Here is a 115,343-nt window from a genome sequence, read left to right as displayed (position 1 = left end):
ATCTTGACCGTGCCTATATGGGAGGAAATAATTTTGGTATTGCAGCAGCAGCAAAATTTTATTTTGGAAAAAATATACGTCATATTTCTTTAAATGAATCGGCAATGTTAGCAGGGCTCTTTAAAGCCCCAACCAAATACGCTCCTCATAGTCATCTCTTTGCAGCTCAAACACGTGCCAATGTCGTCCTTTCTAATCTTGTTAACAGTGGCTTCATGACGGAGAGCCAAATTATCAACGCACATCGCCATCCTGCTAGGGCCCTTCCCCAAATAGACAATAATCAGCCTGACTATTTTCTTGATTGGGCATTCGAGGAAGTCAAAAAAATGCGTGATCAACTTCCAAGTCATCGTTTAATTATTCAAACAACCCTTGATCCAGAACTTCAAAAAGTAGCAGAAGAATCAATTGCCTATCATTTACATCAATATGGTCAACAATATCGCGTCACACAAGCCGCCACTGTTATACTTGACAATAACGGTGGTGTATGTGCAATTGTTGGAGGAGTGGATTATAAGAAGAGTCAATTTAACAGAGCAACACAAGGCGGCCGACAAACTGGATCTTCATTTAAACCTTATGTTTACGCAACCGCACTGGAACACGGTCTTTCACCTTCAACAATTGTTTCAGATGCGCCTATCAATTGGGGAGGATGGACACCTAAAAATAATTCTGGTCGTTATCTGGGAAAAATTGATTTGGCAACGGCTTTAGCCTTTTCCATTAACACAGTTCCTGTTTACCTCACCTATCAATATCTTCACCGCGATACAAAACCCATTATAGATCTTATCAAGAGTATGGGGATCAACGCGCATATTTTATCACACAAAACGATGGTTCTTGGTACTTCCAACATGACCCCCATGGATCAAGCAACGGGCTTTAATGTCTTTGCGAATGGTGGAATAGCTGGTAATCGTCATGGATTCACACAAATCAGAACACTCGATGGTCATTTAGTGTGGGATTTCGAGCATAACGGAAAAAAACTACACCGAGTTCTTAGCAGTCAATCAGCGGCTTATATAAACCAAATGATGGTGGGCGTCACAACACGAGGATCCGGTAAGCGTGCTGCTCTACCCATGACACTTGTTGCTGGAAAAACTGGAACATCACAATCCTATCGCGATGCTTGGTTTGTGGGCTTTACGGGTAATTATACTGGCGCAGTATGGATGGGAAATGATAACTTTTCACCCATGAATCGTGCTTTTGGGGGAGGCGTTCCTGCCATGATATGGCATCGCATCATGCTCGCTGCACACCAAAATATCATGCTCAAACAGCTCTACGGTGTTAAAGATTCTCTGCTTCCTTATCAGCCTCAAACACCCTCCTCCCATACAGATTCTGAATTTTTTTCCCCAATACCCTCTACGCTTTCTCCTGAAACATTGAACATCGTGCGCTTGATTAATAAAGATCTGAAAAAATCCTCTGCACTCTCTTTAAAAATAAAAACAACTGGAGATTCAACATTTTGAATTCAAAATATTCACTGATGCTTTTTAATATGACCATTTTCTTTTTTATCTTCGCTTTTTCCATTTTATGTGGAACACTGAGTGTCGACTATGTGCTCAATTCCTTTCCTCATTTTGGACGCTTTACAATTGGAAAATGGAGTGCGTACCCACAAGTAGGTACCACCAATATGGATCCTTACACCCGCGCCCGCACTGCCAAACAAGGCATTGTTTCACTCGGACGCACTGAAGGTATTCAATTCCAGATTTGGCAAGATAATCAAGGGCGTCCACTCCACCCTCACTGTCATTATTTGCTCAAAGGCACCATCCCTGAAACCCGTCTTTTTACCCTTTATACAGCTGATAAATCCCTTAAACCCTATATTTCATCAAAAGAAATACCTTTTGAACTCCACACGAACGCTATTACTTATGAGCATGATGGCGAATTGCGTATCCATATTTCACCTACACCGCAAGCTGGCAATTGGCTTGCAACCGTTAGTCAAAAAGAATTCGGGCTTATTCTTACCTTATACGATACCTCAATCATCTCAGCAACGGCATTAAAAAAGCTCACCATGCCCTCAATAGAACAAATCCCATCAGGACAAATAAATTGTGACTAGATTTATTCATACCGCACTGCTCGCCATCATTGGCGCTATTATCGTTCATATTTGCTTTCTCTTTCTGATCCCCACTTGGGCACAAAATAATATATGGACAAGCCTTAAAAAATCTGGAGCCCCTTATCAATTTGTTGATTTTACTCCCGATAATCCTATTCAACAATCTGCTGATCCACTCTTTCTTCTTAAAGTCTGCAGATTTAATCTTGAAAACGGACCTGTTCATTTAAAGGCTTTGAAAACACAACAATTTTGGTCACTGGCAGCCTACACACACAACGGAATTATTTTTTACAGCCTTAATGACCGAACAGCCCCTGATGCGACACTCGACCTTATCATTGGAAAACCCATACAAATAATAGAACTCAAAAAGTCAAAACCTAAAATAAATGCTAATTCAGTTTTAGTTGCTAAAAATTTAAATGAAGGTTTTGTCATTTTACGTATTTTTGCCCCCTCTTCCATTGCAAAAAAAGAAAGTGAAGCTTTTCTTTCATCAGCGACCTGCCACATATTTTATGAATAAAAATATCTTCACTTTTACAGCAACTTACTTTTTAGTAAAAACGAAACAAAACCTATCAAAGCAGTCATCTTTTTCCTCTATGAATTGAATATTCAAATTTAGATTTGTCTGATTTTGATCCCTCATTTTTTATTGAGTGCGATAAAGTATTTTCAATCCTCTCACAATAGCCCTTTATTGAAATACAACTCCGCCACACATGTATACCTACAGATGTATACAGAAAAAATCAGCCCATTGATTATCAAATATGAGATAGAATGAAATCTCTGTTAAACAATGTTATATTTGATAGGCATCATCCGATAAAAAACTGCACACAACTAGAGAAAAAAAGAAGGGTAAAGTTCTCAACAAATATACTGATACCAATAATAAAACTTGTTATTTGAGTTTATTGCTATTTATTGACAAACATTCTCCTAAAATTCAATCAATGACAGAACAAAGTGCTGTAAAAAACACTTATTCCCTTCAATGAAAGCCCTAAAACAATCGCTAAAAATTGATGAAATATCACGCATCCTTGATCTCAAAAATAAGTGCTTTACTTTTGTCTTATGAGCAAAAACTTTTGTAGGATATGTCATCTGAAAAAACTTTGCTTATAGTTTACAGTCGAGGGAAAAAACTTCATGAAGAAGAAATATGTTCGGTTAATTTCAAGAGCAGCGGTATGGTCCCCTCGATTTGGAGGATTAGCGTTTTTTATTTTATTATTTTCGGTCATCTTACAACGTTTTTCCGTCATTCATGTAACCGACTTTATAATTTTGACCTGTATCTCTACTGGCTGTGTGATTATTTCTGTTTTTCTCGCTATTAAAGCACTTCATAGTTTGTGGGTCTATGGAGCTCTGGGGGGAATGAAAGCTTTAAAAGGAATACTTTATTCACTCATAACTGCAACACCATTGGTATTATTTTTTGGACTTTGGTTTACCTTACCTGCTCTTTACGATGTTTCTACCGATACACAAAGACCACCGGCTTTTTTTCGCACAATGCGCCCCAGTGATGCTTTACCACTCAAAAGTGTTTTGCTTGAACAAGAAACATTACAAAGGTCACAATGGCCAGAAATGTCGGGGCGCCGTTATGATGGCGCACCTGAACGCATTCGCGAATCCGTTCTGAATGTTTTGGCTGCGTATGATTGGCCTATTGTAGCGCAACGAGAATTTAAAGGCGAAGAAAATGAGATTTATATTGAAACGAGAGCTAAAACTTTTTACCTCGGTTTTATTTCAGACATCGTGATCCGCTTAACTGATGAAGGTGATACCACCTTTGTTGATATGCGCTCTGCTTCTCGTTATTTACCAAAAGATTTAGGAACCAATGCTGCCTTTATTATCGATTTTATGGATGCCCTTGATACAGAAATCGCTTCACTTCCTCTCTCACAAGATGATGGATAAAAATCAAGAGAGATAAGGCACTTCATTTCATAAAAATTGCTTACTTTTCAATGAATATGATACATAAGAAAATAATCTTTTTTTTAATCTATAAACTAACAATCCTTATACAAAAGACAATAATCTCAAAACGACCCATTCTTGAAATAATTAAAAAGATTTAAAAACGGCAAATAAAAAACAGAAATATTGATGATAATATTAAACTCTCTTTCCAACTTTAATCAGTAAATATTTTTTAAAGATTAATAGTATATAAAATAATAAATAAATTATTATAAAATATTTATATCAAAATATTATTATATAAATAATTATTGTCCATATAAATAACGTAAACAAATAAAAACTGTTATAGACAATAATATAATAAATATAATGAACAAAAATGTGCTTAACAACATTTTTTCAAAATTTCTTTATTACTATAACCTTTAAATTTATAATGTAAAAACGCTGCATAGAAAAATATAAATAAAGAACATGTATAAGATAATAACTCTGCAATAATATGAATAATATCACTCATAAAAAAATCTTTAAAAATATATAAAATAATTATTGGAAATAAAGCTTATTTAAGGTGATAAAATATTTTATTTTAATATATAAATATATATATTAATAATTTTATATATAAAAAATTAATTTACTATAATAAATAACACTCATTCAGTACGAGTAATATTTTTAAATTCTATTATAATTATAATACATAAATTTAAATTATAATATATTATTTATTATAAAAAATTTACGAATAATACATTATAATTATATTCTTAAAATAATGTAATAACGTAATTCTATATTATTTTAAAATTCCTATATATTTAACTAATAAAATTCCAGAATAATATAATATAAAAAACCTAATTGTTATTAATATTGTCCTTTTTATACTCCAGTTCTCACCTTTAAATCTATTGTAAAAAAACATGGAAAATCCAAATACAATTGCTGTCACTAAGGAACTAATAAAAGTATACATAATAAAAAATCCAAAATAAAATATCTGTTATCATACACAAAAATATCCCTGAAATCAGTTTAGCCGTAGCTTTAAAGATGTTTATAATATCACTGATCTCAGAAATATCTTTATCGTTATTTTCTAAATAAATTAGAAACAGTGTTCCTCCATTTTACGGAGGGCATTGATTGTATTTATCTATAAAACCGCTAACAGCTCCTTCTAATCCGCCGCCTACTGCTCCACCGAGCGCACCAACAAGACCTCCAGAAGCTCCTGCTATTCCACCTCCTATTGCTCCTATCCCTCCCTTTATAGCAGCTGATTCAACGTAATCGCCTACTTGACAGCTCGGATTTGGATGACATTGATTATACTTATCTACAAAACCGTTAGCTGCTCCTGTTAATCCCCCGCCTACTGCTCCAGTGAAAGCACCAACAGGACCTGCCACTGAACCACCTAATGCTCCTCCTACTGCTCCTATCCCTCCCTTTATGGCAGCTGCTTCAACATAATCGCTTACTTCACAGCTCGGATTCGGATGAAATTGATTGTACTTATCTACCAAGGCATCACCAGCTCCTCCTATTCCGCCGCTTACTGCTCCACCGAGAAAGCCAGCACCTGCACCTCCTGGTCTAGCAATAGAACCTCCCGCTGCACCAGCACCACCTCCTAATACTAATCCTACAATGCCACCGTTACCTGCTTCTTGAGCATAAGCGTCTGTATTATGATCATCTTCTGGAAAAAGCCAACTGTGTGGTTGTGAGTTACTAATTGAATCATGTGATGAGCTTGAACTCCCCTATTTAAATCCTCCCAATATCTATTTAAAAAACTGCATCACAATGATACCGCGGGAACTATCATTATTATGCTGTCTAAAGAATGTCAAATATAAATTTAAAAAATATAAATATAAATAATAAATACATTATATTTATATTATATTCTCACAAACTGTATATTTCAATTAAGCAATAATAATATTTACAATACTGTTAAAATATACTACATCCATCGCTCTTTCTCTTAAACAAACATAAATTCAAATGAAGCATTCACAAGAAAAACCTGTAGCCTTCTCTTGGTTTACAAGAATAACAAAGAAATATATTTATTATGTCATCGAACTTAGTTGCGTTGCTGTTGTTTTGCGTTTGCTGGGTTTGGTAAATCCTTTTATTTTTCAAGCAATTATTGACCGCATTCTCCCTTTTCAGCGCCTTGAAAGTCTCTATGCTATCGTTGTCTTGATGGTTGCTATCATGCTTTTTAGTACCGCTCTTAGCACTCTATCAGGTTACCTAGGCACTTATTTAGCCAATCGGCTTACGCTAGAATTTGGACGGCGTATTTACACCCATCTTTTAAGCCTCTCCTTGTCTGTGTTACGTCATTGGAAAGTGGGGGAACTGTTTTCGCGTATTGGAGAGGTTGATACAATTCGCGGGTTTCTAACAGGAACCATCGCCACAACTGTCCTGAATGTTCTGTTTGCAATTATTTATCTTGCTGCACTCTTTTCCATTAGTCCGAAACTTACCTTTATTGTTCTTATCATTTTGCCCTTACAAATGGGCTCTTTAGCATCGGTTGGTCCCTTTTTACGCCGCCAATTACGTCGTACATTCCACTCTGCAAGCCGCCCATAAATCACGCCTTATTGAAAGCTTTACCAATCTTGAAGCCATCAAAGCACACGTAAAAGAATCTGCTCATACGATACGCATGCAAGAAACTTTAGCCCGCAGTCTCGATCAAAGTCTTACGACCAGTAAATTTCATCTTTTAAATGGAGCTTTAAGCCATATTTTTGGTGACATTTTTACCATTTTTATTATCTTTTTTGGTGCTCAGGCAGTGTTGCAAAATCAAATCACACTAGGACAACTTGTTGCTTTTCATCTTCTCGCTGGCAATGTTTCTGGTCCTATCTTAAGCCTTGCCTCCCTGTGGGAAGAATGGCAGCATTTGAAAATCTCTCGTCTTCGTTTGGGTGATATTCTTAACGCACCTTCAGAATGGGAAGAAGAAAAGCCCCCCTTCAACTCACCACAAGCCCTCAACTTGAAGCCCAAAATATCTGCTTTTCTTATGGAAAAACACCTATTGTTAACCATCTTGATATTTGTTTAAAGCCTGGGCAACCCATTATGTTGCTTGGTCCTTCAGGCTGCGGAAAATCAACCTTTGCGAAACTCCTTTGTAGTCTTTACCCTCCAACAAATGGACAGATATTGATTAACAACCAATCTATACAAAACTTTGATATCCGTAGTGTGCGCCAAACAATTGGGTATTTTCCTCAAAGTCCTTGCCTTTTTTCCGGAACCATTCTTGAAAATATGCTTCTTGCAAAACCAAATGCCTCTGAGAATGAAATCGTTGCTGCCCTTCATGCAAGTGCTTGTCATGATTTGATTTCTCAATTGCCGCAAGGGCTTCATACCCAAGTAGGCGAGCAAGGTGGCTTTTTATCAGGTGGACAACGCCAACGCCTAGCATTGGCTTGTTTTTTTCTCATCGAACCGCAGATTCTTATCTTGGATGAACCTACTTCCGCTCTGGATGACAGGGTCAGTGCACAAATCGTTGAACATTTATATAAACTTTCACAAGAGCGTATTGTTCTCGTCATTACCCACAAAAGTGATCTTTTTCCCAAGCATGCAACCGTATTAAATTTCTCTGATCTGGAGGCAAAAAATGGCAGATAAGGCTCCCCATTTGCGCCCTTTATCGCCAACACTTCATATGGTGGTTACTGTTTTGGTCGCCTTATTCCTTTTTATTGTCATTGGTAGTTTTATCACCAAAATAGAGATTGTTGCACGGGGACAAGGATCAGTTATTCCCACTTCCTATGTTCAACTTGTCCAAGCGCAAAATACAGGACGCATTGAAAAAATCCTCGTAAAAGAAGGGCAATTCGTTCATCAAGGGGACCTCCTTATTCAATTGGATCCGCGTGAAGCTTTAAATGAGCGCGCACGTGTCCAAGCCGATATCGCTCAACAGACCCTTCAAGGGCAAATTGCCGCTGCGATTTTAGCTGCCTTAAGTGAAAGAGATCCTTTGGATAAAGATTTTGTGACCAAAGGGCTCGCTTATTTGAAAATCTCTTCCTCTAGCAACAAAACAGCAAAAATGGAGGGAGAAAAACTCATCCATGCGACCCTTCAATCACTACAAGATAAAGTAAAAGCACTGAAAGCCCAAGCTGATCGTGTTACACGAAGCGGTGCTGTCCAATACGCACAATTGGATAGATTACGAGATGATCAACAATTAAGCCAAGAAAAGCTCAAAGCAGCCAAAAGCTTGATGGAAACAAAAGTCATCAGCCATTCTCTTTATTTAGAACGTTTACATGACTTTAAAAATGTGGAACATGAAATTTTAGCCAATCAAAGACGCTTGGAAGAAAATGCTGCTGAAATAGAAGCACTCCGTCAACAAAGACAAAGCCTTATTTCTGATGAAATCGCCCGCTATCGACAGCTTTCTCGTGAGACAGAACTCTCTCTTCAAAGCTTAAAAGCCAAACTTGACAGCAGCCAATATCGTCTTGACCACTTATCACTTTACGCCCCTGTTGATGGACGCATTGATGATTTAAGTATCCACACTTTGGGTGGCTTTGTAGAAGCGGGTAGAACTCTGATGCGTATTGTCCCTGGTTCAGGGGGGCTCATTGTTGAAGCGTTTTTTGATAATCGAGATATTGTTTTTTTAGAAAAAGGCCAACGTGCTTACGTAAAATTTTCTGCCTTTCCACCTGAACGCTACGGCGTTATCTACGGTACCGTTATGAATGTAGGTGCAACAGCGCGCCATCAACAAGAAATTAATGGTGTTTATGCTGTTTTAATCAAAATCGACCAAGATCACATCACTTTTAATCACCAAGAGCTTAAATTTATCCCTGGCATGACCGTAACAGCTGATGTAATTACTTCAAAACGGCGTCTCATTTCTTATTTCTTTGAACCTATTACCAAAGTTTTAGAACAATCCCTAAAAGAAAGATAATCTGTATGAATGAAACTCCATCACCCTCACTCATAAACCCAATAATGGCTTTAGGAGCTATGGTCGTTTTAATGCTTCAATCCCCCCTACACCGCCGTTGGCTAATCTGGGATATCGAACGAAACTTGAGAAGCAGCCTTACGGGTTGGGCAATACAAACTCTATCAAAATGAGCATGGGGAATTTTGCGCCTTTATCACTTGGGCTTTTTTAGATGAAAAAAATCATCAATCCATGCTTGAAAAAGGAGAGCTTTTGCCCAATGCTGACTGGCAGACTGGAAAATACGTATGGTTTATTGATTATGTAGCACCTTATGGCCATACTGCACATATTGTCCGCGACATGCAGCGGCATGTATTTCCTGATCAGCGTTATTTTTATGCTGTACGACGTAATGAAGATGGCGGAATACGAAAAATTGCTCGCTGGCGTTCCTATAACCCATCCAACTAGCTTTTATCTACTTAAGTGCGCCTCAATCATTTACACTCACTCTCTTAATAGAAAAGAATCTTTTAAAAGACTGTGTTGGCAATAATTATCAAAAAGAACCTTAGCATATTAGAGAATTAACGCGCTAAAATGAGTACTTATCAGTTTACCAGACTGATATCAATAGCAATAAATTGTTAAGAGATTCAATTCACTCTCAAAGCTTCCTAAAAATTCGACTTAACTGATTTTATTAAAGGATGGCTGGGGTATTGTTATCCCCATTTCTTCTAAAAAAGCTACTTTTAGAACTTCACTAGAATGGGCGGGATTATGCGTCATTTGTTTTCATTCCTTTCATCAATGGTAATCTTGATAATCAACAAGCTCCACATCTGTTCCGATAAAGCGAAAAATAACACGCCAATTTCCATTCATCTTAAAAAGTATATTACTCTTCATGCGCATTGGGAACGGCTTTTCTAGATCCTAGTAAGCTGAATATATAGCCTTGTCCGATTAGAACTCCAAAAATCGTAACAAAAACGCCTATGATTTGCATGATTTGAGGGATGAAGCCGAACAGGATTTGCACCAATAAGGCTGAAATAGGTACAAAATTGAAAAATATCGCCGTCTTACCCGGACCTCGGATCGCTATTCCAATATTCCAAAATAGGTAGGCTAAAACTGATCCTGCAACCCCTATCCAAAGAAGTGCGAATAAACTAGCGCCGGACATAGACATCGTTTCTTGAAGAGGGGATTCGAATAAAAAGGTTAGGATGCCAAGGGCGACGGTGCCAGAGAGCATCGTCCAGCTTGTTGTTTCAAGCGGGGTTGCGTTCTTGACAAATGACCGCGTGCCCACGGTATAGAACGCCCAACCAATGGAACCTAAAAGAATCATAATATCTCCTTTGGCAAAGGAAACATGGTTAGACAAAAATCTCCCATTTGTTATGACTAAATAGACCCCGAACATGCTAATGAGCATCCCTATAACCCTCTCACAGGTTGGGAAAGATTTATTCATGATAGCTTCAATAATATTAGCACTAATAGGGGTTGTCGCCATGATGAGGGAGGCTGTTATGGGATTTGACGTTTGCAAGCCAACGAATAAAGCGCCATTAAACCCTGCCACACCGATAATCCCTAGGAAAATATAAGAAATAAAATTTTGCGATAAAACATGCCACCGCAAGCCTTCTTTGAAAATCATAATTAAAAATATGGCGATTACGGCAATGAGAAACCGCTCAAAAGAAGCTGTCCATGGAGAAACAGTCGTTAAAGCTATCTTAGTGGCTTGGAAATTGGAACCCCAAAAAAAGGTTCCTACGAGGGTTAAGACAAGAGCTATTCTGGGCGTGATTTTCATTGGATAGATCCTTATACTTGATACCAAAGTGGAACATCGAGACGTATAGAAGAAATTTGTGCGGTATTAGATGAGGAAAGAATAAAGTTGACCGCGGAAGCAATGTTATCTGGGTGAAGCATTTTGGCAAGATTCTCTGGAGGTATCTCTGGGAATCCTTTAAAATTGCGACGAAAATCCGTATTAACTTTATCAACTTGGATTGAACAAACACGAATATTTTGTGGCATTCCCCATAAGCGCAACCCACCAGTATAGCCCTCTACAGCAAATTTAGAAGAAGAATATGAAATTAAAGAAGGATTGTATTCTACACCCCATATGGATGAAATATTTATAATATCGGCGCGAATTTCCTTTTTTAGATAGGGTAAAGTAGCAGCTGTTATATAGAACATTCCTTTAATATTCACATCAAATGTTTCAGCACATTCTTGAGCATCAATTGTTTCTGGATCGCCACTATAACAAATGCCTGCTACATTAACTAAGACATCAAGACCACCAAATCTGAGATAACCTTATGGACAGAAGATTCAATGGCTTCTTTATCGCGGATATCAACAATCAATTTACATAAGCTTGCCGTATCGATGGAGGTTGGTAGTCCTATGTCAATGATGTCTGCACTTGCTACCTTATGACCATTTTTCTTATAATTTACAAATGTTTGTTCTTGCACGTAATGGCCCCCTCCCCACGGAGCCTTAGTTGGATAAGGCTTTTACTTTCCTTAAAAACTAAACCTTCAATTAAAATGCAATACCTTATCTCCTCTTGCGAACTTGCATTGCATGAATCGTTATCGTGCTTTAATATCCTAGTCAATCATTTTTGTAAATTTATTTTATATTATTTTTCATTTTTTACATTATAGGTAATCCTTATGAAGCTATAGCAGATAGTAAGGGATTTTTCTATGGCATTAATATTACGTTGATGCAGCAGGCACGTGTAGCCTTTCCAGACGTTGTACTTAAGACTGAGCTAAAATTAGCAAATTAAACCCTTCTTATTCGTATTTGCGCAAGAGAACTGAGGTGTAACTTGTTGAGCGTAGAAACACCATGCGTGATTATGTGCGCATTGAGCTATAGGACTTAGTTGTATTTAGTATTTTGCGGCTTGAATTTACCGAGGAAAGTGCGAAGCGTTAAATTTATAACAGATGCTACTGACTTACCTCTAATCTAGTAAAGTTCTATCATGACAAAGCCATTTGTTGGGGTGTACGGAAGAGCTTTGTTTTTAACTCAAGTTAGAGGTATGTAATAGCAGATGAGTGCAGTACTCCTTTGCTGTAAAGTCCTCCAATCGGTTTAACTAAAAATATTATGCCGCAATTAGGTGCCCAATATAGCTTGATCATATCTATAAATTTTGGTTTAATACCTTTAGCACTGGAGAACTTTAGTAAAATTAATGCTGTGTGCCTCTATCAAGTTGTAAAATATATTATGCTTTAAGATCTCGGTAAAAATTTTCATGAGAGCCAAGTGCTAACAAGGTCAAAGTAATCGTGTGATCTTCATAGCTGTAAGCGAGCAGCGTCAATTGCTTGGCCATTTTAAACTCATAGACAAAAACAGCAGAAAGATCACCTGTTTTGGCTTGACCAATAGTGGGCGTTTTCATAATGACGCGAACAGCTTGGTCTAGATCTTGTTTTTGGTTGGCATGCAGTTTTTTGACAGTTTTTTTAAATGAATGGGTTTGTAAAACTTGCATAGATTCAGCCAAATTCGAATGCTGTTACATCGCCATCTGCATTTTCTTGTTGTCCAAGTAAGATTGCTTGAATAAATTGAAAGGAGAGATCTGGATTTTCTTCGGCTATTTTGCCCATACGCGACCAATATTCAATTTGCTTAGGAACCGAGCGGCTATAAACAGACGCGTAACGCTTAGCCTCATTAATGAGATCATCAGACAGTTTAACAGTTGTAGCCATGACTATACTCCTACCTTACAATAAGGTGGTAATATAGTTCAAAAGGTGTTAAAAAGCAACCTTTAAAACACAATAACCTTAGCAGATCTCTAACACAATTCCTTCTCTCACAGCCATCTTTCTTAATATCTGAAAGAAGAGAAAATAAAAGATAAATTTAGAACTAAATGATCGAGAATAAGCTCTAAAAAGGTTCGGGATAGGCAGAAAATAAGTTAAAAGAATCAACGGAATCAAAATTCCCGAACTTCTATATAATCTATTGATTTTATATAAATATAGCATTCCTACCCCCTCCGCCACAGCACTTTTGTCGTGCTATAAATTATTGATTCTATATGTCTTGTATGTAGCTTGTCAGCAGGTTTTGCAGCAATTCATTTTTAAAATCCACGTCTTTTTTAAAAAATTAAAGAGGTTTTCAAAGGGTTTTCAAAGACCTTTCAAAGATCATTTAAAGACCCTTTAAGGCAGCTTTTTCTACTTTGCTAAAAGTCGCAATTTGAGATGATGAGCTCTTGAGCTGGAATTGGATTATTTGAACTGCATGTATAAGATATGGTGACCTCTTTTATCTTAAATGGGCTAAAGCTTTTGCGAATCCCCGGCACATCATTGAGTGACAGAAGAAACTTTCCCTTTAATTGTGCAAGCAGTGTGGACATCCTCTGATAATCCTCTCGCTTAAACAAATCCTTGCCATAGTAATCCTCAACACCCCAATAAGGCGGATCAAGGTAAAACAAGATGTTGGGACGATCATAGCGCCTAAAATAAACTCAAACCAATCTAAATGTTCAATGGTCACACCTGCTAAACGACGGTAAATAAGCTTTAAGGAGGCTTCAAGTTTGAGACTATTAAACCGTGCACCACGGTGTGGATCAACTCCAAACGTCTGTTTTGCCACTTTGCCACCAAAACTCAACCGCTGCAGATATAAAAACCGCAATGCCCGCTCTAAATCTGTCAGGGTCTTGGGATCTTGGGTGCGTAACCGTTCAAACGCCTCACGGCTACTCACCTGGAACTCCAACAGATCCATGAAAGGGTAATAATGGCGTTGCAACACCCGAAAAAAATTCACCACATCACCTGAACGATCATTGATCACTTCATATAAAGGAACTAATTTTCTCCTTAAAGATATCCTTTCTGATAAAACCAGTAAAGCCTATTATGCTTTTGAGAGCTTTCATAAGGAGTTAAAGAGTAATTTAAACGACAGTATTACCCAAGAGGAAGCGCTTGAGATGTTAGGACAACATCTTGTAACACGCCCCGTGTTTGAAGCCTTGTTTGATGGTAATGAATTTGTGCAAAACAATGCCATTTCGCAAGCGATGGAAAAGATTTTAGCTGAGTTGGATAAAACCAATATCAAGCAAATATCGAAAGAGTTACAAGAGTTTTATGACAGCGTAAAATTCCGTGCCTCTGGGATTACCTCCCCGCAAGCAAGACAGAACCTTATCATCAAGCTTTATGAAGACTTTTTTACCAAGGCTTTCCCGCGTACGGTAGAAAAATTAGGGATTGTTTATACCCCCGTTGAGGTTGTTGATTTTATCATTCACTCTGTTGATGATGTGTTACGCAATGAAAAGCTTAAGATCACGTGGTGTTTCTATTCTTGACTCCTTTACAGGTACAGGTACCTTTATCACACGGCTTTTACAATCTAAACTGATCAAACCAGAGGATATGGAATATAAATTCCGTCATGATATTCACGCCAATGAGATTGTTCTCTTAGCCTATTACATAGCAGCCATTAACATTGAATCGACTTATCATAGTCTCATGAAAGGTGAGTATATTCCCGATAGGACAATCAGTTGAAAATAGGATAATACAACTTACAGGCATAGGAGTAAAAAATAGCTTTTCTATTTTGATGAGTGAAATTCTTCCAGATAGTAATATGATAAGTGCTAGTCAATGCTTTCCACGCTATATTTACGAAGATACTACGGTTTCAAAAAATAAAAGTGAAAAACAATCTCATTTGTTTGCAAATTCTACAGAAGAAAACAACACAACTGATTTACAATGTCGTGATGCTATTACTGATGAAGGGCTATCCCATTTTCAAACAGCTTATCCGAATGAAATTATCACGAAAGATGATTTATTCTATTACGTTTACGGAATTTTGCATTCGGAAGATTATCGTGCTCGGTATGCTGATAACCTCTCTAAAGAACTCCCTCGTATCCCTCGTGTAAAAACTGCTGATGACTTTTGGAAATTTGTTACAGCAGGGCGTGAATTGGGTCATTTACACGTGAATTATGAAGATGTGGAACCTTATCCAGTCTCATTTAAAAAAGGCAATCCAAAACAGATTGATATTCCTAATCCAGAAAAGTTTTATTACGTGACAGAAATGAAATTCGCAAAAGTTAAGAATAGTAAGGAAAAGGATAAATCTACAGTTATTTATAACAGCAATATCACGATGACAGATATTCCTCTTGAAGCTTATGAGTATATTGTCAATGGCAAGCCTGCTCTTGAATGGATTATGGCGCGTCAATGTGTTAAGACTGATAAAAAGAGTGGTATTGTGAATAATGCCAATCGCTATGCTGTTGAGACCGTTGGAAACCCTGCTTATCCATTGGAGTTATTCCAAAGGGTTATTACAGTAAGTTTAGAGACAATGAAAATCGTGAAAAAACTACCAAAATTAGAAATTAGAGAAACTGAATAAGCTTATAAGACATAATAATCTCATAAGGGGTATAGAGCCTTTAATCATAATCTATACCTCTTAATTAGATATAATCTTAAAAGGAATAATTTATCATGCGTTATTCTAAAAAAAGAACATTTGCACTTTTAAACACTGTCATTTGGATTGCCTTTAAGAGATTATACCGTAATCTAAAATGATAGCTTTATCCTTTTCAAAAGCCTTGTTTAAAGAGAGTTATGTATATCCATTTTGCTTATATTACTTATAGGTTTTGAAGGTTTCTCAAACCCTCAAAATACCTTCAAAAATATACCATGGGTTGAATTTAAGGTTGTGTTGTCGATATAGGTTGTATTATTAAAATAATAACATATTGAAATATAATAACTTTTATTTTTTTGATTGAAAAAAATATATAAGGGGGCGTAAAAGGAACCTTCAAAACCTTCAAAACTCATAACCATAATGATCTTGATAGCATTTCTTATGATTATACCCCCTTTCTTTTGAAAGGCTTTAAAAGATTACATGCTTTCATAAGACGTGTTTTAATCATTCTCTAAAATTATAAGTTTATTCATTTAAGTGGATTGATAAAATTCATTAAAGGGATTTTGATAACGTAATCCGTTTTCATTTTCATATGCTTTTCATAAAGCACGTTTTAATCACTCACTAAAATGATCACTTTTGTCGGTTCAATTTACTGACACATAACTGACATATATATATTTACAGTTGTATTTATGGATTGCATCTTAATAAGGGTTGTATCATTAAAATACTAACATATTGAAATAGAATGTTTTTAATTTTTATCTCATTAAAAAAAACACTATAGGGTCTAAAAACAACTGACAAAAATGACAAAAGTCTATTAAAAGCGATTTTGCTAATCTCTATAGTTATCAATCTCTTTTTAGATGTTTTCATAAAAAGCTATAAATCACAATTATTCTTTCTCTTGTGAAAATGAAAAATGATGCGGTGGCTATAAAGAATATAACAGCTATAGAGAATGCGTGAAAAAGCAGGCTTTCATAATTACAATGCAAATGAATGCATTGGTTATAAAGACAGTTCCTATAAAAGGCTGTTAAATTGCAAATGCACTATAAAAGAAATTAACAGAAATCTTAAAAACCATTTCGCAAAAAACATGATAGGTTATAAAGATAAAAATATGCATGATGAGAGCGTTTATAAATATTATAAATGTATAGATTCAAAAAAGAACGCAATCATTTAAGAAAGCTCATAATATAGCTTTAAAAGAATATAATACAAAAGAAGAAATTAATAAGCATATGATAAATATTTACACACAATGCATTTAAAAAAAATCATAAAAAATATCAAAAAAGTGCATAAATTAATTGACAATAAATACGTATTTTGCTATATAAATACTCAAGTGCTGAAAACACTTAAACTACAAGCGAATAGGTTACGATAAACCTAATCCTATTATAAAAACTGACTATCTTTTATGCTATGATTAGCATATATGATGACTTTGTCGGGTGTGGTCATGCTATACAAAACCTTATAGGGAAAGCATGCCGACGGACTTGTAGCCGTGTTTTCAACGCCCGACGCCCTTATGGGTGTCAACTGAAAACTCATATTTCTACAAGGATTTAGTTATGAAAACTACTTCAAAAAACACCCCCGTTATCTCTAACATTTCAAATGAAACCGCCTCTGTTAACAAACAAGAGCCTGCAAAAAAATACGAATTTATTAATGATGGCGAATATATAGATGGTCATTTCTTAACACGAATTAGAGCTTTAAGAGATTTTGATGATGTCAAAAAAGGTGATCTCGGGGGGTATATTGAAAGTGAAGATAACCTCTCTCATGATGGCGATTGTTGGGTATATTCTGACGCTTGTGTCTATGGTCATGCCAAAGTCTATGACAATGCTAAAGTTTACGGTTATGCCAAAGTTTATGGCTATTCTTTCGTTTATAAAAACGCTGAAGTTTTTGGCAATGCAGTCTATGACGGTACTGTAATTTTAGGTAAGTTACATTGTGATATCCGAAAACATAATAATTAAATTATAAATCATCTAGAAAACATGAGGTAGTGAATAAATGATAAGCTTTTTCACATTCTAATAAAAACTCGTAATTATATACTTTAACGCTGTTTTAAAATTTTATTGTTATCTTAAAAATTATCCTCTTTAAGGATAATTTAATATTGCTATAACATTTTTAGATTTTGCGCTCGCCAATTTTGGCGAACATTAATTTGTTCCTTTTTGCGATTAACACTCCAATCTTTAAAACAAGCTGTGCTCTTTAAACGTATGTTATCGATAATTTCAAACGACTAAATTTTAAATAATGCGATTTTGAGTGATAAAAACGTATCATAAAATTTATAAACCGTTATGAATGATAACTGCTTTTCATTTCATTTAAATACACACATGCATTATAATATTTACATCATGATTTGCTTTTTATGGTCTATTCATACATGGTAATCTTTTATAAAAAATGGTCAATTTAAACATGTATAAAAGTGTGGATTCTTAAGTGGATTCATATAAAATAATTGAACTCAACATATTGACTTTATTGTATTTTTTATGATAATATCTTTCCTGATAAGAGATCAGCCCTTCCTTGCCATATTTATTACCTGCCAATTCAGCTGCTTTAATCACTGCCTCTTTAAGAAGATGTGTATTCTTATTCGGTACCCCTTTGACACGCCCTTGCCCTGCTTTCGGTGGTATTCTTTTTGGCTGCGAAGTCACCTCTGTATTTTCTGCTGTCATCAAATACTTTCTCCAGATAACAAAAAACCCCGCAAACGCAGGGCTCTAAACAATCATATCATTATAAAAGGGGTTTAACGAGAAACGATCTACTGTAATTTTGGACGCAAGTCGACCAGTACAGCAGCGCTGTAAAACACCATTATTTACACCATGTCAACAAAAAAATCACGATATTGTATGTTTTTTTATTTTTTATCTAAATCTAGTATCTTTTATAGCCAAATATAGCCAAAATCCGCAATTGCCTCATCTAAACGAATCAATTACACAACTGACAATTAATAAAAAGGGGGAGGAACAGTGCGCGATATTGTCATAGTAATAGTGGGTATACTCACACTATGGGCTATAATCTCCGATATGTGGGAAGAAGCAGAGAATGGTCGGAATACAGAACTCCAAGGTACTCTTTTATTGGTCATAGTACTCGGTGTGCTTTGGTATCTTGAATTTTCAAGAAACTTTTTATTAATAGTGGCAATTTTGCTGTTTGCTTGGAGAATTTACCTAGGAATAAAAGCAAATTGTGAACATGATCGCTTAATTGAAAATTACAGACAGCGTCTGATTGGAAGGATCAAAGAATTAATGAACTTCAAGCGGTTGAAGAGGAAATAATTAATGAGGAATTGTCCAAGATAATAATAAAAGCTTTGGCAACAACAGAAAAAAATAATGATGATGAAGAAACAGAATAAATCTGGTTGAGAAAAAATAAATTAAAGTTTCAATACTGTGACTTATAATTAATAAAAAGGGAAAACTTCAGTGTTATTTTTCAAAAAAGTAGCTTTACTATTCATAGTGATCAGTGGGCTTTTTCTTTCCTCCTGTGGACAAAAGTCAGACTCAAATGAGAACCGTATTCCAAATAACCTAGCCGATGCAGTTGATATGTTTGATGTTGGTCCTCAAAATTTATATGATCTTCCAAACGAAGTACTCGAGAAATTTAATATTAATCGATACAATCTATGTAAAATGTTAAAAGAGCAATATAAACAGTACTATGGTTATGATAAATTTCAAGATGTTGATTGTAATAGCTATAGGTAAAAAATAAAAACACTAGAAATCATAAACCTAAACAACAACTTCATCTCTTTCTTCTCTTTAGAAACAATAAAGGGCGTTTTTGCGTGCAATAGAATAAATTATTTTCCTTAGTCTTTTACAACGTATTGTACAGAAAAACATTTCACGCCATGCTGCAAGAAACTACGTGAGAAATGTTGCTAGCTTAGCAAGAACTTCGTTCATTATCATAGGGGGAACTGTTTCCATTTTTTTACCCTGACGCGCTCCAATATCAAGAGCACGTGGCTGGTCACAACGTATCACACCTGTTGTATGCAATCCTACGCCCATTAATGAGACAGCAAAACCTGCTGTTCTAGCAAAATTTCCTCCGCTTGTAATAGGTAAGACAATGGGTGTTTTCGTTACACAGTTAAACGCTTCTGGTGATACAATCAGTACAGGACGCGTTCCTTTTTGCTCATAGCCCGAAGACGGATCAAGCGATACAAACCAAATTTCGCCCCGCTTCATCACAAGAGCTCTCTACCAACAGGTTTAGCATCAAACCACTCCATATCCTCATCTGCAAAATCATCTGACGGACTACATTGGACTAATAATTCATCAAGAGTATAACTTGGAAATGTTTGCGGTTTCACAATCAATTGTCCATTATCAACAGCCAAACCAACTTGCGTATTTTCTGTAAGATGGAGAACATCAAGCAATGCTGGCGGTATTGAAAGCATCACTGACCCTCCAACTTTACGTAATTTTGTTGTATGCATAAAACACCCTCTCTAAATATTATATAAAAATATAACATCTTGAAAACTATTTCAAGAGCTTTTGATGCTTTTTAAAGATAGCAGTACAACATTTACCATTTATTTTTTAGGTCAAAATATTTCTGGAGAGCATTCAGAGCAATTCGCAAGGATAGCACAAGATGTGGCAATGTTTGATCTTCTACAACAAGATATTGTAAAGCGCTATGAAGATTATACTGTTTATAGAGACGCTGTGCCTCTCTTACCACCTCTTGTATATTTGAAAACTTCTCTGTTGCACGTTCAACCCACTTCTCTCTTGCTTTGCATCAGAAGATGATGGCATTTCGTCATAAATAGCGCTTGGCAAACCTTTTGCACACGAATAGTCATTTTTCACTTCAAGATATTTTTGCGCTGCATCATACTGGTCTTGGGTAAGTACACCTTTTAAATACAGCCGCCCAACATAAGTACCAGAAAGCGGATTTTTAGCCTCTTCTATGGTCAAGCAGAAGCGCTTTGCACGCATTTCAATTGCCAATTGATTAACAGGATCTTGACGTACTGTTACTTGTGAAGTGTAAGCATCTTGCTTTCTCATACATCCCCTCATCTATGGAAACTCACATTTTTTTCTTTTTGCTATATCTTTAAATCAAAACGGCATGCTGTCATGAGCAGATATGCCATAATCATCAGCACCTGAAGCGATAGCATAGCTTTGAGAAGTGATAGATGAAGGAGTAGATTGCTCTTTTTTTGCATCAAGTAAATACAATTCGCCTTTGTATTGTGACAAGACAATCTCTGTTGTGAAGCGGTCAATACCGTTTTTATCTTGCCATTTACGGGTTTGTAATTTGCCTTCCACATAAACTTTTGAACCTTTATGTAAATATTGAAGAGCAATTTTTGCCAAATGTGGATTAAAAACCACCACGGAATGCCATTCAGTTTTCTCTACTTTTTGATTGGTATTTTTATCCGTATAGCTCTCAGAAGTAGCCAACCGAAAATTGACCACTTCGGCACCAGAATTCATCGTTTTGCTTTCAGGATTATCCCCTAAATAGCCAATTAACATTACTTTATTCAGCATGTTTTTTGTTCCCTTAAGTTTGTGTTTAAATATGTGAAAAATCTTAGCATAATTTTATTATTTTTTCACTTATTTCAATAATATATTACTTATTATTAACATATAACATTATGTTTTATAGCCTTCGGAATAAAAAATTGAGTTTTGCGAATTTATTCAAAATTTTGTTTCATGTAACTTTTTTCTGTGTTATACGTTACATGAAACATAATGGAGATTTTGTTATGGCTACAATGCACGTCAATGAACGCGTTCAAAAACATCGCAACGCACAAAGAAAAGCGGGGTTGCGCTTAATGCAAATTTGGGTACCAGATATCCGTCAACCGAACTTTGCAGAAGAGTGCCTACGCCAATGTCGCTTAGTGGCAAAAATGGATAAAACAGATACATCTATGCAGTTTTTGATGGATCAATCTTTAATGGATATTGATAGCTGGACAGAATGATGCGTGGATCTCTCGTAACAATAGCTATGCAAGGCGATTTTGGTAAACCAAGACCTGCATTAATCATTCAAGCCAATCAATTTAGTGAACATACAAGCGTAACAGTTTTACCTATTACCAGCACACTTGTCCCAGCCCCATTACTGCGCATTACTCTCCAACCAGATAGCAAAAATGGTTTACAAAAAACTTCTCAGGTCATGATTGATAAGATTATGACGGTAAGATGTGAAAAAGTTAGTACAGCTTTTGGTTCCATTCATGCAGATAAAATGGTGGAAATTGAACGCTGCTTAGCTGTATTTTTAGGAATAGTAAAATGAATTAGCACCCTATGTCACTGTTTAGAAATACAGATACTTCATCTTGTATTTAAAACTCTTGATATACATACATAAATGTATTAACATAAGATATGAAAATAAGATTTGAATGGGATGAAGTTAAAGCAAAAAGTAATCTTAGAAAGCACCGTGTAAGTTTTGAAATAGCGGCACGTGTTTTTGCAGACCCATTCGCCATGGTTAAACAAGACCGTATTGAAAACGGAGAGTATCGTTGGCAAACTTTAGGGCTTGTAGATGGCTTTTTATTGTTGCTTGTAGCGCATACTGTCTACTGTCCATGACGATAAAGATGGCATAGAGGTTATCCGTATTATTTCAGCGCGGCGCGCTAATTTGAAAGAGAGAAAATGTTATGAAGAAGAAAGTTCGTTATGAAATTGATGTAGGTCATTTATCACCTTTGACGGATAAACAGAGAGTTGAAATTGATGAACTTGCAGCAATGCCGGAGAGTGCAATTGATCATAGTGATATTCCACCACTTGATGATGCGTTCTGGAAAAATGCTGTTCGCAATCCATTCTATAAACCAACAAAAACTGTCACAACAGTGCGTGTGGATTCAGATGTGCTAGCGTGGCTTAAGAGTCAAGGGAAAGGTTATCAAACGCGGATTAACGCCATTTTACGTGATGCTATGCTTCGTTCAATGCGTTGACCTCTCCCCATAATAAAAACACATCAAATGGCTTTTGATAATTTTTTGATTTTCTTATTGATTTCATCAATGAGCGGTTCGTAATTGAGAACGCTTTCAGGTACCGTACCACCGTAAACCCACGCTTTCACTTGCGCCTTGGTACTGTAATCAACATTCGCAGGCATCTCATGGTATTGACCACCATCGAATTCCTCGTATTCTCTTGCACCATCTTCATATTCGTAAAGGTTGTAAAAATATTCTGCTACTCCCAATCCCCATGGGACATGTCCTACCGCTGTTGCCACAAACTTTTTTTGTATCGGCTGTTTACGGTTTATTAAGGATAAATGTTTTAAAATCGGCATGTTTTAATCCTAACTTTACCTATGAGCTTATTTGTATCAAATTTGACCGTACAGAGCGTTTTGTATTGCGGATGTGGTTTTTTCATCATAAAATCTTTAAATCGCTCTGTAAGATGCCTTTTTAGCTGTTTAAACACATATCTAATCTCAAAATGATCAGCACTTTTCACTACTTTGCTGTCTTTAAGCTGCTTTTGAACGATCATCGTTATGACACTCTTCGCTAGGCTTGCGTATTCTCGTGAATGAAATGCATTTACCACCCAATGCCTTGTTGCGTGTATTTTCAACAGCGATAAAAACTTTCTCAGCAGCTCCAAGAAGACTGCTTTCCAAATCACGACAATACTGTGCAAGATCAGCGCACGAAGGAACAAACGTCGTTGACATGCCTTTGGCTTCTCCACATATAAGATTTTTAACAGCCTACAACAAAGCCCGTAACGAAATGCCGTTAAGAGCAACGATATAAGCCTTTGCACGTGCCTCTGCATTCGAAACTTTTTGCATTGTCAAACCACCTTCAAGCACATCAAGAGCCTCTGCAATGTCTTCAACAGACGCTTTCAAGGTAAGTAAGTTTTGAACTGTCTGATAAGTTGCAAAAGCTTGTTCCTCTAGTGCTGGTGTTAATTTCATGCCATTGATCAAGGTCCATGGATACTCCCTTGTGACGCATTGCACCATCTGTTGTGCAATATTTTGAAGTGGAGTCGCTAAATCCTGCTTCACAGATAAGGTTACGGATTGTCTCTCCGGTACCACCACGAGTTCCTTGATCTTTTGAAAAGTTTCCATTGTTTCCACCATTGTCATTAATTTCGTATTTTTTTGAATTTCTTACCCAGTTACGCCATGTTGCTTGCCAATCGATTTTGGTTGCATTTGCTCCGGCTTTTGAACGCCAGTAATCTTGAAATTTTGCCATTTCGACTTTCACACGCTCTGGTGGCAAGCCCTCTGCAAGCGCAAAATCGTAATCCGGTTCAAAATCAGCAGGAATACGACAGCCCCGATTAGCTTTCGTTCGTTTCGCTTTCTTAGGAACGCTTTCTTGCTCGTGAATGAGTGGTTTGTTTTCTGATGATGTTTCGATTTGTTCTGATTGGCTTTTGAGAGCATCATCTTCTGTTGGCTCTTCAACCAAATCGGTTGTTTCTAAATTTTCAGAACCAATTTCTTTTTTTGCTAATACGATAGTATTAGTTTTTTTATTATATATGTTATTGTTAATGTTAATGGCATTGCGGTCGCATTGCGCAACACTATGCGCATCGCATACGCTCTGCATGCAATCCGCATATGCGCTTTCATTTTTATCGTCATTTTTACCTTTTGTTTTATGCCATCTAGAATTAGCTGCTTTTGATGCTGCTTCTGATTTTTCTTTGCTATCATTTAATTCTAATTCAACATCTGGATTCCACAAACGACCGTCTTCTAAACAAATGATGTGTCTAGTTTCTAATAAAAGATCTAATGCTTTCTGAAATCTTTTTACTGAACAACCAGCCAATAAAGATAAGACTTTAAAATTATTCGTAAGCGGCTCTCCAGTGCGAAGCATTTGAAATCGCAACTTCACATATATAAAACCTTCAAAAGGAGGCAAATATGCAAGATCAAGAAGCCACTTGTCTGCAAATAACCTCGTCCATGGTAATTTACTGGACATACCCCTATTCCCTTTCTTTAATTAAATATAAAATTGCCAAAGCATCCGCTTCATTATCATCACAAGGCGCGTGCCCTTTTGCACGCACCACTTTAATCATTTCTTCTTTTGAAGCATTCCCCTTCCCCGTTGTCGCTTTCTTAATCGTACCAACTGGAATGCCTTCATACGGTATCTGATGATGTTCACACCAAGCCGTTAAAGTTGCTAGAAAGCCACCGTAAACATGCGCTGCATCAGTACCCACATGCCGGCGTACTTCTTCAAAATACACGACATCAATTTCATCAACAGACCTCTTTAGTTCAGAAAGCCATTTCTTAAAGCGCAGATAACGCATACCACCGCCTTCAAAACGGCGTGATTGAAAATGTTCTGTATCGCTTGTTATGTGACCATCAGCACCGCATATAGCCCAACCAGTCTTAGTCCCTAGATCAAGACAGAGAATCGTGTTAGTCATTTACTATTCCATTTAAAAATATTTTTACAAAGCCGTTTGACGGTAATTATTTTCGAAATAAAGGTGGAAAATGCCTGATAATGATGCAATTCAAAATGTAAACAATCAAGTAAACAGCATTCCACTGCAACCTTTGTTTATTACGTCTTGTTATGAAGAGTTTGCTGATGATATTGCGTGGTTTAATTTTCACAATATAACCCCCTTTGATATTAAGTTGCATTCTGTTTCTGGTGTTTACTGTCGGACACCATGTAGTGATATTAAATGGGAATATACTAGTTCTTGGCCTGAAGTATTTCTTTCTGTTGGTCAATTTAATGCCCCTTGTGTACCTTATTGCCATAATATCGAAGATAGAATTCATTTTATAAGTCCACCTGAAGCGCCAGAGGTAAAAGTATTATTAGGACCTATAAATATTCCAGCCCATACAAAATGTTTTGCTATCATAGGAATGCAATTTTGGGCCGATATTAGTGAGACAGAGGGGGCTTCTATTAAACTCACTTTTCAATTTTCTCCGACATATGATTTCACAAAAATTTTTAGTACTAATATTTTTTTAGAACGTGTATTGCTATATTCTCCTAAAGAAGAAGCTAAACGAATCCAAGCATCGTGGGATGAAATGGAAGTTGCAACAGATCGCTTAAAAGCATATCAATTACGATGCTCTTCATCTAATATGGAGACTGCTTATTATGCTTCTCAAATAATCCATGAAACTTCTCTTTGAAAGCTTTTGTGTCACCATGTATCTCTAAGTACAACATTGGTCCTAGAGTGCTTTTAGCTATTAAATGGTTGTGTTCATCAAAAGAAAAATTCCAATCAGAATTACTAAAAACGAGCGTGCACCCCTCTGGTAAGCCTATTGCATATATTAAATCGTCTGAAGTACTAAAAGTATAACGTGGTGTTTTTTTCATTTTCCCCCCTTAAGGTTGTTGTGTATTTATCTGCACGCCATGATAAAGTGCGTAGTCATAGACTTAAAAAAATGAACTCATTCAATTTAAAAATACATTGCATGCCTTATCTTGGTGCATTTATAGACCGATTGTATTTCTGCAAATTGTCTATGAAACGTTTTTTGAAACCATATGCATCACTATATGCCTTTATAGAAAATGATGGTCCTAGAGCACTTTGAACTCTTAAATTATCATTTTCATCAAGAGAAAAGTTCCAATCAGAATCATGAAAAATAATTGTGCTACCGTCTGGAAAATCCATTTCTTTTGTTGAATCTTTTAAAATGTGAAAAGTATAATATGGACTTCGCAAAACATTTGTAGAGCTTTGCATTTTTTTATAAGAGGTATAAAAACAAAAAAACATGATTATATTTGCAATAAAAAGCATAATAATCGTCGTGAAATTTTCCATCTTTATTCCCTCTCCTTATATTGAGATTGTATCGTCTTATTTTCTTCTCCTATCTGTTATTGTACCAATGAAAAAATACAATAATATTCAAAACAATAATCGATATGGACAGTAATGATATTGCTAAACCGTAATCCATCTTTATTTCCTTTCTTCATATTGTGGTTGTATCATCTTATTTTGTTCATACGGTTTCTCACTCAAACTCAAACCGTTGATAAAAGAAGGCGTTGGAGGTGACTGTTCATTCCATAACGCTTCGAGAAGATATGCAACGGTTCCCCTTGAAGGGACACCATATTTTTCCCAACGCCATACCGTTGATTTGTTGACGCCTAACCGTTCTGCCATTTCTTTCAGAGTTAAATTCAGATTTTTACGTAACTGTTTTACTGCTATTTTTCCCATAAAAAATAATATGCATTATGACTACTTAAAAGTCAAGTCGAAATGCATATCGATTATATGCAATATGAATATATTTAAGGAGATAAAAATGCTTAGTAACACGATAGACCAATCTGCTAGATTAATAAAAGCGCGTTTAGCGCGCGGTTTTAGGAGTGCAAAAGAAGCAGCTAGATATTTTGGCTGGAACTACTCTAGCTATATACAGCACGAACAAGGATTAAGAGGAATATCACGGGCATCTGCAAAATATGCAAAAGCATTTAGAATTAGTGAAGGGTGGTTATTAACCGGAGAGGGAGATGGCCCCTCCTTTCCAATCCCCGCCACAAAACAAACCGTTGATGAGCAAATTATTAATCTACTACAAAAAACAACTCAGCCAGATAAAGAAACAATTCTTCACCTTTTAAATCGCCTGCATGCAAAAGAAAAAAAATAAAAGCTTTTTTTCTTTCATTACTAAACGTAGAAACCAGCTGCATAATTTTGTTATCTAATTCTATATCACCTTTTATTATTTTCATAACCATTCACTTTCCCCTTTCATGAGAATCGTCATTTAGAAAAAAATCTTCTTACAAGATTTTTATATCGTTTAAAATAAAATACACATAATGCATATTTTATTGTTGACAGGTATGCATTATGCGTATTATATATATTCCATAAACCACACACAAACGATTGCCAAAAGGCGTTAGGGAGGAGCAATTATGGAAAAGCCAATTCTTATAAATTCTAATGAAATTCTTTTAATCTACTTCGATAAAGATCAACACATTGCAGAAGGTGGACCACTTGATGCAAGCCAAATTCTAAGCATTGTTTATGGGGTAGATGATGTTATACAAATCTTTCGCATAAATCCTTCTGAAAAGAGTTGTGAAGACATTTCTGAAGAGATTGCTGAAGCATATGTAGAAGAAAATATCGACCATCTCCATGAGGAGAGTGTAGTTCATTACTTTATACGCGAAAGTGATACTTACAATGACCTTTTAGATGATTTAGCAAAAGAAAGATATAATGATGAGGTCTACGGTACCTATGAAGAACAGCACCGTTTAACTCCTTGGGATGTCCTTCCAAACTACCCAAGCTATACGTCACGTTTCTAAAAGCACCCCTTTTTCAAAAAATTATCACACAAACCAATGTCGCTCTTTCTCAAGAGCGACAAAGGGAGAGTCTAACTTAAAGGAAATAAATCATGGAAAAGAAATACGAACTAACAGATGAGTCAATCGAAGTTGATGGTCACACTCTTCACCGCATACGCGCTTTAAGAGACTTTGGAGATCTTAAGACTGGTGATCTAGGTGGCTTTATTGAACATGAAAGGAACTTAAGCCATGAAGACGACTGTTGGATTGCTAATAATGCTTGGGTTTATGATTATGCACGTGTCTATCATAATGCCAAGGTTTATGACAATGCTAAGATTTATGGGAATGCCCATGTTTGTGATGATGCCCAGATATTTAATGACGCCTTTATTTATGGATATGCAAAAATTTCTGATACAGCGTGTATTTGTGAAGATGCCACAATTTACGATAATGCCGAAGTTTATAACAAAGCAAGAGTTGCTGGTGATGCCTACATCTATGGTAATGCCAAAGTTTTTGGCTTTGCAGAAGTTTATGGCAAAGCAAGAATATACCATGATGCAATAATTTGTGACCAAGCAAAAATTTACGATAATGCAGAAATTTTTAATGACGCCAAAGTTTTGGCTTTGCAGAAGTTTCTTTTAATGTTCGTATTTTTGGAAAGGCTAAAATTACTGGTGAAGCCAAGATTTATGACGGAGCGCATGTTTATGAAAAAGCTAAGGTTGGTGGTAACGCAGAAGTCTCTGGTAATGCTCGTGTGTTTGGTGGTTCTATTGTTTGTGATAGTGCTAAAGTAACCGGAAATACAAAAGTATCCGGAAACGACACTGTTTTAAGGTAGGCGATAATCATGGAAAAGAAGTACGAACTTACTGATGAGACAATCGAAGTTGATGGTCACACTCTCCACCGCATACGTGCTTTAAAAGACTTTGGAGATCTTAAGACTGGTGATCTAGGCGGTTTTTAGAAAAGGGAAACAACTTAAGTCATAAAGGAGACTGCTGGGTTTGGTATAAAGCTTGTGTTTTTGGAGATGCACGTATTTATCAAAATGCACAAATTTTTGATGAAGCACAAATTTTCAATAATGCGCATGTTTACGGTAATGCAAGCATTTACGATGAAGCACGTGTTAGCGGTCGCGCAGAAATTTACGGTAATACACGTATTTATGGTGACGCAAAAATTTATGGTGGTGCGTACGTTGATTGGCGATAACCGCGAACCTTTAACAGAGGATTACAATCCTTTCTAACAATCAAATCAAACAACTTTTAACACATACGTGATTCACGCCACGGGGGAATTGCGCTTTAATGGAGGAAATCAAGATGAGAGAACTAAGTACCACACAAACAGAATTAGTAGAAAAAACAAACGCTTGTGAAACCAACTCTACAGCTATGGAGCTTATTTTAGAAAGAGCTTTACAAAGTGATGTTGATCTGGATCGTCTCAAGAGCCTTCTTGAATTGCGAGAAAAGGAGATAGAACGACAAGAGCGCCAGAACTTTGTCCGTGATCTTTCTACTATGCAAATGGAATATCAAAAACATCGAACAAAATGCCCTTAATACACATACTAAAAGTATCTATACAACGCTTGATAAATATATTGATGCAATCAAGGAACCTCTTGCAAAACATCACTTTGCCTTGTTTTCTCAGATCAAAGAACAGAATTCAAACGGTATAACCGTAGAAATGACTTTAACACATAAATCAGGGAATGAAATATCAACACAAGGAACATTTCCCTTTGACACAACAGGGAGCAAAAACAGCATACAAGCGGTTGGCTCTACAATTACCTATGCACGAAGATACCTGCTAGGCATGCTTCTTAATGTAGCAAGAAAAGAAGACGATACAGATGGAGTCAAAATTCTTTCTGGTATCTCTTCTGAACAGATGAATGAAATCAAAGAATTAATGGAACAGACACAATCAAAGGAAAGCGATATTATTTCTTTCATAGGAGTAAAAAGCCTAACACAGATGTCTTATAAACAAGCACAAACCGTTTTGTTTGCTTTGAAAAAAAAGCAACGCTCGCAAATGAATAAAGCACAACAAGAGCAACAAAAGGCGGTGTGAAATGGAACAAAGAACAGCAGAATGGTTTCAAGCCCGTTTAGGTAAAGTCACCGCTTCAAACGTTTATAACGTACTCAGTAAAACAGCCAAGGGAATGCCTACAAGCAAATATGAAGACTACAAAATAAAGCTTATGACAGAGCGATTAACAGAGGAAATAAGCCAATCTTATACAACACCGGCTATGCAATGGGGCATTGAACATGAAGAAGATGCCTTGAGAGAATATGCATTCATTTATGATACTGAAATCACTCAATGCGGCTTTATTCAACATCCCACAATTCAAATGGCTGGTGCAAGTCCAGATGGGTTTGTTGGTGAAGATGGTTTAGTTGAGATTAAATGCCCACAATCACCAAATCATCTACGCTTTTTTATCGATAGTAATATCAAGCCAGAATATCACGCGCAAATGCAATTCCAAATGGCATGCACTGGACGTAAATGGTGTGATTTTGTTAGCTATAATCCAAACTTTGTAGGCAAATCTACTAGTTTGAGAATGAAGATCAAGCGCATCAACCGTGATGAAGAACAAATTGAACAAATCAATCAAGCGGTCGAAATCTTTTTAGCAGAAATAGAACAAGAGATGCAAAAAATTTTGACGAAAGCCGCTTGATGTTATGGGGGTGCTCTCTCCTCCCAGCACCCCCACCCTTTCATAATAATTTTAATCAATACGTGATTCACAACACGGGTGAATTGCACCTAAATTAAGGGGAATAGACATGGCACACCGCCCACCTACCATAACACAACCAGCCATTGCACGCGCTTTAAGAGAAGCCAAAAAACAAGGAGCAAAGGTTGTAGAAATCAAACCCACTGGAGAGTTATTAATTCATATCAATAAAACTATAACACCATCAACAACAAGGAATAATACTTACAGTATTGAAGATTTTCCACCTCTTGAAAACGAAAGAGTTCTAATCATGCCCAAACGTCGTCCACCATATCTTGTTCGTGAACGCACACGCCATGGTAAAATTATATGGTATGTCCGTATTGGTCATGGACCACGGGTTCGGATTGAAGGAGTTTACGGAACGCAAGAGTTTGTTGACAGTTATATGCTTGCCCTTAAGCATGCGCAAAATGGCACCTCCAAGAAAACAAAACAAACCAGACTTGTAGAGGGCTCTTTCGATTGGTTATTGCATCAGTATTTACAAAGCATGCAATGGCATAATCAATCAGAGTCAACGAAAAAAGTTAAATATAGAATTCTAAACAATATTTCTAAACATATTGGTAATCGCGCGTATAAAAGTATAGAAAAACAACATATTCTTGATGCTGTAGAAAGAAGACGCAATTCTCCCGCAGCAGCAAGACACTTTTTAACGGCTTTAAATGGTCTTTTTAATTGGGCGGTTGATAATGCTCTTTTAAACAGAAATCCTGCTTTTAACATAAAACCACCAAAATCCTTTAACGCAGAAGGTTTCACCCCATGGTTAGAAGAAGACATAGATAAATATTATCATCATTGGTCTGTCGGTACGCATGAACGTGTTTGGATTGATGTGCTTTTGTATACGGGCTTACGCCGTGGTGATGCCGTTCGCATTGGCTGGAAAGATGTTAAAGATAATATTATTCATCTCAAAACAGAAAAGAGTCAATTTAAAACAGATGTTTTTCTTCCTATTTTACCGGAACTAGCAGAAACCCTTAAAATTGGTCCCATAGGTGATGAAACATTTATTTGCGGAAAAGAAGGTAAAAAACTGACTAAAGAAAGTTTTGGCAACCTATTTCGTAAAGCTTGCAATGCGTCAGGAATAAAAAAATCAGCCCATGGCTTGAGAAAATTGGCAGCAACACGTGCGGCTAATGCCGGTGCTACAGTTTCACAAATGAAAGCACTGTTTGGCTGGACTGAAGATAATATGGCATCTCTTTACACAAAAAGCGCAGATCGTAAACGTCTCGCAATAGAATCAATTAAAAAGCTACAAAAAGGTTCGGGATAGACAGAAAATAAGTTAAAAGAATCAACGGATATAAAAGTCCCGCACTTTCTGATAACTCATTGATTTCATTAAATCATGGCTGGGGTACCTGGATTCGAACCAGGGAATGCCGGTACCAAAAACCGGTGCCTTACCGCTTGGCTATACCCCAAAAGAAAATACACCTCATAATTACTTTTGCACCTTATAGCGATTCCTGCCATTGGACGCAATATCTGAAAATCAAAGATCTTACTTTTTTATTATAAAGTCTCTCCGCTTTTTACGATACTGCATCGATAAAAATTTCCGATAGAAATGGATAGAGAGTTATTTTCTTAACACAAGTCACAGCCATTTATCCATCAATTATTTTACTCTTTTATTAATTTTCTAAAAACAGCAGATGAAAATCTTATCGTTTATGTCTCTAATAAATGAGCATATGCTCTGCTTTTTTTGATACATTCAAAACTCATCTTACTCAATTAAAACAAAAGCTGTCACAACATTGAGAATTGGCAAAGTGTATGATAGCCTGCTGTGCTCTTTTATTAAGTGTAAAGATGGTCATGTCCACTCATTTTATAGTGTTATAATGGTTTTATATGTCATATTGTTCAGGGATAGCGCTACGAAATGAAATCAAGCGTATTGAGCAATATCTCTTAAAAACATGTTTTAATATCCTGTTGTAAACACCCTTTCACACCAGTAAGTTGAAAAATTTTGCAAAAAATTAAAAGTATTTTATGTGCTATTTGCAAAAAATATTTTTAGGTATAAAAACAAAGAATGAGAGCTTTTTCCCTTTACTTTTTATTCAAAAAATCATGCTATTTTTATCCATTAGTAGATGTAAAAAATCTTCAGAAGGCACTATTTATATAGACCTGTGTCCCTTTTGATTGGTTAGCATACATTTTTCTTAAAAGCTCCTTTTGCAAAAAGAAAAATATTAAAATTAATTAATATAAAAATTAATACAATAAGCATTCAACATTTGCTTTTAGGAGCTGCAAATGGCAAATTGGATTATTGGAGTGAGCTTAACAATTAGAATCGAGGAGATTTTTAAATGGCTTTTGAATTGGCTGCATTGCCTTATGATTACGATGCTCTTGCGCCCTATATGTCACGCGAAACACTTGAATATCATCATGATAAGCATCATCTCGCTTATCTTACCAATACCAACAACCTTATAAAAGACGCAGGCTTGGAAAATGAAAGCCTTGAAGAAATTGTGAAAAAAAGTTTTGGAAAAAATGTTGGTTTGTTTAATAATGCAGCGCAATATTACAATCATAACCATTTTTGGAATTGGATGAAAAAAGATGGTGGTGGTCAAAAGCTGCCTGAAAAACTAGCAAAAGCTATTGAATCTGATCTAGGTGGTTATGACAAATTCCGTACTGATTTTATTGCTACTGCTGGTGCCCAATTCGGCTCCGGATGGGCATGGGTTGCTGTTAAAGATGGTAAGCTTGAAATTATGAAAACGCCAAATGGTGAAAATCCTTTGGTTCATGATGCTCAGCCTATTCTAGGTGTGGATGTGTGGGAACATTCTTATTATATTGACTACCGCAATGCTCGTCCGAAATATCTCGAAGCTTTTGTCGATCATTTGATTAATTGGGATTATGTTCTCAAACTTTATGAAGATTGTGGATTGTAAGTTGTCTCGATAATTTTTTAGTGTCGATAATAGTCCCTATAATCTTATAAATTATAGGGACTGACAAATAAAGATATTATAGGTTAACAACAGTCTTTTCCTGCTATCTTTAGAATATATGCATAGATATAAGCAACTTCTTCTAACTTTGAAAAACGTCCAGCCGCACCAGCATGCCCTGAATCCATGTTAATACGCAATAAAATTGCATTATCATCTGTTTTTAACTCACGCAATTTTGCTACCCATTTTGTAGGTTCCCAGTAAGTTACACGAGGATCTGTTAATCCTGCAATCACAAGCATAGGGGGATATTTTTGCGCTTTGACGTTATCATAGGGAGAATAAGAAGCTATAAGATTATAATCTTCTTGTGATTCAAGAGGATTTCCCCATTCGGGCCATTCGGGGGGCGTTAGGGGTAAGGAAGCATCGAGCATCGTTGTTAAAACATCCACAAAAGGTACATTGGCTATAATCCCAGCAAAATCCTGTGGCGCTATATTGGCAATCGCTCCCATCAACATTCCTCCTGCCGAACCACCATGCGCAATCAACCGATCATGGGCTGTGAATTTACTGTTTACAAGATAGCGCCCACAAGCAATAAAATCGGTAAATGTGTTATATTTAAAGAGATGCTTTCCTTTCTCATACCATTCAACCCCTTTTTCCTTGCCTCCACGAATATGGGCAATAGCATAAATAAAGCCTCTGTTTACGAGAGAGAGGACATTACTATTGAAACTGGCTGGTATAGAGATCCCATAAGCACCATAACCGTAAAGCAAACAAGGTGCACAACCATTAAGAGGTGTTGTTTTATGATAAAAAAGTGAGATGGGAATTTTTTCACCATCCTCTGCGGTGGCCATAATACGCCGCGTTATATAATCATCTTTATTATGGCCAGAGGGAATTATTTGTGTCTTTAACAATATTCGTTTGCGACTTTTCACCTCGTAATCAAATACTTGATCAGGTGTTGTCATCGATGAATAAGAAAAGCGTATGGATTGACTATTATATTCCGCTGCACCTTGCAAACCTAAAGAATAAACCTCTTCATCAAAAGCAATGGAATGAATTTGTTTCGTTGTACGCTCCATAATTTTTATACGAGGAAGTCCTTCAAAGCGTTCGAGCCAAATAAGAAAGTCTTGATACGCATCATGGGATAGGATTAAACATCCAAGCTGATGAGATACAAGCTCTGACCAATTTTCTGATTGCGGAGCTGAACACGGCGCAACCATCATTTTAAAATCCTTTGCATTATCTAAATTAGTAAGAATATAAAAGACATCACCACCTTCTGTAAGTGAATATTCAACACCTTTTTGCCGTTTTCGCACACATTGAGGAACGCTAAGGGGCGCTTTGGCGGGAATTAACCAGATCTCTGAGGTTTCATGATCATGAATATTAATATAAATAACATCATGAAGCTTAGAACCGCTTACATTTAAGAAAAAACCTGGATTATCTTCACGAAAAATAAGTTTATCTTGTGATTGATCTGTGTCTAAGCGATGATAATAGAGCTCTGAAGTTCGGTGGTTCTCATCCAACTTTGTATAGAAAAAACCTTCAGATTGAGCATCCCACACAATTTGTCCGGATGTGTCAATTATGGTGTCCGTAAAATCAGATAATGTTTCTAAATTACGAATTTTAGCTGTATAGAATTCCGATCCTTTATCGTCATAAGTCCATACAACATATCTATGATCTGGAGATTCTTGAACTGAACCAAAATTGAAATATTCTTTGCCTTCAGCCAAAAGATCTCCATTAAGATAAACATGTTTTTCTCCACCATTCCTTGGTGTCCGAAAATAATGTGGTTGTTGCCCTCCGGTAACATAAGAAAATCCGTAAGCAAAAGGTCCATTTTTTATAGGAACGGAACTATCATTCTCTTGGATCCTGCTTTTCATTTCGGTAAAAAGCAAATCTCTTAATGGCTTTGTATCAGCCATCTGAGCCGCTTGATAAGCATTTTCTTTTTCGAGATGATGTCGAATATTGGAATCAAGACAGTTAGGATTTTTAAAAACATCTTTCCAGTTAGATGCGCGTAGCCAATGATAGGGATCATCACGAAAAATACCGTGATATATTTCCTTATGAGTGATTCTAGATGCTTTGGGAGGAATTGCAAAAGTGCGGGTCATACATAGTCCTATATTAAAATATGTTAATTGCTTCGTTTATATGTTAAAATCCAAGTTATTGATGCAAGTATAAAAATATAATTTCTACACACTTGCCAAAATAGCCTCGTGATCATTTTTTAAATTAATATCCTTCTCTTTATTAGCTATCATAGCTATTGTTTTGTGGGGATAGAATACCACTTTTATAATGAACGTGACGGATAAGACAATTAAGTTATAGGAGAAAGAATTGATTTTTTTTGATACAGTATAAATGTATAATTTTATAGAAAGGATAAATATATATAAATTTTTGATATTATATTATAAAAAATAAAAATTTATTCTATATCTTTTTAATGTATAGTTTTATATTATAAATAGTGATATTTTGTCATATTTATAATATAGTTTGTTTATATTTGTTAATTTTAATAAATAAAAATCATAAAAATAAATTTAAAATTTATAAAAATGTTTAATAAATTATTAATTATTTAAAATTAAAATAATGTTTTATGTCTTGTATTTTTATAATACGTAATTTTATTTTTATGTTCTCGAAAAAAATAAATAAATTTTATCTTATATTTTTTTATATTTGTGATATATCGTATATATGTATGATATGTTATAGAATAAAACTGTATTTTAATATGTAAGAATTTCGTTTTTCTTATTATATATTATGACAAAAAAGAGGTATTTATTTGATTTTTTTGTGTTTTGGCAATTTTATAAAATAATTGAATTGACAAAAAAGATTTTTGTACAATATGAAACTTATGTGCATCAGATCTTTATATTATGAGTATATGCACTATATCTCGATTTTGGATTACTCGATTTTGAATTAAAGGAAACAAGAATGGAACATCGTGCAGTCTTAGAGACTGAAAGCGATTTAGTTATTACATTGGTTGCTGATATTGTTGCTGCCTACGTGAGTAATAATTCTATTCGACCGACTGAAGTGCCAAGTTTGATTGCTGATGTCCATGCTGCTTTTCGTAAAGCAGGAAACTTAGAATTAACGGAAGTCGAAGCTGAAAAACAAAGGCCTGCCGTTAATCCAAAGCGTTCGGTATTTCCTGATTATCTCATTTGCCTTGAAGATGGAAAAAAATTTAAATCTCTCAAGCGTCATCTCATGACACATTATGGAATGTTACCAGAGGAATATCGTGAAAAATGGCAGTTAGACAGCTCTTATCCTATGGTGGCGCCTAATTATGCAAAAACACGATCAGCTTTAGCCAAAGAAATGGGGCTTGGACGCAAAAGTAAACGGAAAAAAGCTAAATAGTCATATTTTGCGAAAAAGTAGTTCATAATATATATAAAGTTGCTTTTTAGAGTGCATATTTTTTGTGTGCATAATGGTTTTTGGAAAGGGAATTATATAGAGCTTTCGTTACGAATTCGTTTAATCATTGATTTTAAACCATTGGATCGTTGTGGTGTAAGATTTTCATTTAAACCAAGTTTTTCAAAGAGCTCTTGAGCATCAGAGTTACGAATTTCAGAAGCTTTTTTACCGGAATAGAAAGCAAGAAGAATATAAATGAGTCCACGCACAATATGGGCATCGGAATCACCTTGAAACGTTAATATTGGATCTTCTGAATTATTACGTGACGATAAAAGCCACACTTGGCTAACACAACCAGGAACTTTGTTGGCATCGTTTCGAGCACTTTCTGGAAAAGGTGGTAATTCATGGCCAAGCTCAATGACATAACGATAACGATCTTCCCAACTATCCAAAAGCGAAAAGTTTTCTATAATATTGTCGATTGTTTCCGCCATGATCTTAGTCCTGTTTCCTTTTAATCATCATGTTGAATATATTATGGGTAGATAAATATTTATCTTCCTAACGTAACGAATATGAAGAACGTTAAAAATTCTTATTTTAAGATAACATTTTATGATTTTGTGAGAATTTTTTTATTTCCATTTTATGAGAAGCATTAGGAGAAACCTCTACATTATTTTTGTGCCCTAATATGTGTCCTAAATATTCATAAACAGCTCTTGCACCGTAATATGCGCGTTCGCCAAGTACACTTAAAAAGGACTTTCCTACTTTACAAGTTTCTTTATTACGGTCACAAAATGTTCCTAAGTCATTTAAAGCTTCCTTAAACGCAATAATCACATCGCTTGTTGTTGTCTCATTATTTTTTGAATTAGGAGAATGGTTACCGCTTGGACTTGCTACAAAAAATGAAATAATGACAAAAACAAAAAACAAAAAAAACGATAATTTGATTAAAAAACGTATCATAAGCAATCAATGTACCGCAATGGTAAAGGCAATAAAATAAAAAGAGTATTTTATACACTGCTTCTTTATAAAAAATTTATAAAATGAGTTTTTTATAAAATTGAGTATTCATTTATTGGACCTATATCATTAGCTTTTTTATAAATATGATACGATGTCGCTGTATAAAGAAAAAAATTAACACCAAAATTATACAAAAATATCAAATCGTTATAAGATTATTATATATAATAAACTATGATAAAAAAGAAGAGACATAATCATGATCGTCCATAAGGGGTAGGAAGTGAATACCCCACATTTGTAGTCTTTTATTCCACAAGAAAGCGTAGCGATAGGATAAGGATTAAACACATAAGTCCAATTTCTTTTCCATATTGTGTGCATACTTATTTTAAATGATAATTCATTATTTTAAGCTTAATTGAAAGGGCTAAAGAGGATCACACTCTGTTATTCTGACTCTCCTGTCGATAAGATATTGATATTGTCTATAAATTTTTACTGGTACATCATAAACATGATCAACATATCGATAAAAATATAGAGGAATCTCTTACGATTCCATCTCAAGCCAAGATGTTTTTATAATATTGTAAACATCAATTTAATTGATACTTATGAAAATGATTGAACATGAATAGAAGGATTTGGTGCCAAAATATAATACCATTAAGAGGTAATTGCTCTTATCAAACCGTTTACGGATAAGTAACCCTCTCTATGTAAATTATAAAGGATAATAATGACTATCATCATTCTGGCGTTATAGAAAAATATTCTCAACTTGAATTTAAAGAATAGCAAATATAGGTGCCAAAAATGAAGAATAACGTAGCATTATTGTTTACATGATTAGATGTGCTAATGCTCGTTTGAAAACACCACAGGGTCTTGAGAATTAATCATTTGATGCTCTCTTTATACAGATTAAAGATTTGTAAAATATGAAATTAATAAAAGTTGATAAGAGCTCTTGTTGATTTATCAACTTATAAATGGATATAATGAAGCTGTTTATTCTAAAAACTCGAAAGGAAAAAGAAATAATATCAATGCACTTCTTTCGAACTTGAAATAAGAAATAATTTACATTCATTTTTATGAAAAATAAACGCAACTGAAAATCAAAACTAATGACAACAAAGCGAAAGACGTCCAGAAAAAAAACTGTAAAACATCGTAAATACCATCGTAGTATTGTTATCACTCTTCTTCTTATAATTTTTCATTTTATTTTTTGGATAGCAAAAACTCTTTATTTTTATACACGAAAAAATACTCTATTTTTTGTTGGTCTTCTTCTTTTTAGCATTAGTTTTTTATTTGTTTCATTTAATGCTTTATTTTCTCAAATGACAATACATCAAAATATTTTTTCTCAAATGAAATTTTCCTCTTCTCAAAATATAGGAAAAAGCTCTAATCTATCTAAAAAAGAAGCAAAATCACAAGAACCCTCTCGTGTGGCTTCTGGACATTCTTCAAGTCATCCCCAAACAAATTCACCTTTTCCCCCTCCATCAGCAAGTATGCTGGAAAAGCAAAAAGAACTCGCAGAATTAGGACTTTATAATGGACCTTTAGATGGACTGGATGGATCTAAAACACGGCGTGCTATCGCTTTATGGAAACAACAAACTACTCAAAAAATGCAAAATGATGTTTTATCCAATCCCACAGCAGATGAAATTGCAATATTAATTAAGCAGAGCGAAATAGAAATGGCAAATGATTCAACAACAAGAAATATAACAAATTCGAAAGAAGCTATTTTAGATCCCTCTGTTGAAGATATTTTACAGGTGCAAAAAGCTTTACGTAATTTTGGTCATGAGGAAGTTCTTGTCACAGGAACAGAAGATCAAAAAACCATAGAAGCCTTAAAACAGTTTGAAAAAATGTTTGATCTTCCTGTTACGGGAAAAATTAACCGCACAATTTTAATGAAAATGCGTGAAATTGGTTTATTACATTAAAGCTAATCGTCTATATTATAAAAATAATCTCTTGATTTATAATGATAATTGATCATTTTCTTGTTTAACGCCTCCGAATACAAAAATATTTCTTTACCGTAAACCCTTTTATATTAAATAATCAGAATAGTTTTCTTACATATTCCATATTGAGCCATATAATTTACTCGCAAGGGGATCACGACCGGTTGCAGAAAAAAGAAATCATTGTAAGAAAGCAAAGGCACTTACTTTAAAATTTTTATTGCTTCTGATGGTCAAGGGACACGAAATTCTGCTGTCATATCACACCTTCCTTTCATATTCTCAAGCCAAAAATGATCCATATTTACTGTCAATTTGCTTTTGTGAATATAACGCAAAGAATATGTCCAAACAGCTGAAGAATAAGGAGACGAAAAGCTGGTTGTGTTATGGCTGTTGTTTTGCAAAGTATTTTTAAAAGGCCAGCACATTTCTCTAATCCATGATTGGAAAATTTTTATATTTTATGGCGTTGTTTCCTAAAAAAGTCTGTGCTTTTGTTGCTGCTTGTCAAGCAATATTCAATCTACATTCAACAGCATGTTTGAGATAAGAACTAAAGCGCTTTCTCTACTGTTGTCGCTTTTGTATACTAAAGGGGTGCAACCCACGTATATCTCTGTTTGTGTAATCTTTCGAAAACAGGAAAACAGCCTAATTTGGGCAGAACATAAAAGTTTTAAGAGTAGAAATCATTTGTCATCTTGGTCATTTTCTTTTCATTTAACTTTACGGGCTTTCAAAGACAGTTAAAGCCCGTGTCTTCTTTTAAATAATGGAGCTTATCTATTGCCTCACGCTTTTATTTATCACCTGTCTTTTTGGGATCACCACCCCCTCATGTAAAATAAAACGTCCCCAATGGAATATACTTTGCCATTCACGGTGTTTTCTTTGAAATAAACATCTCTCAAAATCTCCAAGCCCATTTTGCAACAATACCTGCAAATAATACAATAGCAGTTCCACTTTGCAGTATCATCTTTATGCTTGTAAAGGAGAAAGCTGGCATCATTACACACTGTCCCTACTTTCAATATTGCAACAGCTTTTGGTGCTTGGGACGATTCATGAAAAGGTATATCTTAGCTTTATTTTTTTATCTACGTAGTTCTCCCCGTTTATAAAGAGCAAGAAACATAGTTTTGATTGCTTCAATTATAAAAGAAGCTGAAATGAGGAAATCTTATGATATGCGGAAGGATATTCAATATGAGAAATATATAAATTATATTTATAATCAATACTTTATATAACTTTTATATTTCTTCATAAGCATAAAGCTGGCAGTGCACAGGGAATTTTATAAACTGATAGGAAGTCTTAGATAATTCCATTCAACAAGTGCAGACGTGAAATGGGTTAAGAAACATTTTTTCAAAACAGCCCATCAATGTATAAAATAAATGCATTTGTTTGAAGCATTCTGTTTTGTTTGAGGCGTTCCTGCTGTTAAAAAGCAAATGCATAAATTAACTGCACAATAGCGTCCAACTCTCTATCAAGCGTCCCGTCCATACTGAAAGCTTATTAATAATAACCCTGTTTTATCTTGCCTCCTATTTTCTTTCATACCCCCCCCTCAAAAATACACTTTCTCACATGCTATAAATTATAGGGGATTCTAGAAATGCTTTGTATTTTCTTTAAGAAATAAAATAAAAGGATGTACATAAAAATTTATTTCAGTGGTAACGATACAATAAAAAATATTAACCCATTATATACTTTTTGCTATTGCAGCTTGCGCTGCCGCTAAACGTGCAATTGGAACTCGAAAAGGAGAACATGAAACATAATCTAGGTTATTTTCTTCACATAAAGCAATAGAAGCAGGATCACCTCCATGTTCACCACAAATTCCCAATTTTATTTTTGCACGCTTTGAGCGTCCACGCTGTGCAGCAATGGCAACCAGTTCTCCTACACCATCACGGTCAATAGATACGAAAGGATCTTGTTCTAAAAGGCCTTTCTGAAAATAGGTTGCCAAAAAAGGAGCCGCATCATCACGGGAAATTCCAAAAGTGGTTTGTGTCAAATCGTTTGTTCCAAATGAAAAAAACTCCGCCGTTTCAGCAATTTCATCGGCTCGAAGCGCTGCTCTTGGAAGCTCAATCATCGTCCCAACCATATACTGAATAGTGCTTTCCTTTTCTTTCATCACTTCGCAAGCAACCTGATCAATACGCGCTTTGACAAAATCGAGTTCAGATTTAAGCGCAATAAGTGGCACCATAATTTCAAGCATAACAGGAGATCCAGATTTTTGGGCGGCTTCTGCTGCTGCTTCAAAAATCGCCCGCGCTTGCATTTCAGCAATTTCAGGATAAGTAATGGCTAAACGACATCCTCGTAATCCAAGCATAGGGTTAAATTCGTGCAACTGCTGTGCACGTTCAGCAAGCGCTTCCACAGAAACCCCCATAGCTTTTGCAACTTCAAGAATTTCTGCATCGGTTTTTGGTAAGAATTCATGGAGTGGCGGATCAAGCAAGCGAATGGTCACAGGCAAACCACACATAATTTCAAACAATTCACTAAAATCTGAACGCTGCATTGGCAAAAGCTTGTCTAACGCTTTGCGACGTCCACTTTCATCATGACTTAAAATCATTTCACGCATGGCAACGATACGTTCACCAGAAAAAAACATATGCTCCGTACGGCAAAGACCAATACCTTCAGCACCAAAAGAACGCCCCATACGAGCATCAGATGGTGTCTCAGCATTGGCACGAACTCTTAGACGCCGCATGCCATCAGCCCATTCCATCAACTTTGCAAAGTCTCCGCAAAGTTCAGGTTGTAACATCGCAACCTTGCCTTTGAAAATTTCCCCACTTCCACCATCAATTGTGATAATATCACCCTTTTTAAAGCTTTCTCCTGAAGCAAGCAGCGTATTTGTATTATAATCAATCCGCACACTGCCAGCACCGGAAATACATGGCTTTCCCATCCCCCGCGCCACAACAGCAGCATGGCTTGTCATGCCGCCACGCGTTGTTAAAATTCCTTCAGCAGCATGCATCCCATGAATATCTTCTGGGCTTGTTTCTACGCGGACCAAAATAACTTTGCGCCCTTCTGCCGATGCTGTTTCTGCCTCTTCTGAGGTAAAAACAATTTCACCCGTTGCAGCTCCAGGAGAAGCCGGTAAACCACGTCCTATAACAAAACGTTCTGCTTTGGGATCAAGTGTTGGGTGCAAAAGTTGATCAAGTGACTTTGCATCAATACGCATCACAGCCTCTTTGCAACTTATTAATCCCTCCTCAACCATTTCAATCGCCATCTTGAGAGCTGCACGTGCTGTGCGTTTTCCTGAACGAGTCTGCAGCATCCATAATTTACCCTTTTCAATGGTAAACTCGAGATCTTGCATATCGCAATAATGCTGCTCAAGTTTCTGTGCTATCTGACATAACTTCAAAAAAGCTTCAGGCATGATTTTTTCTAAAGATGGATTATTTGAACCAGCAACAATACGCGCATTTTCTGTAATATTTTGAGGCGTTCGAATGCCCGCCACAACATCCTCTCCTTGCGCATTAACTAAAAATTCACCGTAAAGTTCTTTTTGTCCTGTCGATGGATTGCGTGTAAAAGCAACACCTGTTGCCGAATCTTCTCCCATATTCCCAAAAACCATAGCTTGCACATTCACTGCCGTTCCCCAACTTTCAGGAATGCCATGTAAACGGCGATAAGTAACTGCACGTGCTGTCATCCAACTTGAAAAAACGGCTCCAATCGCCCCCCATAACTGTTCTTCAGGATCTTGTGGAAAGGGGGTCCCTAATTTTTCTTCAACATAGGCTTTATAAGAAATAATAACATTCTTCCAATCATCTGCTGTCAGTTCTGTATCAACAGTGTAACCATTGTGTGCTTTGGCTTCATCAAGAATCTCTTCAAAATATGAATGCTCTACGCCTAAAACAACGTTAGAATACATTTGGATAAAACGCCGATAACTATCATAAGCAAAACGTTCATTATTGGCTTGTAAAGCAATCGCTTTGACAGTTTCATCATTCATGCCAAGATTCAGCACTGTATCCATCATCCCTGGCATAGAAGCTCGAGCCCCCGAACGAACAGAAAGCAAAAGCGGTCTTTGTTCATTCCCAAATTCACGTCCTGTTTGTTTAGCAACGCGTCTTAGTGCTTTCTTAACAGATTCCTGTAGCTCTTCTGGATATGATTTGTCATGGGCATAATAAAAATTACAAACTTCTGTTGTCAGAGTAAAACCAGGTGGTACCGGCAAACCAAGATTACTCATTTCTGCCAAATTAGCGCCTTTACCTCCCAGAAGATTACGCTCGCTTGCACTTCCTTCTGCGCTGCCATCTCCAAAACTATAAACCCATTTTTTCATTATACAAATCCTCCCATATCAGCATCACAACACCATTTAACCTAGGCTCATTTAAAAACAATGATTTGATTTAAATACCAGCAAAACAAAAAATATCGTTTCATAATCACTTCATAAATACACAATACCAATCCTTCCAAAAGAGAAATGACCACACATCTCACTTATCCCCCTTGTGGAAGATTAAAATTCAATTTTTAAGATAACCATCAATCACCGAAAAAAACTCGTCTACGTTCATGGCACCTTCATATTTATCACCATTGATAAAGAAAGTAGGTGTTGCTGTGACACCAAGTTCTTTACCACGCTCAAAAGATGCATTCACTTCATCTAAAATGGACTGATTTTTCAAACACGCAGTAAAACTCTCATCTGTAAAACCCGCCATTAAGCTAATCTTTTTCAACGGTGTCAGAGCATCTTTTACCCAAACCCACTCATTTTGTTTTTGAAACAAAACTTCTATCAAAGGAAAATAGCGATCTTCTGGTGCACATCGTGCTAACATAAAACCTGCTGTTGCCCGAGGATCAAAAGCATAATCGCGAAAAATCATTTTCACTTTGCCTGTTTTGATATATTTTTTACGAATTTGAGGAAGGATATCATTATAAAAATGCGCACAATGCGTACATGTCAACGAAGCATACTCAACAATGATGACTGGAGCATCCGCCTCTCCCTCAAAGCGATCCTTTACTTTTCCCGATTGAAGAAGCTCAACCATATCCACCGTTGCAACAGGTTTGGAACCACGCGCTAAAGCAACTGTTACACTGTTTTGTACAATCGTTATGAAGAGAAAAATTATTCCGAAAGATAAAAAAGAACGATATTTTACCATAAATAATACTTTTCTGTTGTTATTAAACGAATAGGAATCCAATGCTTTTGCATATATTAAAGGAAAATATATAAAATATCTTGCTATTTATTATTTTTTTCCGAAAAAATGCAACAGCCAAGTTTATAAAGTGATTGGCGCAAGCTTTTATCTTCAACTCCTTCGAGCATTTTTTCTAGGTATTTTTTGTCTTGTTCTCTCAAAGTCGGCTTTAGAGGCCCATGATTCATAAAAATCGATACACTCCTTTGCTCAACCTTGATGCGATCAATCGCAATATAGCCAAAAAATCCATTAATTCTATGAAGCAATTCCTCTGTTTCATGCATCAACTTTAACGCAGCAAATCCTTCACATGCGACAACAAGTGTTGCAGGCTTGAAAACTTCTTCTTGATCTGCGCGACGTTTCCAAATAATTTTAAGAGGTATTGTATGTTTACTGATATCATAGCCCGCAATTTGTGGCCAATGCTCTATAAGCGCGACATTAAGCCCTGTCCGTTTACGTAAAACTGGATCAAGTATTTTCAGTACCGTCTCAGAAAGAGAATAAAAAGCATGCTTTTTGAGTTTTTTTCTCATTTTTAGATCATTATTCAACCGTTTACTCAATGACAATCATTTGTTTCATCTAAAAATTATTACCTTTCCAATTTACATAATATCAACAAAATAGAAATTCTCTCCTCACCAAAATCTCAACAATAAAGATACAGAAGCAAAAAAACATGGATAAACCAATAAATGCTTTTTTCTTTTGCATTTTATATCTCCCTATGCTTGAAAACAATCATGTATGAAATTTCTTCGCACCTCCTTTCTTGGTACGATCAAAATCACCGACATCTCCCATGGCGGATTACCCCCGAAGAGCAAAAACAAGGTATCCGTCCTGATCCTTATCACGTTTGGCTTTCTGAAATCATGCTTCAACAAACGACCGTTGAAACTGTTAAGCCTTATTTTAAAAAATTTCTGAAACTTTGGCCTAATCTTTCCTCTTTAGCAAAAGCCTCCCAAGATGACATCATGAAAGCATGGGCTGGACTTGGTTATTATTCACGCGCACGTAATCTTAAAAAATGTGCACAACAGCTTATTGAAAACTACGCAGGACAATTTCCACAATCTGTAAAAGCCTTACGAACGCTCGCGGGGATTGGAGATTATACAGCTGCAGCCATTGCCGCAATTGCTTTTAACCACCCTGTAGCAGTGGTTGATGGTAACGTCGAACGTGTGATCACCCGCCTTTTTGCTATCTCTTCAGTATTACCAAAAGCAAAAGCTGAAATTAAAGAACAAACACAAAAAATTATTGCTTTAAATCGTCCTGGCGACTTTGCTCAAGCAATGATGGATTTGGGAGCAACAATTTGTACGCCACGCAAACCATCTTGTTTTATCTGTCCTCTTCAAAGTTTATGCAAAGCGGAAAAGATGCAACAAACAGAAGCTTTTCCAGTCAAAGTGCCTAAAAAAGAACGCCCTTTAAAAACAGGTGTTGCTTTTGTGGTCCTTAATAAAAAGAGACAAATTTATTTAGAAAAAAGACAGACACAAAAACTCCTTGGCGGAATGACCCAAATTCCAAATAATATTGGCATAAACAACGAACATGGACTTCAAAATGCACCCTTTACTGCCAATTGGCAATTCAAAGGACAAATTACCCATGTTTTTACTCACTTTTCTCTAAAACTTGATGTTTACTATACTGACGATCTTCATGAAACACATTGTGAAAATGGTTGGTGGTGCAACATTCAACATCTTGCCGACGAAGCGCTCCCTACTGTTATGAAAAAAGCTATCTCCATAGCACTTCCCAATTCTTTCAGATTTAAATGACTGTCCTTATTGGTAAAAAATATTTGTTAACAGAGACTTTTGTATCCCTAGCGATTATTTTTTCCTCTGTAAAAGAAAAATTTAATGAAATGAACAATTCTTGCTATAGATAAGAATTAAGAAGGGATAGAAAAGCTTAGAAATTTGAGATTTAAATTTCAGACCCTATCCTTTTTTCCTGTGAAGGAGCAAGCCGCTACCCATCACACACTTTATTCGTCTCCAATGTTTTGTCTACAGCCCTTAACTCTTGAGACAGTTCACAAGTAGTACTTTTAGTCCTTTTTTAGCAATTTTACCCCTATATTAGCCCCGCTTATAACGTGCAAACAAGTGATTTTGATTGTTTCAATATAAAACAGGTTTGAAATGAAAAAATCTGATGATATTCGGGAAGCTAATTCAAGTCGAACAATGCAAATTATCTTTATAAATCACATATTGAACGCACTTTATAGATCTAAGTCTTCCCTCAAAAAAACTCTTGATTTTAAACTTCTGAGTGAGGCTTTTTATATGATATTCCATTTTTATAAAATTATATTGAAATTTTATTGTTTTGGCATTTAAATGAGAACATAGAGTGAAACTTTTTCATTTTGATGTCTTCTAACAGAAATATAAAAAACACTCATTTAAAACTTTGCAAGCAAAACGAGCATATAAATAACGCTTTAAAGGACATAAAATGCCCTTATGTCTCTCTCAATTAAGGGCATCTACACATTGGGGGTCAATAGAATGAAGCGATTATCTTCATTCATAAAACACCCGTTTTTAACATTTGTGAGCGTATGATCATTCTTAAATGATCTATGGATTTCAATCGTCCATTTTCCTCATAATACCAAAAGTTCCAACCGTTACAACTCTGCGAATCTTGAGCCTTTCTTCCCATTGCATGAATTGAACCGGCTTCACCACCATGCATGATCGTACCATCAGCTCTTACAATAGCAGATACTTGCTTCTTGCGATCATAAAGAACTTCCCCAGGATAGAGTAAACCTGCTTCAAGCAAACTATTGAATGCTACACGTGGTTCCGCTTTTTTTCTATCCAAAATCGCCAATTCTGGTTGTGCTAAAGGTTTAACCGCCGCAATTCTCTCACACGCTGCATCAATGTAATCTTGCTCACGTTCAATCCCAACAAAATCACGCCCTAAAAGCTTGGCAACAGCACCTGTTGTTCCCGAACCAAAAAACGGATCAAGAATAACATCACCAGGTTTACTAGAAGCCATAATAATACGTGCTAATAACGCTTGTGGTTTTTGCGTTGGATGTAATTTACGCCCTAAATCATCCTTTAAACGTTCAGCTCCAGTACAGAGAGGGAAAAGCCAATCTGAGCGCATTTGTAAATCTTCATTTGCTGCTTTCAAAGCATCATAATTAAATGTGTACTTTTTATCTTTTTGATCTCGTACAGCCCAAATCAGTGTCTCATGAGCATTTTGAAAGCGGCGCCCTCGGAAATTAGGCATCGGGTTATTTTTGCGCCAAATAATATCATTAAGCATCCAAAAACCCAAATCTTGTAATGCCGTCCCAACTCGAAAAATATTATGGTAAGATCCGATAACCCAAAGCGTTCCATTTGGTTTTAACACACGACGACACGCAAGCAACCACGCACGGGTAAAAGCATCATAAGCAGCAAAGCTCTCAAACTGGTCCCATGCATCATCAACCGCATCAACAAGCGAATGATCTGGACGGTATAGCGCACCATCCAATTGCAAATTATAGGGGGGATCTGCAAAAATCATATCAACGGAATGTTTTGGCAATTTTTCTAAAACGGCAACACAATCTCCTTTAAAAATTTTATTGCGCCATGGCATCTGTGAGGGAGTACGAATGAAATCTTTTTGAAGCTGAATAACTGTCATGAAAAACCCAACAAAATTAACTGAATTTGCCCTATAATCAATCAAAATAGTTTATAGGCCCGCTTTACCAATCCATATTTACAAAATAGAGTAAACGTATCGTTAAAGTTCTGCAAAATTGATATTCGTTTTTATTTTTTTTTAAGTAAAAAAAACTTTCATAAAAATGAATCTTTATTTTACTTTTTTAATATGCTGTTCCCATAGCTTTTATTTTGTAAAAGAATTAAAAATCGTTTTCAAAGCGTATTTTTATGAAATAAGGTCCTCTTAAGATTGTTGTCATGAAAATTGTCCATCTCATAACATGTAAAGGAATATCTTATGCCTCAGATAGATCTTATTATTTTTGATTGTGACGGAGTTCTCGTCGATTCTGAATATCTTGCAGCAAAAATTGGATCTCAATTGCTCAAACAAACAGGATATGAAATATCAGCGGAAGAATTGAGTGAGCGTTTTGCAGGGCTTATCTTTCGCGATATTCTTAAACACGTTGAACAGGAAACAGAAAAACCAGTTTCTGCTCATCTCATAGATCAGATGACCAATATTTTTCGTACACAAATAAAAACTGAATTACGGGCGATTGATGATGTAAGAGAAGCCGTAGAAATGATTCAAACACGCTATCCCTACTGTATCTGCTCTAATGCAAAGAGCGTAGACATAAAAGAGATGCTCACCACTGTTAATCTTTACGACCTTTTTGAGGGTAAAATATTTTCAGCACCTGAAGTTGGAACAAAAAAAACGAAACCTGCCCCAGATGTTTTTCTTTTTGCCGCACAACAATTACAGGTAGAGCCTCAAAACACAATCGTTATAGAAGATTCACTTCATGGTGTCCATGCTGCCATAGCAGCAGGCATGCGTGTCATCGGCTTTACGGGAGGTTCCCATAGCTATCTTGGCCACTCTAATGCGCTTGCAGACGCTGGTGCGGAAACGGTTATCGCAAAGCATGCTCATTTAGGAGAAGTTTTAGAAGCAATGGCCGTATGGCGCGATTTATTATAAAAAAACTCTTGAAGATATCCGTTTATAAATTCTTGTAAGAGGAAATTTTTATCCAAATCCCCTCCCCTTCTTGATTCTCTTCTTTTCTAATAACTTCAATAAATACATGATTTTCAACATAGGGCGATTACATCTTAATAATGTGAAGAAGAAAAATATGCTCCCTCGTTTGAAACCAAGTCTAACCATTACATACGCTTTAAAAGGAGCCCCAAAACAGGGATACGAATTCATAGAAATCTAATCTTCTAGGAAATCAAATCTACTGGTACACTGCCTATCTCTCTCAAATCTAATAGCCTAGTTCCACATCAGGCACCCATCCTGATAAATGGCTAGATTTGTCAAAAAAATTAAGATGCCTTACTCAATAAGCTGTGCAAATTGCTATGCCAAAACTACGCCCCCTCAGCTTATTAAATACATTATTCAATAGGGTAAAAATTTTATGCTTTGTTCGTATTGACCATAGGATAACATCTTAAAATTCGTGGCACCTATAGAACACAAGAGCTTGTTCACCATTTGAAAACGACAAAAATTTTGTTGAGTTACAAGAGCTTACATTTCCTCAAGCCAAATCTCGTAATTTTATTGAAGGCTTACTGATACTGCTGCTTAAACAGACTTTTGATAACATCGATTGGTATAATCTTTCTAAAGTTATATAAAGTTTAAAAGCATATATCTTTATTAAAGATATATGCTTTTATAGGAAATATTTCTTACAAAAAAATGATACGCAACATATTGATTTATAATAATAATAATCTAGGATCGTTCAGACTAAATAAAAAAATGAATATCGTAAAATTCTCTCATTTCAAATATTGGATATGTTGAATCAATTAAAGAAATGAATAAAAATGCCTCTTCATGAAGCACCTCAAATCCAAGGACTTAGCAACATTAAGAATGAACAAAGTGTATGGCAGTGCCCTCTTTCATCTTTATAAACGTTAAAGATTCTGATGCTCTAAAAATTTTATATACGCGACTTTATCATTATATCATTCACATGCATCATTGCGAAATAGGATGGAGACCTTTATAATTTTTTTAAATATTCAATGAAACTAGAGCTTTTCAAAAGTAATTCAAATTTAAGAAAAATACCTTTTCTAAAAAAACAAACGCAGTTTTTCAGTCTGGATAGAATAGACTTTTGAAAAATATTATCGAATGCTGATCTTTTGACATACATAAATGTGTCTGAATTAATGTTTTCTATACACTATCTGTAATAATGCTATTCACATTAGCGAAAAGATCATAGTATTCCGCTTTATCGAACCTAGGCTCTCCTTTACACTATGAGAGAACTGTACATTTTTTATTATCTATAAAATAAAATTATATATTATTAATAGCAAATTAATAAATATTACTATGTAATTATGAAACAATAAATATAACCACCTTAATAAGAAATATATTATCTATATATATGTAAACTCTGTAATAATGGCTATTATAAAAATTTATATATAATAAAATTTAATATGTTTATTGATGTTTAAATTATTGAAGATTTTTTTCATAAATGGATTATAATTTTCATATTTTTTATTATGAAATTGTTATTTTAAATAATATTAATATCATTTTATAAAAATGATACGGTTACTACATATCGTTTTATATCATAAAACATAATAAAATATTACATATAATGTTTTTTAAAATATAATTTGTAATTATTAATGTTACTTTTTTGCAATAATGTTTATAAAAATTTGAAACTATATTTAGTATATGTGTTTTAATTATTGACTTAAAATACATAATGAAATATGTATTTCTTTATAAAGTAAGTTATATGCACATATTGTGCATTTACTTACATATATAATTTAAAAGTATTTGAGGTAAAGTTATGGTGAAAATATTTAAAAATCATTTATTAAGTGTTTTTATAGCAAGCACTTTTTTAATTTCACAAACTGTCAATGTTAATGCAAACTATTTAGAAAATACTACCCCAAAAGAGGAATTGTCTATTCCCCTAATGAAACAAATAAAATATGCGAAATCTGATGCAATTTCTACCACTGCTTTTTATGTTCCATCTGTAAATTATCAAACAGAAAATGGGACAACCTTTCAAGGCAAAGTTGAAAAGGTCCTTGAGCCTATGACTATAGGAGTTGGACTATTGTTTGCTGGATATGCAATGAGTTTTATAGGATCGATCATAGGTTGGATAAAGGACCTCGTGTTAATGTTCAAATAATTCAATGCATTGTACAACACTAGAATAGTAGCTTCATTATATATTATTAATTTCTTAAAATAATTACTTAATGAAGCTACACCTACTAAAAATATAGAATAATATATAATCAATCCAAATATCCAAAATAAATTTAGGCATATATAGTAAATATTACAAATTACTTGAGATAAATTATGATTAAACTGTTTTAAAATCATATATTAATTATTTTCATTATATATGCCTTTTCTTTTTCATAGATTGTAATTATACATGAAAAATATTGCTCATCGTGAAACTATTTTTTGTTTCTGTAATAGAACAGAAAAGCAAAAGTGCAATCCACACCGTTTCTCTCTATATACCAAGGAAAAATTGTGGTGTGGGAAATGAAATTATCATTCAGGGAAAATTTGAGCAGGTCGTTGCACCTCTTACACTGAGGACTTTTGGTATTGGGATGGCACTTGGATATGCATCAAGTACGGTAGACATACTTTTAGGATGGATAATAGGCAAAATAATACCGTATGTTAAATCTCGTTAAAATTAAAATTTCATCAGCATAAAATCTTCTCGTATGAAACATAAACTATAGATGCACACTGTTTTTATCCATTGTTGATGATAAAAAATAATAAATTACCCCATTAAGAATGAAAAGATTTAAAAAACACTTCTGTTTCTCTCAATGTACACTCATTCTATTAATGCATCTATTCAATTCGGATTAAAATAAGAGTAAAAGTATTGATGATAAATGCTGATTACCATATTAAAAAGTTATCTATTAAATAATTTTATAGTAATTGCTTTTGTACTTTCAAAAATTATAAATGTTTATGCCAGTCATTTGAAAAATGATACTCTATGAAAAACCGTCTCTCTCATGAAACAAGGAAAGAAAAAAACTATCAATATCACTACTTTCTATATCCCCAATTTCACTCATAACGTTAAAAGTGAAACTGCCATTGAAGGAAAAGTTGAGAAAGTATTTGCACCCATTACTCTAGGTGTTTTTTCTACAGTACCTGCTTTAGATTTTAGATAGGATCTATTATAGTTATATTTAGCAGGATAATCGGAATATATTTTACAGCCTGCTTTTCATCATTTGGTAGGCTTTTTTATGCTTTTTATGGATAAGTTTAGGTTACCATACTGTATAGCAAAAATATAATATTTAATTCTTATATAAGCTGATAAATTAAGCTCAACAAAGATTATTAAAAATATACATTTGCGCACAAAATGACATAAAATTACCTTATAAATTGTCCAGTATGGATTTTAAGGTGTTTCATTTCAACATTCATTTTAGCAAATTTAATTGTTAAAAAATAGAAGAGCATGAAATAGCTTTCAACAATTGGGGTTTATAAAAGAATTCTTCAATAAATACCATTCTATCTCTTTGATTTTATTATTTAGGAAGATACATAAGCGAAGATACGTTGTAAGTTTAAGTGAATGAATCATAAGAGAAAATTTTCAACTGTAACAGGTTTTTTGTAAACACTTTGTCTTTGTATCTCAAAAATAAAAATGCTTAAGACTATTTCTTGCATTTTTCTTTTATTATTAAGTCAAAAAGAAGAAAAATAAACTTCTATCCATTTAATAATTTAAATATTATGAAAAACATGAAATAAACAACTTCATCAATTTGCCAGAAAATAAAAAAAGGATAAAACTTATGAAATATATCAGCACGAGAGGGCAATCTCCTGCTTTAAGCTTTACGGAAACGATTATGATAGGGCTGGCAAGTGATGGTGGACTTTATCTTCCAGATAAATTCCCACAACTATCCTTTGATGCGTTACGCGCACTTCGTGGTCAGTCTTATACAACAATTGCTAAAACAGTTCTGTGGCCCTTTGTAAATAACGAGATCGAGTATACAGCTTTTGAAAATATGGTTGCTGAATCTTATGCAACCTTCCACCACCCAGCAGTCTGTCCGTTACAACAAACTGGAACAGATGAATTTATCCTTGAACTCTTTCATGGACCTACTTTAGCTTTTAAAGATGTAGCAATGCAGTTTCTTGCTCGACTGATGGATTATGTTTTGACTCAAAAGAATAGATGTGCAACGATTATTGCTGCAACATCGGGTGATACAGGGGGAGCTGCGATACAAGCTTTTGCTGGAAAAGAGCATTCAGATATTTTTATTTTATTTCCTAAAGGACGGGTATCATCTGTTCAACAACGGCAAATGACAACCAATCAAAGTACAAATGTTCATGCCATTGCCATTGAGGGAAATTTTGATGATTGCCAAGCTCTTGTCAAAGCAATGTTTAATGATCATCATTTTCGTAAAAAAAGAGCCCTTTCAGGTGTTAATTCTATAAATTGGGCGCGTATTATGGCGCAAATTGTTTACTATTTTTCATCCGCACTTTCTTTAGGTGCTCCTGATAGAGCTGTTTCATTTACTGTTCCTACTGGAAATTTCGGTGATATTTTTGCAGGTTATGTTGCTGCGCGTATGGGGTTACCCATTGCTCAACTGGTTATTGCAACAAATGATAATGATATCCTTGCACGGACATTGACCAGCGGTACTTACGAAACACAACCCATCGTCCATACAACATCACCTTCTATGGATATTCAAGTCTCTTCTAATTTTGAACGTTTACTCTTTGAAAGCGGCAATCGTGATCCAATGTGGATTCGCAATGCAATGGAAAACCTGAAAAAAACGGGATCTTTCACTCTTGATGAAAAACAACTCAAAAATATTCGTTCCCTCTTTTCCGCTGGAAAAAGTAACATGGCTAAAACAGCACAAACAATTGATCGTGTCTATAAAGAAAGTGGCTATCTTGTTGATCCACATACAGCCGTCGCCCTTAAAGTAGCGCGCGAAAATAAAAAACCACATATTCCAATGATTGTCCTTGCCACGGCTCATCCTGCTAAATTTCCTGATACGATTAAAAATGCTTGTGGACTTCATGCCCCATGGCCATCTCATCTCAATGATGTTATGGAAAGTGAAGAACACTTCATAAGTCTTGCTAATGATGAAAAAATAGTAAAAGATTATATTTCTTTAAAATCTCGTGCATCTTATTAAAGTTAGCTGCATTAATTTAAATCAAGAATATTATAATACCTTTAACCATGAGGTTATCTAGCTTGTTTAATGGAGTCGTAAATACATGGATGTAGATGTCTGTCGCCTTAGTAATGGTTTGACGATCGCCACACATACAATGCAACAGATTGATAGTGTCGCACTCGGAATATGGGTGAAAGTAGGCTCACGCAATGAAACCTTCACACAGCATGGTATTGCCCATCTTCTTGAACATATGGCTTTTAAAGGAACTGAAAACCGTAGCGCTTTTCAAATTGCAACCGATATTGAAGATGTTGGTGGTGAAATCAATGCCACAACCAGTATTGAAACAACAGCTTACTTTGCACGTGTCCTTAAAAGCGATATCCCACTTGCTATCGATATTTTAGCCGATATTTTGATGCATTCAAAATTTGACGAAGATGAACTAGAACGAGAAAAACAAGTCATTTTTCAGGAAATTGGTGCCGCCCATGACACACCTGATGATATCGTTTTTGATCACTTTACAGAAACTGCCTTTCGTCATCAATCCCTTGGTCGTTCTATTTTAGGAACAGCTAAAACTCTTCAATCATTTACATCTGTTGATCTTCATGATTTCATCAATAAACAATATAGTGCAGATCGTATGATTGTCGTCGCCGCAGGAGCCGTAAAACACGAAAGCTTTATAAAAGAAGTTGAAAGTCGTCTTGGCACTTTTCGTCCCCATTCAACAGCCTCTCTTCCTAATCTTGCAAATTATGTCGGCGGCGACTTTCGTGAATATCGTGATTTAATGGATACACAAGTTGTTCTAGGGTTTGAAGGGCGTGCTTATCACGCGCGTGATTTTTATGCGACTCAAATTCTTTCAATCATTCTTGGTGGGGGGATGTCTTCACGTCTTTTTCAAGAAGTAAGAGAAAAACGTGGATTATGCTATTCCATTTATGCTTTTCATTGGGGTTTTTCAGATACTGGACTTTTTGGTGTTCACGCAGCAACTGGACAAGAAGGACTCAAAGAACTTGTGCCTGTAATTCTTGATGAACTTTCCAAGGCAAGCAAAAATATTCACGCCAATGAACTCCAACGAGCACAAACGCAATACCGTGCTAATCTCACAATGTCACAGGAAAATCCTTCTAATCAAGCACATCTCATTGCTCGCCAAATACTTCTTTACGGTCGTCCCATTCCAATATCGGAAACAATTGAACGCCTCAATCTCATCACGCCTACAAGATTAACTGATTTAGCATATCGTCTTTTTACAAGTTCCACGCCCACACTCACTGCTGTTGGACCTGTAGGTCACCTCATGAATTTTGATGACTTAACATCAACTCTTTCATATAAGCTAAAGTAAAAAATGCTTTTTAAAAAGAAGCATCACAATGAATATATTTTATCGTAGAATTTACCATAAAAACTCTTCTCATGAAATAAGTTTTGGAAATATTGGACAAAGAGGCGTACAAAACTATCCAATTCCTCCTTCATATGATAGAGATTCTAATGCGTGAAGCTATATCCGTGAAATTTAGAAATTCATGATTTAACTTTGCTCTTTTAAAATATAAAAATTTCCATCCGCTTCAAGTTTCATGGAAGCAAATGAGTATATGGTCTATTTGTCTATAAAATCATATAACTTAAGAGGAAGTGATCACGATTTATTCTGTAAATAAATGATAAAAAGTGGACGTTTTTTCTCAAAAATCTAAATGAAAATTAGACATCTTAAAATATTGAGAGTGGGACATTGTGAAAAGTTTGCGTAAAATAATTGACATCATTTTCATTATCGTCGTTAGTTCTTTTGTCCATCTTACATCAGCACACGCTATTGAACCCGTTAAGATTTCTTCTCAAGATGCTGCTCTTGATCTCTCAAAAGCAATTGAAATTCATCATACAAACAATTCTATTTTTCAAACAAGTACAGCACCAGGACCAGATGGTATTGTATGGCGTATTGAAGTGCAGGCAAAAAGTGAAAAATTTTCTGGAAACTGGGCAGTTTTTTCTCTTGCAAATCCAACAGATGAACAAGTCGATCGTCTCATTGTTGCCCCCCACTACCGCATGGCGCACTCTGGATTTTTTTGGCCAGACCTTGGATCAGCACGGATACAATCTATAACACCAAGTGAAGGTTTTTCTCTTGATCGTCAACCGAGTACGAACTCTGATATCTTTCATATTACTCTCAATCCCGGTGCTGTTGTTACATTTGTAGCCGAACTTAACTCTGCAAATCTACCGCAAATCTATTTATGGCAACCTGAAGCTTATAAAGACGCCCTTAATTCTTATACACTTTATCATGGTATTCTTCTTGGGATATCAGGTCTCTTAGCCCTTTTGTTAACCGTTCTCTTCGTTGTCCGTGGGACAGGGCTTTTTCCTGCAACAGCTGCTGTCGCTTGGGCTGTGCTTTTTTATATTGGTATTGACTTCAACTTTTTAAATAAATTCTTTGCAGTTACACTCACAACACAACCAATCTGGCGTGCCGGTACAGAAGTAGCCCTTGCTGCAACACTCTTCATTTTTCTTTTTACCTATCTCAATCTTAATCGCTGGCATTATCATTTTAGTTATGGTGCTATCGCCTGGATCATTGCCTTTTGCAGTTTAGGAGCCTTTGCTATTTATGATCCAATCAGAGCAGCAGGAATTGCCCGTCTATCATTTGGCCTTACCGCTATGCTGGGTATACTGTTCATCATCTATTTTTCAATCCGAAGTTATGACCGCGCTATTATGCTTATTCCAACATGGTTGCTTATTAGCTTTTGGTGTGTGGGAGCCTATGCCTGCATAGAGGGACATTTAAACAATGATATTATCCAGCCAGCATTAGCGGGAGGATTAGTCCTCATTGTTCTTCTCATTAGCTTTACTGTCCTGCAACAAACTTTTTCTCATGACGCTTTCCATGAAGGAATATTTTCCGACCTCGAACAACAAGTCCTCGCAGCAAAAGGAGCTGGAAATATTATTTGGGATTGGAATATTGAGCGTGATCGTATTGTTGTTCATCCAAACATAAAAACCCTTTTTGGTACTGAAATCCACAACCTCAATGGGACCATGCGCAACTGGATTTCGGCCTTGCATTATGATGATCGTGAACGCTTCCAAGCCGTATTGGATATCATTCTTAAAAATAAAAAAGGGCGTATTGATCAAATTTTTCGGCTTTCTTCTGGGGGGGGATATTATCATTGGTTTTCTCTTCGTGCACGTCCAGCGATGCAAAAAGATGGGAAAATCACACGTGTCATTGGAACTATTGTCAATATTACGAACCATAAAAAATCTGAAGAACGTTTACTGCATGATGCAATCCACGACAGCTTAACTGGCCTTCCTAACCAACAAATTTTCTTTGATAGACTACAAAACTATACCTCTTTAGCGAAAGCAAATATTAAAATTAGACCGACCGTCTTTATGATTGATTTTGATAATTTTCGTCAAATTAATCGCAAGTTAGGCATAGCCATTGGGGATACTGTACTCCTTATAATCGCCCGTCGTTTAAATCGACTTATTAACTTTCAAGATACCTTATCACGCCTTTCAGCAGACCGCTTTGCAATTATTTTACTCAGTGAAACTGAACCACAAAAAATTGCAGCATTTGCGGATCATTTGCACAAAACAATTTCAGCACCTATTTCACTTGCGGAAAATAAAATAATCCTTTCAACGTCTATCGGATTGGTTACATGGAGTGAAAGCCGATCAACGGCTAAAGATATTTTTAATGATAGTGAATTAGCAATGATTCGTGCAAAACAAATGGGAGGAAACCATATTGAACCTTTTCGTCCTAATTTTCGCACCCTAGGTCTCGAACAGAATACTCTGGAAAAAGATATTCATTATGCCATAAAGCGTCAGGAGATGAAAATTCTCTACCATCCTATTCTTAATTTATCAGATGGACATATTATTGGTTTTGAAACAATTGTAGAATGGCATCATCCAACTTATGGAAAATTAAATGTCTCTGATTTCATAAAAATCGTAGAAAATGAACAAATCGTTATGGATTTGTCACTATTTATCATCGAAAATGCCATTATCGATCTTATGAATGTAGAAGAAAAATTTCCCCAGCAGTCTTTCTTTATTTCAATTAATTTACCAAGCGCAGAAATGATTCATCCTCGTTTTATCAGTCAACTGCGTGCTGCTCTGCTTCGCCATCCGCTCCACAAAGGGCGCTTGATGATTGAAATATCGGAATTTGTCTTAAGAAACAATCCTGAACAATCAGCTCATTTTCTCGAACAAATTAAAACACTTGGAATGAACCTCGCACTCGATAATTTTGGAACAGGTTATTCGTCACTGACCTATCTTGTGCGTTATCCATTTGATATGGTTAAACTTGATCGTTCACTGATCTCTATCGACTCTCTCAAGAAGAAGCTCGTTCTCAAGTCTATCATTAATATGGCAATAGATCTTAACTTGCAAATTATCGCAGAAGGTGTTGAAAATGAAAAAGAAGCAATCTTTCTCCGTCAAGAAGGCTGTAAATATGTTCAAAGCACACTTGTGACAAAACCAATTGCCATAGAAGAGTTAATCACTCTCGTTCAAAGCCATTTCCCTTATAAGCGAAAATATTGATTTATAATAATAAGTTAGCGTTATTCAACTTGAATTAAAACTCTGAATACTAAAAATTCTCTTATTTCAAACTCTCTCTCATGTTGAATCAATAAAAACCATTCACTTTCACATCACAAGTAGGAAAAGCTTAAGTGGAAAAAACTATTTAAAAAGGGGGAAAATACCTTTTCATGAATCATCTGAAGTGCCAAGCGCTGTCGCATCATTGAGGGCTGACAAAATATAACGATGATGCTCGGCTTGTTACCTTACAAGCGTAAAGATGGAGGCTCGGTGGATTCACCGTAAGACCACTTACAAACGCTATCGCGAAATAGGCTTGGGAAGCCTGAGGGATGTTTTCTTAAAATAAAAACATAAAGGATAGAACAATGTGTAAAGTTAAAAAACTCTACGCGTGTCCCATTTCAGAAGCAAGATAGATTGGATCAATCCCCATGCGTGTTAAACTTTTATCATACTTGCAACTTAAATCACTTTCAAAAAGAAAACTTGGTGATGTCGAACTGATTAACCAACCGTTTGTAGAAATTTCTGCCTCAAGTTGCCCTGCTTTCCATCCAGCATAACCTAATGCTACCAGTGCATGTTGTGGACCTTGTTCACAACTGATCGCTTTTAGTATATCAATTGTCGCCGTAAAACAGACCTTATCTGCAATAAAAACAGTTTCTTCACAAGCATAATCATCTGAATGAAGGACAAAACCACGCGAAGGATCAACAGGACCACCATAGCGAACTGGAAACTGTTTTATTGGTTCAGAAAGCTGTTTTTTTTGTCCACTGTCTATTACACCAAGGTGAAGCAAAAGCTCTGGAAAATCAATATGATGTAATTGATTGAGAATAATGCCCATCGCACCAGCATCAGAATGCGCGCAAATATAAATAACAGAACGAATAAAGCGTTTGTCATTCATCCCAGGCATTGCTATGAGTAATTGTCCACCCAAAAAGCCATTACACTGATTCATTAATCTGTTATTCTCCATAATTTACATGATAAAAGTTCGTCTATTTAGTACACTAGGAAAATAAAACTCCAATGAAAAAAAGTCACATATTTATAAATTTAAAAAATATCCCAGCTTTCTTTTATAAAAAGCTTTTCGTTACTTTAAGCTTAACATTGATAGTTTTAGAATTACTTAACATTCCTGTAAATGCTCAAACAGAAGAAAAACTCCTGCTTTTCTCAACCTCTTGGTATGAATCAGAGGGAGGTCGTATTCGATTAGCAATCACTGAACCTTCTCTTTCTGGGATAAGAGAGGGCTTTATTGAAATTGTGCTCAAAGCAGGATGGAAAACCTACTGGCGTAATCCAGGTAATTCAGGAATGGCACCCTTTTTTAATTTCAACCAACAAGTTTCTTATGAAATCTTTTATCCTACTCCACAGCTTTTTGAAACAGAAAAAGATTGGTCATTAGGCTATAAAGATAAAGTGATATTGCCTTTTCATCTATCTTCTTCCAGCAAAAATTTAAGTGGTTCTTTCACTCTTGGATTATGCCATAAAATCTGTCTTCCTTTGACTGTTAACTTTGATTTTTTGCCATCTGCTCTTAAAAACAAACCTCTGCCTATTTCCTTGTTAAAAAACGCCCAAGATTCTTTACCGCGTATGACGCAAAATACTCTAAAAATAAACGCCGAAAAAAATAATAATACCCTCCTGATAAAAATACAAAATAACAATAAAACAAAGCCTTACTCTCTCTTTTTAGATGGAGGAGAAATGCAAATTGGAGCAGCCAAAAAAGTCAGTGAGAATGCAGAATATACTCTCTTTAGCGCTCCACTCTATTTCGTCCCAGAAGAAACCAACCACAAAATTTTTTATACAGTCTCTTTTAAAGATCACGCTTTAAGTGGAACATTTATATTCCATACACAGTCAACACCTCTTGCTATCCCATGATAAAAGAGAAAAGATTCTCAAATAGCCATTATGTTGGAAAATGCCCATTTTCCCGATATTGTTCAATTGCTTTGCGAGCAAGAGCATCAGCGCGTTCATTCTCTGGATGGCCAGCATGTCCTTTGACCCAGTGCCATCTGACTGTATGGCAAGAACAAGCCTCTTCAAGAGCTTGCCATAGCTCCATATTTTTCACAGGACTTTTTGATGCAGTGCGCCAATTATTCTTTTTCCAACCTTCAATCCATTTAGATATACCGTTACGCACATAAACTGAGTCCGTATAAAGATCGACCAAACAAGGCTCTTTAAGCGCCTTTAATGCACGAATTGCCGCCATGAGTTCCATTTGATTGTTCGTTGTATGAGCCTTACCGCCATAAAGCTCACGTTCATGACCATTCCAGCGTAAAACTGCTCCCCAGCCTCCAACACCAGGGTTTCCTGAGCAAGCACCATCTGTATAAATTTCAACGACTTTTTGTTGACGAGCCATAAAATTTAAAAACCTAATTCACTTAGCGAATTGACGTTACTGAAAAAACAAAGCTTGTGCCAATACTCCCATGGATCTTTTTTAATAACAAAGCTATCAGGCGGTGTATTAAACCAATCATAAAGACGTGTGAGTAAAAAACGTAAAGACGCACCGCGAGTCAATAAAACAATATTGTCCAATTCTAAAGGGATCAAGGGTCTTATTTTTTGATAATTTTCCAATAATTTACGTGCTTTGCTAAGATTATAGGAATGATCAGCTTCAAAGCACCAAGCATTTAAACAAATCGCTAAATCATAAGAAAAAAAGTCATTACAAGCAAAATAAAAATCTATTATACCAGAAAGACGATGATTGACAAAAAAGACGTTATCATTAAATAAATCTGCATGAATAATACCTGTTGGTAAATTCGACGGCCAATTTTCCTGTAAAAAAGCCAATTCCGACTCAATTTTTTGTCCAAACTCTTTTAACAATGAATCTTCTGTGATTTGACAACGTTGCCACAATACCTGCCAATCCATAATAGAAAGCGTATTTTTACGACTGAATGTAAAATCCTGTCCTGCTAAATGCAATTGCGCTAACCCCTTACCGACTTCGCCACAATGACCTATATCGGGCTGTCGGATCCACTCTCCTTCCAGAAAGGTAATAATAGCAGCAGGACGTCCTGCTAGTTTACCGATCATCGTGCCATCATTTTGAAGAACCGGCTGCGGACAAGGAATTCCACGTTGCCCCAAATGCTGCATCAAACGACAAAAAAAAGGTAAATCATCTTTTGAAATACGCTTTTCATAAAGCGTTAAAATAAACCGCCCTTGTGTTGTCTCCAGCATAAAATTAGAATTTTCAATCCCTTCCTCTATCCCTTGATAAGACAAAAGTGATCCTATTGCGTAACGGGTTAAAAACGCTTTTAAATCATTTGGATGAATATTTGTATAAACGGCCATTATTCTGCTTTCGTTCTAGACATGTCTGTATTCTGATTGTCATTTTTTGCATTATTTGTTTGACCATTTACAAATGCCATATCTTGAGGCGTTAAAATGACGTCACGTAATTCACGACTCACTAAAAATCTTTCCGTTTCCACCACTGTTTCAGCTAATTCTATTGTCACATCATAACGCGCACGAAACGCTGAAATAATTTCATCAATAATAATTTCAGGAGCTGAAGCCCCTGCTGAAAGACTGACAACAGAAAGAGCTTTTAGGTTTTCAAAATTAATTTCATCAGCACGCTGAACTAAAATAGCTTGCCGCGCACCAGACTTTTCGGCAACCTCTACCAAACGTCGTGAATTAGAAGAATTTGGCGCTCCAACAATCAAAAACAAATCACTCCCCTTTGCAGCTGCCTTAACTGCATCTTGTCGATTCGTTGTAGCATAGCAAATTGACTCAGCCGCTGGGGCTGCTAATGTAGGAAAACGTCGTTGTAATACATCAAGAATTCCTGCTGTATCTTCAACAGAAAGCGTTGTTTGTGTAACAAACCCTAATTTATCCGGATCACCTGGTTGATAATGCAAGGCATCTTCTATCGTTTCAATAAGCGTCACAGCCCCATCTTCAAGTTGTCCCATTGTCCCTATAACCTCAGGATGACCCGCATGACCAATCAATATAACATGACGACCGTGACGTTGATGCCGTATCGCTTGTTTATGAACTTTCGAGACTAACGGACACGTTGCATCGAGATAAAACAAATTATAACGTCGTGCCTCTTCTGAGACAGATTTTGGTACACCATGGGCAGAAAAAACAACCGGTTGACCACGATGTTCTTCTGGAATCTCACCAAGCTCTTCAACAAAAACAGCGCCCCTTTGCTGTAATCCTTCAACCACGTAACGGTTGTGTACAATTTCATGACGAACATATACAGGAGCACTATATTTTTTTAATGCAAGCAGAACAATCTGGATAGCACGATCAACCCCTGCACAAAATCCACGCGGACCACAAAGACGTATCGTTAAAGGGGGAAGTCCAGACATAAATCATCCTTAATCTCTATAGCTTTAGTCTCATATTCAAACGACATATCATTATACATGAATAAGCAATGTAAAAAAAACGTGCAATATCATCTTTCGCATGAACACACTCTATAGTGTTTTCTTACAGTATTTTCTTGCAAAAAAGCTCTTTTAAAATTTGCTTTTTCATTTTATTTTTCTAAAGCTCGGTAAAATACCAAATAAGGGATTCAATCAAAAGAACTCCAAAGATCGCTGCTAAATAAAATAATGAAAAGAAAAACGTTTTTTTGGCCATCAAAATAGTTTCATCATGGCTATCAGCTTTCCACAAACGATAGGCAAAATAAATAAAAATAATACCCAAGATTGTCGAAAAGATACCATAAAAAATTCCACCAAGACCAGTAAAGCAAGGAGCCGCAGCGCATAGTGCCATCAAAATAGTATAAAATAAGATCTGTTTTTTTGTTGAATATTCACCTCGTACATTGGGCATCATAGGGATGCCCGCAGCCTCATAATCAAGAGATGAAAAGAGAGAAAGAGCCCAAAAATGAGGGGGGGTCCACATAAAAATGATTAAAAATAATAAAAAGCTATCAAAACTCACTGTCCCAGTTGTTGCAGCCCATCCAATCATTGGTGGAAAAGCCCCAGAAGCACCACCAATAACAATATTTTGTGGTGTGATACGCTTTAACCAGATTGTATAGATAACAACATAAAAGAAAATTGTAAATGCAAGAAAAAATGCCGAAAACCAATTAATGAAGCTCCCCATAACCAATACCGAAAGCAGAGACAAAGCCATGCCAAAAATAAATGCCTTTTTGGAGCTGATTTTACCCATAGGAATGGGGCGCTTTTTGGTCCGTTCCATTACGGCATCAATATCAGCATCATACCACATATTCAGTGCTCCCGCACCGCCGCCGCCAACTGCAATACATAGAATTGCTAAAAAACCATACCACGGATTGATGGGGACAGGAGACACCATTAAACCAACCAGTGCGGTAAAAACAACAAGTGACATAACACGCGGCTTTAATAACGTGATATAATCACCAATACGGGATTTTGGTGGCATTGATTTACCATTTGCAACCGATAACTCTCCTGAAACAGACATTCCACTCAAAACCCTTTTCCATTTCTGTCATTCACAAACAAATATTATTTCGCAAATACTACCTTACTCTCTAGTGTATGAGAATGACCCATTAAGACCAATTGTATTTTTGAGAAAAGAAAATATGGCATACCCTTCTTGTACGCATCCCCTAAAAATAGATAGAGATATTTGCAACAAAAATACATTTTTTCAATCAACATTTTCTCTTACATTACAAATCTATCATAAAAATGTATCCTACCAAACATCATAAAGCCATGCTGAAAATTTATCTCCTATAAAATGCTCCTTCTTTTCATTTTCCTTTATTTCTTGCATAGAGATGGATATATTTGGTAAATATTGGTTTTGTGTTATAGATTTTATGTGGGGAATTCATTTTTTATGCAAATGTTATGCAAATCTATGCATGATTGTGTATATGTTGAATCGGATAGGATTTTCTGTGATACTTTATAAATTATTCAAAAAAGCTTTTTTTATTGGTGCAGTTCTTCACACACTTTTTAGTAGTTTGATCAATCATGCTTTTGCACAAACGCCCTATGCGCAAAATGTTCCCGCTCCACAAACCTATGGTGCTTGGACAAAGGTTTGTACTCTCCCACCAGGGACACCTAATATGCAGTGTGAAGTTGTACAAAACGTTCATACACAAGGTCGTCATGATATTACCTTGCGCGTTACATTTTATAAACTTCCTCAAAAGCAAGGTGCTTTAATGCGTGTTTTTGTTCCGATTCGCGTTGAGTTACGTCCTGGCGTTGGAATTAAAATTGACGGTAAAAATATGGGCCGAATGGAATATCGTCGTTGTCTTGGTGATAATTGTGTTGCTGAAGCTTTTCTTAAAGACGATATATTACAACGCTTTTTAAAAGGAAAAATGGCAACCTATTTTATCTTTACAACCCCTGAGCAAGGAATTGGAGGTCTCGTTGACCTACATGGTCTTGGCGATGCTTATGCAACTTTACCCACATGAATGAAATCAATGCCCATGGGATGATTAAAATCCCCTCATCTATTTTGAGAACATCTTAAATTAGATCAATAAAAATCTTCTAACCTCCCAATAAAAATAGGATAATTCTTATGAAATCGCTGATTGATCATTTTGATATTGCTTCCTCTAAAGTGCAATCGCTTGTACAGGAAACGCTTCATGATGCTGATGATGGCGAACTTTATCTCGAGTATAAAGAAAGCGAAGCCCTTTTATTTGATAATGGACAGCTTAAAAACGGCTCTTTCCACCAAGATATGGGGTTTGGTTTGCGTGTCGTTGCTGGAGAAGCAACTGGATATGCACATTCTAGTGAATTATCAGCTGCTGCCCTCAAACGTGCTTGTGAAGCTGCTAAAGCTGTTACCTACAATAATCATGCTGGACCTTATAGCATAGCTCCTCAACAAACAAATAAGAGGCTTTATAAACCGCATAATCCCCTTGATGCTCCGTCATTTGAAGAAAAAAGTGCTCTTTTGCAAAAAATTGATGCTTATTTACGAGCAAAAAATGATAAATTGCATCAAGTGACTGTTTCTCTTTCTGGCTCACTACAACATGTCGAAATTTTACGTGCAGATGGATATTTGGTTCGCGATACTCGTCCTCTTGTACGGCTTTCTATATCTGTGGTTGCGGCTGAAGGCAATCGACGTGAAAATGGTTTTTATGGATGTGGGGGGCGACAAGCATTTGAACAATTTATTTGTGAAGACAATTGGAAACAAGCCGCAGATGAAGCCTTACGTATGGCTTTAACAAATTTAGAAGCAGAAGCAGCACCTGCAGGAACATTTGATGTTGTCTTAGCCAATGGATGGCCTGGTGTTATGCTCCATGAAGCCGTAGGTCATGGCTTAGAAGGTGACTTTAACCGCAAAAAAACATCTGCTTTTGCTGGACTTTTAGGACAACAAGTTGCCGCAAAAGGTGTGACAGTTGTTGATGATGGAACAATTCCTCATTGCCGTGGTTCTCTGACTATCGATGATGAGGGAACCCCTTCAGGATATAACGTTCTCATTGAAGATGGAAAACTCGTTGGTTTTATGCAAGATAGGCTTAATGCACGACTTATGGGGAGTAAATCAACTGGAAATGGACGGCGCGAATCCTATGCTTATGCCCCAATGCCACGAATGACCAATACAATCATGCTAGGAGGGGACAAAACACCTGAAGAAATCATTTCTTCCCTTAAAAGTGGTATCTATGCTGTTTCATTTGGAGGAGGACAAGTTGATATTACTTCTGGCAAATTCGTCTTTGAATGTACTGAAGCATACCGAGTAGAAAATGGTAAAATTGCTGCCCCCATCAAAGGTGCAACTCTTATTGGAAATGGACCTGATGCTATGAAACGTATCACTATGATTGGCAATGATAGTAAACTGGATAATGGTATTGGTATGTGTGGAAAAGCAGGACAAAATGTTCCTGTTGGTGTTGGGCAACCTCATCTACGAATCAATAATATGACGATCGGTGGAACTGCGCTTAAAGAATAAGTTTGCTCATTTCTGCCCAATATTACCCCCTTCCCATCTATTCAAACGGTTTATGAGAAAGGATATTTTTTGTATGCAATGCATTGATTTTAAAGATAATCCAACATCATTCAACTTGAATGAGAACCTTTATACCGTATTCTCTTATTTTTAATCTGTGTATGTTGAATCAATAAAAAACATTGATTTGTATACTACAAGATCGGTGTGGAGTAAAACTATACAAGAAAGGCATACCTCTCATGAACCGCCTCAAATACCAAAGACTGTCATGTCATTGGGAGATAGTCAACATAACGGTACTGCTGGCTTGTTCAGATATCCTCTCAAACATACCTTTTTCATAATATGTTCGTCTTTTGTGTGGAGTAGCACTGTCTTTTATATTTCATAATCAAAAAGTCTCAAATAAGAAAGCTTCCTATATTCAATGCTCTTAATTCAATGAGAAAAAGATTATTAGATTATTATTGTAGATAAATTTTGAAGAGATTTTTATAATAATACGTAAGTAAATTTTTTAAAATCTTCATGGCGTTAAAAAAAATTCAGGCTAAAGCTTCCAGCCCTTCTTCTTTTTCTTTTTGTTCAAAACAGCAACAATTTCAACATGGGCTGACCATAAAAATTGATCAATGGGTGTGATTTTTTCTACTTCATACCCCCCAGCAACAAGAAGAGATAAATCACGCGCAAATGTCGTAGGATTACACGAAATTGCCACAACACGGGGTATTGTTGCCTTCGCCAGTTCACGGACTTGTTCCTCTGCACCCGCACGCGGAGGATCAAAAACAACACTCTCAAAACACTCAAGTTCCTTTACAGAAAGTGGATGGCGGAAAAGATCGCGTCTTTCACAAGTGACTGTTTTTAAACCCGTCGCAAAACGGGCTGCTGAAACTAAATTTTCTAATGCTGTCTCATTATTTTCTATTGCATGAACATTCATCTTTTTTGCCATACGCAAGGTAAATGTTCCTACCCCTGAAAATAAATCAAGAGCATTCTTTATTTTTTTTAAATGAGTCAAAATAATATTGCCCATTATATTTTCAGCTTCACAGGTTGCTTGAAGAAAACCACCAGAAGGAAATTCAACACGGACATCTCCAAAGTAAATCTCTGGTTTTTCTCGTTCAATCAAAACTTCACCCTCAACAGATAAACGTGTAATCCCATAAGAAAGAGCTGCACTGATCATTTTCTGGCGAAGTGATTCATGGTGTATAATGCAACCGCTTAAAGCAACATCTAAGCCATTTTCAACGCGTGTTATCGTAACATGAAACCGTTTGACAGAGCTGCTTAGAAAAGCACAGAGCTCTCTGATATTACGCAACTGAGAAATAAGCTCTGGGCAGCTTACCGGACATTCCTCAATAGCCACGATCTCATGAGAGAGATAACGGTTAAAACCAACTTTTTGACCCTGTGGAGTCATAGATGCTGTTAGAGTTATCCGCCGTCGGCTATAGGGTTTACATTCTATTAAAGGCGCAACAACGCTCTTAATTCCATAGTTTTTAAGCGCATCAACAACCAATTGTCGTTTCCATACACGATAAGCATCAGCACGCCAATGTTGAAGAGTACAGCCTCCGCATTCTCCAAAATGCTGACAAAGAGCATCAATGCGTTCTGGTGATTTTTGTTTTAATGCTCTATATGTTGAATATTTTTCATGAACAATAATTTCTGCACACTCTCCTGGCAAAGTAAAAGGAACATCAACAAAGCCGTGAGCCGTTTTAGCAGCACCATAACCATTTGCTCCTATATGGTCGATTATGACATTGTTACTCACTGTTGCTTTTCTCCAAATAGTAAATATTCCACATTGCCATCACACCCTGTAATGGGAGAAGGAAGGAGATCTTTTGCACACCACCCTGTTTGAGTATTTAACCAGACAAAAAGCTCTTCAGCGGTTTTTTTAGCTCTTGATGGATCTAATATTCCTCCCTTACCAAGGTGTTTACGACCAACCTCAAACTGAGGCTTTACCAGTAAAACAGCTTGGGATCCCTTTTTAGCTAAAGACAAAACAGGAGGCAATGCAAGTTTGAGAGAAATAAAGCTAACATCTGAAACGATAAGATCAATTTCCCGCCCGCCTAAATGTTCCTGTTGAAGGTCTCGAACATTCAAGCCTTCTAATAAGGTTATAGCACTATTGCCCAATAAACGTTTATCAAATTGATGATGCCCAACCTCAACAGCAATGACATGTGCTGCTCCACGTTCTAAGAGAACTTGTGTAAAACCACCTGTTGATGCACCAACATCAATGGCCGTCACTTTATCCGTTACAATTGGAAATGCATCAAGTGCAGCAATCAATTTTAATGCTGCCCGTGAAACATAATTCTGCGCTGGATCACAAACGATAATCTCTACGTTATCAAAAAAGGTTTGTCCCGCTTTTAAAACGATTTCACCATTAACTTTAACAGTTTGGCGCATAATAGCATCACGTGCGCGGGAACGTGTCGTAAAAAAGTTTTTTTCAACTAAAAGAATATCGAGCCTTTTTCTGAAAGCCATCTCATACTCGAGTTTTTTTATCCTATTAAAATCTCGCGTCCCAAAGCCGTCAACACCGTGTTGACAATCCCCATAGCATCAAGCCCAATCGTTGAGAGAACTTTTTCTGGTGAACCATGATTCAAATATTCATCAGGAAGTTTGAGTGTACGAACTTTCAATCCATGCTCTAAGAGCCCTTCTTGTGCTAAAAATTGTAATAAATGTGCTCCAAATCCACCGATTGCACCTTCTTCAATGGTCACCAATACTTCATGCTCACGGGCTAAACGACGCATCAAATCTTTATCTAAAGGTTTTGCAAACCGTGCATCTGCAACCGTTGTCGAGAGCCCTTTAGCCTCCAACATCTCAGCAGCTCGCAATACTTCTGACATTCGTGTTCCAAAACAAACCAGAGCGATCCTATCTCCTTCACGCAGAACACGTCCTTTTCCAATTTCTAATATTTCACCACGTTTCGGTAAATCTATACCAATACCTTCACCACGTGGATAACGAAAAGAAATGGGACCCTGATCATAAGCTGCAGCTGTACGCACCATATGCATCAGTTCAAGTTCATCTGAAGGTGCCATAACAACAAACTCAGGAAGCGTAGCCAAAAAAACAATATCAAAACTACCAGCGTGCGTTGCACCATCTGCCCCAACAAAACCTGCTCTATCAATAGCAAAACGTACTGGTAACTTTTGAATTGATACATCATGAATAATTTGATCATAAGCACGCTGTAAAAAAGTAGAATAAATTGCAACAAAAGGCTTATACCCTTCACAAGCAAGTCCGGCCGCAAAAGTTACGGCATGTTGCTCAGCAATCCCAACATCAAACATCTTTTTAGGAAATTTTTCTGCAAAAGCATCAAGACCTGTCCCTGTTGGCATTGCCGCCGTTATACCAACAATCTTATCATCATGGCTGGCTTCTTCTATTAAAGCTTTAGAAAATACCTTAGTATAGGGTAGAATATTACTAGGTGCTTTAACCTGTCTTCCTGTTGTGACATCAAAACGGTTAACACCATGATATTTATCAGATGAAGCTTCTGCAGGTGGATATCCCTTTCCCTTATGGGTTACAACATGCACCAAAACAGGACCATTAGGATATTGGCGAACATTTTTTAAAACAGGCAATAAATGCCCAAAATTATGCCCATCTATGGGGCCAACATAATAAAAGCCAAGCTCATCAAATAACGTTCCTCCAACCAAAAGGCCACGCGCAAATTCCTCTGAACGACGTGCTTTATCTAAAAAAAACTTTGGCAATTTTTCGCTCAATATCTTTACGCGTTCACGCAAATGACGATAAGAGGGACGAGAGACTAATCGTGCAAGATGCCCACTCATAGCACCTGTAGGCGGTGCGATAGACATATCGTTATCATTTAGAACAACAATCAAGCGTGCATCCAAAGCACCAGCGTTATTCATTGCTTCATAAGCCATACCCGCAGACATTGCACCATCACCAATGACAGCAATGATATTGCGTCTTATCTCCGCTTTCAAAGCACTTGCCACCGCCATGCCAAGCCCTGCCGAAATAGAAGTCGATGAATGCCCCGCTCCAAATGGATCATACACGCTTTCTGAACGTTTTGTGAAGCCTGATAGCCCCCCCTCTTGACGTAATGTGCGAATTTTTTCTCTACGCCCCGTTAAAATTTTGTGCGGATAGGTTTGATGACCAACATCCCAAATAATCCTATCCTCTGGTGTATTAAAAATATAATGTAACGCAACCGTAAGCTCAACAACACCAAGTCCCGCCCCAAGATGACCTCCTGTTACAGAAACCGCATCAATCGTTTCGGCCCGCAACTCATTAGCCAACTGTACCAGATAAGACTCAGGTAATGCCCGCAAATCTTGCGGGAAACAAACACGGTCAAGCAATGGTGTTAAGACCTGAGACAAAAAAATTCCTTTCTATTATCTTAGCTCAAGAGAAAGCAACGATTAAAAATATATCTTTTCTACTCGTTTATTGAGAGCTTTACATCTTTTTTACTAAAAAATGCTCTTCTCTCTTTGAGATGATTGATGATCTTTTCCATTTTTAACTTATTTTATAAAAAAGAAATCAATAAAATTTGCTTTCTATAAACTAAGATTATTGCATCTCTTAGAGTCCCACAATAAATATCCCAAAATATTTAATATTATTGAGCATCAAGTGGCTCTACGCCTTCTGGAGAACCTTCCTGTGAAAGCTGAATTTTTTCAACTTTGGCTTCAGCAACCTTCAAGAGTTTTTCACAATGTTTTTTAAGCGCTTCACCACGTTCATAAATATCAATGGATTGTTCCAAAGGCACATCGCCACGTTCTAAGTTTTCAACAATAACTTCAAGCTGCTTAAGCGCTTGCTCAAAGCTTAAAGTCGTAATATCCCCCTCTTGTATCTCTTTTTTCATATGAACCTCAAAAAATATCTGTCCTAGATATACGAATTCCAAAATCTTCTAAACCTAGATAATGGTGCTCTTTAGAAGCATAAACAATAACCGAGTCTATTCCTAAATATTTTAAAATTTGCGATCCTAAACCAATTTTGCGCCATTCTTCTTCACGTTCAATCGCCTGCACATGATTTTCTGAACCGTCTCTTGCCATATTTTGAATGCCAATCGTTGATTGTATAACAGATCCTTCACGCAAATAAACAAATACACCACGTTTTTCTTTTTCCATCATACGCTGCATCATCACCATGATATCTGAAGATTGACAAAAAACGTCATTTATAATGTTTTCATGGTGTAAATGCACAGGAATACCCTCTCCCTCACGGATATCACCAAAAATAATCGCAATATGTTGAACATCTTCCCAAGGGAGTTGATAACTTTGAATAATAGCAGGACCTACAGGTGTTTCAATCGGCATTTCTCCAACACGCTTGATCAATATTTCTTTACGCTGTCGGTAAGCAATTAAATCTGCAACCGTTATGATATGCAACCGATGTTCTTGTGCAAATTTGGTAATCTGATCGCCATGTTTAACGCTTCCATCATCATTGACTAACTCACCAATAACACCAACCGGTGGCAAACCAGCTAATTGACATAAATCAACAGCGGCTTCCGTATGACCTGAACGCATGAGAACCCCCCCTTCATGCGCAATCAGAGGGAAAACATGCCCTGGACGAACAAAATCATCCGCACTTGCATTCAAATTTGCAAGATTACGCACCGCTAATGTACGGTCATGCGCTGAAATCCCTGTTGTTATGCCGTGTTTAAAATCAACAGTAACCGTAAATTGCGTCCCATGTGCAGAATTATTATCTTGTACCATAGGAGCAAGATTAAATCGTTGTGCTTCTTTTTTGGGCATAGGTGTACACACAATACCCGTTGTGTGACGAAGAATAAATGCCATCTTTTCTTCTGTACAATGGGCTGCAGCAACCGTTAAATCACCTTCATTTTCACGGTCATTATCATCTGTCACCACAACAATTTCACCGCATTCAAAAGCTTTAAGCGCAGAAATAATTTTTTCTTCATTATACGCCATTATTCACCTTCTCAATCACCCAACTTGACCGCGATGTCTTAAATAATGGTCAGCAAGTGCACAAGCAACCATCGCTTCACCAACAGGAACAGCCCGAATCCCAACACATGGATCATGACGTCCCTTCGTTATTACGTCTACATCATGACCATCAACATCCACAGAGCGACGAGGCTTTAAAATGGATGACGTAGGTTTTACAGCAAAACGTGCAATAATTGGCTGTCCACTCGATATTCCCCCTAAAATACCACCAGCATGATTGGATAAAAAAAGTGGTTTTCCGTCATTTCCCATCCGCATTTCATCGGCATTTTCTTCTCCCCTCAAGCAGGCTGCCGCAAAACCATCACCAATTTCAACCCCTTTTACCGCATTAATTGACATAAGGTATGATGCAATGTCTTGATCAAGTTTTGCGTAAATAGGGGCACCTAAACCTGCCGGAACATTTTCTGCAACGATCTCAATAACCGCACCAACAGATGTACCATCTTTACGAATTTTACGGATATAATCACTAAAAATTTGAACCATCTCTGCATCAGCTGTAAAAAAAGGATTATTTTCAACCTCTGACCAATCCCAACGATCACGATTAATCTTATGGGGACCAATGGCTATCACGGCTCCTCGAACAACCAAACCAGGAACAATTTTACGAGCCAACGCACCAGCCGCAACACGTGCTGCTGTCTCGCGTGCTGAAGCACGCCCTCCCCCTCGAAAATCACGGATGCCATATTTAACGTCATAAGTATAATCTGCATGGCCAGGACGATATTGATGAGCAATTTCTCCATAATCTTGAGAGCGTTGATCTGTATTTCGAATCAATAGAGAAATTGGTGTGCCTGTTGTAACGAATGTTCCCCCGTCTTCTTGAGCAATTGTTCCTGAAAGGATTTCTACTTGATCTTGTTCTCGGCGCTGCGTTGTATATAAGGACTGCCCAGGTCTACGCTTATCGAGATAAGCTTGAATTTCTGCACGCGTAAAAATAATTCCGGGGGGACAACCATCAACGACACAACCAAGAGCAGTACCATGACTTTCACCCCATGTTGTTACACGAAACAAATGACCAAATGTATTATGCGACATGAAAAAAGATCCGTTTCTCTGTCAAATATATGCAATAACAACGCATGTTGAGCTATACATAAAACAGCTCCTTAACTTCAAAATATTCTTGGCTACTTTAAATTTGGTCAAATCATCGCTGTCCAATAAAAATCCTATAAATCAAACTTATTCTTTAACGACGGAAATATCTGGAGCATCAACGGCTTTCATACCGATGATATTATAACCTGAATCGACATGATGAACTTCACCGGTAACAGAACGAGATAAATCCGAAAGAAAATAAAGGGCAGAATCACCCACCTCTTCAATGGATACCGTACGACGTAAAGGCGCATTATATTCATTCCATTTTAGAATATAACGGAAATCACCAATACCTGAAGCCGCTAACGTTTTAATAGGGCCAGCAGATATCGCATTAACACGAATCTTTTGGGGACCTAAGTCTACCGCTAAATATTTCACGCTCGCTTCAAGAGCAGCTTTGGCAACCCCCATGACATTATAATTGGGAACAACCTTTTCCGCACCATAATAGGTTAGTGTTAAGATAGACCCACCATCTACCATCAACTTTTCTGCGCGCTTTGTTAGAGCTGTTAGGGAATAAACAGAAATATTCATAGTCATCATAAAATTTGATTCGCTGATATCAATATAGCGACCACTTAATTCATCTTTATCAGAAAAACCAATAGCATGAACTAAAAAATCGAGTTTGCCCCATTTCTTCTCTATGGTTCTAAAGACCGCATCAATAGACGCACTGTCAGAAACATCACAATGTCCACAAACAAACCCCTTTAATTCTTCAGCCAAAGGCTCAACACGCTTTTTCATTGCTTCACCCTGATAGGTAAAAGCAAGCTCTGCTCCTGCAGCACTCGCTGCTTTAGCGATTCCCCAAGCGATGGAGCGATTATTGGCCAACCCCAAAATTAAACCACGCTTCCCATACAATAAACCATTACCCTTAGCCATCAGCACTGCCCCATTGTTACTTAAAATTAATATTATTCATCTGCCTATGGCATAGGTCAACTTTTTCTTCAAGTAATTGGTTTAAAATCAAACAAAAACTATGCTTTATATATATCAAAATTTTAAAAATTAATCTTTTTGCGTTCGCAAAAACTGTTCTAGCGCAGCATTTTCGCCTTCCGGCAACATAATACGAACATGCACATAAAGATCATCTCTTGTACCATTTTTTAAACGAAGCCCTTTTCCTTTCAACCGCAAAACACGGTCAGAACTTGACCAAGCAGGAATCGTCAAAACCACACGTCCCTCCAATGTCTCAACTTCTTCTTTTGATCCCAAAACAGCATGTTTAAGAGAAACGGGTAAATCAAGATGGAGCGCCCTTCCTTCAACCCGAAAACGAGGATGTTTTTGAATCTGAATGGTTATCAACGCATCTCCTGCTTGCCCATGTGGAACCTCTTCTCCCTGACCTTTTAAACGAATAGTTTGCCCGTCTTCAATATAATCTGGAAGTTTAATTTTTAACTTTTTTCCATGGGGAAAGACAGCTTCTACCTTTTCTGCGCCAACCATCTGCTCTAATGTTATTGTAAGATTAGCGCGAATATGGGCTCCTTGTTGAGGGCGATTATAGTGTGTGGAATTTGAGAAGCTACCGGCTCCTCCAAACAGATCGCGAAAAATATCACTCGCATCAAAACCTGCCCCCCCTGAAGAGGAGAAATCAAATCCTTTTGCTCTTCCTGAAAAAGGATTTTGTTTATTGCTAAAATTTTCACCAGCACCATAGGCTTGATAAAGTGGTTTGCCTTCCATATCAATTTCACCGCGGTCAAATTGTGCCTTTTTATCTTTATCACCTATAATCTCATAAGCTTGATTAATTTCAGCAAACTTTTCTTTAGCCTTTGCATCATCTTTATTGTGGTCTGGATGATACTTCTTTGCTAATCTTCTAAATGCTGATTTAATCTCTTGCGGTTTTGCGGTACGTGCCACACCCAGAATCGTGTAGGGATCACGCATATTGCCCTCTTTTCAATTTTTTCGTTTTCAAAATATCAACGGATATGTCGCTCAATATTCCTTATAGCTTCATCAGTCTATTCTAGAAAATAATTTCTTCTTTTCTTTATATGTCTATTAAGAAACTAAAATACCAGATAAAATGAAATATTTATCTAATATAGCTCATTGTCTTCTATGCTAAAGACAAAAATAATGAAACCACCATAAAAATACTCATTAAAAATATATGAAAGCATTGGCTTTTTGAAAATAAGAAAAAATGGTACTTTACTTCTTGATGAAAAAGTAAATGAGAAAATATCCATGCTCACTGACATTTGGAGATACTATGAGCGATAAAATACCAACAGACGATCATTTTATGGACATGCAAAAACCTTTTGAACTTTTTGCAAAGTGGCTTGAAAAAGCAACGATAAGCGAAATAAATGATCCCAATGCTATGGCACTCGCGACAGTTGACGAAACAGGTCTCCCTAATGTTCGAATGGTTCTCCTCAAAGACTATAGTCCTCAAGGCTTCGTTTTCTATACCAATTATGAAAGCCAAAAGGGAAAAGAAATTTTAAAATCAATGAAAGCATCCTTAGGGTTTCATTGGAAATCGCTTCGTCGTCAGGTCAGAATAAGAGGAATTGTTGAAAAAGTAACTCAGCAGGAAGCCGATGCTTATTTCCAATCGCGCCCCCGTGGAAGTCGAATTGGTGCATGGGCATCAAAACAATCTCAACCTTTAGAAAATCGTTTTGTCCTCGAAAAAGCCATTGCTCAATATACTGCGCGTTATGCTCTAGGCAATATTCCACGACCACCTTATTGGTCTGGGTTTCGTGTTAAACCCCTTTCTATAGAATTCTGGTGTGATCGCCCATTTCGTTTACATGATCGTCTACTTTTTACCCGCGATTGTGTTGAAAACAACAATTGGAAAAGACAAAAACTTTACCCTTAATCCTTCAAGCCTCATCGTTATAAAGTTTTTCCTCATGCTTAAACAATTACTTTCTATTTGCTAAATTCTAAAAAGAGGTAATTTATTTCATTTCAAGAAGAACTTTATTTTTCTATAAACGTTGGTTGATAATGTTCCTCATCGCTTGAAACTAGGTTAGCGATAAGATTCTTGAAGAGAAAATACTGTCTTAAGAAAAATGATGCTTTTACTTTTGAACTTCTGATAAGGGAAGCAGTGATATTCAAAGGAATCCTAGTATCATAAAATAGTCGTATCTATGTTGTTTCTAATGAATACATTGAAAGTGCACTTTCAATTAAAAAGTTGTTTATTCTTCTTCCCATCATCACAGAACATATGATTTTATCTAACGTGTTGTTAAACTGCATGATAAAATATCATCCATAAACCACCACAGACTAAACCAGTAAAAATTACAAAACCAATAAGCGAATTAGATTTGAAAAGCTTAAGACATTGTGCACTGTCATCGATATCAATAACCTTAATTTGAATCAACATATGGATGCTTGCTAAAAAAATTCCCAAAAAACTCAATAGAGGGACTTTAGCCAAATAAAATGCTAAACTCACGAATATAACAAAACCACCATACAAAAAGACTAAAGCACGCTTAGTTCCTTTGCCAAAGAGAAGCGCCGTAGAACCGATCCCCACAGTAGCGTCATCCTCTTTATCTTGATGTGCGTAGATGGTATCGTATCCTATGGTCCACAAGATTGATCCCACATAAAGTAAAATTGGTGCCCAGCTTAAACTTCCAAACACAACGGCCCACCCCATTAATGCTCCCCAATTAAATGCAACACCTAAAAAAAACTGTGGCCAATAGGTTACGCGTTTCATAAAAGGATAAAATGCAACAGCTATTAAAGACGAAATGCCCAGAAAAAAACTAAACCTATTAAATTGTGATAAAACACCTAAACCAACCAAACATTGCACAAGTATAAAAACTTTTGCTTGAAACCGACTCACATGACCTGTCGGTAATGGGCGAGAACGTGTTCTCTCGACTTGAGAATCAATTTTATGGTCAATAAGATCATTCCAAGTACATCCTGCCCCTCGCATAGCGATGGATCCTAGAAAAAAAAGAAAAAGGTACCAAATCCAATGGAGAAGCATTGGTAAAAGAGGCTCATAACGCATGTCATAAGAGAGAAAAGCCATTGTTGTTGACCAAAAACAAGGCCACATCAACAATTGCCATCCGATCGGCCGATCCCAACGCGCCAATTGCGCATAAAACCATAAAGAACAGGGAAGAAAATTATAGACCCATTGTTTGGCAGAGGCATCCATAACCCGTCCTTGACTATCATAGGACTGAACATGAGGAATATTTTTATTTTTTTTCATCAAATGATTTACCTTTAGTCTTGCGATAGAGACATTTCATTCTTATGAGAAGAGGATGAGATTAATCATCTTTTATGAGAGGAGCAAGCAATGAATATTCTTCTTATTGGCTCAGGTGGGCGAGAACATGCTTTAGCATGGAAAATAGCAGCATCACCACTGCTCAAAAAGTTATATTGTGCTCCTGGCAATCCTGCAACAGCAGAATTTGGTGAAAATATTAATTTAGACATTGATAACCACCCCCTTGTTATTGATTTTTGTAAAGCACATTCTATTGATCTTGTGATTGTAGGACCAGAAGCACCATTGGTTGCAGGTATAACTGACTCTCTTAATAACGCCAACATCTGTGTATTTGGTCCGACTCAAAAAGCTGCTCAACTAGAAGGTTCAAAAGCTTTTACAAAAGATTTATGCCGTAAGAATAACATTCCTACAGCAAGTTACCAATGCTTTAATGATGCAGCTAAAGCCAAAGCTTACATTCATCAACAAGGTGTTCCCATTGTCATTAAAGCGGATGGCTTAGCAGCTGGCAAAGGTGTTGTGGTTGCAACAACAATAGAAGAAGCATTGAACGCCGTTGATGCCTGTTTCAAAAATGCCTCCTGCGATGCAGGAAACAAAATTGTTATCGAATCTTTTCTTGAAGGTGAAGAAGCAAGCTTCTTTTGTCTTTGTGATGGTAAAATTGCCCTTCCCTTTGGATCTGCTCAAGATCATAAACGTGTGGGTGATGGCGATACTGGAGCAAATACCGGTGGTATGGGGGCTTATTCACCAGCGCCCATCATGACCGAAGAAATGGTGAATCGCACCCTCAAAGAAATTGTTGAACCTGCTTTAAAAAGCATGCATGAAATAGGCGCCCCCTTTAAAGGCATTCTCTTCGTTGGATTGATGATAACGCAAAAGGGACCCGAACTCATTGAGTTTAACGTACGATTCGGTGATCCTGAATGTCAAGTTTTAATGATGCGCCTCAAAGACGATATTCTGCCGATTTTTCTTGCTGCAGCTCAAGGGAATCTTGAAAATAAACCTCTTCAGTGGTCTGAAAAAGTAGCCCTCACCGTTGTTATGGCTGCGAATGGTTATCCAGGCTCTCCCCAAAAAGGAACTGTTATCCGTAATGTTGATAAAGTAAACAAACTTCCTGATGTGAAAGTTTTTCATGCTGGTACCGCATTGCGCAATGGAGAACTTATTGCAAATGGTGGACGTGTTCTCAATATAACAGCAACAGGAAAAACCATTACAAACGCACAAAAACGTGCTTATGAAGCGGTTGATTGTATTGATTGGCCAGAAGGCTTTGCTCGTCGTGATATCGGATGGCGCGCCATTGCGCGAGAAAACTAAATCTTTTGGTATTCTTTTTGACGATTTGATTCTTTCGCCTAACAGCATGATACGCTAATTTTCTTATTTGTTTTGGGTTGCTTATAACTTTGAAAAAAACGAGTCTATTTTCCTTAAAAAATAAAATACCGAAAAAGAACGCACTTCATGTTATCCACGCACAAAGAAATACCCCTCATGCTCTTTCTTCCATTTCACAATATTAACCATGAAGAGTATAAATCGATTCCACCATCTTTATTGAATAAAGGCAAAAACCGATACCATCATTGTATAAAACACCCAATCTTACCCATAACTTTTGTTATATAGAAAATTTATCAAAGAGTTTTTGCTTTTTTTATAGTCTTCATCCACATGAGCATCCCTTCCTGGTAACGTGCAAGACAATGATTTTGATTAGAAGAAAAAAATGAAATGAGAATATTATATTCGTCACTCTCATTCACTATGACAAAATGATCACTATTTTATAAATCAATAACTTGCTTTATAAAAAAGAAAGTAAAAAGACACTCTCAATAATCTGCGTGTGCTTTAACGATATAGCAAAACCAAAAATTACATCATCAACAAAAAGCATTGAATATAATTGATTCCTGCTACCAATATGTGCTGTCAAAAAAACTCTTATTTACAATCCTTGGCTTCCTCTTTGCCTTAAAAAACGAAGCTTCCTGCCAGAATCGATCTCTAAACAGTCAGATTTCTTATGGAGTTGGTTCCCCTTGTCTTCCCCTTATGTGCTTTACTGGTGTAAGGATCGATAAACAAATTGAAGAATATTCACCTCATCCGCTAAAAACACCGCATGTGTGAAGCTCGCATGTCTTTATCACCGCGCTAAAGAACCGCATTTACATCCCAATAAGATCGATGCTTATGGTCGCATAAAAATGAATGCACATGAATGTTACTGAAGTGCAATTCTATTTGCAATTACCAAACGCAAACCTAATGGATTTCTATAACGGAGTAAAAAACGCTTGTGTTTAGAATGCGGCGTTGTACAAAAAAATCGATGTAAATCAGAACGATCTTTTACAACCACAATGCGATTATCTTCATCAATCATAAGCATGGGAAGACCATAAGTATCCGCCCATAATCGCCAATCCAGAAGAACATTATTCAAATCTCTAGAAACCAAAAGTGGAATACAAGATTCTTCATCTGCATGAAGTAACTCTAATGCAACAGCTCTTTCTCCTGAACGTGTTTTTACAGTACGTGCTGCAATTCCTTTGAAATGATAAGGGGGGACTAAATGCGATACGCTTGAAGGTTTATCCGTTTTAAAAAAAACACCGCGTTCATTTAACGAACAAATGACCTTATTACCCGTTTTGGATGAAAAATACGACGTCGTTTGTGGCAAATGGCACGGATCCAACCGAAATTCAAGCACCGCTTTTGCCTGATTAAAGCCTTGATTAGCCATATACAGTGTCCCAATTTATCTTAAATAACATACACCTTTTAGCAACTTTTTCTCATTGGATTATTAAAAGTTTAAATAAAAAACAACTTGTTTCTTTTTTGGTTATTAAAACCTAAACAAAAATATAGATCAGCATTTTTGAATTATAATACTTTTCCAGGATTCATGATCCCTAAAGGATCGAGTGTTTTTTTTATTCCTCGCATAATATCCAATGCGACAGGCGATTTAAAAGAAAGAAGTTCTTCGCGCTTAAGCTGACCAATTCCATGCTCAGCAGAAAATGCACCTTGATAGTCCATCACTAACCTATGAATGCGATGATTCATTTTTGACCATAACTGCAAAAATGCTGTCGTATCAGCGCCTATCGGTTGTGTAACATTATAATGCAAATTTCCATCTCCCATATGTCCAAAACAAACCACCTGCGCCCCTGGAGCAATATCTTCAACAATAAGTGCTGCTTCAGCAATAAAATCAGGAATGGAAGCAAGTGGTACTGCAATATCGTGCTTAATTGATCCTCCCGCTAACTTCTGTGCTGGTGATATAGCTTCGCGCAATTGCCAGAAGAAATCTTGCTGTTTTAAAGATTGCGCAACAATTGCATCTTCTATCACCGCCCTCTTTAAAGCCTTTTCTAAAATAATACTCAACACGGACAATGCTTCATCATTGCCTTGCAACGATGAAATGTCCATTAATACATACCATCCATGTTTCTGCTGAAAAGGAGACTTCTCACACATCTTATACTCTAAAGCCATTTGCAAACTGAGATTTCCCATGAGCTCAAAGCCCGTCACCATTCCTCCTCCATATTCTTGAGCCAGAGATAAAAATTCAAGAGCCTTTTCTGGACTATGTAACCCCACCAAAGCAACGGCTTTTCCTTTTATTTTTGGAAAAATCTTCAAAACAGCTGCAGTTATAACGCCTAATGTACCTTCTGCACCAATAAAAAGATTTTTCAAATCATACCCGCTATTGTCTTTTTTAACAAAGCGCAAATCATCCAAAAGACGACCATCCGGTAAAACAACTTCTAAACCAAGGCAAAGATCACGCATATTGCCATAAGCTAAAACAGCAGTCCCTCCGGCATTTGACGAAAGATTTCCTCCTATTTGGCAAGAACCTTCAGATGCCAAAGAAAGAGGGAAAAAACGACCTGATTCATCTACTTTTTTTTGTAAATCCTGTAAAATAACACCAGCTTCTACAACAACAAAATTCCCCTCAAGATTTATCGCTCTCATCTTATTTAACCGCTCCACAGATAAAAGAATGCTCTCTCCTCTTTCATCTGGTTGTTGCCCCCCCACAAGCCCTGTGTTTCCACCCTGAGGTACGATTGGTGTGCGTGTTTGGCTCGCTAACTGCATGATCAATGAAATTTCTTGCGGTGAAGATGGACGTAAAAGTAAGGGCGTTTTGCCATGAAAAAGCCCTCGCTCTTCAAGCAAATATGGTGCAATCAATGCCTGATCTGTTATAGCATACTTGGTCCCAACAATCTCTCTGAACCTCTCAATTAATTCCTGCTCCATATTCATTTCTCCCTTGGAGCTGCAGCCCGTATAAGACGATCATTGATAGCCTCCCCTAATCCATATGATGGAATAGGTTCTACGGCAATACATCTCACTTTCAATGAATCCAATTCCTTCATGTATTGGAATAAATGAGAGGCTGCCTCTTCCAACTTTCCTTCCTCGCTAAGGTTTAAATTAAAAAGGGCATTTTCAGCCCCCATAACGCGCTTTGGACCAAACGCTAAAAGCGCTTCATCATTTTCTACCTTTTCTACATTCAAACGAATCGCGGCATTGGGAGCATAATGTGACTTTAACATCCCTGGAGCTTCAATCGCCGCCCTTTGATCTATCCGTTTTAGCGACTTCCCCAAAACTTCTTCAATTTTATCAGTTGCAAGCCCCCCTGGACGCAAAAGATAAATATTTTCACCACAAACCTTAATAATCGTTGATTCAAGCCCTATTCTAGTTGGTCCTCCATCCAATATCAAAGGAACAGATTCCCCCAAAGATGCAAAAACAGCCTCAGCCGAAGTAGGACTAAGACGCCCCGATTGATTCGCACTAGGAGCCGCAAGTGGACGGCCAAAACATTGAACAATGTCAGCAAAACGACTGTCTGGAAAACGAATAGCTAATGTATTTAAACCAGCAGTCGTTAAAGGATGGATATCATGTTGTGCTTTTAAGGGTAAAACCAATGTCAAAGGACCGGGCCAAAAGGCTTCCATGAGTTGGCGTGAAAGAAAATCAATTTCAACATAGCGCTCCGCCATTTCGATACCGTTGACATGTGCAATAAGAGGGTTAAATTGCGGACGCTTTTTTGTAGAAAAAATAGAAGAGAGTGCCCTGCCATTGGTTGCATCGCCCGCTAATCCATAAACAGTTTCCGTTGGTACCGCTACTAACTTTCCTTGTTCAAGGAGCGCTATTGCTTCTTTTATCGAAACGCTATTAAGTGGTCGAATCGTCATGACACATCATTCCTATAACGCTCTTTGAGTGGCGCAAAACTATAACGATGTAATCCTACAATTGGTCCCTTTTTATCAAGAGCTGTACGATGAGCTAGTGTTCCATACCCTACATGCTTCTCAAAACCATACCCTTTGTAAACTTGTCCAGCACATTCCATCATCCGATCACGCGTTACTTTCGCAATAATAGATGCAGCTGCAATTGAGACGGAACGCTGATCGCCCTTAATCAATGCCGTTGCGGGACAGGATAGCCGAGAGGGAATATCACGTCCATCAACAAGGATATAATGAACTGGAACAGCTAATCCTGTAATACAGCGACGCATTGCTTCCAAAGTTGCTTTTCTAATATCAGATTGATCAATTGTACGGGCGCAAAGACTAGCGACTGAAACGGCTAAGGCACTTTGCAAAATTTGATGATAAAGTTTACTGCGTTGAAGAAAGGAAAGCTTTTTTGAATCATTTAACCCTTCAGGAATATGATTTTTATCCAAGATGACTGCTGCTGTTACTACAGGCCCAGCAAGAGGTCCCCGTCCTACTTCATCAACCCCTGCTATATGCAAAAAACCTTGGTTTTGCAAATCCAATTCATATGAAAAGTTTGGCTGAAGCGGCAAATTAAACATCTTTGATAAATCACAAATACAACAAACACCCATATATTTCTGTAACCTGCTTATTTTTTGCAAGCATTACAGTTTTAAATAGCTCTTCAAATATTGCATGAATTCTTGCACAAAAGATAGAAATAAAATGTGAAATAAAAGAGTATCCTAACGTCCATTTTCTCTTCTAAAAGCTTATTCTAGTATGTATTTATTTTATCTAAAAAAATAGATTTGTTTAGTCTCCTCTTCATTATCTATAATAGAATCAGGGTAAAATAGAAGTTTTTATTTCTCAAATCGTTCCCAAAGTCATGATCGGTTTTACAAACCAATTTGGGTGCATTGATTTGATAAAAAGAGCTGCCTGTTGTGCTGCTTGTTGATTTTTAAAAATACCAAAACAAGTTGCCCCCGTTCCAGACATACGAGAAAAAAGAGAGCCACATTCATCTAATATAGATAACACTTGTGTTAATTGAGGGGCTATTTTCAACGCAGGGGAAAAAAGGTCATTACGCGTTTCTTGTAAAGCTTCAACCAATGAATCAACGCTCTTTAAAGCGACTGGATCAATTTTTAAAGGAGGATGATGGCGCTTGTCTAACGCTTTAAAAACAGCTTGTGTTGAAACCTCCTGTCCATGATTAACCAATACTATTGCAAGAGAACAAGCTTCTTTTAGTCGTATAATCTCTTGACCAATCCCTTTAACTAAAAGTGGCTGCTGATATTCCAATGCATAAAGACACATAGGAACATCAGCACCAAGGACTAAACTCATTTTTGCTAATTTTTCACAAGAACAATCAAGATTCCATTGTTGACGCAATATGCTGATAACCCCTGCGGCATCACCTGAGCCACCACCAATGCCTGAAGCAATCGGAAGTGTTTTTACAAGTCGAAAAAAAGCAGGTTGAGCCCTTTCAGGGAAAGTCTTATGCATAAAATTCTGTGCGCGAATAACCAAATTGTCTGAATGAGATACAAGTTCTTTTGCAAACGGTCCCGTTAAAATAAACTGGTCACTTTCACAAGGCGCATAGTGTAGACAATCACCGCTGAGACTAAAATAAACCAAACTTTCTATTAAATGATAACCATCAGCACGTTGCCCTACCACATGCAGAGCTAAATTTAATTTAATGGGTGTAAACACATAAGAATGTCTTTGAAATGAAGCTTGTACATCCGATGTCATATGACATAATATTCACTTTTACAGGAATCTTTTACAATTATCTCCCTTTTATTCACACTTTTAGCATCAGCCCTATAAACCGTTCGAAACATTCTCAATGTTTTTCTAAATAAACAATAAATACTATGAAGAAACATCATACAAAATAAACATAAACAACATATTCTCATTCGTATCATTTCAAGCTTCTTTCTTCTAATGTCTGTTTTTAGATAAAAAGCCCTTTTGCTTGAATGTTCCTTTTTATCACAAACCATAACGCTGCCAAAGTGCTCGCTCTTCTGCTGCCATCAATGCACTATCAACAGCCGTATAAACTGTATGAGCAGTCACTCCTGAAGGCGTTTTAAGCCCTAAAAAACTTTTAGGCGGCGTAATAAGTCGAATTTTTGCATCATTACCAAAGCGTTCCTTAATAACAGAGCGTACATCATTCAACCCGTCAATCAGACCAAGTTCAACGCCTTTCTTTCCACTCCAAAACATTCCTGTAAAAATATCTGGATCACTTGATAATTTCGCTGCACGCCGTTCTTTTACCAAATCAATAAAAGTTTGATGAACTTCAAGTTGAAGAGATTTCAAATGCTCAATATCAGCTTTTTTTTCAGGCTGAAATGGATCTAGTGTAACCTTGTTCTTTCCTGCTGTGTAAACGCGACGTTCCACACCAATTTTCTTCAAAAGTTCCGGAAAACCAAAGGAAGCTGAAACCACCCCAATGGAACCAACAATCGAAGAAGGATCTGCAAAAATTTCATCTCCCGCACAAGCAATCATATAACCACCAGATGCTGCGATATCTTCAATAAAAACAAGAACTTTTTTATTGTTTTCTTCTGCTAAATCGCGGATACGCTTGAAAATAAAACGTGATTGCACTGGAGAACCACCAGGAGAATTAATAACAATTGCAACAGCCGGTGCTTTTTTGTACGCAAAAGCCTTTTCTAAAAGATTGGCACATCTACTGAGGGAAAGCGTACGAGATATAGACGATGAATCCATAATTGCCCCTTTAAGGCGAACAACAGGAATTTCAAGTTTATTGGAAGAAAAACGGCGTGGAATAAGATTTTTGATCATGTCCATCAAAATAAAACCTTCTTATAAACTAGGGGAAAAGGCAAGGTAGTAAAAAAGGAAGAGCATAACTAAACACAAAAGTGCTTAAATAACTCCAAAACATAAACTCAAATCCCAATTCACCCAAAATTAAATATCCTTAAACAGTTAAAAGCTAGATCTAAACTTAAATAATAAACTAGAAAATACAAGATATCATTTTAAAAGTTCCCACAAACTTATACATCCATTATTAATTACATCAATCCGTGGTGAAAAAGCATGTCCTTCATCTTCATGTATAACCAACGCTGGTAAAATCGATAAAGCTGCTCTGCTCCCCCGTTTTGCGTAAAATAAAAGACGAATTGCCGGAGTTGATGCACGTGCATGAATGGGAATGATACAGATACTCCCAAAGCGGCCTTCTAGAGCATGTAAGATATCCATTAGTGACTGTGGACGTGCAATGAGCCCTAAATATCCACTTGGTTTAACGATGGCTGCCGCACTTCGAAACCAATGATCAAACATCGCTTCAGGCATAACATGTGCATCAGACTTCTGTTCATCAGGTGTTTTGCGATCCACAGGATTGTTAAAAGGTGGATTCATAATGGCAAAATCAAAGCTATTATCTATCAAACCTGCTTTTACACGAGCATTCCCTTTGAGGCTAACATCTGCTTTTAACAAACAAACTCGCTCAGCAAGTTTCTTATTTTGCTTTAGCATAAGTGTTTTTTGTGCATAAGATACCATAAAAGATGAGCGTTCCACCAATGTAACATGAACTTGTGAACAACGCGAAGCAACAGCCAACCCTGCTGCTCCAGCTCCCGCCCCTAAATCAACAACCGTTCCCTTTAAATCAGTGGGAACCAAGCTGGCTAATAACATAGCATCCATTCCAGAACGATGACCATGTTTATGGGGTTGAACCAAATAAAATTTCCCGCGATGAAAACTGTCTATTGTTTCATCACTCTGATTCGTTGTTTTATCCATTTAAAAGCCTAATGTTCATTATAAACTCGACTTTTCTTATCAATGACGCTTCAAATAAAGCTGTTGCAAATTTTTTCCTTACCCCTCATAGAAACAATATTATACAAGCTTTTAAAATATATTCTTGCACAGATCATTCAAAGTTTGCACTTTAAAGCAACATCAAAGGCTTGAGTCAAAACAAAACCCCCTTTATGCTAATATTTAAGAAATATAGAATTCATAGATGTCCATTGCAATACTCTGGGAGTCAACATATTGTGAGTGTAGCCACAAAACTAGATCAAACACAAAATAATCAAATATCCCTCCAATCTCTGATTCATCTTACAAAAGATGATATGGAGCGCGTCAATCAATTTATCCTCTCTATGGCAAAATCAGAAGTTGAAATGATTCCTGAAATTTCCAATCACCTTATTTCATCAGGAGGAAAGCGGTTACGCCCAATGATCACATTAGCTGCTGCTCATATGTTCGGCTATCAACATGACGGGCATATAAGACTTGCAACAGCCGTTGAATTTATGCACACAGCGACTTTGTTACACGATGATGTAATTGATGAAAGTGATTTACGACGCGGAAAATCTACAGCACGAATGATTTGGGGAAATCAAGCAAGTGTCCTTGTTGGAGATTTCCTATTAGGACAAGCTTTTAAAATGATGGTTGATGTTGGCTCTATAGAAGCGCTCTCTGTCCTAGCAAACGCTGCTGCAATTATTGCTGAAGGAGAAGTTATGCAACTTTCTGCCGCAAAAAATATCAAAACCAGCCCTTCAGACTATCTCAAAATCATCAATGCAAAAACAGCAGCACTTTTTTCGGCAGCAGCTGAAGTAGGCCCCATTGTTGCTGGTTATGGAAATAAAGAGCGTTCTGCATTACGTGACTATGGAACATCTTTAGGATTAGCTTTCCAATTGATTGATGATGCACTTGACTATAGCGGAAGTGCTCAAAACTTAGGAAAAAATATAGGGGACGATTTTAGGGAAGGAAAGATTACAATGCCTGTGATTCTCGCATATGAGCGTGGGGATATGGGCGAAAAAGCTTTCTGGAAAGAAGCCCTTGAAGGTGGCAATAGCAATGACGAAGCCTTTGTACACGCGCAACACTTAATGGAGAAATATAATAGTATCACAGATACCATAGAACAAGCACGCATCTATGGAACACAGGCAATTAATGCTCTTATTCCCATGAATAAAAATCTTGCTTACAATGCTCTCGTTGAAACTGTTGAGTTTTGCATTGCCCGCGTAAACTGATTCTTTGCAAGAATCGCAGTATTTCTTAAAAAAGTAATGAGATATGATTTATAAACGATACAATCGATTGATTATCTTAAAAAGGATTAGCTCCATGTGCTCTGCAACGGTATCCCGACTTTTTATCTTCTTTATCGTGGGTATTATGCTGATGCCATCCCCTACTTACAGTAAAATAAACACGCCGACTCATACAAGTTCATTTACAGGTGCTTATTTAGCTGGAAGAGTTGCAAATCATGAAAATAAAACAGATCTTGCGATCAATTATTTTAAACAGGCACTTGTTTATCAACCTGATAACATTGAAACACAAAAAGAGCTCCTTGAAGCTATGCTCTCAGTCGGAGACTTTAAAGAAGCTGTGCAACAAGCTAAAAAACTCAAAGAAAAAGATGTTATAACTCCCTTTGTTTCCTTAACGTTGTCAATAGAAAGTCTCATTAAAAAAGACTATAAGAATGCCAAGCTTCTTCTACAATTAAAAGAACCTCCCACAGCCAATAACCCAATACCTGAACTCATCGGTGCTTGGATTACATTTGGATCTGGACAAAAATCTCAAGCAATTGCTGATCTTAAAAAGCTCAAAGGTCCTGTCTGGTATGAGCTTTTTATATCTTATCATCTAGCACTTATGAGCGACCTTGCAGAACGACCACAGGATGCAAAAAAATATTTTATTAAAGCACTGAATAACAAACAGGGCACCCTTATCGCTCCTAATACCTATGAACGTATTATTACAGCCTATGCTTCATTCCAGTTGCGCCATAATATGCGTAAACAAGCTCTTCAGACAATCCTGCATGGCGAACAAATGTTGTCAACTCGAGAGGTTTTCAAAAACTTTCGAGAAAAAATTGAAAAAAATACTTTCTTAGAAAGGTTGATTAAAACACCTCAACAAGGAGCAGCCGAGGTGTTGTATAATTTTGGAACAGCTCTCAACCACAAAAATTCAGGACACATTGCACGTATTTTCAAACAATTATCTTTCGCCTTATATCCTCAAAATGACGCAACGCTATTTCAGCTCGCACATATTTCTGCTAAATTGGATGATCCTTATCAAGCCATCAAACTTTATCGCGCGTTATCCCCTAAATCTCCTTATTATAAAGATGGACAAATTCATCTTGCATTTCTTCTTGCCAATAACAACAATTATAAAGAAGCAATAAAACTATTGACATTATTAAATAAAAAATTTCCCAATGATCGTAACATTTTGATAACGCTCGTTGCTTTTTATATGCAGGATCATAAGTTTCTTGAAGCTATTCAAACTCTAGACTATGCTATTGCTCAGATAAACAACTTTCAGCAGGACGATTGGAAACTTTTTTATCAACGTGGTATTGCTTTTGAACGTTTAAAACAGTGGACGAAAGCAGAAATTGATTTGCGAAAAGCCCTTGAATTTTTTCCAAACCAACCGCAGGTTCTAAACTATTTAGCCTATTCGCTTGTAGAGAGAGGTGAGAAGCTTGAAGAATCACTCCATATGCTGCAAAAAGCCTCTGCTTTGCAAGCTCACAACAGTCATATTCTCGATTCTTTAGGATGGGCTTATTATAAACTAAAAGAATACAACAAAGCAGTCCAAATATTGGAAAATGCCGTCAGGTTACAACCTGAAGACCCAACATTGAATGATCATTTAGGGGATGCCTATTGGAAAGTTGGACGTAAACGTGAAGCAATATTTCAATGGAATCACGCAATTGACGGAAAACCAGAAAATTCTAAACAAATTCAAGAAAAATTGAAATTTGGTTTGCAATAAACAATGCTTAACCGTAAACCACATAAAATAATAAACAGAGAGACTAAAATTTCTTTAGTTGCTTTCTATGTCGTTCAATATTTAAAGAGTATAAAGTGTGAAACTGCCTGAGCATCTTAACCCTAAACGTTCTTTTCAGGGACTCATCTTAACTTTGCAAAATTATTGGGCACACTATGGGTGCGCAATTTTGCAACCTTACGATATGGAAGTTGGAGCTGGAACTTTTCATCCAGCAACAACGCTACGCTCTCTAGGTCCGCGACCTTGGAAAGTCGCTTATGTCCAACCCTCTCGGCGTCCAACAGATGGCCGATATGGTAAGAATCCAAATCGGTTACAACACTATTATCAATTCCAAGTGCTTCTCAAGCCCTCTCCGCCCAATCTACAAGAACTTTATATAAAGTCGCTACAAGCTATCGGGCTTGATACAACACTACATGATATTCGTTTTGTTGAAGATGACTGGGAAAGCCCAACCCTTGGCGCTTGGGGACTTGGATGGGAATGTTGGTGCGATGGGATGGAAATTTCTCAATTTACTTATTTTCAACAAGTTTGCGGCATTGAATGCGCCCCAGTTTCAGGAGAGCTCACATATGGTCTTGAGCGTCTAGCGATGTATATCCAAGGGGTCGATAACGTCTATGATCTTAACTTTAATGGTTTGGAGAAAGAAAATAAAATAAGTTATAGAGATATTTTTCTACAGGCAGAACAGGAATATTCATATTATAATTTCGAATTTGCTGATACGAAACTGCTCTACCAACATTTTATCGATGCTGAACGCGAATGCAATGCACTTCTTAATGCTGGAAAACCCAATAAAGAAAATGCATTCCATCGCTGTGTTTTTCCTGCCTATGATCAATGTATTAAAGCGAGTCATATTTTTAATCTTTTACAAGCACGTGGCGTTATTTCTGTAACTGAACGACAAAATTATATTCTCCGCGTTCGTGATCTCGCACGCCGTTGTGGGGAAGCCTTCTTACTCACAGAAGCTGGACAAATATATACTGGAGAAGCCTAATGTCTGATCTTCTTCTTGAACTTTTCAGTGAAGAAATCCCTGCACGTATGCAACGAAAAGCTGCTGCTGATCTTAAAAAAGCCGTTACAGATCAACTTGTGAATGCTGGATTGACCTATAAAGCTGCTCGTGAATATTGGACCCCCCGTCGACTAACATTGGATATCCGTGGACTTTCTATACGCTCAAAAGATATCCATGAGGAACGCAAAGGTCCCAGTACAAAATCACCACAGCATGCAATTGATGGTTTTCTCCGTGCAACGGGGCTCAACGATATTTCTGAAGCGCAGATTGGACATGATGATAAAAAAGGGGATTTTTATGTTGCTAAAATTGTAAAAAAAGGCAGATCAGCAGAAGAAATTATTGCCGATATTTTACCAGATATTATTCGCAACTTTCCGTGGCCAAAATCTATGCGTTGGGGAAAAGATTCCGCAAAAAGTAGTGCTCTAAAGTGGATTCGACCTTTACAAAATATTCTTTGTGTCTTCGGTCCAGAAATTGGTGAAACGCATGTTATCCCTTTTACAATTGGTTCTCTTGAAAGTAACAATCTCACTTATGGTCATCGTTTCTTAAGCGACGGAAAGCCATTCCAAGTGCGCCGCTTTGATGATTATGTGATGCAACTTGAAACCCATAAAGTGATTCTGGATGCAGAAAGACGAAAGAATATTATTTTAGCGGATGCCCAAAATCTTTGCTTTGCAAACGGTTTAGAACTGGTTCAAGATAATCTCCTCCTAGAAGAAGTTGCGGGTCTTGTTGAATGGCCTGTTATTCTTATGGGTGATTTTGATAAATCATTCCTTGATATTCCTCCAGAAATTATTCGCTTGACCATTCGAGCTAATCAGAAATGTTTTGTCACCCGTAAACAAGGAGAAAAGGTAAAACTTTCTCACCACTTTATTCTTGTTTCTAATATTCTTGCCAACGATGAAGGCAAAGAAATTTCGAAAGGAAATAGTAAGGTTGTTCGTGCCCGTCTTTCGGATGCCCTTTATTTTTGGCAAACAGATCAGCGTGATTTGCCCGATATTCAACACTTGGAATCTTCTGTAAAAAAATTTGATCTTGATATAAAGAAACCTCTTGATCAAAGAATGGCGCGACTTGATCATTTGAATGTAACTTTTCACGCCAAATTAGGGACGCAAGGTGCAAGAGTAGAACGCATCGCTAAACTCGCCCAAGAAATTGCACCTTTAATACAAGCAGATCCTCTTTTAGCAAAGCGTGCAGCAATCCTTGCAAAAGCTGATTTGCAAACGGAAATTGTCGGAGAATTTCCTGAACTACAAGGGGTTATGGGGCAAAAATATGCCCTTCTGCAAGGGGAAGATCCTCGCGTAGCTGTCGCAATTGAAGAACATTATAAACCTCAAGGACCAACAGATCGACTTCCACAAGAACCACTTGCTATAACCATTATGCTTGCCGACAAAATTGACATGCTGGTTGGCTTTTGGCTCATTAATGAAAAACCAACGGGCTCGAAAGATCCCTATGCATTAAGACGAGCAGCCTTGGGAATTATTAGGCTTGTCCTTTCACGAGACTGGAAAATTAATCTTATGCCACTGTTTCAGTTGGCAACGGATCTTTTCGTACAACAAAAAAATAAATATGAAATCTCTCAAAAAGAAAATCCACAATTGCAGAATTTTCTTCCAGAAAAAACAGAGTATATTTTATCCGATCTATTATTCTTTTTTCATGACCGTTTAAAAATCCATCTAAAAGAGGAAGGGGCTCGCTATGATGCCCTTGAAGCGGTTTTAAACAAAGATTCTGATGATTTTTTATTGGTTGCACGTTATGTCGAGTCTCTTATCGCTTTTATTAATACCCAGGATGGAATGAGTTTTGTAGCCTCTGTAAAACGTACTGCCAACATTCTTGAAAATGAATTTCAAAAAAACACAACAATAGCGCATGAAATTAATCCTGAGCTCTTTGTTGAAAAAGAAGAAAAGCAGCTCTATGATGCAATCTGTGAAGTGGAAAGAAAAGTTCTTGCGCCCATCGATGCAACAAATTTATCATTTGCACTTGATATTCTAGTGCCGCTTGGAAAATTGATAGATCTCTTTTTTGAAAAAGTATTGGTAAACGATAAAAACCCTAACGTTCGTGCGAACCGCCTAGCTCTTCTCAAACGTACTCACACACTTACACAAGCGGTTGCAAACTTCTCAAAACTTGTCCTTTAAAACTAAAATGTCCTATGAACTGATAAAAATAATAAAGATGAATTTTTTCTTTTTTATTAATAAATATTTCAGAATATTATAAAGAATTCTCTCGTGAAATTTGCTCTAACTTTAAAAAGCAATAGAACTTTTTATCGTCAATGATGCTTTATGTTTAATCATAAACACTGTATATTGTGAATTTTCCTTATCATAAATCCACTCTCCTATTGAATCAATTAAAAAAATCCTCCGCACCCTACAAGCTGGATGAATGTGTCAATAACTTATTAAAAAAAAGTTCTCCTCACGAATAGTTCCAAGTAAAATAGGTGCTATCTGTTTGCACTTTTATTAAACAAGAAGATATCATACTCAGTAGATTTTATACACTTTATGGGGAGTATTCCTCTTCATAAATGCTGTCATAAAATGAAGGAGGAAAATATGTTGAGAATTTTTCTCCAAAATAAGCATATAAATGTGTACCGCATGGCTATTCTATAAAATAAAACCCCTTTGGATTGCTTATTCATTGGCTTTCTTTAAAGAAATCTTTTTAAAGTCTCCCAAGCCCTTTTTACGACGAAGACCATAAGTGTGTATAATGATAAAGCCATTTAGACCCCTATCTTTGCGCTTGTAAAAAAAGCCAGCGAACTCCCTCACATACTTTTACCAGCCCCAAATGCTGCCGATAATCCTTAGCTCTTGAGAGCGTTCATAAGAGATGACTTTTCTTGCACAATTTTGTTCACAAACCATTCTCCCTTGTCGCGTGCAAAAAAACGATTTTGATTAATTCAAAATAGAACAGTTTTGAAATGAGAAAGGTATTTTCCATAAAACTGCCCAACATAAAAGCAGTTGCTCAATACAAAAATCGTCACACTATCTTAACTGATAATATAACAACAGTGCTCGCTTATCGCTTCATACAAACAAAGACAATAGCACTTCTCATTATAATCTTTATGAAAAAAATCAAAAGATCAACCTAAGCTAGAGAACACGGCCCTTTAAACTCAATCCACAGCGAACTGAAGACTAGCATCATGATATAGTAGATTAAAGCATTTGATATTGAAAAAATTATACACTTAAAGGAGCAGTTTTTTATCTCTAAAATGCCATTAATTAAGATATGTTTTCATCTTTCTCAATGATTCTTTCGAAAGAGCCTCTTTAACAAGTTCATCTGACCTATTAGAATCTAATTCCTTTGTAATAAGAGTACGTGCTGTAGAAATTGCCAAATCGATAGCTGATGAAGAAACCATGCGGATTGCATCTGCTTCTGCTTGAGCGATTTTTTGCTCAGCCAATTTATTGCGGTTTTTTACATATTCTTCCGCTTTTTTACGAGCTTCAGCAATCACGGATTCAACTTCATGCTTTGCCGCTGCAATAATTTCTTGTGCATCTTTTTCTGCTTCTGCATGCTTGCGTTGATATTCAGCTAATATTTCCTGTGCCTCTTCACGAAGACGTAGAGCCTCATCCAGCTCATCTTTGATACGCTTCGCGCGTGCATCAAGATGATGTAAAACTTTCTGCGGAATCTCGAAATAGACTAAAAGAGCTAAAAAAAGAACTAATCCAACAAAAGCCCAAAAAGTATCACTCATCTTTGTCTTCCTCAATAATCGGCAGTTTTAACAACTGAACGAACAACCTCTTTGCTGATATCAACATCAATCAATTTTTTCACAATTTCAAGGGCGACTTCTTCAGCGATAGAACCAACATTTTGCATCGCTTTATCGCGAATTTTTGCTATCTGTTTTTCAGCATCTGCAAGCTTTTTCTCTAAACGCTCTTCAATTTCCTTCCGTTCAAGCTCTGCCTTTTCTTTTAATTCTTCACCAGCAGCTTGTGCTATGGTATGAGCTTTCAAACGCGCTTCTGCTAATTCACGCTCATAAGTTTCAACAACAATATCTGCTTCCTGCTTCATGCGCATTGCCTGATCTAAATCAGATGCAATCCGATCTCGACGTGTTTCAATAACACCACCAATACGCGGTGCAATCACACGAGAGATAAACAGATAAAAAAGTCCGAAAGAAATTGCCAACCAGAAAAAATGCGAACTAAAATGAACAAAATCAAAAGGCGGAAACACACGATTTGCATGCTCTGCCACTTTCTTGATATGTTCTATCGACGTTTCAGTATTCTGTGCATAAGCGCTGGAAACAAACATCTTCTTTCATCCTTTAGATAGCTTAAACCCTCTCTAACCAATGATAATTAACGAATAATTCTCTGGTTAAGAGCCTAAAAGGGCAAATCTTTCCTCCTAGCGAGAACAAATATACCCTTTTGATGATGATTAAACTCCAAAAAGAAGTAATAAAGCAATGAGCAATGAAAAAATACCCAAAGCTTCTGTCACAGCAAAACCAAAGACGAGACGTCCAAACTGACTATCTGCGGCTGATGGATTACGTAACGCACCAGAAAGATAGCTCCCAAAAATATTACCAAGCCCTAAAGCTGTTCCAGCCATACCAAAGCAAGCAAGACCAGCGCCAATATATTTTGCTGCAAGCACCATTTCCATATTATTCTCCTTTAAAGCGAAATTGCACTATTCGACGGAAAACCGCCAGTTTTATTAATGTCCTGGATGAATTGCATCATTAAGATACATACATGTTAAAACTGTAAAGACGTAAGCTTGAAGAAATGCAACCAAAAACTCAAGAGCTGTAATCGCTACAGTCATAATAAGGGGCAAAATCGAACCACCAACGCCCACGATTCCTACCCCAATCATTGAAACAACAAAACCTGAAAACACTTTGAGCGTAATATGACCAGCTAGCATATTTGCAAAAAGACGAAGCGAAAGACTGATGGGGCGGGAGAGAAAAGATATAATCTCAATCATTGTCACGAGAGGCAAAACGACGACAGGAACCCCACTGGGAACGAACAGTTTCAAAAAACTAACCCCATGTTTATAAAAGCCATAACCAATCACCGTCAAAATAACCACCATTGCCAACGAAAACGTGATCATGATCTGAGAGGTCACCGTGTAAAAATAGGGGAAAAGACCAATAAAGTTAGCAACCAAAATAAAAGTAAACAGAGAAAAAACTAAAGGGAAAAATTGCATTCCCTGCACACCAGATGATTCCCGCAAAGTCGACGCGACAAACTCATAGGCCATTTCTGAAAGAGATTGCATCCGCGTTGGAACCAATCCACGACTTGATGATGAAATAAAGAGAAAAACAGAAGTTATAACAACTGTAACGACTGTAAACAATGATACATTTGTAAAGGATAAATCCATATTCCCTATGGAAATCTTAATCAGCCGTGAAATCTCAAACTGATGAATAGGATCTGGAGCGTGCGCTGTCACTTCAACCTCATTTATCGGACCTTCTCATTGGTCTCTTTATTTTGTTCATCTTGGCGCAATACGCCTTTTTGCCCTAATTGACTGGAGGAAACATACCCCACAGACCGAAGAATACTCAATACACCAGCAGCAAATCCAAGAAAGAGAAAAAACACCAATCCCCACGGCCATGAACCTGCTAACTTATCAAACCCCACCCCCAAAACAATACCAACAATAACACTTGCTAAAAACTCACTGGAAAGCTTAATCGCATCCGCCATCCTTCCTTGTGATTTTTCCCGCCTACCCTTATGCTCACGCTTCCTTAATGCTTGCTTGCGGACTAAAGCTACGCTTAAGTTCTTACTACGACATTCCAAATCCTCTGAATGAAAACACTCTCTTTGCTTTTTCTCTCCAGCCTTCTTGCGACTTATAACGGGTTTTTCGCCCATCGCCATCATTGGCTCCTTCATCAAAAAGCAAAGTAAAAATGCATCTCATAAAACCGTGTGCATCATATTGTTCCCGAATTTATTCGTCAAGACACTAAAAGAAATCTATCACCAATTATCGTATAAATTTTATCGCCTAAATAACAGATTTTTCAATTCGCATGCTTTTTTAAAGATATTTCTTAAAATCCCCAAACCAATTTCACAATATCTCTTAAGAATACATAAAAGCTTCTGTGAATAATATAAAACTCACAGATCCACCCTCTTTATGCTGAAGCGACAAGACGGCACCATTATACACTTTGTTGACCCCAATGTTGCAACAGCTCGCGTCTTGAAAAAAGCATAAAGAGCATTTCTTTAAGTTTGTGATATAATGAGTTACAATTTCAAATAGAATACAATAAAATCCGAATACGATCGCTATACCGTTTTATACAATTTTACCCTACTTATTAAATTTCTCCCTTTAAAAATGAAGGTTGTTAGATTCAGCGGATATTTTTACTTTTTATTAAAAAGAAATCATCGCAAACAAAAGTGCTTATGAATACTCTTTAGTTTTATGAAAAGATAATTTCATGCTTCTTTATAAATAAGCATCATCATTATATTCCCTCCCCTCATATTGTCTTTATTTTTACATTAAAATACACTCTTAAAAGGATTGTGTGCTCTTTCTTCAATATTCCCTATTAAATTCTTCTCATAACATACAAATAAAGAAGCTTTATCAAGAAAAATTAAACTGGGAAAGTTCTATAGCACGCATGATCAATGATTATCGATTTATCAAGACGTTAAAATAAAGATTTTTTTCTTTTATGAAAAAGAAGATATTTGTCTGTGGAAATTATCATTTCACTTTCGATATTTAGAACACTATAAATCATGAAAAGGCTTATTTTTAAGGTTCTATAGATTTCATTCACTTTAAAATAAAGAGCTATCATTTCTTTTTAGAACGTGTCGCAAAAGGATTGTCAGATGCGCGTAATGATAGGCGAACTGGGACACCAGCCATATCAAATGTTTCACGTAACCCATTGATAAGATAACGCAAATACGACTGGGGCATGACTTGGGGTCGTGAGCAAGAAATCATAAATCCGGGAGGACGTGTTTTTACCTGTGTGATATATTTAACCTTAAGCCGACGTCCTGAAACCGCCGGTGGTGGATGATGTGCTACAACAGTTTCAAGCCATTGATTCAATTTAGCCGTGGAAATGCGACGATTCCATACACGGTGTATTATCATGACATTTTCCATAAGTTTATCAATTCCTTGGCCATATTGTCCTGATAAAGGAACAGCTCTCAAACCGCGAACTTGAGGAAGAAATCGCGCACATTTTTCATGCAAATCAATCAATGTAGCCTGACTATTTTCAATAAGGTCCCACTTATTGAAAGCAATAACTGGAACACGCCCTTCACGAATCACAAGATCAGCAATTTGTAAATCCTGCTTCTCAAAAGGTATCGTTGCATCAAAAACAATGACCACCACTTCTGCAAAACGAATCGCACGCAAAGTATCAGCGACCGATAGCTTTTCTAATTTTTCTTGAATTTTCGATTTTCGACGTAAACCTGCAGTATCAAAAAGTTTAATTTGACGACCATCCCATTCCCAATCGACAGAAATAGAATCGCGGGTCAACCCTGCTTCTGGTCCTGTTAACAACCGATCTTGCTTCAGCATACTATTGATAAGGGTGGATTTTCCTGTATTGGGACGCCCCGCAATGGCAATCCGAATAGGCTTTCTTTCATCGTACATACCCCCCTCTTCTTCCGAATTGTTCACATCATCACCAACAGAGGCTGGCTGTATCGTCATATCTTCTTCTTTGTTGTTGCCCAAAGCGCGCTCTGCCCCAACAGCGTCTATAATGGCATCACGAAGATCGCTAAGTCCCAAACCATGCTCAGCCGATATTGGACACGGCTCTCCCAAACCTAATGACCACGCCTCATACTCTCCCCCTGTTGCCGCTTTTGACTCAGACTTATTGGCAACAAGCACAATCGGTTTTCCTGATTTGCGAACCAGTGAAGCAAAATTTAAATCACTTGGTGTTATTCCGCTCTTTGCATCAAACATAAATAAAACAAGATCTGCTTCATCAATCGCAGCTTTTGTCTGAGAACGCATACGCCCCTCAAGGGTATGATCTCCCGCTTCTTCCAGCCCAGCCGTATCAATTACATCAAAACGTAGATCTTGAAGTTTTGCCGCATGAATACGCCGATCACGTGTTACACCAGGCTTATCATCAACCAAAGCCAATCTTTGCCCAACCAAACGATTAAAAAGTGTTGATTTCCCAACGTTGGGACGACCAACGATAGCAATGGTAAGGCTCATCGATTTATTCCTTATTTACTTTGCCCTCAGCTTGCATAAGCTCAAGCATTATTCGAGCCCGATCTGTTATTTTTGATCTTAGCGCACCTTCTGCAGAAATTTTCTGAAAATAGTCAACGGCCTCATCAATCTTCCCTGCTTTATAAGCAGCTAAGCCTAAAACCTCTCGTGCGGACATACGCATAGGATCAAGGTCACTTGCCATATCTTTGACGCGCTTTTTGACATCCTCCAAGCTCCCTGTATCAACTAAAATATAGGCTGCTCGAATTTTTGCAACTTTCCGCAAAATCTGCGGTGCTTTCTCATCCGCAGCAACGGAATCAAAGATCTCCACCGACTTGATAAGATCACCTTGCTCCATGCGTAAAGAAGCCTCCCGCAAACGGGCAAGAAAAGGATACCCCCCAAAATGAGAGTCTTTAACATTTTCCAATTGCTTTATCGCCTCATCAAAATGACGTGTATCCGCAAAATTAAGGCTTTTTACAAATGCATCACCAATATGGCTGGCTTTCTTTATTTGCGCATGATGATAAATTTGATAAGCAATTATCATGAGGATGAAAAGAAGAGCAGCCCCAATAATTGAAAAACCATACCGTCTCCAAAAAGCAAGCGCCTTTTCCTGACGAAATTCTGCATTAACTTCAGCAATAAAACTATCATACGACATATAACATACCTTGCAAAAAATTTACTTTCTACACTTTTACGCATAAATGGACAAAGATGGTAGTCCTCATTCACGAAAAAACTTTAAGTTGCTCCGTTTATTCATTTCAAAGCAATATGTATTCTAATCGATTGGACCTTTGCAACTGCATCAATTAAAAATGATGTAAATATCCTTTTGCTTCACATAACCATTTTTATATAATTTGAATTTATAAAAAAGATCATAACCGTAATGTCATACATGCACTTATTGATAATGTTCATCATTCGTCCCTCATTAATGTATACAAAAGACAGTTTTTTTAAGTCTTTTTAAATAACCCTTTCCCTATCTTTGGTTGTAGAATAGCATTAAATATACTTCCTAGGCTTTAAATAAAAATTTTTATATATCCCTTCAACTTATCTTCATACGATGAACAATCTTTTGGTATCCATCCTTAAAGTTTTCAAAAAATATCCTATTGTAATGGCCAAACCCACATAAGCATGGGAACAGCAACAATAATGATCAATACCGCTAAGGGAGCCCCCAAACGCGGATAATCACTAAAACGATATCCTCCTGGCGCCATCACGAGCATATTGCTTTGATGTCCAATAGGTGTAAGAAATTCACATCCCGCACCAATGGCAACAGCCATCAAAAAAGCTTCAGGCTTATAATGAAGAGAATGAGCAAAACTTGACGCGATGGGAGCGACCATCATAACTGTCGCAGCATTATTTAAAAATGGCGTGACCAACATGGCTGTCACCAACATCAGTGCTAAAGCGCCAAATGGTGGGAAAAATATTGCCAGTTGGCTCAGCCATTGACCAATGAGATCCGTACATCCCGTTTTCTCTAACGCTTCACTCACTGGAATAAGAGCCGCTAATAGGACTAATATTGGACCATCTAATGCCTGATACAGATCACGTGCGGGCAAAACACGAAAAATAACCATTGCAGCAGCAGCAGAAAAAAAAGAAAAAGCAACTGGAACAATATGAAAAGCTGTAAAAATAATGGCTATAAATAAAATAGCTAAAGATATAAAACCATGTCGTAAATTTCCAAACACAATATTTCGTTTTGCTAAGGGTAAACATTTCAATTCCCTTAATAAATTTGGAATAACCGCATCTTGTCCTTGTAAAACAATCACATCCCCAAGATGAAAAACAATATCATCAAGTCTTGCCCGCACCCTTTCATGTTGACGACTTAACGCAAGCAAATTGACATTATAGCGATCAAAGAGGGAAAACTCTTTCGCACTAATGCCAATAAGAGGCGAATTATGCGTGATGACCGCTTCAATAATATCAATGTCACTGTCCTTATCCCCAGTAGAAAGAGTTTGCTCCTTAGAAAACTCTAAACGAGCAGAATTCATCACACTATCTATTCCTGTATGCGATCCTTCCAACAAAACGATATCGTTTTCAGACAAAACAAAATCCGGTAGTGGCGAAATAGATACTTTGTTTCTGATGATTTGAATCACCATAACATCACCACTTGATGGCTTAACCAAATCAACAATACTTTTCCCCACAATGGATGAATTTATTGGAATATGCACTTCTACAACATAATTACGAATATCAATGGCATCATCAAATGATCCACCTGAGCGCACACGCACTGGCAAAAGCCAATAAAAACAGACCAAATATAAGACACCAACCGTCGCAATAACCGCACCAACTGGTGTAAAATCAAACATCGTAAAAGGTGTTCCTGCTAAACGTTCTTGCATCGCTGAAATAACAACATTGGGAGATGTTCCTATCTGTGTCATAAGCCCCCCCAATAAAGAACCAAAGGCCATGGGCATCAAAAAGACAGAAGGAGAAACCTGAGAACGACGAGCAAACTGAAAAGCTATCGGGAGCATAATAGCCAAAGCACCAATATTTTTAACAAACATTGATAAAACGACAACAGAAAAAACCAAAAAAGCTAATTGAAGGCGCACCGATTTCACATCTGGCCATATCCGCTGAATAATAAATTCCATTATACCAGAGCGTGATACAGCCGTACTGACAACAAACACACTTCCCACGATAATAACAATATCATTACTAAAACCGCTAAAAGCTTCCTTTGGACTGACAAGACCAACAGCACACGCTATTAATAATGTACAAATAGCGACAAGATCATAACGAAATCGATCCCAAATAAATACAACCATCATGAGACCAATAATCGAAAAGGCCATTATTTGATTTTCTGTCATAATACTCACCTCTCCCCATTAAATTATAATGAACAAAAACATAACTTTATATGTTTTAAATATTCCTATAAACAGCAGTAAGATAAAAGCAGACATAGGAATATTTTATGATAATTTAAAGTGATAAAAAATATGATGCGCGTAAACTTATCTCTCCTTCATTATGCGTGCTTTTCTATAACGTGCTCAATCCAAAGAAAATCAATAAAAAATTGATAAAGTGATATTGCAAAAAAGATGAGAATAACTCTAATATAGAGGGGTGATAACTGTTGAAACTGGTACACGCTATATTTTAACCTTTGTCATTGCTTAAAAGAGTTTATCTTCACTCTCAATTTTAAAGAGTGATAAAAATGAAAGAAAAAAGAATGGTCAAGCTTAATAGTGGGTATCAAAGTAACCTGAAATATTGGCTCACTTGCATTATTGGATTTATTGCTATCTTAGCAATTATAGTTGTTGGTGGATTTTATATTGCAAAACCCTATCTTGACAGTTTTGTAAAACAAGAGATAGCCCGTCGTGCCATAAAAGCAGAAACATCTGAAGTCAGCATTCTAGGTAAAGTCAATTTGAAGAATGTTACACTCCCCGTTCCAGCCGGTACATCACTGAAAATTGGTGCCATTTCTGCCCGTCCTCCTTTTTCTTTTATTCCTGGAACTTTTACATTTTATAATGTTGATTTAAAACATAATAATATTCATGTAAAAATACCCCAAATTTCTCTTAAAAATGTATCCTTAAAAGATAAAGACAGAACAATCACATCACGTCTATTACAATCAATGATGCGTATTGATCTTGCCTCAATAAGTGCACCTAATATACAGCTTTCTATAGAAAATAAAAACAAACGAACAGAAACAGTTGAAGTCAAGAATTTCCAGCTTTCTGATTTTAAAGGCGGCCATATTCGTTCCGTTAGTATCAAAAATATGGATCTTAAAACGGTTGTGGTCAATGGTGATAAACAGATGCACCTGATGGCTAAAAGTAATACAATAAAAGCTCATGATATTGACATCAATTATGCCTATTCTATCATTTTCGGAAAAAATAACGTTCTCAATCAAGGGAAAACCGTTACAGGTCCTATCTCTCTGAACAATATAAGTGTCGATATTTTTGAAGAAGCAGAGAAAAATAGCTCTTTCTTTCTCGGCCAATTTAAAACATCTGGTCTAAAGATGAAACCACTTGAACAAACGCCTGAAAAATTGGTCAAAGCTTATCTTAATGCAAGGAAAGAGAATAATAAAGTCGCAGAAAAAAGAGCACAAAATGGTCTCCTTCTAAACATACTGCTCGCTATTACCTCAGCAGATGCCAAAGTTGATAATGTCACCATTGATATCCCACCATTGAAAGCAACGCTTGAATCATTTCAACTTAAACCAAGCTTGTGGAAACATCCTATCCCCAAAAAGCTTTTTCTTTCACTCAATAGCTTTTCCGTTTTACCTAAAAAAATGAATGAAAAAGATCTAGAACTTTTAAAAAAGATGGGATTTGAACAAATTGATTTTTCAGGAAAACTTGATATTTCTTACGATGAAAAAAAACGTATGCTCTTTCTTGATGCCATGTCTTTCAATATGAAAGATGTTGGATCTGGAAACATATCGGCTAAGGTTATTGATGTTGATGAAAAGCTTTTTTCTGGTCAACAAAATGTCATGATAGCTGCTTCTCAAAACCTTGGTATCAATGAAATTGATATACAATATCGGGATGCAGGTTTTATTGATAAGCTTTTTTCTTATCTTGCAAAAAACCTTAATGACAGCCAACATGATCTTAAAAAGGAACTCTATGACGATTTCTATTTAATGATGACGCAAACCCCAAAAATGTTGCTCAAAAATCAAAATGAGGCAGAAAAAATTTCAAAATCCTTAGGTGAATTTGCTAAAAATCCACAAACATTAATTGTTAAAATTAAAGCAAAAGATAATAAAGGGCTCACAATGGTTGATCTCGAATCCGCTCTACAAAATGATCTATCCAAAGCTTTAAGCAAAGTAGACCTCGCTATTAAAAATGAAGCATCGCCTTAAACATATCGTACTTTGGACATAATGATTTTGTCTATAAATCAAGAACTTTATTCCTCTTTTTGCTTTTATATGATACAGAAAATATCATGATAGAGTCACTTACACAGAGAATATAGAAACATAAAATTGTCGATAGTTGGAGTTGTTCATGTCTGATTTATCTTCAAATCGCTTGCCTAATCGCGCTTCTCGTGTCACCAATCAAGCGCTTTCTGCTATCGAGCGTTTTCTTCATATTGAAGCTCTTAGTGGTATTGTTCTTTTACTCGCTGCTGCTTCTGCACTGATTTTTGCCAATTCTCAATATGCTGCTTTCTATGAATCTTTTTGGCATACACCTCTTGGCTTTAATTTGGGGCATTTCACTCTTTCATGGGATTTACATTTCTGGGTTAATGATGCCCTTATGACTATTTTCTTCCTCGTCGCAGGAATGGAAATTCGACGCGAAATTCATGAAGGTGCTCTTGCCGATTTTAAACAAGCAATTTTACCAATTATTGCTGCAGTAGGGGGTGTTTGTGTCCCTGCAATCATTTATTTCATTTTCAATTCTAACGGCGGGCATATCCACGGTTGGGCTGTGCCAACCGCAACAGATATTGCCTTTGCTCTTGGTATTCTGGCTCTTCTTGGAAAAAAAATTCCTTCTAATCTTCATATCATTCTTCTATCATTAGCGATCATTGATGATATTATTGCTGTTCTTATTATTGCTTTTTTCTACTCAACAAACATTGAGCCTAGCGGTTTAATGATTGCAGGAGCAGGTATTGCGCTGGTATTCTTTTTTCAATGGATTGGACTTGCATCAGCATGGCTGTACATTTTACCTGGCGCAATCATTTGGTGGGGTTTATTGGTAACAGGCGTTCATCCATCCCTTGCTGGTGTAATCTTAGGTATGATGACTCCCGTTTTTCCTACACGCACTCTTGTAGCGCCACTGACCATGCTCAGCAACGCTATGCAAATTCTTCAAGAAAAAAACACAAAAACAGATCTCCATCATATTTCAACTGCCTTGAAAAAAATGCGTAAAGGACAGCGGGCCATGATTGCGCCGGTAACGCGTGTTCAAAAGGCACTGCATCCATGGGTTGCATACGGTATCATGCCGATTTTTGCCTTTGCAAATGCAGGCGTAAGTTTTGCAAACTTTGACCTTTCTTCCCATGAATCATTTTTAATTGTTCTTGGTGTTGTTATTGGTCTTTTTGTTGGAAAGCCTCTTGGCATTATCACTGCTAGTTATCTAGCCGTAAAATCAGGACTATGTCGTCTTCCTCCTCAAATGACATGGACCGGTATTTTACTCATTGGTTTTTTAGCAGGAATTGGCTTTACAATGTCTATCTTTGTTTCAATGCTCGCCTTTAAAGATATTATCCTGCTTGATGCTGCAAAAATTGGTGTCCTTTGTGGCTCTGGTTTATCTGCTCTTATTGGTCTGGGATATGGCTTTATTTATATTAAGCGCAATAAAGACATCTCTCATAGTTCCGAATAAAACCAAACAATCATCTGCTTTGTTGAAGTGATCTTTTAGCATAACTAAGATTTTTCCTACTATTCTTGAAATGGGTGTATCTGCTTGCTAAGATATCTTTATCTTACGCTTTTACTGGTCAAATGAGCGATTTGAAAAACTCTATAAAAACGTTAAAAATTTCTTTTTGTTGTTTCATTTATCAGAGATAAAAATATTGAAGTCTCAAAAAAGTTTCTGTCATTATCGCCTCTGTCCTTAGCTTATTTTCTGCCCTCAAACATGCTTGAATATATCTCTACAGATCGTTCTTACATCGCTATATTCGTCTCTACGAGAATGAAAATATCATGATCACAACAGAGATTAAAATAGTCTTTTTGGCAGAGCTTTCCTCTTTCAAACTCTTTAAAAAGTGCGTTAAAATTTAATGATTACCAATCGTCTCAATTAAAATATTAAGATATATAATATTTTTTCAGTACTCTTAAATTATCGTGAGAAAACCTTTAAAACTCTAGATCTCACATAGAAACTAGATCATAAAGGAGAATAGATCACAGATAAATTTTTAAATGATATTCATAAATGGGTATATTTTATTTATTGTCAAAACAAGTCTTGTCTATATGGTGTCGTATTTGATTATGGATTAAAGAAACAGAGGCGGTTCCATCAATGACGATAAATCGTTCGTCTATTTCTGATAAAAGTTGATATCCTTCATAAACTTTTTCAATAAATGAGCGTTTTTCTTCGTATTTTAAGACTAAACCATCCCTTTTTTGCAATCGTTCGATAAGAGCAGCAGGAGGCAAATGAAGGTAAAATGTGATCTGAGGTCTTGGAAGAGCTTGATTTAATTGAATCACACTTTCAAGAGAAAGACCTCAAGCGTAGAAATAAACAAGACTAGAATAAACATATCGATCACTGATTAATAAATTTTGCGATGAAGTTCAAGAAGGTTCGATAATTTCAAGCGTATGTTTGCGTCTATCTGTTGCGGCTAAAAGCGCTAAAAGCAATGGATCAATCTGTTTTCCACTCTCTAAATAATCTCTAACCTCTGGTTTATCTCTATACCAATTACTAGGCTGAAAAGTTTGTATGATATGTTTTTCTTGTGAGTAATGATGAGAAATTTCTTTTGTTTGAGTTGTCTTTCCACTCCCATCGAATCCACATAAAGCAATAAAAGAGCTAGAATATTTTTTTAGAGACCACATGGAATTATAAATATCTTTATTAAGATACATTTTCTCTCCATCCATATAATTTACATCATTTTACTTCTAAAATCTTTTTGTTTACAGATAAGGCATTTTATCTCTTAATGTCAAAAGTATGATATCAAGAGCCCTCTCCCCTTCAATGGAGGAGCTTGAAATTTTCATAAATTATTGACTTCTAGGATAATATTTTTAATTTTGAAACAAATAAAAAGAAAATTCTGCAAGTTCTATACTGTTAATTATGAAGTATAACTCCCCTTTCATAACACACAGGTGCATTATTCTTCTCTATCAATCATCTCTTATAAGCAACTCCCCTTTATCTTATATTTAGAAGATCCATAAAAAGTATTTTATGTTGTTCCTTAAATTGTTTTTATTTACTATAATAAGCTTGTTTATAATATGAACAAAAACAGCTTTTTCTTTATCATAAGAAAATTTTCACTGTATTTGTTATTCTTATCAAATTAAAAATATAAATTATGCTTATAAAGAAAATCATTCATACATATGAAAACTTTAATGTTCTTGAAACTGAGCGTTTAAAAATATTTAACTCTTATCCAGTCCATAAACAGCATGTAATGTTCTCACTGCAAGTTCAGTATAAGCGCTATCAATCAAAACAGAAATCTTAATCTCAGAAGTCGTGATTGCTTGAATATTAATGCCCTTTTCAGCTAAAGCCTTAAAAGCTGTAGCAGCAACACCTGCATGGCTGCGCATTCCAATACCAATTACAGATATTTTGGCAAGATCACTTTCAAATTGGAGAACATCAAATCCAATTTCTTTCCGATTTTTCTCAAGAAGTGCAACGGCTTTTTCTACATCAGCTGATGGAACTGTAAAAGTCATATCCGTTTTTGAGCCATCTTCAGAAATATTTTGCACAATCATATCAACATTAATGCACTCTTCAGCCAAGGGACCAAAAATTGCTGCCGAAATCCCTGGACGATCAGCAAGCCGACGCAGCGAAATTTGTGCTTCATCTTTAGCAAAAGCAATACCCGTAACATTTTGTTGTTCCACGATTTCATCCTCATCGCAAATAAGTGTTCCAGAAGAACTCATTGGATCCTCCATGCCTAATGCATCAGGATCTTCAAAACTTGAACGTACAAAGGTACGAACCTTATGAACCATGGCCAATTCAACAGAACGAACCTGTAAAACTTTTGCCCCAAGAGAAGCCATTTCCAGCATTTCTTCAAAAGCTACTTTTGGTAAACGGCGCGCTTTCGGTTCTATACGTGGATCCGTTGTATAAACACCATCCACATCCGTATAAATATCACAGCGATCAGCTTGTACAGCTGCTGCTATAGCAACAGCACTTGTATCTGACCCTCCTCGCCCTAAGGTAGAAATCCGATTATCCGGAGCTAACCCCTGAAAACCAGCAATAACGGCAACCTGTCCCTCTTGAAAACGCTCTATTAAAAAAGACCCATCAATATCAGTAATACGCGCACGACCATGTGCATTGTCTGTATGAATAGGGATCTGCCAGCCAAGCCATGAACGTGCATTGATCCCCATCGCTTGAAGTGTCAAAGCCAGCAAACCTGAAGTGACCTGTTCACCAGAAGCAACCACAACATCATATTCACGAGCATCTCTATGTGTAGACGAAGCTTCACACGTCCACTGGACAAGCTCATTGGTTTTACCCGCCATCGCAGAAACTACAACAGCAACTTCATGCCCTGCATCAACCTCTCTTTTAACATGCCGAGCAACATTATGAATACATTCAATGTTTGCGACAGACGTTCCACCAAATTTCATGACAATGCGCGCCATTAATAACACTCTTACCTTTACATCTCTTATCTCAAACGATAATGAGAATAAGATGCTGTATCAACTAACCATTTTCTCGACATAGCGAATATCTATCATTTGTGCAAGTTGCATTATGATTATATTAATTTTTCTTGACTTTGTATAAAATCTTCTGGACTTGATCATTAAAAATAAAAGGAAGGCAACATGATAGAGGAAAGACAAACAACTGTTGATCAAAGTGAAATTGATCACTTTTCACGGATTGCTAAAGAATGGTGGGATCCGCAAGGAAAATTTCGACCTCTTCATCAATTTAATCCAACACGTCTTGCTTACATCAGAGAAAAAATCTGTTTAGAGTTTAATCGTGACCCTGTTTCACTGACGCCCTTTGATAATTTGAAAATTCTTGATATTGGCTGTGGAGGAGGCTTGTTATGTGAACCCATGGCACGTCTTGGCGCTATTGTTGTAGGCGTTGACGCTGCACAAACGAATATTGAAGTTGCAAAAATCCATGCAGCCCAAAATAACCTTTCAATTGATTATCGCACGACAACAGCAGAAGCACTCGCCAATGAAGGAGAAAAATTTGATATCATCCTTAATATGGAAGTTGTTGAACATGTCGCTGACGTTAATCTCTTCATAAAAGCGACAGCAAAAATGCTAAAACCACAAGGGTTGATGTTTGTTGCAACACTCAACCGCACGTGGAAAGCATGGGGGCTTGCTATTGTAGGCGCTGAATATATCCTCCGTTGGCTTCCTAAAGGAACCCATGATTATAAAAAATTCCTAAAACCTCGAGAGCTTAAGAATTTCTTATCAAAAAACGCTCTGTCTGTCATTGATGAGATAGGGATTACTTATAATCCATTAAACGACAGCTGGAATCGCTCAAAAGACATGGATGTTAACTATCTCCTTCTCGCAAAACGGCCTTAAAGGATATGATAAGCTTAATGGTATGTTATTTACAGCGATTATATGCCTTGCAATAAAGAATTGAGTTTTCCCTCAGCTTCTAAAGCATAAAGGTCATCACAACCGCCAACGTGATAATCACCTATAAAAATTTGTGGAAATGTATTACGTCCATTCGCGCGCTGTACCATTTCTTGACGAAGAGATGTGGAAGCATCAATATCTGTATATTTTACCCCTTTTTTATCAAGCAAATCACGTGCTTTTGTGCAATAAGGACAATCAGGGCGTGTATAAATAATTATCTCTTTCATAAGTATTATCCTCCAAGTATTTTTTAATAATATCCACTTTAAATTCCTATTGAGAAGAAGGAAATATAGAATCTTCTTTAAGGACACGGGAAAATGTTAGCACATCAACCCGTCGTGCACCTGCATATTTTAGTGCAGCAGCTGCTGCCGTAACTGTTGCACCGGTTGTAAATACATCATCAATCAGTAAAACGGAACATCCTTTGAGATATTTTTTAACTTTATGCGAAACCTTAAAAGCATTTTTTACGTTAAGTTTTCTCTCTCTTGAAGAAAGACTAACCTGCGGGCGCGTATGCCGACAACGAACAAGCCAACCGGGTTTTAAAAGCTTTTTTTGTGATGCTGCAATATAACGCGCAAGCTCAGCAGATTGATTATAACGCCTCTCCCAAAAACGACGAAAATGCAATGGAATGGGAATAATAACATCACACTCATCGATAACCTCACGTCCAGCAGATATCATCCAATTAGCCATAAAAGATGCCAATTCTATATGATCACCATATTTTAAGCGCGTTACCAAAGTGCGTGCAAGTCCTTTATGAACAATGACTGAGCGAACACGTGAAAAAGGGTAAGAATTACGCAGCGCTTCACCACTGAGAAAACCATCCCCCATATCACAAACAAAAGGTGTCCCCATAACAGGACAATAAGGTTTCGTAATAAATTGGAGATCTTTCCAACATTCAGAGCAAATCGTGCCATAAGTAGAAACATTTTGCTTACATCCAGGACAAATTGGTGGATAAAGCACCGTTTTAAAGTGCTCAATGAATCGGCTGAGCACATCCCCGCTATTTAAAGCCGCTTCTCGAAAGTAAAACATTATAAATTTAGGCTTTTACAAATTCCCCGTAGAACAAAAGTTCTTTTGTATTTCCTCGATTTATAAATTTAATTTCTTTAAAAACTCTTAAGCTTCTATAAACTCACTTTTATTTCACATTATAAACTTGACAGAGCGCGCACAAACATGAACCTTTTCAAAATATATTCTTTCATAAATCGAAAGTGTTCCACAATATGGCCCATCCTTTAATTTTTGATCATAACCGCATTGAACAATTCCGCAAACGCGCCTTCCAAAAAGCAAAAAAAGGATATGACTTTTTACTCTCTCTCACGGCAGAAGATCTCTATCAACGTCTTAGAACTGTTGATCGCCTCTTTACATTAGCTCTTGATTTACACAGCCATACAGATCTTGCCACGCAAGCTCTCATAAAATCTGGAAAGGTTTGTTCTATAGAACGTATTGAAACCGATACGCTTTATCAAAGCCATGATAAAAAATTTCATTTACGTCATCGAGAATTTCTTGATTTCCCTCAAAACTATTGTGATCTTATTGTTTCACTTCTTTCATTACAATTGACGAATGATACCCCTGGTGTTCTAAGCCAGATAAAAAACACCCTTAAACCAGATGGTTTATTTCTAGCTGTTATGACAGGAGCGGGGACACTCAAAGAACTACGTGAATGTCTCCTACAAGCTGAAATTGAAATTTATGGTGGAGCAAGCCCTAGAATCTATCCTTTTGTCGACATTCGTGATGCAGGCACTCTTTTACAGCGTGTTGGATTTGCTCTTCCTGTAACCGATGTTGAAGAGATTACAATACGTTATAATACAATGTTTGACCTTATGGACGATCTTAAAGCAATGGGAATGCAAAATGCTCTCATTAATCGTTCACGGCGCCCTGTCTCTAAACGCTTTTTTCTCCGCGCTGCTGAAATCTATAGGCAAAAATTTAGCGATCCTGATGGACGTATTCGTGCCCATTTTTCTTTCATCTGGCTCTCTGGTTGGGCTCCTCATCCCAATCAACAAAAACCTTTACACCCTGGTTCTGGAAAAATATCTCTTACAGAGGTTTTAAAACCCCAAAAAATATAACCCAAAATCATTTTTCAAAAATACTTTTATCCGTTGTTCGTAATATTTGACTGGTGATTGTTCCTGCTATCATTGAATCACTCACATTTAAAGCGGTACGTCCCATATCAATCAGCGGCTCAATAGAGATAAGGACAGCAACCAAAGTTACAGGAAGTCCCATGATTGGTAACACAATCAATGCTGCAAAAATAGCCCCTCCCCCCACACCAGCAACACCAATGGAACTCAATGTTACAATCCCAACAAGCGTCGCAATCCAAGTAGGATCAAGAGGATTAATCCCCATAGTTGGTGCAATCATGGTCGCAAGCATTGCTGGATAAAGACCAGCACACCCATTTTGTCCAATTGTTGCCCCAAAAGAAGCAGCAAAACTCGCGATGGATTGCGGTACACCTATCCACTGTGTTTGCGCTTCAATATTCAAAGGAATACTTGCAGCACTTGAACGACTGCTAAAAGCAAATGTTAAAACTGGTAAAACTTTTTTGAAAAAACGGAAGGGGTTAATTCCTGATATGCCGAGCAGCACACCATGTATTCCAAAAATTAAAATAATACCGACATAAGAGGCAATGATAAAAACGAGTAAATTTAAAATATCTGAAACATGCGAAGATGCTCCTACTTTTGTCATAAGTGCAAAAATACCATAAGGTGTCAAAGCAATCACAAGACGAACTAACCGCATAATCCAAGCTTGTGCTATTTGAATAAATAAAAGTGCTTTTTCCCCTTTTTCTGGCTCATCTTTCTTCAAAAGAAGAACCGCAGCCCCTAAAAATGACGCAAAAATAACAACACTGATAATTGATGTACGCTTGGAGCCACTTAACTCAGCAAAGGGGTTTTTAGGAATTAAAGATAAAATCATCTTTGGAATATTCATATCTCCAAGCTGAGAAATACGATCTCCAAGAACAGTAGAAACATTTTGCCCTTCATGCACCAAACCATTTGCGGTTAAACCAAAGGCGTTCACAACCAAAATGCCAACCAACGCTGAAAGAGCCGTTGTAAAGAGTAATATTGAAATGGTCATTATACTCATTTGTCCAACAGCATAAACAGAATGCAAATGAGCAACCGCTGAAACGATAGAGATA

The 115,343-nt window shown here is 36.7% G+C and carries 102 protein-coding genes, 1 tRNA gene and 9 pseudogenes (2 of these 112 running past the window's edge); 49 read left to right on the top strand and 63 right to left on the bottom strand.

What is annotated here, in order from left to right:
• The 4 genes from T429_RS0101735 to T429_RS0101720 form a co-directional block, all read left to right on the top strand.
• On the top strand, window positions 1–1,499 hold the 3' portion of the coding sequence (locus T429_RS0101735) for a transglycosylase domain-containing protein (protein ID WP_005773854.1). It extends 652 nt beyond the left edge of the window; the window shows 1,499 of its 2,151 coding nt (coding positions 653–2,151); its start codon lies off the left edge, out of view; the stop codon is at window positions 1,497–1,499.
• A gap of 17 nt (window positions 1,500–1,516) precedes the next feature.
• Window positions 1,517–2,113, top strand: coding sequence for a DUF1214 domain-containing protein (locus tag T429_RS0101730; RefSeq protein ID WP_005775033.1), 597 nt, complete (start codon window positions 1,517–1,519; stop codon window positions 2,111–2,113).
• On the top strand, window positions 2,106–2,645 hold the full coding sequence (locus T429_RS0101725; protein WP_005773857.1) for a DUF1254 domain-containing protein: 540 nt from the start codon (window positions 2,106–2,108) through the stop codon (window positions 2,643–2,645). Before T429_RS0101730 ends, T429_RS0101725 begins: the two co-directional genes overlap by 8 nt.
• A gap of 635 nt (window positions 2,646–3,280) precedes the next feature.
• Window positions 3,281–4,066, top strand: coding sequence for a DUF1499 domain-containing protein (locus T429_RS0101720; protein ID WP_005773858.1), 786 nt, complete (start codon window positions 3,281–3,283; stop codon window positions 4,064–4,066).
• 1,145 nt (window positions 4,067–5,211) lie between these two features.
• Here T429_RS0101720 and T429_RS0101715 read toward each other — a convergent pair.
• Window positions 5,212–5,610 carry a hypothetical protein gene (locus T429_RS0101715; protein ID WP_005773860.1) on the bottom strand — a complete coding sequence of 133 codons (399 nt, stop codon included), beginning with the start codon at window positions 5,608–5,610 and terminating at the stop codon, window positions 5,212–5,214.
• On the opposite strand from T429_RS0101715, the gene T429_RS10755 reads away from it, so the two are divergent.
• From T429_RS10755 to T429_RS10975, 6 genes are all read left to right on the top strand, one after another.
• Window positions 5,594–5,758 (top strand): hypothetical protein, encoded by a 165-nt coding sequence (locus T429_RS10755; RefSeq protein WP_154645781.1) that lies wholly within the window; start codon window positions 5,594–5,596, stop codon window positions 5,756–5,758. The genes T429_RS0101715 and T429_RS10755 overlap by 17 nt on opposite strands.
• 339 nt (window positions 5,759–6,097) lie before the next feature.
• Window positions 6,098–6,700, top strand: a complete 603-nt coding sequence (locus T429_RS11165; protein WP_005773861.1) for an ABC transporter transmembrane domain-containing protein — start codon at window positions 6,098–6,100, stop codon at window positions 6,698–6,700.
• Window positions 6,642–7,184, top strand: coding sequence for an ABC transporter transmembrane domain-containing protein (locus tag T429_RS11160; protein WP_005773862.1), 543 nt, complete (start codon window positions 6,642–6,644; stop codon window positions 7,182–7,184). Before T429_RS11165 ends, T429_RS11160 begins: the two co-directional genes overlap by 59 nt.
• A 17-nt stretch (window positions 7,185–7,201) precedes the next feature.
• Complete coding sequence (locus T429_RS0101700; RefSeq protein WP_005773863.1) at window positions 7,202–7,765, top strand: ATP-binding cassette domain-containing protein; 564 nt, start codon at window positions 7,202–7,204, stop codon at window positions 7,763–7,765.
• On the top strand, window positions 7,755–9,080 hold the full coding sequence (locus T429_RS0101695) for an HlyD family type I secretion periplasmic adaptor subunit (RefSeq protein WP_005773864.1): 1,326 nt from the start codon (window positions 7,755–7,757) through the stop codon (window positions 9,078–9,080). Before T429_RS0101700 ends, T429_RS0101695 begins: the two co-directional genes overlap by 11 nt.
• A gap of 195 nt (window positions 9,081–9,275) precedes the next feature.
• Window positions 9,276–9,536, top strand: coding sequence for a toxin-activating lysine-acyltransferase (locus T429_RS10975; protein ID WP_244548672.1), 261 nt, complete (start codon window positions 9,276–9,278; stop codon window positions 9,534–9,536).
• 339 nt (window positions 9,537–9,875) lie between these two features.
• Here the strand turns inward: T429_RS10975 and T429_RS10970 are convergent.
• The 7 genes and pseudogenes from T429_RS10970 to T429_RS11215 form a co-directional block, all read right to left on the bottom strand.
• Window positions 9,876–9,953, bottom strand: a pseudogene (locus tag T429_RS10970) (type II toxin-antitoxin system RelE/ParE family toxin); the annotation flags it as partial.
• 13 nt (window positions 9,954–9,966) lie between these two features.
• Window positions 9,967–10,899 carry a DMT family transporter gene (locus tag T429_RS0101680; RefSeq protein ID WP_005773867.1) on the bottom strand — a complete coding sequence of 311 codons (933 nt, stop codon included), beginning with the start codon at window positions 10,897–10,899 and terminating at the stop codon, window positions 9,967–9,969.
• 11 nt (window positions 10,900–10,910) lie between these two features.
• Window positions 10,911–11,372 carry an SDR family oxidoreductase gene (locus tag T429_RS0101675; protein ID WP_078674176.1) on the bottom strand — a complete coding sequence of 154 codons (462 nt, stop codon included), beginning with the start codon at window positions 11,370–11,372 and terminating at the stop codon, window positions 10,911–10,913.
• 14 nt (window positions 11,373–11,386) lie between these two features.
• Window positions 11,387–11,581 carry a hypothetical protein gene (locus T429_RS0101670; RefSeq protein WP_005773869.1) on the bottom strand — a complete coding sequence of 65 codons (195 nt, stop codon included), beginning with the start codon at window positions 11,579–11,581 and terminating at the stop codon, window positions 11,387–11,389.
• Window positions 11,582–12,354: 773 nt separating this feature from the next.
• Window positions 12,355–12,627 carry a type II toxin-antitoxin system RelE/ParE family toxin gene (locus T429_RS0101665; protein ID WP_005773870.1) on the bottom strand — a complete coding sequence of 91 codons (273 nt, stop codon included), beginning with the start codon at window positions 12,625–12,627 and terminating at the stop codon, window positions 12,355–12,357.
• Window positions 12,628–12,631: 4 nt separating this feature from the next.
• On the bottom strand, window positions 12,632–12,850 hold the full coding sequence (locus T429_RS0101660) for a TA system antitoxin ParD family protein (protein ID WP_005773872.1): 219 nt from the start codon (window positions 12,848–12,850) through the stop codon (window positions 12,632–12,634).
• 488 nt (window positions 12,851–13,338) lie between these two features.
• A pseudogene (locus tag T429_RS11215) lies at window positions 13,339–14,018 on the bottom strand (DNA adenine methylase).
• Between T429_RS11215 and T429_RS10955 the strand changes: the two are divergent.
• A pseudogene (locus tag T429_RS10955) lies at window positions 14,008–15,566 on the top strand (type ISP restriction/modification enzyme); the annotation flags it as partial. The pseudogenes T429_RS11215 and T429_RS10955 overlap by 11 nt on opposite strands.
• A 1,631-nt stretch (window positions 15,567–17,197) precedes the next feature.
• Window positions 17,198–17,575, top strand: a pseudogene (locus T429_RS0101630) (hypothetical protein); the annotation flags it as partial.
• Window positions 17,576–18,166: 591 nt separating this feature from the next.
• Here T429_RS0101630 and T429_RS0101625 read toward each other — a convergent pair.
• Window positions 18,167–18,349 (bottom strand): annotated as a pseudogene (locus T429_RS0101625) (hypothetical protein); the annotation flags it as partial.
• Window positions 18,350–18,652: 303 nt separating this feature from the next.
• Between T429_RS0101625 and T429_RS0101620 the strand changes: the two are divergent.
• Window positions 18,653–18,970 carry a hypothetical protein gene (locus T429_RS0101620; RefSeq protein WP_005773879.1) on the top strand — a complete coding sequence of 106 codons (318 nt, stop codon included), beginning with the start codon at window positions 18,653–18,655 and terminating at the stop codon, window positions 18,968–18,970.
• A 150-nt stretch (window positions 18,971–19,120) separates the two neighbouring features.
• On the top strand, window positions 19,121–19,408 hold the full coding sequence (locus T429_RS0101615; protein ID WP_005773880.1) for a hypothetical protein: 288 nt from the start codon (window positions 19,121–19,123) through the stop codon (window positions 19,406–19,408).
• 162 nt (window positions 19,409–19,570) lie between these two features.
• On the opposite strand, the gene T429_RS0101610 is transcribed toward T429_RS0101615, so the two are convergent.
• The 4 genes and pseudogenes from T429_RS0101610 to ssb all read right to left on the bottom strand — a co-directional run bounded on the left by T429_RS0101610 (window position 19,571) and on the right by ssb (window position 21,244).
• Window positions 19,571–19,903 carry a type II toxin-antitoxin system PemK/MazF family toxin gene (locus T429_RS0101610; protein ID WP_005773881.1) on the bottom strand — a complete coding sequence of 111 codons (333 nt, stop codon included), beginning with the start codon at window positions 19,901–19,903 and terminating at the stop codon, window positions 19,571–19,573.
• Window positions 19,903–20,160: an AbrB/MazE/SpoVT family DNA-binding domain-containing protein gene (locus T429_RS0101605; RefSeq protein ID WP_005773883.1), complete on the bottom strand. Its 258-nt coding sequence runs from the start codon at window positions 20,158–20,160 to the stop codon at window positions 19,903–19,905. Before T429_RS0101605 ends, T429_RS0101610 begins: the two co-directional genes overlap by 1 nt.
• A gap of 92 nt (window positions 20,161–20,252) precedes the next feature.
• A pseudogene (locus tag T429_RS0101600) lies at window positions 20,253–20,746 on the bottom strand (hypothetical protein).
• A 54-nt stretch (window positions 20,747–20,800) separates the two neighbouring features.
• Window positions 20,801–21,244, bottom strand: coding sequence for a single-stranded DNA-binding protein (gene ssb, locus T429_RS0101595; RefSeq protein ID WP_005773886.1), 444 nt, complete (start codon window positions 21,242–21,244; stop codon window positions 20,801–20,803).
• A 224-nt stretch (window positions 21,245–21,468) separates the two neighbouring features.
• On the opposite strand from ssb, the gene T429_RS0101590 reads away from it, so the two are divergent.
• The 4 genes and pseudogenes from T429_RS0101590 (at window position 21,469) to T429_RS0101575 (ending at window position 22,698) form a co-directional block, all read left to right on the top strand.
• Entirely contained in the window at window positions 21,469–21,693 is a 225-nt protein-coding gene (locus T429_RS0101590; RefSeq protein WP_005773887.1) for an antitoxin MazE family protein, read from the top strand.
• Entirely contained in the window at window positions 21,693–22,016 is a 324-nt protein-coding gene (locus T429_RS0101585) for a type II toxin-antitoxin system PemK/MazF family toxin (protein ID WP_005773888.1), read from the top strand. Before T429_RS0101590 ends, T429_RS0101585 begins: the two co-directional genes overlap by 1 nt.
• A 92-nt stretch (window positions 22,017–22,108) precedes the next feature.
• Window positions 22,109–22,415 (top strand): annotated as a pseudogene (locus T429_RS10845) (BrnT family toxin).
• Entirely contained in the window at window positions 22,393–22,698 is a 306-nt protein-coding gene (locus T429_RS0101575) for a BrnA antitoxin family protein (RefSeq protein WP_005773890.1), read from the top strand. Before T429_RS10845 ends, T429_RS0101575 begins: the two are co-directional and overlap by 23 nt.
• Window positions 22,699–22,721: 23 nt before the next feature.
• Here T429_RS0101575 and T429_RS0101570 read toward each other — a convergent pair whose 3' ends face one another.
• The 5 genes from T429_RS0101570 to T429_RS0101545 all read right to left on the bottom strand — a co-directional run bounded on the left by T429_RS0101570 (window position 22,722) and on the right by T429_RS0101545 (window position 25,186).
• A complete protein-coding gene (locus T429_RS0101570; RefSeq protein WP_005773891.1) occupies window positions 22,722–23,048 on the bottom strand; it encodes a hypothetical protein in 327 nt (108 codons plus the stop codon).
• A gap of 183 nt (window positions 23,049–23,231) precedes the next feature.
• On the bottom strand, window positions 23,232–23,438 hold the full coding sequence (locus tag T429_RS0101560) for a hypothetical protein (RefSeq protein WP_005773893.1): 207 nt from the start codon (window positions 23,436–23,438) through the stop codon (window positions 23,232–23,234).
• Window positions 23,439–23,474: 36 nt separating this feature from the next.
• Window positions 23,475–23,618: a hypothetical protein gene (locus T429_RS10545; RefSeq protein ID WP_154645780.1), complete on the bottom strand. Its 144-nt coding sequence runs from the start codon at window positions 23,616–23,618 to the stop codon at window positions 23,475–23,477.
• Window positions 23,602–24,723, bottom strand: coding sequence for a DUF1376 domain-containing protein (locus T429_RS0101550; RefSeq protein ID WP_005773894.1), 1,122 nt, complete (start codon window positions 24,721–24,723; stop codon window positions 23,602–23,604). Before T429_RS0101550 ends, T429_RS10545 begins: the two co-directional genes overlap by 17 nt.
• Window positions 24,724–24,727: 4 nt before the next feature.
• Window positions 24,728–25,186, bottom strand: a complete 459-nt coding sequence (locus T429_RS0101545) for a crossover junction endodeoxyribonuclease RuvC (protein ID WP_005773895.1) — start codon at window positions 25,184–25,186, stop codon at window positions 24,728–24,730.
• A gap of 70 nt (window positions 25,187–25,256) precedes the next feature.
• Between T429_RS0101545 and T429_RS0101540 the strand changes: the two genes are divergently transcribed.
• Entirely contained in the window at window positions 25,257–25,925 is a 669-nt protein-coding gene (locus T429_RS0101540) for a hypothetical protein (RefSeq protein WP_005773896.1), read from the top strand.
• Window positions 25,926–26,224: 299 nt separating this feature from the next.
• Here T429_RS0101540 and T429_RS0101530 read toward each other — a convergent pair whose 3' ends face one another.
• Window positions 26,225–26,578, bottom strand: a complete 354-nt coding sequence (locus T429_RS0101530; RefSeq protein WP_005773898.1) for a hypothetical protein — start codon at window positions 26,576–26,578, stop codon at window positions 26,225–26,227.
• A 141-nt stretch (window positions 26,579–26,719) separates the two neighbouring features.
• On the bottom strand, window positions 26,720–26,986 hold the full coding sequence (locus T429_RS0101525; protein ID WP_005773899.1) for a helix-turn-helix domain-containing protein: 267 nt from the start codon (window positions 26,984–26,986) through the stop codon (window positions 26,720–26,722).
• Between the two features lie 88 nt (window positions 26,987–27,074).
• On the opposite strand from T429_RS0101525, the gene T429_RS0101520 reads away from it, so the two are divergent.
• The 7 genes and pseudogenes from T429_RS0101520 to T429_RS0101480 all read left to right on the top strand — a co-directional run bounded on the left by T429_RS0101520 (window position 27,075) and on the right by T429_RS0101480 (window position 32,189).
• A complete protein-coding gene (locus T429_RS0101520) occupies window positions 27,075–27,428 on the top strand; it encodes a helix-turn-helix domain-containing protein (protein WP_005773900.1) in 354 nt (117 codons plus the stop codon).
• A gap of 274 nt (window positions 27,429–27,702) precedes the next feature.
• Complete coding sequence (locus tag T429_RS0101515; protein ID WP_005773902.1) at window positions 27,703–28,107, top strand: hypothetical protein; 405 nt, start codon at window positions 27,703–27,705, stop codon at window positions 28,105–28,107.
• 92 nt (window positions 28,108–28,199) lie between these two features.
• Window positions 28,200–28,901, top strand: a complete 702-nt coding sequence (locus T429_RS0101510; protein ID WP_005773903.1) for an LbetaH domain-containing protein — start codon at window positions 28,200–28,202, stop codon at window positions 28,899–28,901.
• Window positions 28,902–29,227: 326 nt separating this feature from the next.
• Window positions 29,228–29,362: a hypothetical protein gene (locus tag T429_RS11155; RefSeq protein WP_280173521.1), complete on the top strand. Its 135-nt coding sequence runs from the start codon at window positions 29,228–29,230 to the stop codon at window positions 29,360–29,362.
• Between the two features lie 76 nt (window positions 29,363–29,438).
• Window positions 29,439–30,204: pseudogene (locus T429_RS0101490) on the top strand (ERF family protein).
• 1 nt (window position 30,205) lies between these two features.
• Complete coding sequence (locus tag T429_RS0101485; protein WP_005773908.1) at window positions 30,206–30,829, top strand: lambda exonuclease family protein; 624 nt, start codon at window positions 30,206–30,208, stop codon at window positions 30,827–30,829.
• A gap of 316 nt (window positions 30,830–31,145) precedes the next feature.
• Window positions 31,146–32,189, top strand: coding sequence for a tyrosine-type recombinase/integrase (locus T429_RS0101480; protein ID WP_026500827.1), 1,044 nt, complete (start codon window positions 31,146–31,148; stop codon window positions 32,187–32,189).
• A gap of 76 nt (window positions 32,190–32,265) precedes the next feature.
• Here T429_RS0101480 and T429_RS0101475 read toward each other — a convergent pair.
• Window positions 32,266–32,340: transfer RNA gene (locus T429_RS0101475), tRNA-Gln, on the bottom strand.
• A gap of 906 nt (window positions 32,341–33,246) precedes the next feature.
• Between T429_RS0101475 and T429_RS0101470 the strand changes: the two genes are divergently transcribed.
• Window positions 33,247–33,849 carry a superoxide dismutase gene (locus T429_RS0101470; protein WP_005773910.1) on the top strand — a complete coding sequence of 201 codons (603 nt, stop codon included), beginning with the start codon at window positions 33,247–33,249 and terminating at the stop codon, window positions 33,847–33,849.
• 83 nt (window positions 33,850–33,932) lie between these two features.
• On the opposite strand, the gene T429_RS0101465 is transcribed toward T429_RS0101470, so the two are convergent.
• Complete coding sequence (locus tag T429_RS0101465; protein ID WP_005773911.1) at window positions 33,933–36,026, bottom strand: S9 family peptidase; 2,094 nt, start codon at window positions 36,024–36,026, stop codon at window positions 33,933–33,935.
• A gap of 850 nt (window positions 36,027–36,876) precedes the next feature.
• Between T429_RS0101465 and T429_RS0101460 the strand changes: the two genes are divergently transcribed.
• Window positions 36,877–37,314: a Ros/MucR family transcriptional regulator gene (locus T429_RS0101460; protein ID WP_005775026.1), complete on the top strand. Its 438-nt coding sequence runs from the start codon at window positions 36,877–36,879 to the stop codon at window positions 37,312–37,314.
• A 92-nt stretch (window positions 37,315–37,406) separates the two neighbouring features.
• On the opposite strand, the gene T429_RS0101455 is transcribed toward T429_RS0101460, so the two are convergent.
• Both T429_RS0101455 and T429_RS0101450 read right to left on the bottom strand, forming a co-directional pair.
• A complete protein-coding gene (locus T429_RS0101455) occupies window positions 37,407–37,817 on the bottom strand; it encodes a SufE family protein (protein ID WP_005773913.1) in 411 nt (136 codons plus the stop codon).
• A gap of 106 nt (window positions 37,818–37,923) precedes the next feature.
• Window positions 37,924–38,298, bottom strand: coding sequence for a DUF5330 domain-containing protein (locus T429_RS0101450; RefSeq protein WP_005773915.1), 375 nt, complete (start codon window positions 38,296–38,298; stop codon window positions 37,924–37,926).
• Window positions 38,299–39,434: 1,136 nt separating this feature from the next.
• Between T429_RS0101450 and T429_RS0101445 the strand changes: the two genes are divergently transcribed.
• A complete protein-coding gene (locus T429_RS0101445) occupies window positions 39,435–40,277 on the top strand; it encodes a peptidoglycan-binding domain-containing protein (protein ID WP_005773916.1) in 843 nt (280 codons plus the stop codon).
• A 257-nt stretch (window positions 40,278–40,534) separates the two neighbouring features.
• Here T429_RS0101445 and T429_RS0101440 read toward each other — a convergent pair whose 3' ends face one another.
• From T429_RS0101440 to T429_RS0101420, 4 genes are all read right to left on the bottom strand, one after another.
• Complete coding sequence (locus T429_RS0101440) at window positions 40,535–40,732, bottom strand: hypothetical protein (protein WP_005773917.1); 198 nt, start codon at window positions 40,730–40,732, stop codon at window positions 40,535–40,537.
• Between the two features lie 1,289 nt (window positions 40,733–42,021).
• On the bottom strand, window positions 42,022–44,688 hold the full coding sequence (gene ppdK / locus T429_RS0101430) for a pyruvate, phosphate dikinase (RefSeq protein WP_005773918.1): 2,667 nt from the start codon (window positions 44,686–44,688) through the stop codon (window positions 42,022–42,024).
• A gap of 190 nt (window positions 44,689–44,878) precedes the next feature.
• On the bottom strand, window positions 44,879–45,535 hold the full coding sequence (locus T429_RS0101425; protein ID WP_005773919.1) for a DsbA family protein: 657 nt from the start codon (window positions 45,533–45,535) through the stop codon (window positions 44,879–44,881).
• An 83-nt stretch (window positions 45,536–45,618) separates the two neighbouring features.
• Window positions 45,619–46,119: a DUF721 domain-containing protein gene (locus tag T429_RS0101420; RefSeq protein ID WP_026500826.1), complete on the bottom strand. Its 501-nt coding sequence runs from the start codon at window positions 46,117–46,119 to the stop codon at window positions 45,619–45,621.
• 162 nt (window positions 46,120–46,281) lie between these two features.
• Between T429_RS0101420 and mutY the strand changes: the two genes are divergently transcribed.
• Window positions 46,282–47,388, top strand: coding sequence for an A/G-specific adenine glycosylase (gene mutY / locus T429_RS0101415; RefSeq protein WP_005773921.1), 1,107 nt, complete (start codon window positions 46,282–46,284; stop codon window positions 47,386–47,388).
• Between the two features lie 760 nt (window positions 47,389–48,148).
• On the opposite strand, the gene T429_RS0101410 is transcribed toward mutY, so the two are convergent.
• The gene (locus T429_RS0101410; protein ID WP_409359707.1) at window positions 48,149–49,237 is read right to left on the bottom strand and encodes a site-specific DNA-methyltransferase; all 1,089 of its coding nucleotides are present in this window, start codon (window positions 49,235–49,237) and stop codon (window positions 48,149–48,151) included.
• A gap of 372 nt (window positions 49,238–49,609) precedes the next feature.
• Between T429_RS0101410 and T429_RS0101405 the strand changes: the two genes are divergently transcribed.
• The 6 genes from T429_RS0101405 (at window position 49,610) to T429_RS0101375 (ending at window position 60,261) form a co-directional block, all read left to right on the top strand.
• A complete protein-coding gene (locus T429_RS0101405) occupies window positions 49,610–50,305 on the top strand; it encodes an HAD family hydrolase (protein WP_005773925.1) in 696 nt (231 codons plus the stop codon).
• Between the two features lie 1,876 nt (window positions 50,306–52,181).
• On the top strand, window positions 52,182–52,538 hold the full coding sequence (locus T429_RS0101400) for a hypothetical protein (RefSeq protein ID WP_005773926.1): 357 nt from the start codon (window positions 52,182–52,184) through the stop codon (window positions 52,536–52,538).
• Window positions 52,539–52,812: 274 nt separating this feature from the next.
• Window positions 52,813–53,067: a hypothetical protein gene (locus T429_RS10835; protein WP_244548667.1), complete on the top strand. Its 255-nt coding sequence runs from the start codon at window positions 52,813–52,815 to the stop codon at window positions 53,065–53,067.
• A gap of 1,152 nt (window positions 53,068–54,219) precedes the next feature.
• A complete protein-coding gene (gene thrC / locus T429_RS0101385; protein WP_005773927.1) occupies window positions 54,220–55,617 on the top strand; it encodes a threonine synthase in 1,398 nt (465 codons plus the stop codon).
• An 85-nt stretch (window positions 55,618–55,702) separates the two neighbouring features.
• Complete coding sequence (locus tag T429_RS0101380; RefSeq protein WP_005773928.1) at window positions 55,703–56,977, top strand: M16 family metallopeptidase; 1,275 nt, start codon at window positions 55,703–55,705, stop codon at window positions 56,975–56,977.
• A 398-nt stretch (window positions 56,978–57,375) separates the two neighbouring features.
• Complete coding sequence (locus tag T429_RS0101375; RefSeq protein ID WP_005773930.1) at window positions 57,376–60,261, top strand: EAL domain-containing protein; 2,886 nt, start codon at window positions 57,376–57,378, stop codon at window positions 60,259–60,261.
• A gap of 394 nt (window positions 60,262–60,655) precedes the next feature.
• Here the strand turns inward: T429_RS0101375 and T429_RS0101370 are convergent, their stop codons facing one another.
• Window positions 60,656–61,240 carry a YqgE/AlgH family protein gene (locus T429_RS0101370; protein ID WP_005773931.1) on the bottom strand — a complete coding sequence of 195 codons (585 nt, stop codon included), beginning with the start codon at window positions 61,238–61,240 and terminating at the stop codon, window positions 60,656–60,658.
• Window positions 61,241–61,311: 71 nt separating this feature from the next.
• On the opposite strand from T429_RS0101370, the gene T429_RS0101365 reads away from it, so the two are divergent.
• On the top strand, window positions 61,312–62,190 hold the full coding sequence (locus tag T429_RS0101365; RefSeq protein ID WP_005773933.1) for a protein-disulfide reductase DsbD domain-containing protein: 879 nt from the start codon (window positions 61,312–61,314) through the stop codon (window positions 62,188–62,190).
• Between the two features lie 28 nt (window positions 62,191–62,218).
• Here the strand turns inward: T429_RS0101365 and rnhA are convergent, their stop codons facing one another.
• The 4 genes from rnhA to cyoE all read right to left on the bottom strand — a co-directional run bounded on the left by rnhA (window position 62,219) and on the right by cyoE (window position 65,823).
• Window positions 62,219–62,686 (bottom strand): ribonuclease HI, encoded by a 468-nt coding sequence (gene rnhA / locus T429_RS0101360; RefSeq protein WP_005773934.1) that lies wholly within the window; start codon window positions 62,684–62,686, stop codon window positions 62,219–62,221.
• A 5-nt stretch (window positions 62,687–62,691) separates the two neighbouring features.
• A complete protein-coding gene (locus tag T429_RS0101355) occupies window positions 62,692–63,651 on the bottom strand; it encodes a homoserine kinase (RefSeq protein ID WP_005773935.1) in 960 nt (319 codons plus the stop codon).
• Entirely contained in the window at window positions 63,651–64,706 is a 1,056-nt protein-coding gene (gene ispH / locus T429_RS0101350) for a 4-hydroxy-3-methylbut-2-enyl diphosphate reductase (RefSeq protein WP_005773936.1), read from the bottom strand. The genes T429_RS0101355 and ispH overlap by 1 nt, the downstream gene beginning before the upstream one ends.
• Before the next feature lie 181 nt (window positions 64,707–64,887).
• A complete protein-coding gene (gene cyoE / locus T429_RS0101345) occupies window positions 64,888–65,823 on the bottom strand; it encodes a heme o synthase (protein ID WP_005773937.1) in 936 nt (311 codons plus the stop codon).
• A gap of 448 nt (window positions 65,824–66,271) precedes the next feature.
• Between cyoE and T429_RS0101340 the strand changes: the two genes are divergently transcribed.
• Both T429_RS0101340 and tldD read left to right on the top strand, forming a co-directional pair.
• Window positions 66,272–66,811, top strand: a complete 540-nt coding sequence (locus tag T429_RS0101340) for an invasion associated locus B family protein (RefSeq protein ID WP_026500824.1) — start codon at window positions 66,272–66,274, stop codon at window positions 66,809–66,811.
• 110 nt (window positions 66,812–66,921) lie between these two features.
• Entirely contained in the window at window positions 66,922–68,343 is a 1,422-nt protein-coding gene (gene tldD / locus T429_RS0101335; protein WP_005773939.1) for a metalloprotease TldD, read from the top strand.
• A 553-nt stretch (window positions 68,344–68,896) separates the two neighbouring features.
• Here the strand turns inward: tldD and T429_RS0101330 are convergent.
• From T429_RS0101330 to T429_RS0101295, 8 genes are all read right to left on the bottom strand, one after another.
• Window positions 68,897–70,150 carry a class I SAM-dependent RNA methyltransferase gene (locus T429_RS0101330; protein ID WP_005773940.1) on the bottom strand — a complete coding sequence of 418 codons (1,254 nt, stop codon included), beginning with the start codon at window positions 70,148–70,150 and terminating at the stop codon, window positions 68,897–68,899.
• Window positions 70,147–70,890 (bottom strand): TlyA family RNA methyltransferase, encoded by a 744-nt coding sequence (locus T429_RS0101325; protein WP_005773942.1) that lies wholly within the window; start codon window positions 70,888–70,890, stop codon window positions 70,147–70,149. Before T429_RS0101325 ends, T429_RS0101330 begins: the two co-directional genes overlap by 4 nt.
• Before the next feature lie 17 nt (window positions 70,891–70,907).
• Window positions 70,908–72,815 carry a 1-deoxy-D-xylulose-5-phosphate synthase gene (gene dxs, locus T429_RS0101320; protein ID WP_005773943.1) on the bottom strand — a complete coding sequence of 636 codons (1,908 nt, stop codon included), beginning with the start codon at window positions 72,813–72,815 and terminating at the stop codon, window positions 70,908–70,910.
• Between the two features lie 245 nt (window positions 72,816–73,060).
• Complete coding sequence (locus tag T429_RS0101315) at window positions 73,061–73,315, bottom strand: exodeoxyribonuclease VII small subunit (protein WP_005773944.1); 255 nt, start codon at window positions 73,313–73,315, stop codon at window positions 73,061–73,063.
• A gap of 7 nt (window positions 73,316–73,322) precedes the next feature.
• Window positions 73,323–74,426, bottom strand: a complete 1,104-nt coding sequence (ribB, locus tag T429_RS0101310; RefSeq protein ID WP_005773945.1) for a 3,4-dihydroxy-2-butanone-4-phosphate synthase — start codon at window positions 74,424–74,426, stop codon at window positions 73,323–73,325.
• 15 nt (window positions 74,427–74,441) lie between these two features.
• Entirely contained in the window at window positions 74,442–75,530 is a 1,089-nt protein-coding gene (gene aroC / locus T429_RS0101305; protein ID WP_005773946.1) for a chorismate synthase, read from the bottom strand.
• 147 nt (window positions 75,531–75,677) lie between these two features.
• Complete coding sequence (gene fabI, locus T429_RS0101300) at window positions 75,678–76,496, bottom strand: enoyl-ACP reductase FabI (RefSeq protein WP_005773948.1); 819 nt, start codon at window positions 76,494–76,496, stop codon at window positions 75,678–75,680.
• A gap of 129 nt (window positions 76,497–76,625) precedes the next feature.
• The gene (locus T429_RS0101295; RefSeq protein ID WP_005773949.1) at window positions 76,626–77,528 is read right to left on the bottom strand and encodes a DnaJ C-terminal domain-containing protein; all 903 of its coding nucleotides are present in this window, start codon (window positions 77,526–77,528) and stop codon (window positions 76,626–76,628) included.
• A 331-nt stretch (window positions 77,529–77,859) separates the two neighbouring features.
• Between T429_RS0101295 and pdxH the strand changes: the two genes are divergently transcribed.
• A complete protein-coding gene (gene pdxH / locus T429_RS0101290) occupies window positions 77,860–78,483 on the top strand; it encodes a pyridoxamine 5'-phosphate oxidase (protein ID WP_005773950.1) in 624 nt (207 codons plus the stop codon).
• A gap of 381 nt (window positions 78,484–78,864) precedes the next feature.
• Here pdxH and ubiA read toward each other — a convergent pair whose 3' ends face one another.
• Window positions 78,865–79,869, bottom strand: coding sequence for a 4-hydroxybenzoate octaprenyltransferase (gene ubiA, locus T429_RS0101285; RefSeq protein WP_005773951.1), 1,005 nt, complete (start codon window positions 79,867–79,869; stop codon window positions 78,865–78,867).
• A 90-nt stretch (window positions 79,870–79,959) separates the two neighbouring features.
• On the opposite strand from ubiA, the gene purD reads away from it, so the two are divergent.
• Complete coding sequence (gene purD / locus T429_RS0101280) at window positions 79,960–81,234, top strand: phosphoribosylamine--glycine ligase (protein ID WP_005773953.1); 1,275 nt, start codon at window positions 79,960–79,962, stop codon at window positions 81,232–81,234.
• A gap of 913 nt (window positions 81,235–82,147) precedes the next feature.
• Here purD and T429_RS0101270 read toward each other — a convergent pair.
• The 7 genes from T429_RS0101270 to T429_RS0101235 all read right to left on the bottom strand — a co-directional run bounded on the left by T429_RS0101270 (window position 82,148) and on the right by T429_RS0101235 (window position 89,087).
• Window positions 82,148–82,675, bottom strand: coding sequence for a DUF6101 family protein (locus T429_RS0101270; RefSeq protein ID WP_005773954.1), 528 nt, complete (start codon window positions 82,673–82,675; stop codon window positions 82,148–82,150).
• 143 nt (window positions 82,676–82,818) lie between these two features.
• Window positions 82,819–84,228, bottom strand: a complete 1,410-nt coding sequence (locus T429_RS0101265) for an FAD-binding oxidoreductase (protein ID WP_005773955.1) — start codon at window positions 84,226–84,228, stop codon at window positions 82,819–82,821.
• A gap of 2 nt (window positions 84,229–84,230) precedes the next feature.
• A complete protein-coding gene (locus T429_RS0101260) occupies window positions 84,231–85,193 on the bottom strand; it encodes an L-threonylcarbamoyladenylate synthase (RefSeq protein WP_005773956.1) in 963 nt (320 codons plus the stop codon).
• The gene (locus tag T429_RS0101255) at window positions 85,190–85,831 is read right to left on the bottom strand and encodes a ribonuclease HII (protein ID WP_026500823.1); all 642 of its coding nucleotides are present in this window, start codon (window positions 85,829–85,831) and stop codon (window positions 85,190–85,192) included. The genes T429_RS0101260 and T429_RS0101255 overlap by 4 nt, the downstream gene beginning before the upstream one ends.
• 274 nt (window positions 85,832–86,105) lie before the next feature.
• Entirely contained in the window at window positions 86,106–87,014 is a 909-nt protein-coding gene (locus T429_RS0101250) for a 4-(cytidine 5'-diphospho)-2-C-methyl-D-erythritol kinase (RefSeq protein ID WP_005773959.1), read from the bottom strand.
• A gap of 246 nt (window positions 87,015–87,260) precedes the next feature.
• The gene (locus tag T429_RS0101240) at window positions 87,261–88,106 is read right to left on the bottom strand and encodes a S49 family peptidase (protein WP_005773960.1); all 846 of its coding nucleotides are present in this window, start codon (window positions 88,104–88,106) and stop codon (window positions 87,261–87,263) included.
• Between the two features lie 189 nt (window positions 88,107–88,295).
• A complete protein-coding gene (locus tag T429_RS0101235; protein ID WP_005773961.1) occupies window positions 88,296–89,087 on the bottom strand; it encodes a tRNA1(Val) (adenine(37)-N6)-methyltransferase in 792 nt (263 codons plus the stop codon).
• A 260-nt stretch (window positions 89,088–89,347) separates the two neighbouring features.
• Between T429_RS0101235 and T429_RS0101230 the strand changes: the two genes are divergently transcribed.
• From T429_RS0101230 to glyS, 4 genes are all read left to right on the top strand, one after another.
• Window positions 89,348–90,364, top strand: coding sequence for a polyprenyl synthetase family protein (locus T429_RS0101230; RefSeq protein ID WP_005773962.1), 1,017 nt, complete (start codon window positions 89,348–89,350; stop codon window positions 90,362–90,364).
• A gap of 94 nt (window positions 90,365–90,458) precedes the next feature.
• Window positions 90,459–92,153, top strand: coding sequence for a tetratricopeptide repeat protein (locus T429_RS0101225; RefSeq protein WP_005773963.1), 1,695 nt, complete (start codon window positions 90,459–90,461; stop codon window positions 92,151–92,153).
• Between the two features lie 97 nt (window positions 92,154–92,250).
• A complete protein-coding gene (locus tag T429_RS0101220; protein ID WP_005773964.1) occupies window positions 92,251–93,192 on the top strand; it encodes a glycine--tRNA ligase subunit alpha in 942 nt (313 codons plus the stop codon).
• Window positions 93,192–95,414 carry a glycine--tRNA ligase subunit beta gene (glyS, locus tag T429_RS0101215; RefSeq protein WP_005773965.1) on the top strand — a complete coding sequence of 741 codons (2,223 nt, stop codon included), beginning with the start codon at window positions 93,192–93,194 and terminating at the stop codon, window positions 95,412–95,414. Before T429_RS0101220 ends, glyS begins: the two co-directional genes overlap by 1 nt.
• 1,112 nt (window positions 95,415–96,526) lie before the next feature.
• Here the strand turns inward: glyS and T429_RS0101205 are convergent.
• The 8 genes from T429_RS0101205 to T429_RS0101170 all read right to left on the bottom strand — a co-directional run bounded on the left by T429_RS0101205 (window position 96,527) and on the right by T429_RS0101170 (window position 104,498).
• Window positions 96,527–97,021 carry a F0F1 ATP synthase subunit B gene (locus T429_RS0101205; RefSeq protein ID WP_005773966.1) on the bottom strand — a complete coding sequence of 165 codons (495 nt, stop codon included), beginning with the start codon at window positions 97,019–97,021 and terminating at the stop codon, window positions 96,527–96,529.
• A gap of 11 nt (window positions 97,022–97,032) precedes the next feature.
• Window positions 97,033–97,599, bottom strand: coding sequence for a F0F1 ATP synthase subunit B (locus tag T429_RS0101200; protein WP_005773967.1), 567 nt, complete (start codon window positions 97,597–97,599; stop codon window positions 97,033–97,035).
• Window positions 97,600–97,728: 129 nt separating this feature from the next.
• On the bottom strand, window positions 97,729–97,959 hold the full coding sequence (locus tag T429_RS0101195) for a F0F1 ATP synthase subunit C (RefSeq protein ID WP_005773968.1): 231 nt from the start codon (window positions 97,957–97,959) through the stop codon (window positions 97,729–97,731).
• A 54-nt stretch (window positions 97,960–98,013) separates the two neighbouring features.
• Entirely contained in the window at window positions 98,014–98,772 is a 759-nt protein-coding gene (locus tag T429_RS0101190) for a F0F1 ATP synthase subunit A (RefSeq protein ID WP_005773970.1), read from the bottom strand.
• Window positions 98,773–98,783: 11 nt separating this feature from the next.
• Window positions 98,784–99,215, bottom strand: coding sequence for an AtpZ/AtpI family protein (locus T429_RS0101185; RefSeq protein WP_005773971.1), 432 nt, complete (start codon window positions 99,213–99,215; stop codon window positions 98,784–98,786).
• Between the two features lie 946 nt (window positions 99,216–100,161).
• Window positions 100,162–101,586, bottom strand: coding sequence for a ribosome biogenesis GTPase Der (gene der, locus T429_RS0101180; RefSeq protein ID WP_005773972.1), 1,425 nt, complete (start codon window positions 101,584–101,586; stop codon window positions 100,162–100,164).
• A 4-nt stretch (window positions 101,587–101,590) separates the two neighbouring features.
• On the bottom strand, window positions 101,591–102,262 hold the full coding sequence (locus T429_RS0101175; protein WP_005773973.1) for a DUF2659 family protein: 672 nt from the start codon (window positions 102,260–102,262) through the stop codon (window positions 101,591–101,593).
• Window positions 102,263–102,725: 463 nt separating this feature from the next.
• Complete coding sequence (locus tag T429_RS0101170) at window positions 102,726–104,498, bottom strand: SLC13 family permease (protein ID WP_005773974.1); 1,773 nt, start codon at window positions 104,496–104,498, stop codon at window positions 102,726–102,728.
• A gap of 356 nt (window positions 104,499–104,854) precedes the next feature.
• Between T429_RS0101170 and T429_RS0101165 the strand changes: the two genes are divergently transcribed.
• Both T429_RS0101165 and nhaA read left to right on the top strand, forming a co-directional pair.
• The gene (locus tag T429_RS0101165; RefSeq protein ID WP_005773975.1) at window positions 104,855–106,561 is read left to right on the top strand and encodes a hypothetical protein; all 1,707 of its coding nucleotides are present in this window, start codon (window positions 104,855–104,857) and stop codon (window positions 106,559–106,561) included.
• 148 nt (window positions 106,562–106,709) lie between these two features.
• A complete protein-coding gene (gene nhaA, locus T429_RS0101160; protein ID WP_005773976.1) occupies window positions 106,710–108,071 on the top strand; it encodes a Na+/H+ antiporter NhaA in 1,362 nt (453 codons plus the stop codon).
• Window positions 108,072–108,649: 578 nt separating this feature from the next.
• Here nhaA and tmk read toward each other — a convergent pair.
• Window positions 108,650–109,279, bottom strand: a pseudogene (gene tmk / locus T429_RS10950) (dTMP kinase).
• Between the two features lie 561 nt (window positions 109,280–109,840).
• A complete protein-coding gene (locus T429_RS0101145; protein ID WP_005773979.1) occupies window positions 109,841–111,097 on the bottom strand; it encodes an aspartate kinase in 1,257 nt (418 codons plus the stop codon).
• Between the two features lie 189 nt (window positions 111,098–111,286).
• Here T429_RS0101145 and ubiG point away from each other — a divergent pair, with 189 nt between their 5' ends.
• Entirely contained in the window at window positions 111,287–112,030 is a 744-nt protein-coding gene (gene ubiG / locus T429_RS0101140; protein ID WP_005773980.1) for a bifunctional 2-polyprenyl-6-hydroxyphenol methylase/3-demethylubiquinol 3-O-methyltransferase UbiG, read from the top strand.
• A 38-nt stretch (window positions 112,031–112,068) separates the two neighbouring features.
• Here the strand turns inward: ubiG and grxC are convergent, their stop codons facing one another.
• Window positions 112,069–112,323: a glutaredoxin 3 gene (grxC, locus tag T429_RS0101135; protein ID WP_005773982.1), complete on the bottom strand. Its 255-nt coding sequence runs from the start codon at window positions 112,321–112,323 to the stop codon at window positions 112,069–112,071.
• A 46-nt stretch (window positions 112,324–112,369) separates the two neighbouring features.
• A complete protein-coding gene (locus T429_RS0101130) occupies window positions 112,370–113,158 on the bottom strand; it encodes a ComF family protein (RefSeq protein WP_005773983.1) in 789 nt (262 codons plus the stop codon).
• Between the two features lie 197 nt (window positions 113,159–113,355).
• Between T429_RS0101130 and T429_RS0101125 the strand changes: the two genes are divergently transcribed.
• Window positions 113,356–114,234, top strand: coding sequence for a methyltransferase domain-containing protein (locus tag T429_RS0101125; protein WP_005773984.1), 879 nt, complete (start codon window positions 113,356–113,358; stop codon window positions 114,232–114,234).
• Between the two features lie 7 nt (window positions 114,235–114,241).
• Here T429_RS0101125 and T429_RS0101120 read toward each other — a convergent pair whose 3' ends face one another.
• Window positions 114,242–115,343, bottom strand: partial view of an L-cystine transporter gene (locus T429_RS0101120; RefSeq protein WP_005773985.1) — the 3' portion only. 254 nt of this gene lie beyond the right edge of the window; the window shows 1,102 of its 1,356 coding nt (coding positions 255–1,356); the start codon falls outside the window, past its right edge — the gene reads right to left on this strand; its stop codon occupies window positions 114,242–114,244.

This window comes from Bartonella elizabethae F9251 = ATCC 49927 (genome assembly GCF_000518165.1).
Classification (GTDB): domain Bacteria; phylum Pseudomonadota; class Alphaproteobacteria; order Rhizobiales; family Rhizobiaceae; genus Bartonella; species Bartonella elizabethae.
Note: the sequence above shows the minus strand (reverse complement) of the source record. Positions and strands in the feature narration are given on the sequence as shown.

What these genes read in the sequence shown, in the direction of transcription:
- T429_RS0101730 (WP_005775033.1), top strand. Translation starts at nt 1,517, where the DNA reads ATGCTTTTTAATATGACCATTTTCTTTTTTATCTTCGCTTTTTCCATT.
- T429_RS0101720 (WP_005773858.1), top strand. Translation starts at nt 3,281, where the DNA reads ATGAAGAAGAAATATGTTCGGTTAATTTCAAGAGCAGCGGTATGGTCC.
- T429_RS11165 (WP_005773861.1), top strand. Translation starts at nt 6,098, where the DNA reads ATGAAGCATTCACAAGAAAAACCTGTAGCCTTCTCTTGGTTTACAAGA.
- T429_RS0101700 (WP_005773863.1), top strand. Translation starts at nt 7,202, where the DNA reads ATGTTGCTTGGTCCTTCAGGCTGCGGAAAATCAACCTTTGCGAAACTC.
- T429_RS0101695 (WP_005773864.1), top strand. Translation starts at nt 7,755, where the DNA reads ATGGCAGATAAGGCTCCCCATTTGCGCCCTTTATCGCCAACACTTCAT.
- T429_RS0101680 (WP_005773867.1), bottom strand. Translation starts at nt 10,899, where the DNA reads ATGAAAATCACGCCCAGAATAGCTCTTGTCTTAACCCTCGTAGGAACC.
- T429_RS0101665 (WP_005773870.1), bottom strand. Translation starts at nt 12,627, where the DNA reads ATGCAAGTTTTACAAACCCATTCATTTAAAAAAACTGTCAAAAAACTG.
- T429_RS0101660 (WP_005773872.1), bottom strand. Translation starts at nt 12,850, where the DNA reads ATGGCTACAACTGTTAAACTGTCTGATGATCTCATTAATGAGGCTAAG.
- T429_RS0101610 (WP_005773881.1), bottom strand. Translation starts at nt 19,903, where the DNA reads ATGAAGCGGGGCGAAATTTGGTTTGTATCGCTTGATCCGTCTTCGGGC.
- T429_RS0101605 (WP_005773883.1), bottom strand. Translation starts at nt 20,160, where the DNA reads ATGCATACAACAAAATTACGTAAAGTTGGAGGGTCAGTGATGCTTTCA.
- ssb (WP_005773886.1), bottom strand. Translation starts at nt 21,244, where the DNA reads ATGCTGAATAAAGTAATGTTAATTGGCTATTTAGGGGATAATCCTGAA.
- T429_RS0101590 (WP_005773887.1), top strand. Translation starts at nt 21,469, where the DNA reads ATGGCTACAATGCACGTCAATGAACGCGTTCAAAAACATCGCAACGCA.
- T429_RS0101585 (WP_005773888.1), top strand. Translation starts at nt 21,693, where the DNA reads ATGCGTGGATCTCTCGTAACAATAGCTATGCAAGGCGATTTTGGTAAA.
- T429_RS0101575 (WP_005773890.1), top strand. Translation starts at nt 22,393, where the DNA reads ATGAAGAAGAAAGTTCGTTATGAAATTGATGTAGGTCATTTATCACCT.
- T429_RS0101570 (WP_005773891.1), bottom strand. Translation starts at nt 23,048, where the DNA reads ATGCCGATTTTAAAACATTTATCCTTAATAAACCGTAAACAGCCGATA.
- T429_RS0101560 (WP_005773893.1), bottom strand. Translation starts at nt 23,438, where the DNA reads ATGTCAACGACGTTTGTTCCTTCGTGCGCTGATCTTGCACAGTATTGT.
- T429_RS0101550 (WP_005773894.1), bottom strand. Translation starts at nt 24,723, where the DNA reads ATGTCCAGTAAATTACCATGGACGAGGTTATTTGCAGACAAGTGGCTT.
- T429_RS0101545 (WP_005773895.1), bottom strand. Translation starts at nt 25,186, where the DNA reads ATGACTAACACGATTCTCTGTCTTGATCTAGGGACTAAGACTGGTTGG.
- T429_RS0101540 (WP_005773896.1), top strand. Translation starts at nt 25,257, where the DNA reads ATGCCTGATAATGATGCAATTCAAAATGTAAACAATCAAGTAAACAGC.
- T429_RS0101530 (WP_005773898.1), bottom strand. Translation starts at nt 26,578, where the DNA reads ATGGAAAATTTCACGACGATTATTATGCTTTTTATTGCAAATATAATC.
- T429_RS0101525 (WP_005773899.1), bottom strand. Translation starts at nt 26,986, where the DNA reads ATGGGAAAAATAGCAGTAAAACAGTTACGTAAAAATCTGAATTTAACT.
- T429_RS0101520 (WP_005773900.1), top strand. Translation starts at nt 27,075, where the DNA reads ATGCTTAGTAACACGATAGACCAATCTGCTAGATTAATAAAAGCGCGT.
- T429_RS0101515 (WP_005773902.1), top strand. Translation starts at nt 27,703, where the DNA reads ATGGAAAAGCCAATTCTTATAAATTCTAATGAAATTCTTTTAATCTAC.
- T429_RS0101510 (WP_005773903.1), top strand. Translation starts at nt 28,200, where the DNA reads ATGGAAAAGAAATACGAACTAACAGATGAGTCAATCGAAGTTGATGGT.
- T429_RS11155 (WP_280173521.1), top strand. Translation starts at nt 29,228, where the DNA reads ATGAAGCACGTGTTAGCGGTCGCGCAGAAATTTACGGTAATACACGTA.
- T429_RS0101485 (WP_005773908.1), top strand. Translation starts at nt 30,206, where the DNA reads ATGGAACAAAGAACAGCAGAATGGTTTCAAGCCCGTTTAGGTAAAGTC.
- T429_RS0101480 (WP_026500827.1), top strand. Translation starts at nt 31,146, where the DNA reads ATGCCCAAACGTCGTCCACCATATCTTGTTCGTGAACGCACACGCCAT.
- T429_RS0101470 (WP_005773910.1), top strand. Translation starts at nt 33,247, where the DNA reads ATGGCTTTTGAATTGGCTGCATTGCCTTATGATTACGATGCTCTTGCG.
- T429_RS0101465 (WP_005773911.1), bottom strand. Translation starts at nt 36,026, where the DNA reads ATGACCCGCACTTTTGCAATTCCTCCCAAAGCATCTAGAATCACTCAT.
- T429_RS0101460 (WP_005775026.1), top strand. Translation starts at nt 36,877, where the DNA reads ATGGAACATCGTGCAGTCTTAGAGACTGAAAGCGATTTAGTTATTACA.
- T429_RS0101455 (WP_005773913.1), bottom strand. Translation starts at nt 37,817, where the DNA reads ATGGCGGAAACAATCGACAATATTATAGAAAACTTTTCGCTTTTGGAT.
- T429_RS0101450 (WP_005773915.1), bottom strand. Translation starts at nt 38,298, where the DNA reads ATGATACGTTTTTTAATCAAATTATCGTTTTTTTTGTTTTTTGTTTTT.
- T429_RS0101445 (WP_005773916.1), top strand. Translation starts at nt 39,435, where the DNA reads ATGACAACAAAGCGAAAGACGTCCAGAAAAAAAACTGTAAAACATCGT.
- T429_RS0101440 (WP_005773917.1), bottom strand. Translation starts at nt 40,732, where the DNA reads ATGTGCTGGCCTTTTAAAAATACTTTGCAAAACAACAGCCATAACACA.
- ppdK (WP_005773918.1), bottom strand. Translation starts at nt 44,688, where the DNA reads ATGAAAAAATGGGTTTATAGTTTTGGAGATGGCAGCGCAGAAGGAAGT.
- T429_RS0101425 (WP_005773919.1), bottom strand. Translation starts at nt 45,535, where the DNA reads ATGGTAAAATATCGTTCTTTTTTATCTTTCGGAATAATTTTTCTCTTC.
- T429_RS0101420 (WP_026500826.1), bottom strand. Translation starts at nt 46,119, where the DNA reads ATGAGAAAAAAACTCAAAAAGCATGCTTTTTATTCTCTTTCTGAGACG.
- mutY (WP_005773921.1), top strand. Translation starts at nt 46,282, where the DNA reads ATGCTTTTTTCTTTTGCATTTTATATCTCCCTATGCTTGAAAACAATC.
- T429_RS0101410 (WP_409359707.1), bottom strand. Translation starts at nt 49,237, where the DNA reads ATGCCATGGCGCAATAAAATTTTTAAAGGAGATTGTGTTGCCGTTTTA.
- T429_RS0101405 (WP_005773925.1), top strand. Translation starts at nt 49,610, where the DNA reads ATGCCTCAGATAGATCTTATTATTTTTGATTGTGACGGAGTTCTCGTC.
- T429_RS0101400 (WP_005773926.1), top strand. Translation starts at nt 52,182, where the DNA reads ATGGTGAAAATATTTAAAAATCATTTATTAAGTGTTTTTATAGCAAGC.
- thrC (WP_005773927.1), top strand. Translation starts at nt 54,220, where the DNA reads ATGAAATATATCAGCACGAGAGGGCAATCTCCTGCTTTAAGCTTTACG.
- T429_RS0101380 (WP_005773928.1), top strand. Translation starts at nt 55,703, where the DNA reads ATGGATGTAGATGTCTGTCGCCTTAGTAATGGTTTGACGATCGCCACA.
- T429_RS0101370 (WP_005773931.1), bottom strand. Translation starts at nt 61,240, where the DNA reads ATGAATCAGTGTAATGGCTTTTTGGGTGGACAATTACTCATAGCAATG.
- T429_RS0101365 (WP_005773933.1), top strand. Translation starts at nt 61,312, where the DNA reads ATGAAAAAAAGTCACATATTTATAAATTTAAAAAATATCCCAGCTTTC.
- rnhA (WP_005773934.1), bottom strand. Translation starts at nt 62,686, where the DNA reads ATGGCTCGTCAACAAAAAGTCGTTGAAATTTATACAGATGGTGCTTGC.
- T429_RS0101355 (WP_005773935.1), bottom strand. Translation starts at nt 63,651, where the DNA reads ATGGCCGTTTATACAAATATTCATCCAAATGATTTAAAAGCGTTTTTA.
- ispH (WP_005773936.1), bottom strand. Translation starts at nt 64,706, where the DNA reads ATGTCTGGACTTCCCCCTTTAACGATACGTCTTTGTGGTCCGCGTGGA.
- cyoE (WP_005773937.1), bottom strand. Translation starts at nt 65,823, where the DNA reads ATGTCTGTTTCAGGAGAGTTATCGGTTGCAAATGGTAAATCAATGCCA.
- tldD (WP_005773939.1), top strand. Translation starts at nt 66,922, where the DNA reads ATGAAATCGCTGATTGATCATTTTGATATTGCTTCCTCTAAAGTGCAA.
- T429_RS0101325 (WP_005773942.1), bottom strand. Translation starts at nt 70,890, where the DNA reads ATGGCTTTCAGAAAAAGGCTCGATATTCTTTTAGTTGAAAAAAACTTT.
- T429_RS0101315 (WP_005773944.1), bottom strand. Translation starts at nt 73,315, where the DNA reads ATGAAAAAAGAGATACAAGAGGGGGATATTACGACTTTAAGCTTTGAG.
- ribB (WP_005773945.1), bottom strand. Translation starts at nt 74,426, where the DNA reads ATGGCGTATAATGAAGAAAAAATTATTTCTGCGCTTAAAGCTTTTGAA.
- aroC (WP_005773946.1), bottom strand. Translation starts at nt 75,530, where the DNA reads ATGTCGCATAATACATTTGGTCATTTGTTTCGTGTAACAACATGGGGT.
- fabI (WP_005773948.1), bottom strand. Translation starts at nt 76,496, where the DNA reads ATGGCTAAGGGTAATGGTTTATTGTATGGGAAGCGTGGTTTAATTTTG.
- T429_RS0101295 (WP_005773949.1), bottom strand. Translation starts at nt 77,528, where the DNA reads ATGCGTGATCCCTACACGATTCTGGGTGTGGCACGTACCGCAAAACCG.
- pdxH (WP_005773950.1), top strand. Translation starts at nt 77,860, where the DNA reads ATGAGCGATAAAATACCAACAGACGATCATTTTATGGACATGCAAAAA.
- ubiA (WP_005773951.1), bottom strand. Translation starts at nt 79,869, where the DNA reads ATGAAAAAAAATAAAAATATTCCTCATGTTCAGTCCTATGATAGTCAA.
- purD (WP_005773953.1), top strand. Translation starts at nt 79,960, where the DNA reads ATGAATATTCTTCTTATTGGCTCAGGTGGGCGAGAACATGCTTTAGCA.
- T429_RS0101270 (WP_005773954.1), bottom strand. Translation starts at nt 82,675, where the DNA reads ATGGCTAATCAAGGCTTTAATCAGGCAAAAGCGGTGCTTGAATTTCGG.
- T429_RS0101265 (WP_005773955.1), bottom strand. Translation starts at nt 84,228, where the DNA reads ATGGAGCAGGAATTAATTGAGAGGTTCAGAGAGATTGTTGGGACCAAG.
- T429_RS0101260 (WP_005773956.1), bottom strand. Translation starts at nt 85,193, where the DNA reads ATGACGATTCGACCACTTAATAGCGTTTCGATAAAAGAAGCAATAGCG.
- T429_RS0101255 (WP_026500823.1), bottom strand. Translation starts at nt 85,831, where the DNA reads ATGTTTAATTTGCCGCTTCAGCCAAACTTTTCATATGAATTGGATTTG.
- T429_RS0101250 (WP_005773959.1), bottom strand. Translation starts at nt 87,014, where the DNA reads ATGACATCGGATGTACAAGCTTCATTTCAAAGACATTCTTATGTGTTT.
- T429_RS0101240 (WP_005773960.1), bottom strand. Translation starts at nt 88,106, where the DNA reads ATGGACATGATCAAAAATCTTATTCCACGCCGTTTTTCTTCCAATAAA.
- T429_RS0101235 (WP_005773961.1), bottom strand. Translation starts at nt 89,087, where the DNA reads ATGGATAAAACAACGAATCAGAGTGATGAAACAATAGACAGTTTTCAT.
- T429_RS0101225 (WP_005773963.1), top strand. Translation starts at nt 90,459, where the DNA reads ATGTGCTCTGCAACGGTATCCCGACTTTTTATCTTCTTTATCGTGGGT.
- glyS (WP_005773965.1), top strand. Translation starts at nt 93,192, where the DNA reads ATGTCTGATCTTCTTCTTGAACTTTTCAGTGAAGAAATCCCTGCACGT.
- T429_RS0101205 (WP_005773966.1), bottom strand. Translation starts at nt 97,021, where the DNA reads ATGAGTGATACTTTTTGGGCTTTTGTTGGATTAGTTCTTTTTTTAGCT.
- T429_RS0101200 (WP_005773967.1), bottom strand. Translation starts at nt 97,599, where the DNA reads ATGTTTGTTTCCAGCGCTTATGCACAGAATACTGAAACGTCGATAGAA.
- T429_RS0101195 (WP_005773968.1), bottom strand. Translation starts at nt 97,959, where the DNA reads ATGGAAATGGTGCTTGCAGCAAAATATATTGGCGCTGGTCTTGCTTGC.
- T429_RS0101185 (WP_005773971.1), bottom strand. Translation starts at nt 99,215, where the DNA reads ATGGCGATGGGCGAAAAACCCGTTATAAGTCGCAAGAAGGCTGGAGAG.
- der (WP_005773972.1), bottom strand. Translation starts at nt 101,586, where the DNA reads ATGAGCCTTACCATTGCTATCGTTGGTCGTCCCAACGTTGGGAAATCA.
- T429_RS0101175 (WP_005773973.1), bottom strand. Translation starts at nt 102,262, where the DNA reads ATGTCGTATGATAGTTTTATTGCTGAAGTTAATGCAGAATTTCGTCAG.
- T429_RS0101170 (WP_005773974.1), bottom strand. Translation starts at nt 104,498, where the DNA reads ATGACAGAAAATCAAATAATGGCCTTTTCGATTATTGGTCTCATGATG.
- T429_RS0101165 (WP_005773975.1), top strand. Translation starts at nt 104,855, where the DNA reads ATGAAAGAAAAAAGAATGGTCAAGCTTAATAGTGGGTATCAAAGTAAC.
- nhaA (WP_005773976.1), top strand. Translation starts at nt 106,710, where the DNA reads ATGTCTGATTTATCTTCAAATCGCTTGCCTAATCGCGCTTCTCGTGTC.
- T429_RS0101145 (WP_005773979.1), bottom strand. Translation starts at nt 111,097, where the DNA reads ATGGCGCGCATTGTCATGAAATTTGGTGGAACGTCTGTCGCAAACATT.
- ubiG (WP_005773980.1), top strand. Translation starts at nt 111,287, where the DNA reads ATGATAGAGGAAAGACAAACAACTGTTGATCAAAGTGAAATTGATCAC.
- grxC (WP_005773982.1), bottom strand. Translation starts at nt 112,323, where the DNA reads ATGAAAGAGATAATTATTTATACACGCCCTGATTGTCCTTATTGCACA.
- T429_RS0101130 (WP_005773983.1), bottom strand. Translation starts at nt 113,158, where the DNA reads ATGTTTTACTTTCGAGAAGCGGCTTTAAATAGCGGGGATGTGCTCAGC.
- T429_RS0101125 (WP_005773984.1), top strand. Translation starts at nt 113,356, where the DNA reads ATGGCCCATCCTTTAATTTTTGATCATAACCGCATTGAACAATTCCGC.